The following is a 115,343-nucleotide window of genomic DNA, read 5'->3' as shown; positions in this document are numbered from 1 at the left end:
ATCTGGTACGGTTGCAATGTTGCCATGGAATTCGCAATGGCATACCATTATTTTAGGTAATCTTTCCAACATTGTCGAATCAACTTTGATTACCGATGTAAGTGAACCAAACCAATTGAAAGATACTGACTGGATTAAACCAGGTGCAGTTTCGTGGATTTATTGGGCAAACAATCACGGTTCCAAGGATTACAAAAAGATAGTTGAATATGTTGATCTTGCCGTAGAAATGAATTGGCCTTATGTGCTGATCGACTGGGAATGGGATATAATGAGCAATGGCGGTAATATAACCGATGCACTGAACTATGCAAAAAGCAAAGGAATAAAACCATTGATGTGGTACAATTCCGGTACAAGCTGGATGGAACCGACACCGAATGACCGTTTACTTACAGCAGAAAAACGTGCCAAGGAATTTGCGTGGCTCAATAAAATAGGAGTCTATGGAATCAAGGTCGATTTTTTTGCCGGCGACCAGCAGGATATGATGAAGTATTACATTGATATTTTGAAAGATGCAGCAAAATATCATTTATTGGTAAATTTTCATGGGGCAACAGTACCCCGCGGCTGGGGCCGTACGTATCCCAACCTGATGTCAACAGAGGCGGTGTACGGTGCAGAATGGTACAACAATGTGCCTACAATGACAGATAAAGCCGCTGCTCATAATGTTACACTTCCGTTTACACGCAATGTAATTGGCTCGATGGATTACACTCCTGTTACCTTTTCAAATTCACAGCATCCGCATATAACATCTTATGCCCATGAGCTGGCTTTGTCAGTTGTGTTTGAATCAGGATTACAGCACTTTGCCGACAGGCCACAAGCATATGAATCCCTACCGGCAGAACCAAAAAACTTTTTGAAACAGGTTCCGGTTGCCTGGGACGATACAAAACTGATTGATGGCAACCCGGGCGAAAAAGTAATCATTGCCCGTAAGAAAGGAAACCAATGGTACATAGCTGGCTTGAACGGTAAAGAGGAGTCTCAGACTTTAATAGTAAAGTTTGATTTTCTGGATAAAGGAAACCATAGTTTTCAGCTTATCAAGGACGGAAAGGATTCTACATCTTTTTCTTCGGAAATAATAAAAGTTAAAAAAGGAGATACATTAAAAATCGAATGTCTTCCAAGAGGAGGGTTCGTTGGTGTAATAAAATAGAATAATAAATAAATAAATAAATAAATAAATAAATAAATAAATAAATAAATAAATAAATAAATAAATAAATAAATAAATAAATAAATAAATAAATAAATAAATAAATAGAATAATGAATAAATTTTTATTAAGCGTAGCTCTTTTTGCGTTTTTATCATCCCATACAAGTATTGCCCAGGTAATCCATTTAAAATCTCCTGACAGTAAGATTGACATGGCTTTAGAAAACAGCTCAAAAATTTCATGGTCTGTTAAACATAACAATACAGAAATTATTGCTCCTTCTACTATTTCATTAACACTTGGTAATGGAGTAGTTTTAGGAAATAATGCAAAAATTATTAGTGTTAAAAATTCAACAGTCAACACTTCTTTTACGACACCCGTTTATAAAAAGAAAACAGTGATTGATGAGTACAATCAGCTTATTGTAAAGTTTAAGGGAGATTTCGGTTTAATATTAAGAGCTTATAACGATGGCGTAGCCTACCGCTTTTTTACAACTATGAAAGGACAAATCATTATAGAATCTGAGGAAGCCAATTTTAATTTCAGCAAAGATTACAAAGCCTATATTCCCTATGTACGGGATTTAAGGGAGAATGATATGTATACATCTGCTTTTGAAGCTACTTATGCCGAAATCCCGCTTTCTAAATTTGTAAAAGATTCACTGGCTATTTCTCCGCTTCTTGTTGATTTGGGAAATGGAAAAAAAGCTGCTATCATAGAGGCCGAACTGGAGGATTATCCTGGTATGTTCTTAACTCGTAATAATCAAACGCAGCAAGGTTTGCAGGGAGCGTTTGCCCATTATCCAAAGGAAGAACGTTCGGGTGGCTACAATAAAATGAACTATATGGTGGTAAAAAGGGAATCTTATATCGCTAACACAAGCGGTACCCGTAATTTTCCATGGAGAGCAATAATAATAAGTGAAAGCGATAAAGACTTGGCGAATAATGACATGGTCCAAAAACTTTCTAAGCCTTCGCAAATAGTCGATGCAAGCTGGATAAAACCGGGCAAAGTAGCTTGGGATTGGTGGAATGACTGGAATATTTCGAAGGTTGATTTTAAGGCAGGAATTAACACGGAAACCTATAAATATTATATTGATTTTGCTTCCAAAAACCACATTGAGTATGTAGTGCTGGACGAGGGCTGGAGTGAAGAGACCGATATGCTGAAAGTTTCGCCGAGCATGAATATAGAAGAACTCATCAGCTATGGAAAACAAAAAAATGTCGGTATTATTCTCTGGGCTTCATGGCATGCCATAAATCAGGTTTTAGATGATGCTTTCTCCCTCTATTCAAAAATGGGAGTGAAGGGATTTAAAATTGATTTCATAGATCGTGATGACCAAAAAATGGTGAAATCGCTCTACAGCATTGCCCAGAAGGCGGCTTCTTATAAACTCTTGATTGATTACCATGGCATGTATAAACCCACCGGTATTCAGCGAACCTTTCCGAATATTCTCAATTTTGAAGGGGTTAAAGGATTAGAGAACGCCAAATGGACACCAAATGATGATATGCCACGCTATGAGACCAGTATCCCCTTTATAAGAATGCTGGCGGGACCTATGGATTATACTCCGGGAGCCATGCGTAATGCAACAAGAGCGGATTTTCGTCCGAGTAATTCCATGCCGATGAGTCAGGGAACCAGATGTCATCAATTAGGTATGTATGTTGTTTACGAAGCGCCGCTGCAAATGCTGGCTGATAGTCCCACAGCTTACATGAAAGAGCAGGAAAGCACCTCTTTTATTTCCCAGATTCCCACCACTTTTGATGAAACAATTGCCCTTGATGGAAAAGTAGGCGAATATGTAGTCATTGCCCGAAGAAAGGGCGATATATGGTTCGTAGGTGGCTTAACCAACTGGTCGGCCAGAGAAATGACAATAGACCTGTCTTTCCTTGGTAAAGGAATCTACTCCGCCGAAATTTTTAAAGATGGGATAAACGCAAATAAAGATGCCACAGACTATAAACGCGAAATAGTAAAAGCTACAAATACAGATAAGCTAATAGTAAATATGGCTAATGGTGGCGGCTTTGCAATGATAATTAGTCCTAAAAAATAGTTTTTAAAATAAGCTGTTTATATTTTTTGCTATGAAATAAACAGCTCAGACCATATTTGGTCTGAGCAATTAAAACATCATCGCCAATATGTATTAATTTGATAAATACAAAGAAGAATACCATACAAAATATTATGATAAAAAGAAAAATTAACGTTTTAACATTACTATATTTTACCCTGTTGTCTGTTTGCGGATGGGCACAAGAGCCTGTTTACCTGGATGAAAGCCAACCCATAGAAGCCCGTATAAAAGATGCATTGTCAAGGATGACGTTAGAGGAAAAAGTAGCCCTCTGTCATGCGCAAAGCAAATTCAGTTCAAAAGGCGTTCCCCAGCTGGGCATTCCGGATGTATGGTCTGCCGATGGGTCGCATGGCGTGAGCGATGAGAAATTATGGGATGAATGGAGCGGAGCCCAATGGACGAATGACTCCTGCACCGCTTTTCCAGCCTTAACATGTCTTGCGGCAACATTCAATCCCGAGATATCCCAGCTTTATGGTAAATCTATTGGCGAAGAAGCCCGATATCGAAACAAAACCATGTTGTTGGGACCGGGAGTCAATATTTATCGTACCCCGCTCAATGGCCGCAATTTTGAATATATGGGTGAAGATCCTTTTTTGGCCTCACGCATGGTGGTTCCCTACATCCAGGGCGTACAGTCCAATGGAGTTGCTGCCTGCGTAAAGCACTTTGCATTGAACAATCAGGAAATTTCCCGTGGCGAAATTAATGTAAATGTAAGTGACCGGGCCTTGCACGAGATTTATCTTCCAGCCTTTAAAGCTGCGGTCCAGCAAGGGAATGTGTGGTCCATCATGGGCGCCTATAACAAAATATGGGGTGTGCATTGCTGTCACAACGACTTTTTGTTGAATAAAATCCTGAAAAATGACTGGAAGTTCGATGGCGTGGTAGTCAGCGACTGGGGCGGCGTACACAATACCGATGAAGCCGTCAATGGAGGACTTGATATTGAAATGGGCACCTATACCAATGGACTGACCACACAAGGTCATTTCCCTTTTTCCAGCTATTATTTGGCCGATCCGTTTTTGAAAGGAATCAAATCGGGGAAATATGAAATATCGAAGCTTGATGATAAAGCAAGCCGGATTCTGCGGATGATTTTTCGCACTACCATGAGTGCCAATCGTCCTTTTGGCCGTTTTGTATCGCCCGAACACAGCTTGGCAGCGAGACAAATAGCAGATGAGGGTATTGTCCTGCTTAAAAATAACAAAGAGTTTTTACCCATTCCTAAGGACAAATACAAAAAAATTGCCGTGATAGGCGAAAACGCTGTACGCAGTCTGATTGTTGGGGGAGGTTCCACGTCGCTGAAAGCTGCTTATGAAATTACGCCATTACAGGGATTAAAGAATAAATACGGTGAAAATCATATTGTTTACAGTATGGGATATGCTTCAGGTCCGTCACTATATGGGGCAGAAGAACCTTCCAAATTAAATATAGACTCATTGTACAACGCAGCTGTTGAAGTTGCCCGTCATGCCGATGTGGTCCTTTTTGTTGGTGGGTTGAATAAAAATTATTTTCAGGATTGTGAAAGTGGAGACCGTAAATCCCTTAGTTTACCATTCGGACAAGATAAACTGATTGAAGCCATACAGAAAGTCAATAAAAATGTTGCCGTAATTTTACTCAGCGGAAATGCGGTTTTGATGCCTTGGTTGGATAAAACACCAGCTGTTGTGCAGGGATGGTACCTTGGCTCTGAGGCCGGAAATGCTTTGGCAGATATTATTTCCGGTGAAGTAAACCCTTCAGGAAAACTCCCTGTCTCATTTCCTAAAAAACTGGAAGATGTTGGGGCACATGCCTTTGACAAACTCAGTTGTCCGGGTGATGGTGCCAACGTGTATTACAAAGAGGATATTTTTGTAGGCTACCGTTGGTATGATACCAAAAATATTCCTGTTCTTTTCCCATTCGGATATGGATTGAGTTATACAACATTTCAATACGGAAAACCTGCAGTTTCTTCAAAATCAATTACAGCAGCCGATTCATTAATTGTAAAAATCCCAGTAAAAAATACAGGCAAAGTGGCAGGAAAAGAAATAGTTCAACTGTATGTCAATGATGAAAAATCAAGTTTGCCCCGTCCAATTAAAGAATTAAAAGGATTTGAGAAAATTTCTTTGGAACCGGGAGAGGAAAAAACGGTGAGTTTCACCTTAACAAAAGAGGACCTTTCCTATTATGACGACAAAAAAAATACCTGGATTGCAGAACCAGGTAAATTCAAAATCATGATTGGAGCTTCGGCCACCGATATCAGGGGAACAGTAGACTTTATTTTGAAATAGATGCATAAAATCGGGATGATGGGCTTTCAGGGAGTTTACAACCCGATTGACTCTATCAGCACTCATTCAGACTTTTCTAAATGAAAAAATATAGCTTTTCTAATTTTCTTTTATGAATAATATTTTCACGGTATAAATTCAATTACTAAAAAAAAAATACAGCCTCTAAAATAGTAACGACTTATGTTTTTATTCTCTTTTTCAAAAAATGAGATTATTGCAAAGTTAATTTATTAAACTCAAGACCACAGTGGAAGGCGAAAAACAAGCTTAATGAAGCTATAGTTTTGTTTTGGTACTTGAGCTTCTCCTGCAATATGCCTTGAATATCAGCAAAAGAGATGAAAACGGTACTAAATCGGATACATTAGGGGCCATGTTTTTATAATAGTAATAAGTAGTTTTATGGCCTTATTTTTTTTTGAAATAAAAAAATAGGTCATCGTAATTGATTTTAAAATAAATTTTAAATATGAAAAAAATAATATTGATTGTTCTAATCGTTCTTCTATGGGGAAATTATTTAATTGCCCAAACATCAATGGTCAATGTTCAGTGCCGGAACCTGTCAAGTTTGAATGGGGACTGGCAGGTTATTCTTGACCCCCTCAGAGCAGGGGATTGGAAACAGGTTTGGATGGAAAAAAAACCGCAACAGAAGACTGACTTTGTCGAGTATTCCTTTGATGGCGGACCATTTTTAAAAGTACCTGGCGATTTTAACTCGCAACTATGCGAGCTGACTTATTTTGAAGGCGTTGTTTGGTACAAAAAAGTATTTCATCATAAGTCTAAAGACGAGAAAAGGTTATTTCTCCATTTTGGGGCGGTAAATTATTTGGCAGAAGTCTATTTGAATGGCGAAAAAATAGGAAGTCATGAAGGAGGATTTACTCCTTTTCAATTCGAAATTACAGACAAAGTAAAAGAAGGAGATAATACCCTGATTGTTAAAGTGGATAATCAGCGTTTGCATAATGGTTTGCCCGGTGCAGGATACGACTGGTTCAATTATGGAGGTATAACCCGCGATGTCAATTTAATTGAAACCAATAAAACATTTATCGAAGATTATGCTGTTCAATTAAAAAAAGGAAGCCTGGATAAAGTATTGGGATACATACAGCTAAATGGAATAAATGCAAAGCAAAAGATCAAAATAAAATTTCCGGAACTCAATAAATCGTATAAAACGGAATCCAATAGCAAAGGGTATGCGAGTGTTGAGTTTGATTCAAATTTCAAGCTTTGGTCTCCTGAAAATCCTAAACTTTACAAACTAATCATTGAAACTGAAACAGAGACAGTTGTTGATACCATCGGATTCAGATGTATTGAAGTGCAGGGAAGTAAAGTGTTGCTGAATAAAAAAGAAATTTTTCTGAAAGGCGTAAATATCCACGAAGAAAATCCAAATAAAGGAACCAGAGCCTATTCTAAAGAGGATGCCCTGTTGCTGTTAAATTCCGCAAAAGAATTAGGATGCAACCTTGTTCGCCTGGCTCATTATCCGCATAGTGAAAATATGGTCAGGGAAGCTGAAAAAATGGGACTTATGGTGTGGAGTGAACTTCCAATATATCAGTTTATTCAATTTTCAGATAGCCTTGTTCCAAAAAAAATGGAGACGATGTTGAAAGAAATGATTCGCAGGGATAAAAATCGCTGTGGAGTTGTTGTCTGGAGTCTATCCAACGAGACCTATCCGGGGACACCAAACAGGAACGATGCTCTTGTTGAATTAACTCAAAAATGTAAGGCAATAGATTCAACGCGGTTGATAACCCATGTTATAAATACGCAAGGCTATACAAACAACTCATTTAATGTTTGGGACCCACTTTATAAATATTCCGATTTGGCTGCCATTAACGAATATATAGGATGGTATGTTCCGTGGCAAGGTAAACCATCAGAGGTAAAATGGCAGTTCGTTTTTCCTGATAAGCCCGTATTTGTTTCAGAGTTTGGAGGAGAAGCGCTATATGGAGGTAATGATCGACCAACAGATGAAGCTGCCAATTGGACCGAAGAATACCAGAAACAAATTTATGTCAATCAAATAGAGCTGTTTAAGACCATTCCAAATTTATGTGGCACCTCACCCTGGCTGTTATTTGATTACAAATCATTGGGAAGGATGAACCAGGTTTATCAGAAAGGCTACAATAGAAAAGGATTGTTGTCTGAAAAAGGAGAAAAAAAGAAAGCCTGGTATATTATGAACGAGTATTATAATAAAAATGAAAATTAAAAATATAAAAGAAATAGCATTGACTTTTGTCTGTGTTATAGTAATTAGTGGCAATCTTTTTGGTCAAAGCAAGGTAATTGAGCTTTGGAACGGAAAGGTTCCGGGGGCAATTCACAACGACAAATACAAGCAGACTATTGATACCACTGCGGGCTGGGTTGATAAGCATTCCATTGTCAATCCTTACCTCGATGTGTATCCAGCTCCTAAAGAAAAATCAAACGGTACTGCAGTTGTTATTTGCCCTGGTGGAGCTTATGTGGGGATGGCTGTCAAACATGAAGGGTCACAGGTGGCTAAATGGCTGAATAGTTTGGGGATAACAGCCTTTGTGCTGAAATACCGATTGCCAGACGACAGCATTATGGAAAACAAGTCCATTGGCCCAATGCAGGATGGGCAAAGGGCTATTCGCATTGTTCGCAATCATGCAAAAGAATGGGGTATTGATCCCAATAAAATTGGAATCATGGGGTTCTCGGCGGGTGGACATCTGGCATCTACTCTTTCTGTCCATTTTAATGAGAAGGTGTACCAACCGGAGGATTTGACCAGTGCCAGACCCGATTTCTCAATACTTATTTATCCTGTCATCTCTATGGATTCGGGCATTACCCATTCAGGCTCGCGCGCGAATCTGCTTGGTGGCGCACCGTCTTCGGAATTGTTGAAACATTTCTCTAATGAGTTGCAGGTAAATAGTGAAACCCCACCGGCTTTTATGGTTCATTCTTTGGACGATGATGCAGTACCGGTACAGAATAGTATAAACTATGCGCTGGCCATGCATAAGTTTAAGATCCCCTGCGAACTTCATATTTACCAGACAGGAGGCCACGGTTACGGTTTGGGTAAATCGACAAATACTGAATCAACATGGCCTGAAGCCTGTCGCAAATGGCTTGAATCGAGAGGTTTGTTAGTGGGAAAGTAATTGCTGATAGAATTCTATAATAGAAAATAAGACATTTTGTGAAATAAATTAGATGTTATGAATTTACAAAAAAAAATATTTATGTTGGCTGGTGTTGTAATGATGACTACCAGTATTTTTAGTCAAAGCAAGGTAATTGAACTTTGGAATGGAAAAGTTCCTGGTTCAATCCCAAAATCGGACTACAAGCAAATAATTGATTCTGCGTATTATATAAAACTAAGGTATATTGCAAAACCTACCATTCAGGTATATCCGGCGCCTGCCGATAAAAACACGGGTACTGCTGTAGTGGTATGTCCTGGAGGCGGATACTATGGGATTTCTTATGTTGGCGAAGGTATTGAAGTGGCCAAATGGCTTAATCAGCTAGGGGTTACGGCTGTTGTTTTGCATTATCGTTTGCCTAACGATGCAATTATGGAAAACAAATCTATCGCTCCGTTGCAGGATGGACAAGAAGCAATACGTATAGTACGGTGTAATGCAAAGAAGTGGGGCATTGATCCATATAAAATCGGGATAATGGGCTTTTCGGCCGGAGGTCATTTGGCATCCACCGTTTCAACTCATTTCAATGAGAAAGTGTACAACCCAATTGATTCTACAAGTGCCCGTCCAGACTTTTCTTTATTAATCTATCCCGTAATCTCCATGGATTCTGCTATTACTCATGCCGGATCTCGTGAGAACTTGCTTGGAAAGGATCCATTACCAGAGATGGTGAAACATTTTTCGAATGAATTACAGGTAAACGGGGAAACTCCACCGGCCTTTATGGTTCATTCCATAGACGACGGAGCTGTTCCGGTACAAAACAGTATTGACTATGCAATGGCTATGCAAAAGTATCATGTTCCTTGTGAACTTCATATTTATCAGACAGGAGGTCATGGATATGGATTAGGAAAGAAAAATTCCGGTACAGAATCAACCTGGACTGGGGCTTGTGAAAAATGGCTTGAGGTAAGGGGGTATATAGGCGAGAAGGGAGTACCCAAAAATGGTTTTGGTGAACCAGCTAAACCAGGTCCTGACGACAAGCCTGCATTCAACGATCCGCCAGTTGGTTTCAGAGATAAGCGTGACAATATAGCACACGGCACCATTACAACTGTTCAATATGACTCCAAATCAGTTGGTACACGTCGTGAAATGATGGTTTATACCCCTCCCGGCTATTCCTCTAATAAAAAATACCCGGTGATTTATTTACTGCATGGACTTAATTCTGGTAACGGTCAATGGCCATACTGGGTTCATGCAGATTATATTATCGATAACCTGTTAGCCGATGGTAAGATCAAACCGATGATTATGGTTTTTCCTAATTGTAATACAAACGTGACTGTGGAAAATCCCAAACCTAATGAGCAGGAGGAACGGAAAGGCGGATATAAAGGGTATGGTATATCTTTCGAGAACGATCTGCTCCACGACATCATTCCCTACATTGAGTCTCATTATTCAGTTTACACCGACCGCAAACACCGGACGCTTGCCGGGTTGTCTATGGGTGGTGGCCAATCCCTGAATATAGGACTCTCTCATATCAATACTTTCGCCTATGTCGGCGGGTTCTCCTCTGCTCCAAATACCAATGAATTAGGAGGCCTTTCTGATACTAAGCTTTTCCCCGATTTGGTAGCCGCTAAGAAGAAACTTAAAGTGTTATGGGTTGCTTGTGGCAGCAAGGATGGTCTGTTAAGTGTCAGCCAAAGAGTGCACCAACACCTCAAAGAACAAAGAGTGCCACATGTATGGCACGTGGACAGCAATGCTCACGATGATACCGAGTGGGCCAATAATCTGTACCTTTTTGTTCAGCATATTTTTAAATAAAGATAACAGAGAATAGAGAAAAAAATAAATAGAATGGTAACAGAAGATTCTTCCCGAAGAGACTTTATTAAACTCATGTCGGTAGCCGGATTGGCTGTGACAGGGTTGGCTGTAACAGGATTGGCTGCTGCATGTTTAGGTACAAAATCAGTAATTGAAAAACCAAAAAAGGAGAACTTGTTATTTTTGTTTCAGGGCGATTCTATAACTGATGGCAACCGAGGAAGGAATGAAGATCCGAATCATATTTTGGGACATGGTTATTGTTTTGCTGTTTCCAGTAGAATTGGTGCCGATTTTCCGCAGTACGGGTCTAAGTTTATAAACAGGGGTATTAGTGGCAATACGGTTAAAAATCTTGAAGAAAGATGGCAAACGGATACATTAGATTTAAAACCGGACATATTAAGTTTATTAGTTGGCATAAATGATGTGAACGCATTAATAGAAGGAAAAAAAGAGGCACTGGATGCAAAAATGTTTGAAAGTACTTACCGCAAGCTATTGACTTCATGTGTGGAACAAAATCCAAATCTTTTGATAGTGTTAGGATTACCGTTCTTTTTTGCTTCCGGCTGGCGAAAAGATCAATACCCAAAGTGGCATCCATTAACAGTCGAAAGAGCCACTATAGTAAGACGGATTGCTGCCGATTTTAATGCCGTTTTGGTTGATTATCCAAAGGTTTTTGAAAATGCGCAACAGTTAGCCCCAATTGATTATTGGATTTGGGATGGTGTGCATCCAACTGTATTTGGTCATGAACTGATGGCTCGTGAGTGGATTAAGCAAGTTAGTAATCGTTTGGTTTTTTTAAAGCAAATATAACAATAGATATAAAATTATGAAGAAGTATTTAATAGCATTAATGTTAATAATGATCTCTGGAATGACCGTGAAATCACAAAATGCCAAATCGTATTTTCCAGACAAGGATCTGGTAACAACGGGGATCTATTATTATCCCGAACAATGGAAAGAAGACCAGTGGGAGCGGGATATTAAGAAAATTGCCGACATGGGCTTCGAGTTTGTCCACTTAGCCGAGTTTGCCTGGTATAAAATGGAATCCGAAGAAGGAAAATTTGATTTTGCATGGCTGGATAAGGTAGTTGATTTGTGTGTAAAATACAACCTGAAAGTACTGATGTGTACACCTTCGGCAACCACTCCTACATGGATGCGTGTGAATTATCCCGAAACTTTCATCATGGAGAATCACTACATCCGAGCCGAGAATGGTACACGAGGATTAGGCTCAATTACTAATCCAAAATACCGCAAATTTGTTGAAAGAATTGTAACCGAAATGGCCAAGCGTTACGGGCAGAATAAAAACGTAATTGGATGGCAGCTTGATAATGAACCTCCCGCAATTTCCGATTACAGTCCTTCTTCTCAGGAAGCTTTCAGGCAATGGCTGAAAAATAAATATAAAACCATTGATACTTTAAACGCTGTCTGGGGAACTGCATTCTGGAGCCAATGGTTCAACAGTTTTGATCAGGTAATCATTCCCAATACCAATCTGGTAGGCTGGTGGGGTAACAACCCTCATGCTTTGCTCGATTTTAAGCGTTATCAGGCCGATGCACAGGCCGAGTTTCTTGATTTACAGGCAACTGTTTTGCGAAATTCCATTTTGAAGGGGCAGTATATTACCACAAATTATACTGCAATTTGTACCGGATCCGATCCCAGACGTACTAAGAAACTGGATTTTGCTTCTTATACGGCATATCCTAATAGCGGTAGTGATAATATTGGGGACACGGGTTTTCGATTAGGCAACAGTAAGGTAGTTCTTTTTGCGTCCGAATATTATAAATCGGTTGGAGGTATTTCGGGAGTGATGGAAATGCAGCCCGGACCGGTTAACTGGGGATCTTACAATCCGCTTCTAATGCCGGGTACGGTACGTCTTTGGCTGTATCACACCTTTGCAGCTGGTGGCAAGCTTGCCTGTTCTTATCGTTTTCGTCAGGTTCTGTACAGTTCTGAACAGTATCATGCCGGCGTAATTCAGACGGATGGCGTGACACCATCGCCAGGAGGAGAGGATTATATCCAATTCATAAAAGAAATAAAAGAGCTTAGAAAGCAATTCAAACCCAATGCAAAGATACCCGAAAAACTGGCTACGCGGTCAACGGCCATTCTTTGGGATCTCGAAAATTTCTGGTCTATCGACAGGCAAAAGCAGACTTTCCAATGGGATACGTGGAATTATCCGATCAAGTTTCTCGAAATGACAAAATCTCTGGGTGCTCCCACTGCTGTGATTCCCGAAACTGCAGATTTTTCTAAATATAAATTTCTTATCGTTCCGGCATATGAATTGGCCGATTCGACATTGGTAAAGAAATGGAACGATTATGCTGCAAACGGCGGTCATTTGATTATTACCTGCCGCACGGCGACCAAAGATCGAGCAGGACATTTTTGGGAAGGGGAATGGGCAGCTCCCATTTCTGGTCTTATAGGTGCGCATGTCAAAGCCTCCGATATGCTTTCCGGTTATGCCAAAGGAGATATTTTAATGAAATCATCTCATTACGGTTGGAACAACTGGGCCGATTTGCTGGAAGCCGATAAAAACACCGAAGTGCTTGCCACTTACGATAACCAGTTCTATAAAGGTAAAGCAGCAGTAGTAAACCGCAAGGTAGGAAAGGGAACTATTACCTATATAGGCGTAGATACCGACGACTCAAAATTGGAAAAAGATATTTTGCGTGAGATTTACGCGAAAGCTGGAGCTACAATCGAAGATTATCCCGAAGGAATATATGTTTACTGGCGCGATGGATTTTATATGGCCGTAAATTATTCTTCAAACGATTATACTATGACTGTTCCTGCAACGGCCAAAGTGCTTGTTGGGGAAAAAACGTTGAAACCTGCCGGTGTACTGGTTTGGAGTGAATAATAGATTCTAAGAAAGCAATTAGAGATGAAAAAATTTAGGTAGGTTGGATAATCAATTGGTTTTTGGATAAGATTTCAGTGCATTGCGTTGTTTTTTATTATAAGGAAGGTGATCTTAAGGTTTTTCTAGTGTAACAAGACTATCGAAACGGCTTGGTGGGGGTATCGAGTATAGTAAGAAATGTGAATAATACGGATGATATTGTAGATGGTATGTTGAAAAAATTCATATTTATTCTACTATTCTTTTCAAACAAATTAATTGTTCTATTTCCCATAATATGTCCGGTGAAAGTTTGCGATATTATGATTTAATCCTCAACGGGTTTTGTTCTTGATCTCATTTTTGATGCCAAACGATCACAGATCACAGAAAAGATTAATTATATTAAGTGATTAAATGTTTTAATCATGTGAAATTTTATTTTGCAGGGTTAAAACATTTAAATTTGTAATCTAATTTTTGACAAAAAAGCCATTTTGAAAAATATTCTTATTATTGACGATGAAGAAAAATTGCGTCACCTTTTAGCCAGAATAATTAAATCCGAAGGTTTTGAAGTTTTTGAGGCACCAGATTTAAAATCAGGTTTTAAAAAATTGGAAGTTAATGATATCGATGTTGTTTTATGTGATGYCAAACTTCCCGATGGTAACGGTGTTGATTTTCTTCAAAAGATAAAGATAGCATTTCCTTTAACCGAAGTCATTCTATTAACTGCTTACGGTAAAATTTCGGATGGAGTTCAGGCCATGAAGAATGGAGCTTTTGATTATATTGTAAAAGGTGATGACAATGATAAAATTATTCCTTTGTTGTATAAAGCATTGGAAAAAGTACAACTGCAAAAGAAAGTCAAACAATTAGAAAAACGTATTTCTGATAAATATTCTTTTGATAGTATTATAGGAAAATCAAAAGGCTTGGAGCAGGTTATTGACTTAGCGAAAAAAGTAGCGAAAACAGATTCAACTGTCCTCTTAACGGGAGAAACAGGAACCGGAAAAGAAGTTTTTGCGCAAGCCATTCACGAAAACAGCAATCGGGCAGGAAAATCGTTTGTTGCATTAAATTGCAGCACTTTCAGCAAGGAAATTCTCGAAAGTGAATTATTCGGACACAAGCAAGGTGCTTTTACTGGCGCTGCAAGAGATAAAAAGGGATTTATTGAAGAAGCCAATGGAGGAACTTTATTCTTGGATGAAATAGGCGAAATGCCTCTAGAATTGCAAGCTAAATTGTTACGTGTTCTAGAAACCAACGAGTATATCCAAATTGGCGATACAACTCCAAGGAAATCCAATTTTCGTTTGATTGCTGCTACAAATCGCGATTTAAAAACAGAAAGTGATGAACACCATTTTCGTTCGGATTTGTATTTTAGATTGAATATTTTTGAGATAAAAATTCCGCCTTTGCGGGAAAGAATAAAAGATATTGCACCTTTAACCAATTATTTTGTAGAGCAATTTTCATCAAGAGGAAATAAAAAGTCATTGATTATTGATCCTGATTTTATGTCTAAATTGGAAACCTACCATTGGCCGGGTAATGTCCGTGAATTGAGAAATGTGATTGAGCGTTCTGTGATTCTAGCGAATGACGATATTTTGACCCAAGATGTTTTGCCGTATGAAATACAGCATCAAATAGATAAAAATAATAAAACGTTATCAGCATTTTCTATGCAAAGTGTAGAAAAACTGCATATTCAGAAAGTGTTGAATTATGCCAAAGGAAATAAAGCAGAAGCAGCACGCTTACTTGAAATAGGTATTGCAACACTGTACCGAAAATTGGACGAGTACAATATTCAATAAAAATCATTATCGTTTTGAGAAAAGCCTATCATTTTGATAGGCTTTTTTTATGCCTTTTTTTGGCACTAAAACGACAAAGCTATAAGAAACAATAGGTTATGATTTTTTATTTTTTTTGGAATGTTTTTTGGCATAAGCGATGAAGAACATAAAAATTCATACTCATGAAAAATCAAGTCATCACGATTTACAAACAAGCAGAACGTTTTGCCGAAATCACAAAAATTGCAATTATATCCGGAAATATTACTCGAGCCAAAAAATGTTTGGCACTAGCCGAACGATTATTCGGAACAGGAAGCAGTGAAACCAAAAATGCCATTTCGAGTGTATATGTTTTTTCAGTTTCCTCTTTTATGGAGCTGCGTCATTGCAGTATTTCCAATCTGCTTCCAAAATCGTTGGAGGCTGAGTATATCAAGCAAACCAATGCTTCAGTAGTTTAAATCTAACCTTAATTTTTAATAGTATGTTAATCACAATTCTTTTACTCGCATTAGGAGTTTTGCTCTTTATAATTTGTTTTAAATCCGTCGAATTTTTTGAAAAAATCTAAATCATGACACTACTATTTATTATTTCGCTCGTCGTTTTCGGTTATTTAGTTTATGTGCTAATTAAACCTGAGAAGTTTTAAAATCAACAATCTAAACTTAAATTATGAACACAGAATTTTTTGGTGTCATCAGTATTTTTATCGTCTCAATAGTTTTGGCCATTCCTGTCGGAAGGTATATTGCCAAAGTCTATTTGGGAGATAAAACGATGCTTGATGTAATTTTTAATCCAATTGAAAAATTAATTTTCAAAATAAGCAGTATCAATTCCACTGAAGAAATGAACTGGAAGCAGCATCTCAAAGCACTTTTGAGTGTAAACATGGTTTGGTTCTTTCTTTGTTTTTTTGTTTTATTGTTTCAAGGTTCATTGCCTTTGAATCCGGATAATAATCCAAATATGTCACCCGATTTGGCCTTTAACACCGCCATTTCATTTGTAGTGAACTGCAATCTACAGCACTATTCTGGAGAAACAGGTCTTTCTTATTTAGGTCAATTATTTTTAATGTTCCTGCAGTTTGTTTCGGCTGGTACGGGAATGGCGGCGGCGGCAATGGTTTTTGTTGCCATGAGAGAAAAAACAACCGATAAACTAGGGAATTTTTACAATTTTTTAATCAAAAGCTGTACTCGTATTTTATTACCGCTTTCTGCTATTGTAGCTGTTATTCTTGTATTCAGCGGTACTCCAATGACATTTGAAGGAAAAGACAAAATAGTGACTTTACAAGGCGATACTGTTGAAGTTTCCCGTGGGCCTGCCGCTGCATTTATTGGCATCAAACATATTGGTACAAACGGAGGAGGTTTCTTTGGTGCCAATTCAGCACATCCTTTGGAAAATCCAACTTATTTAACCAATGCGGTCGAATTATGGGCACAGTTAATCATCCCGTTTGCAATGATTTTTGCATTAGGTTTTTTCCTTAATAAAAGAAAATTCTCTTATGTTGTTTTTGGTGTTATGACAGCTGGTTTTTTAATGCTGGTTATACCCACAATGATAAGCGAAATCAACGGAAATCCAGCTATCGAAAGAATGGGGATTATCCAAGCAACTGGTGCCATGGAAGGCAAGGAGCTACGATTTGGGACTGCAGTTACCAGTTTTTGGGAAATTGCAACAACGGTAATTTCCACAGGATCAGTTAATGGAATGCATGACAGTGCAATGCCAGCTTCTGGAGCGATGCAGTTATTGGCTATGATGGTCAATGCATTTTATGGCGGTTCTGGAGTGGGCTGGCTGAATTTCTATATTTTCATTATTCTCGCGGTATTTATATCGGGATTAATGGTAGGACGAACACCAGAATTTTTTGGAAAGAAAATTGAAGCCCGTGAAGTAAAAATTGCCGCTTTTATTGCTATTCTTCACCCTTTACTGATATTGGCTGGAACAGCTTTGGCTTCTTATTTTGCAGCTAATGATACTGCAATGGGCTATTGGTTTAGCGGAAATGCAACTGGCTGGCTGAATAATCCCGGTCATCATGGATTTTCAGAAATGTTATACGAATACACTTCGAGTGCAGCCAACAATGGTTCTGGTTTTGAAGGTTTAGGAGATAACAATCCTTTTTGGAATATTAGCACAGGAATAGTTTTATTACTAGGGAGATTTCTTCCAATAATTGGTCCGCTTGCTATTGCGGGATTATTAGCCAATAAAAAATACATTCCTGAAAGTGCTGGAACGTTGAAAACGGACACAACTATTTTCGGAATTATGGTTTTTGCAGTAATTGCAATAATTGCCGCCTTGTCTTTCTTTCCTGCGTTGGCGCTTGGGCCTTTAGCGGAGTACTTTACATTAAAATAAATAACAACTCATTTTTCAATGCTGAAATGTTTTAAACACATAGAAACATAGAATTTAAATCTATAAAAAAAGAGTAACGAGAAAACTCGTTTTCACACATAGCTATGTGCATGTATGCAAGTGAAACGCCTAATTGTCAAAGTTAAAACCTATGTTTCTATGTGTTAAAAAAAAAATCAGTTAAACAAAATAATATAAAAAATGACTAAAAATAAATCCAATTCATTATTTGAGAGTAAGCAGGTAAAAGAAGCTTTTTTGCAATCTTTTGTAAAGCTTAATCCAATAATAATGTTCAAAAATCCAGTAATGTTTACTGTTGAAATAGGAACTGCAATTATGTTTGCTGTGTGTATTGCTATTTTGTTTGGCGCACACGATCAGGGCAGTTTTGTTTATAACTTCATTGTATTCTTGATTTTACTGGCAACACTTTTGTTTGCCAATTTTGCCGAAGCCATTGCCGAAGCCCGTGGAAAAGCGCAAGCCGATAGTTTAAGAAAAACGAGAGAAGAAACGCCAGCCAAAAAAGTATTGGAATTAGGCAAAATCTATTCTGATGAAATTGTAATGGTTTCTTCGTCTCAATTAAAAAAGGATGATATGTTTTTCTGCGAAGCAGGAGATGTTATTCCCACAGATGGAGAAATTATTGAAGGTATAGCAACTATTGATGAAAGTGCCATTACGGGAGAAAGTGCGCCTGTTATTCGTGAAGCAGGAGGTGATAAAAGTTCCGTAACTGGTGGAACTAAAGTATTAACCGACAGAATAACTGTTAGGGTTACCACTGAACCTGGGGAATCATTTTTAGATAAAATGATAGCATTGGTAGAAGGTGCTTCCCGCCAAAAAACACCAAATGAAATTGCATTAACTATTTTATTAGCTGCCTTTACCTTAATATTCGTGATCGTATGCGTAACACTAAAACCGTTTGCTGATTATGCCAATGCACCAATCACAATTGCGGCTTTCATTTCCCTTTTTGTTTGTTTGATTCCAACAACAATTGGCGGTTTACTTTCAGCTATTGGAATTGCGGGAATGGACAGAGCCTTGCGTGCCAATGTAATTACAAAATCAGGAAAAGCGGTAGAAACTGCAGGAGATATTGATGTTTTATTATTAGACAAAACAGGAACAATCACTATTGGAAATAGAAAAGCAACCAGCTTCCATCCTTCTAAAGGAATATCACAGGAAGATTTTATTGAATCAGCCGTATTAAGTTCACTGGCAGACAATACCCCGGAAGGGAAAAGTATTCTGGAATTAGCTGGTAAAGAAATTACCAAGAAATTATCCATTGAAGGGGCTGTTTTAATCAAATTTACTGCCGAAACCAGAACCAGTGGCGTTGTTTTAAAAGATGGCACTAATATTAGAAAAGGTGCACAGGATGCTGCCAAAAATATTGTAAGGCAAGCAGGGAATACATTTCCTGAAGATATTGAAAAAAAAGTAATTGATATTTCATCCAATGGAGGTACACCATTAGTAGTGATTAAAAACAGCCAAGTACTGGGGGTTATCGAATTACAGGATATTATAAAAACGGGGATGAAAGAACGTTTTGAACGTTTAAGAAAAATGGGCGTAAAAACAGTAATGGTCACTGGAGATAACCCTTTAACTGCTAAATTTATTGCAGAGAAAGCCGGTGTCGATGATTTTATAGCCGAAGCCAAACCTGAGGATAAAATGAACTACATCAAAAACGAGCAGCAAAATGGTAAACTTGTAGCAATGATGGGCGATGGTACTAATGATGCACCCGCTCTTGCACAAGCTGATGTGGGTGTAGCAATGAACAGTGGAACTCAAGCTGCAAAAGAAGCTGGAAATATGGTCGATTTGGATAATGATCCAACCAAGTTAATTGAAATTATTGAAATTGGGAAGCAACTGCTGATGACTAGAGGAACGCTTACTACGTTCTCGATTGCGAATGATGTTGCCAAATATTTTGCTATCGTACCTGCGCTTTTCATCACAGCGATTCCTGCTCTCGAAGGATTGAATATTATGCGTTTGCACAGCCCGGAAAGTGCTATTTTATCGGCTGTGATTTTTAATGCGATTATCATTCCGATATTGATTCCGCTGGCATTGAGAGGGGTTGATTATAAGCCAATCGGTGCGAGTGCTATCTTGAAAAGAAACCTGTTGATTTACGGATTAGGAGGATTGATTGTTCCGTTTATCGGAATCAAATTAATTGATTTAGCCGTAACATTATTTATGTAACTAAGTTTCTGAGATGCTAAGTAGCTAAGACACTGAGAAAAAAGTAGAAACTTAATTGCATAGCCTCTTTAGAAACTCAAAAAAAACTCAAAATGAAAAATATATTTTCAATAGTAAAATTCACCATTTTATTGGTGGTTTTATTCTCGGTTATTTATACTATGGCAATTTTAGGAATTGCACAGTTTGCCCCAAATAAAGGGAAAGGAGAAACTATTTCTGTAAAGGGAAAAGTGGTAGGCTATCAAAAAATAGGACAAAAATTTGATAAACTAAATTATTTCTGGGGGCGGCCATCAGCGGTGGATTATAATGCTGCGGGAAGTGCAGGTAGCAACAAAGGACCGAGCAATCCTGAGTATTTGGCTTTGGTTCAAAAAAGAATTGACGCTTTTTTGATTGTTCATCCGTATTTGAAAAAATCGGAGATTCCATCGGATATGGTGACGGCATCGGGAAGCGGATTGGATCCAAATATTTCTCCAGAAGGCGCTTTGATTCAAGTGAAACGTGTGGCGAAGGTTAGAAACTTGTCTGAAGAAAAACTAAAATCTTTGGTGGAAACCAAAATAAATAAACCGTCCTTGATGGGGACTTCAACCGTAAATGTTTTAGAGTTGAATGTGGCTTTGGATGAGTTGAAATAAAAAAAAAATCAATGGTAATGGCAAAATTCAATAGCAATTTTAAATATAAAAGTTGTTACAAATAAATAAGTTCTTAAATAACGTGATGCCCTAGCCCAGATGGAAACGGCATCCTTTCCTTGTCTCCTTTAGGCAAGGAAAGATATAGTGGACAGATGGATTAGCTCCTAATGAAAAATTAAATGAAAAAAATAATAGTTAAAGCTTTTATAGCTTTTGGATTTACAGCAATGTTCTGCGTCAGAAAAATGGTACTTGGCGGCTATGTATTTAAATGGTTGGCAACGCATTTAGAAAATAGAGGGAAATCAAACATCAGTTTTTGGAACGCAAATTACATTTAAGCCGAGTTTAGGAACTGTCTTGAATTGGAGTACTTATGTTGGAAATGAACAGCCTATGGTTTCTCAGCAAACTTTGATTATTTGCCTGTAGAAAACGTAATATTCAGATTAGAAGCACGAACTTTGAATAGCAAAGATGCTATCTTTTAAAAAAATAATAAGCCTACTGACAGCAGTGTATTYGTCACTGCATCTTTAGCGATTTCTATTTAAGAAAAAAAGAGAAATCAGGAGTGAAATGTTAGAAGTGAAATGTTTTTTGATGTAATCATTTCACTTTTAAACTCTCACCTTTTATGCAATTAAAAAATGGACAACGAAAAAGAAAATAATGTCAAACACTTTCTTGATTTAATTCAAAAATCACGTAGGGGAAAGTTTAAAGTCTATATTGGGATGAGTGCTGGTGTGGGCAAAACTTTTCGTATGCTACAGGAAGCGCACACGCTGTTACGCAATGGGATTGATGTGAAAATAGGTTACATTGAGACCCATAATCGAAAGGAGACCCAAGATTTGATTGAAGGTTTGCCAATTGTTCCAAGACGAACGCTTTTCTACAAAGGCAAACAGCTTGAAGAAATGGATTTGCAGGCCATTATTAACTTGCGTCCTGAAGTGGTTATTGTAGACGAATTGGCTCATACCAATATTGAAGGAAGCAAAAATGAAAAGCGTTGGCAAGATGTTTTGGAGATTTTGGAAGCAGGAATTAATGTAATTTCGGCAGTAAATATTCAGCATATTGAGAGTTTGAATGAAAATGTAAAACAAATTACCAATGTTGATGTTAAGGAAAGAGTTCCTGATAATGTTTTGCGGTTGACAGATGAAGTGGTGAATATTGATTTAACAGCCGACGAGCTCATTATCCGATTGAAAGAAGGAAAGATTTATTCAGCTGATAAGATTCAGACCGCGCTGGGAAATTTTTTCAAGTCGGATCAAATTTTGCAATTGCGGGAATTGGCATTGCGGGAAGTAGCGAGTCAGGTCGTTCGGAAAGTGGAAAATGAAGTCCCTAAAAATCATGCTTTACGCCATGAAAAGTTATTGGCCTGCATCAGCAGTAACGACCGAACGGCTAAAATTGTGATAAGGAAAACAGCCAGATTAGCGAGTTATTACAATAGCGACTGGTATGTTTTATATGTTCAGATTCCAAAGGAAAGCAGTGATAAAATAGCTCTGGACAAACAACGGCATTTGATTAATAATTTCAAATTGGCTACACAATTAGGGGCAGAAGTGATTAAAATTGAAAGCGGAAACATCACTGATGGCATACTGAAAACTGTGGAGCAAAAGCAAATTACAACGGTTTGTATAGGAAAGCCACATTTTAATTTGTTTAAAGTAATTTTGTCAACTACTGTATTTAACAGATTATTGAATAATCTTTCGTTATCAAATATTGACCTTGTAATTCTATCATAAAATGAAATCGCCATGATTTCAAAAAGGCAAAAGTAATGAAGAACTGCGACCTGGGCGAAAGCGAACAAACGGAACATACCATACTCTTTTAAAAAACAAATATTATCTTCATATGAAAATTAAAACTAAATTAAACTTAGGTGTCGGATTATTATTTTTATTGATAATTATCCTGACTTTAGTGAGTGCTTTTTATATTTTTTCGATTAAAAAAGACACTGAAAACATCTTGAAAGCCAATTATAACACATTGGAATATTCAAGAAATATGTTGCTTTCATTAGACAATATAAGTAATAATGTAGAGAAAGCGATAACTACATTTGAAACTAATCTCAATAAGCAGATCAGTAATGTTACCGAAGAAGGTGAAGATAATGCAACACGTAATTTGCAGAAAAGTTTTGATCTTTTGAAAACAAACAGAGCAGATGAAAGTTTAAAAAACCAAATTCGGCAAGATATTTTTGAGATAATGAAACTCAATATGAATGCTATAAAACAAAAAAGTGATATTGCCAAGCACACTGCCGAGACAGCCAATATGTGGATTGCCATAACGGGAACGCTGTGTTTTTTGATAGCCTTTAATCTTTTAGTGAATTTACCCAATAATATTGCCGACCCAATTAAGGAACTTACCGCCAGTATAAAAGAAATTGCAAAAAAAAACTATTCAGAACGAGTACATTTTATGAGTCACAGTGAGTTTGGCGATTTGGCAAAATCATTCAATACAATGGMACAGAAATTAGAAGAATACCACGATAGCAATCTTTATAAATTATTGTTTGAGAAGAAAAGATTAGAAACTTTAATTAACAAGATGAACGATCCTATTATTGGATTGGATAATCAAGGAGTGATATTATTTGTCAATGATGAAGCTTTGAAAGTAATCGGACTGAAGTCAGAAGGCGTACTTGGAAAAACTGCAGCAACCTTAGCATTGACAAATGATTTAATGAAATCATTAATTGCAAAAAACCTTGAAAAGGAATCTGAAATATCAGGACAGAAAGCACTTCCAATGAAAATTTTTGCCGATGGGAAAGAAAGTTATTTTGAAAAAGAAAATGTAAATATTACGATTCAGCCCACAGGCGAAGATCAAACGATTGATATTGGAGACGTAATTATTTTGAGAAATATTACTCCATTTAAAGAACTGGATTTTGCCAAAACTAATTTTATAGCTACAATTTCCCATGAGTTAAAGACCCCTATTTCGACCATGAAATTAAGTTTGAATTTACTTGAAAACGAACAAACGGGATCAATGAATGAAGAGCAAAAACATCTGATAGAAAGCATTAAAGATGATAGTGAGCGTTTGTTGAAAATCACGGGAGAATTATTAGAACTTTCACAAGTTGAAACCGGTAATATTAAACTTAATATTGAAAAGAGCAATCCTTATGAAATAGTGCATTATGCCACAGAAGCGGTGAAAATACAGGCGGAGCAGAAACAAATCGAACTGCTTGTTGAAACGGATGAAAATCTTCCGATGGTAAAAGCCGACAGCGAAAAAACATCTTGGGTGCTTATTAACTTTTTGACGAATGCCATTCGTTACTCTTCCGAAAAGAGTACCATAAGAGTGAGATTGGAAAGTAAAAACCATCAAATTTTGTTTACGGTTATTGATACCGGAAAGGGAATTGATAATCATTATTTAACTAAAGTTTTTGATAAATATTTTCAAATTCCAGGAAGCCATAAAACGGGAACCGGATTAGGATTGGCGATTTCAAAAGAATTCATTGAAGCTCAGGGAGGAACAATAGGGGTTGAAAGTGAACTGGGTCTGGGAAGTGTTTTTTATTTTATGCTAAATATTGCTTGAGAACTGCATATGTTCCTTGGGTATAGTTGTCTGTTTTTTAATGGTTTTGATTGAAATATCAAGGTGTTCAGCAATTTGAATAGATGATAATATACCCAGTATACCATTCCAAGAACCTAAAAAGAGCTATGAAATATGAATTTCATAGCTCTTTTTTATTTTTAAAGAAAAGAATTTAATCATTTAATAATTCTACATCTTTCAGAAATTTATTTAATTGTTCTCTGTCATACCATTTGCCTTTTAACATCACGCCTTCAATACTTTTTGTGTTTTTAATGTCTAGTAAAGGATTGTTGTTCAATAAAACTAAATTGGCATTTTTTCCTTCTGAAATTGTTCCTTCAGATGAAATAGTGTTCAAATATCTAGAAGAATTTACTGTGCTGGCGGTTAATATTTCAAAAGGGGTAAGCCCGCATTCTTGTAAAAATTCAAATTCATGATGAAGGGAAAAACCAGGTACAACCATACCAAATGTATCACTGCCGGTTAATAAAGGAACACCTTTGCCTTGTAAAATTTTAGTGAATTTTTTCATCCATTCAAAATAACTGTTGAATAATGTTAAAGCATCTACACCTCCTAAATCTTTTCCTTTGAAATCAGCTCTATAATGATTTTTATCTGTTAACCATTCATCATACTGTGAATGCGTTAAATATTTGGCTTCCTGATTTGCTTTTAAATTTGAAAATTTACTATCAACTAGATATTGGGTAATCATTTCAAAAATGACAAGAGTCGGAGCTACATATACGCCGCTATTCTTTATTTGTTTTGCAGCATTGTCTAAAAAATCAGCATCATTATTCAAATATTTAAAGTCACTCTTATTAAAAATATAAATAAACTCTTCAATATGCTCAATAGATTTCATGCGCAATGAAAATTCTAACGGCAGATTATGCTCTGCATGTCCAATAACAGGAATATTATATTTCTGTGCTTCCTCCAGTATTTTTAAATAAATTTCTTTTGAGATGCCATCTCCATCACCAATTTTTAAAAAATCATATCCTTTTTCTTTATGCTCTTTTACTATTCTTATTGCATCATTAACATCATGAAAATTAGCAGCAGACAAGTAAGGTCCTGTAGTAAAGTAATTGGGTGCTAAAATTTCTTCTTTTTGAGCTTTTTTCTTTATTGAAATATGATCCTGGCCATCATATTCAGCCATATTGCGAACCGTAGTAATGCCATTGGCAATGAGTAGTTTAAAATCATTTTCTATTGCACTGGCATTTCTCCAATGATAATGCATTTCAGAAAGCCCAGGAATTAAATATTTACCTGTGCCGTCTATAACTGTTTGGAGAGGAATACTTGGCTTTTCAGAACTTGGTTGAATACTTATTATTTTACCATCTAATGTAATTACTCTTTGATTTTTTAGAACAATTTCTTCATTCATTGGTATCACATTCACGTTTTCAAATGCGATTGTATTTGAATGCTGATTGAGCCAGGAATCCCTTACGGTTAATTGCTTATGAGTTGGTTTTTCAATGCTTAATAATTTTTCACCTTTAAAATCTAAACCAACCATATCGAAATACTTTTGATATGGTATTGGAGTTTTACCCTCAACATGATTGCTTAAAAAAGAACCTACGGATGGATAAGTCATCTTTGTAATTTCATTAATTAAATCATCGTCTTGAAAAGGAATGTTTTTCCCATATTTAACTGATAGTTCATTCATTAAAGATAGTAAGCCTCTTTTGCCATCACTTTCATTTCTAATTAAAATATCTAAGCACATGGCTGCTAGAGCTCCTTTTTGATATACATTTGGATAGTTTTTATGATAGGAATCTTTAAGAATGTTTTCACTCATATAAGTGAAGCTTATTTCATCTTCATATTTTTTTGAATTTTGGATTTTTTCTAGAATAATATCATAAAATTCTTGATTACTTATTAGATTTTGATCGATTTGAAATAATTTAGAAAAATACTCAGTCACACCTTCATACATCCATAAATGCTTTGAAAAAGTAGGATTGTTATAATTAAAATTATGAACATCTTCAGAATGTACACTTAATGGAGTAATGGTATGAAAAAACTCATGAGAAATAAAATACTTTAAATCATTATAAAGCGCTTCTTTCTTTGTGTTTTCAGGTAAAACCATCACTGTTGAAGTATGGTGTTCTAAAGCGCCATAATCTTTTGGATTAATGACAACACCATCAAAAAAATAGATTTGAATATCGTATCTGGACGTTGTTTTAAAGTCTTTGAGGTAATTTGCCTGAGACTTCATCGTATTTAAAACGATATCCTTAAGTTCTTTAGCATTATATACTTTATTTGGTGAATATATGCTAAGAACAATTTTAATATCATTAATCATAAATTCTTCAACATCTAATGCTCCAAACATCATAGGATTATCAACTAAATCAAAATAACGGGGTGCGAAAAAGTTATAGGTTGTTGCTTTACTCTTTTCGTTATCAGCTTTATCAACTAGTTTTAAAGCAGTAGCATACTTAAATTTTGTAGGTGCTTTTATCGTCAAATTATATGCAGCATCAATAAGTGAATCAAAATAACCTATAAAGCCATGTAGATTTAATACATAATTATTTAATTCAATATTTGTACCCGCCGGAAATTGAGGTTTACATAAATCATTTATTCCTTTACTATCAAAAGTATCATTTACTAAATATGTGATTTTATTTAGGTTTTTAGCATTTTTAATTTCCCAAGAATTTGTATCAATTTTAGTAGTGGGTATTTTATTTCCTTTGGCATCGAATGCTTCAAAATTATCAACAAACTGACCAAAATCACTAATGTCATAAGTACCTTGGACCACTTTTGGTAATCGGTAAATTAAAGATTTTGAAGTGTTATTATGTAAATGTATTGTAACAGGTAATTTGTCATCAGCAGCTTTTGTTAAATCAATACTGCAGTCAATGATTGAATTATTAGTTGGTAAATTATTTATGCTCTTTGCAGAATTAAAGCTTATAAGCGATAGAAGTACAATAATAAATTTGATATGTTTCATTTTTAATTAAGTTTGATTGATGGCAAAGATTAAACTTAATTACCTAACTACTATTAATTTTCAAAGTCAATAAGTCTCATTACACGTAGTGGGACATATTTAATTTAAGAATTTTTGAATTGAGTGGGAGTAAGGCCTGTTTCACTTTTAAAAATTCTATAAAAACTGCTTTTTGAATTGAAACCACATGAATCTCCAATAGCAACTACTGTGTACTTATCATAAATTGATGATTTAAGTCTCTTTTTTGCTTCTTGAACTCTAAAGTTATTTATTAAATCGTAGAAAGTAGTATTCATTTCATCATTAATAAGACTAGACAGCTTTCTTTCGGACAATTTTATGCTTTCTGCTAATGTTCTTAATGTTAAATCAGATGATAAATACAGTTTTTCTTCTTCTATTGCCTGTGTTACTTTTCTTTTTAAAACAATCAAATCTTCAGGATTGATTTGTCTATTTGCAGGTTTTTCGTTTGTTAAAAAATCAGGTAGAAAAATGGAAGATTGCGTTAATCCATAGTAACCTAAATAAATCATAGAAATAACTGTAAAAATCATAGTTACAAAACCTAATTCATTACCATTATATTTTCCAAATATAGATAAAAAGACCAGTATTAAATCAAGTATAATAACTATTAAGAAACTGTATATGAATTTTTTAATCCATAAAAAATCTTTCTCTTTAAAATTAGAATAGTTAGCAGTCATGCCTTTTTTAACTCTAAAAAATAATCTTAATGATAAATAAAAATAAAATAAGGAAAATAAGTCTTGCCATAAGCCTTGATTAAAATTTCCATCAATAAAATTCAGATACGCATAGAAATCTTTTTTAATTATTTTAGTAAAAACAATTACAGGAATTATATAAAAAAACAAATAAACTATGAAAGGAATAAAATGAAATAAATGATTTTTTATAAATGCTTTATTTGGTGAAGGCAGTAATGATTTTATATACACATAAATTAATGGAGCTAATATAAATCTTGCGCCATTTTCAAATATATATGTTATCGCAAATAGACTTTCTAAGTTATGAAGCATTGCATAAAAATGTAACAATGACAACATAATTATACTCCAAAATACAATTAAGATTTTATGCGGTATTTGCTTTAATTTTAATTTAAATAAGCCAATTAATATAGTAATGCACAGTAGAATTCCTGTTATTAATGTAAAATCAAGGATTAATTTCATCTATTCGATAATAAAATTTAAAAATACATTTTTTTAGTTTACCAACACAAATGCTTAAGTAATAAAGTTTTTTGATGCAATATGCAGATTTTAAAATCAGGTTATGCTTTCGAACACTTATGATTGCAAATCTGCTATCTTGAAATGTAACACAAAAAAACTATAAATTTTCGTAAAGTATCCTCATATATATAATGATTGAGAATCGTGTAAACGGCTATCGGGTTGGATGCGATGTATCCACTTCAATAAAATTATAATATCACTAACCTTTTTTATGTAAAAGTTTATGATACAAATAAAATAGCCACCTAGTAAAATACTATGGTGGCTATTAGTTTATTGCTTTTATAAAAGTGTAGAACTTAAAGTAATTTCAGTATTTAGTAATTGTGAGATTGGACAGTTTTCTTTTGCGTTTAAAGCTGCTTCTTGAAATTGGTCTTCATTTATTCCATCAATTTTTGCTTTCAGATCTAAATGGATTACCGTTATTTTTCCATCCTCAAAAGTTACTTTTGCAATGGTATCAATACTTGTAGGCACAAACCCCATTTCTGTTAGCACAAAGCTCAATTTCATGCTAAAGCATCCTGAATGTGCCGCTGCGATAAGTTCCTCTGGATTGGTTCCGACACCTTCTTCAAAACGGGTTTTAAATGATAATTGTGCTTTGTCTAAAGTTGTACTTTGGGTAGATATTGTCCCTTTTCCTTCCATTCCTGTTCCTTGCCAATTGGCATTTGCTTGTCTTGTAAATTTCATTTTTGTTTATTTTAATAGTTATAGAATATTATTTTTCTAAAAATTTGATTAGTTCTGAGTTGAATTTTTCTCTTTCTTCTATGAATAATCCGTGGCCGCTGTTTTCAAAATGAACGATTGTTGCATTTTTAATCCCTTTTTGCATTTGTTCTGCCAAAGCAAATTCACAAATTTTGTCTTTTACACCATGGAAAATTACAGTTGGAATATTTATTTTATTCAATTCGTTTCTTAAATCGGTATCTCTTAATGCTATCAAGCTTTGTGTTGTTGCATAAGGAGAAGCTTCTAAATTTATTCCACCCAGCCAGTTTCCTAAACCTAAAGAAACAGAAGTCTCTGCTGCTCCAAATATTTTGCCAAAATTCTCCAATAACTGCGGGCGATTTGTTTTACTCAAATCAATTAAGCCGTTCACGTCTTCTTTAGAAAACCCATAAGAATAGTCATTTCGTTTTGTCCAAACTGGTGCCGCTGCCCCAAATAATGCCAGTTTGCTTACCTGAGTACTGTTATATTTAGCAACATAATGTATAGATATGGCACCGCCCATTGAAAAACCGCCTAATGTCGCATTTTTAATATTCAATTTATCCAATACTATTTTAATATCATTGGCAAATACATCATAATCATATTTACCATATGGTTTGTCTGATTTACCAAAACCTCTAAGTGTAATGCCTAATACTCTATATCCTTTTTCTGCCAATTCCTGATATTGGTATTCATACATTGCATCACTTAAAGGCCAGCCGTGAATTAATACAACCGTTTTGCCAGTTCCCAAATCAGTAACATGAAGACGAACGTTTTTTTCTACCTCAATAAACTCTTCACGTGCTGATGCAGCCTTTTTTTGTTGAGCAATTGCCGAAATAGACATCATAAATAATGATAAAGCAGTAAACAAGATTTTTGTTTGAGTTGCTAGATTTAATTTTAATTTCATTTTTTTATTATTTTAAGTTATTTAACAGTACAAAGGTGTTATGTTTGTAATTATAAATCAAATTAATAATTCTTATATATCATAAGTAAAAAATATAATCATGACGCTGCAGCAATTAAAATATATCATCGCATTAGATAAAGAAAGACATTTTGGAAGAGCTGCAGAAGCCTGTTTTGTATCACAACCAGGATTAACATTACAGTTAAAAAGTTTGGAAGAAGAAATAGGAATTAAAATATTTGACAGATCAACTGTGCCTCTAAAACCGACTTTATTAGGAGCTTCCATCATTGCAAAAGCTAAAAAAGTGCTGAAAGAAGTAGATTCAATTAGAGATTTTGTAATTGATGAAAAAAATATATTGGAAGGAGAAATAAAACTTGGCATTATTTCAACACTTTCACCTTACTTAATCCCTTTATTAATTAAAGATTTAAGAGCTATACTGCCCAAAGTAATTTTTACTATTAAAGAAGAAACTACAATAGGCTTAATGAAAGACTTAGAAGAAGGTAGTATTGATATTGCAATAATGGCAACACCAACAGGAAACACTTCCTTATTAGAGTTCCCTGTTTTTTATGAACCATTTGTAGCTTTTATTAATAAATCGTATGAATCAGAGACCGGTACTCTTTTTAAACTTTCGGAAAGTAATAAAGCCGATTTATTATTGCTTCAAAATGAATACTGTTTTAATGCACAATTATTAGATATTTGTAACTTGAAGAGCGAAAAAAAAGCACAGGAAAAATTCTTCTACAATATCAATTCGATTGAAACTTTAAAAAATTTAGTCAGAGCTGATTTGGGTTTTGCAATACTTCCGGAACTTTCTATAATTAATGAAGAACCAAATAATATCTATAAATCATTTGAAGATCCAAAACCAGTTAGAGAAATTAGTTTAGTGGTTTCAGATACATTTGCTAAAAATATATTGCTTGAAAAAATAAGGGAAGTTATTTGGGATTGTTTGCCTCAAAAATTAAAACAAACAGTCAGCTATAAGAAGATTAGTTGGAATGACTCGCCTTATTTTAAAAATGCAATACGGTCATCAATAAAGGACTAATAATATGACATATCCATTTCTATTTTTATTCCATTGATATTTAAATAGATCCGTTAGCGTATCTTAGAAAGGTTGAAAAAACAGTTTCATTCCTCTTTTTTGCCACTTTTATGAGCAAAAAAAACCGTTTTGTGTCATTTTTTAATTCAGGTCTTTAATTCTGATGTAATTTTAATTTCGAGAACAAAAGGATAATTGCAAAATTTATTTTCAATATTCGTTTCTAATTAATTTTCTCAATAACATGTATGTATTTGCAAACCTTTGAAAATGAAGGTGCCTATTACCAGAATACAGACCGTCTAATATTTTAGCTTAAGGTTCTGCTTTAAGTTTAATTCTAAGTTTTAAATATTAATAGCATACAAGTAATCTTATCACAAACGAATTATCATTATAGGTGTGTGTAGCTTCTTTTTCACCTGCTGAGATACTTTTTTTTAAGTAATCGTTTGATTTATAATGTATTAATTAGCGTTTGAAGAAAGCAACTTGTAATGAGTTATTTTTTGTAAAACTTTCAAAGTCTGATTTCTACTTAAAATGAAATCATTTGATTATTTATTTAAATAATTCAAACGATTTTCTAAACATTCTTTCTTTAAAGTACCATAGCATAATTTTTAAGTAATAATTATAAATCTTTTTACTTAAACATATCTGGTCTGTTTTTTTTATTTCACAAAAAATTTCTGAATATTTTATTTAAAATAGTTTACTTACCTGAAAATCAGGTATTTATACTCTGTTTTATTGTTTTGTAATGCTATAAGTTTGTTAAGTAATATTACGAAAGCTAAAATGGAGTCCAGAAACCATTTTAAAAACGGGGCGAAAACCGAAAAGCCTTAAGAGTAGGTAAGAATAATTAAATTTAAAAATTATGTCAACAGCTACAGCTACAGCAAATCCAACAATTTCTAAAACTGGTTCTGCTATTATCTCAGGAGGAATGAATTGTACTTGGAAAACAGCAAATGGAACTAGTTCCACTCTGACAATTACAAATCAAAGTACTGCAAATACATTAAATTTTGCAATTACTGGTGCTCCAGCATCTGGAATTCTTGTTCAATGCAACGGAGTTGTTTATCCCGTTTTAAATGGATTCTTTCAGTTACCTCCTAATTCACCATCGGCTAGTCTACAGGCTCAAGGAGATATGTTAGGTACAATTGTTACCATTACTAACAATACCAATACACAAAATAATGCAAATGCCTCAATTGTGGCTAATACTGCAAGTTAAATAAATACCTTAAAAAAAGAGGGCTTATGCTTAGCTTAGCCCTCTAATATTATTTTTATTTGGTTAATATAAGGCTTTTGGGAAGTTTGTGAAAGACATCATCAAGCTTTCTAGATTTGATGATTATTCTATTTTGAAAGCGAATCTGCAAAAACAACAATTCATAATAATTTCGAAAATGGGTTCTAAACTTAGTCCAGGTGCAATTAGGGGGTGTCCTAATTTATTACTTGCCTAAGTTTTGTTAACAAATTTAATTTGCAATTGTTAGTGCTTCAGGGACTCAAATTCTAGATTGATGCAGTAGATCGTTTATTACTCTATCAGTGGTATTCCATTTGTTACCAATGAATTATCATCACTAATTGTCTAGGATAAAAGATACCTTGTTAGTACAATAATCATTATTTGTAATATTGTCAATACAAGGAATAATGGAAAAGCTCAAATTTCAGCTAATACTACAGATTAAAGTTTTTATAAAAAGATTGACATACCCAACATGTATTTCCTTGTTACTATTATTACTATTTGACTCAGCTTATGGTCAAGACTTCAATAAGCATAAGGGAGATACTATAGTGCTTTCAAGGTTTAACTACGCTGTTTTGAAAACCAATAATGGATCTCAATGTATTTGCTATATAAGTAATTCCAGTCGTTCCCAAAACGCAACTGTAGTAAATACTGGTGCAACAACTACAGTCACATTTAACGACGGTACTGCATTTAACGGCATTCATACTCTAACTATACAGCAGCAGATTATTGCTATTGCAGATTTTGCAGGCAGCAATCTTATCATTTCAAACCTTTCTCCCTATGAGATACAAGTTATTGTAATGATCTTGTGTCCCAAAGATTATAAATAGTTTATTGTATAACTTCTTTATAAAGATACGGTTTATCAGTAATCCTCTTTTTAAACTGCATATCTAGTTCATGGCTTCAAAACGTTTTTACAAAATCATAGAATGTTCTGTTCCGACTTTTGAAAATACATTCACTCTTTTTAAATCTATTTATCCAATATATTTTTGTCAACCGAATATATCAAAAAATATTCAATTCTTTTTGGTTGGTTCTAATCCTAATTTTTCGACATTGCTCTTCTGCATAAAGTGAATTTGATTAAGTTTTTCTTTAAGAGAAAATAATAAAATAATTCTTTAAAAATCTATGAGGCACTTCACAGCGTAATCTTTCGATTAAAATTGTTAATCTGTTTTCCTTCCATGGGGAAGATTTTGCTTTAATGTGCTATTTGAAAATCCGTCTTCTATTTTATAAAGCTCACCTGAATATTTTTAATAAAAAAAAGTTTAATGTTACTAAAAATCAAGTGTTTGTACTCTTTTTTTATTATTATGTAATGCTATAGATTTGTGGAGTAATATTATAAAAATAAAAAGTAGAAACTAGAATTACTATAAAAAACGGGACGGAACTGAAAAGCCTTATAAGCAGAATTAACAATTAAATTTTAAAATTATGACGAATTTATTAAGTACAATTTCAATAAGCGGAAAAGCCTTTGTTTATGGCACAGAAAATACTCGATTTATGGTTCGTGGTGTTGCCTTGTCAGCAACAAGCACTCTTAACGCCAATTTAAGTATCAAAGATATTCTGGCTAATGATCATAACGACTTGATGGTAAATACAATTATTCCTCAGTTGCAGTTATTGAATGCCAATTGTATTCGCGTGTATCAGGTAGATCCTAATAATCAGCATAACTTGAGTATGGCTAGTCTTGCTAGTGCCGGAATCTATGTGATGGTTGGTTTAGCAACATCTGACAATTCAATAAAACAGATGACAGGCGAATACAGTCAAGAAACTTTTAATCATGCGGCTAGAGTTGTCGATGAATTTCAAGCTTACAATAACACTTTTTGTTTCTCTGTAGGTAATGAAGTAGAATTCCCTGGTCAGCAAGCATCGAATCTAAACACCGCTAATCCAAATACGCCGCCATCTCAAATTGTTTTGGATACAGTCAATTTGGAACTTACAGTTGCTCAAGCTATGAAATCTTTTGCACGCGATATTAAATTCCATATAGCAGCTAATAATTACCGTATTATTCCAGTTGGTGCTGCTATGCAGGATGGACCGCAAAGCTCATGGGGAAGTTCAAACCCTATTCCATATCAACGAGGTTTAATCGGAACAGATATTATAGCCCAATATTATACCGCTGGTGGTGAAACTGACAGGATGGATTATATTGGCATAAATAGTTATAGGTACGTTACGGGAAGTACGCCGCCTGATACTGCTTACTTGGGTCTTGGAACGGAAGTACAACCATTAGCTGTACCTGTTTTCTTGAGTGAAACAGGTGGGCTCGGCTCAGTTGCTCGTGACTGGAAGGATGTCAATTCCATGTATACCGTACCTTCTCTATATCAACAATTATCGGGACAGGTAGCTTTTCAAATGTTGGAAGAAGGTGCAGGATATGGTCTTTATACTGTAGGTGATGATAATACATTAACGGCAACCAAATTAGGTGGTGCTGCCAATCTGTCACAAGTATTTTCAACTGCATCAGCTGAACCATTAAATCCAGTAAGCAGCATGCCTGTAGCACCAACAACAGCTCCAGCATCAGCTGGTTCTCCTCCCATTACTATAACTTGGCCAACAGACCTATTGCCATTAAAAATTTACACAGCGCCAAATGCGACAATCACTGTCAATAATTACGCAACTTGCGATATTCAAATTGTTCAGCAAGGTGTAGTAATGGGTACGGTTTCTGCTGCTACAGATGGCGATAATCCAATTTCTGCATCAATACGAGTTAATTCTGGTGTTGCAATATCAATACAAGGCTATGTAAATTCGAATTGGGATGCCGTATGTGGTGTTCCAGCTTCCAATGTAGTTGACGGAATTACTGTTTCAAATAATGTTGATTGGGGAACAAATGTTCAATGTAACCTAGTGACAAGCCCAGTGGCTTCATTCATTCATGTCTAATATATTATGGTGAAATTTTGAGATATTTGTTATAGACCGATATTTTATATTGCTTATATAAGTGATTTTTTATGGATTTAGTTTAGCGCATAATTCATTTGAAGGGTGTTATTTTAAAAAATAATTTCTTAGGCTCTCCTTATTAACTAGAAATGGACTCTGCATCATTTTGTAGCTAAGCGTCTATATTTGAAAAAGGGAAAGCAACTCATTACAAGTTGCTTTCCCTTTTTAGTAGCTATTTTTTTTTACAAATAATCTAGTACTTCCTAATTAAAAAATGTTCAGAAGCGGGTGTGCTAAATTCTTGTGAACTTTTGGTTTATAGCAAAGTATATGATCTGTTTTCGACTGAGTGACAATATTATTGGCTGGAGGGGACTGTGAATTGCATCTAACTTAGTTCACAGTTACATAATTAGTGAATTCAATATAGGTGACTACATTTGCACCTGTTTTTCAAACTTTGCTGTAAGTTTTACAAAGTCGGTTTCCGGTTTCTTGGCTCTTAAACGAGGAGGGCTACATATTAATCCTATTACTTCTAAGTATTATTTTTTTTGTTTTATGGTCTGTGTGGCCGAAGACAGAGGTGTAACTATGATTTTTGAACATTAGAAATGTGGGGGGTATTTAGAAAAGAAGACAGTTGAAAATGATTCAAAGTTCCTTGCCAATAGAAATAAGACAATATTAATAATCTGTTGGTGTAATTCATAAAATTTTTATTTAACACATAGAAACATAGATTTTACTTTGAAAAAGAATGCAAAAAAAAATACATTTCTTTTACATAGTGAGCTATGTGTGTTTTAAAAAAGTGGAACTCCTATTTTTGAGCTTACAAAATCTATGTTTCTATGTGTTGAAAATAATTACACCCAACGGGTTATTTTATATTTCTAAAAGGTTTAATTTGTTGTGGAATTTTAAATAATGTTCTTTTCTCATCAAATAAATCTTTTTTATGTAGTTTTCTTATAGTTGTAGATTGCAAGGCTATTTAAGACAGCAGCAAAAGCAATAAGATACAGTAATTCATAGCTTACTTCTTGAAAACCGCTTCCTTTTAAAACGATAAGACGAACAACAGCAATAAAATGCGCAACAGGCGTAAAATCAGAGATAGTTTTTGCCCAGTCAGGCATGCTGTCGGTACTTGTAAATAAACCGCTCATCAGCATAAAAACCATCATAAAGAAGTATGCTATAAACATCGCCTGCAGCTGTGTATCTGCAAAAGTGGAAATCAGCAGGCCAAGACCCAAAAGAGCAATTAAATAGACTCCTGCAAATAAGTATAATAGGGCTAAACTTCCTTGAGGAAAGATTCCATATATGACATACATAACAATAAGGCCTACTGTAAAAACTATTATGCCAACAATCCAAAACGGAATAAGTTTCCCCAAGATAAACTGCCATTTTTTTATAGGAGTAACATTGATTTGTTCGATTGTGCCAATTTCTTTTTCCCTTACAATATTAAGGGCTGTAATAAAACCTCCGATCATTGTGAGCAATAAAACTAAAATTCCGGGAACCATGTAGTATTTATATTCTGCCTTAGGATTGTACCAGTTTGAATTTTCAATGCTTGCAGATGCCGCTTGGTTGTAAATAATTCCTTTAGGTGATTTAATATTGACATCAAGGCTGGAGTTAAATTCTGCAATTACCGACATTAAATAACCGCTTCCTATTGAAGATTTGGTTCCATTAATGGCATCTACAGCAACATTAACCTGCTGACTGCCTTCTCTGACTAAGTTGCGTTCAAAACCAGCAGGGATTTCAAGGACGATATCGGCATCGCCATCTTCAATCAATTTTAATCCTTCTTTATAAGAAAGAGGGCAGTCAACAATTTTGAAATATCCTGAAGAACCAACTTTATTGATTAGTTTTTGAGAATAGGTGCTATGATCATGATCTACATAGGCGATGTTGATGTTTTTTACTTCAAAATTTGCTGCTAATGGCATAATGATTAACTGAATGGTTGGAACCGCAAATATTATAGCCAGGATAATTTTGTCCCTAATGATTTGGCGAAATTCTTTTTGCAGTAAAAAGCCCAGTTCTTTCATGATAATCTGATTTTAAATTTCTTTAAAGCAATTGTCAATAGTACAATTGACATTCCTGCGAGAAGAAGTGTTTCTTTCCAAACATAACTAAAACCAAGTCCTTTAAGCATAACAGCTTTCATAATGTCATAATAATATCTAGACGGCAAAACATGTGAGATAACCTGAAATATCCAAGGCATATTTTCTAGTGGAAACATGAATCCTGTTAATAATAGGGTAGGAAGCATCATTCCCATCATTGATATAAGCATAGCGGTCTGCTGAGAATCTGTGATATTAGAAATTAATAAGCCTAAAGAAAGACAGGTAATTATGAACAAGATGCTTTCGCCAAAAATAAGCAATAGGTTTCCTTGTATTGTAATATCAAGCAGAAAGACGGAGAGTAATAATATAATTATAAAGTTAATCAAAGATAAAACCAAATAAGGTATTGCTTTTGCTATTAAAACCATGATAGGTTTAAAAGGGGAGACCAATAAAATTTCCATGGTTCCCAGTTCTTTTTCCCTTACCACCGCTACAGATGTTAATGCAGTACTGACAATCATAAAGATTAACGCAATAACACCTGGAATAAAGTTAAGCGAACCGTTTTGTTCTTCATTATATAGCTGCCTTAGCTGAGGTATGATTTGATATGGCAGTTTTGTGTTTGGGTTAAGTTCCTGCAGGTAACTTCCTATGATGGCTTTAAGATAATTAGTTACTATAGTTGCCGTGTTGGGATCAGAAGCATCCGCTATAACTTGTATGTGAGCTCCACCGTTACGATATAAATCTGCACTAAAATTTGACGGGATTATTATGGCGCATTTTATGCTGCCTTCTTTAAAATGGCTTTCAATATCTTTATAATTAATAATAGAGATTTTTACTTTAAAATAAGTACTGGTTTGTATTTTATTGATGATTTGCTGTGAATTTACATCATGCGCATTGTCTTGAATGCCAATACCAATATTTTTTACCTCGCTGCTTAGTGCAAAGCCGAACAAAATAATCTGGACAATTGGAAGTCCAAAAAGTATCAGCAGCGTTCTGCGATCTCTGAATACGTGATAAAATTCTTTTTTAATAAAGGCTGATAACTGTTTCATTTTAATCTCCTGATCTTTTAGCACCTCTTGCTAGTTGATAAAAAACATCATCCATTGAATGAGTATTAAACTGTTTTTTTAAATTTGTCGGACTGTCTAAAGCTTCTACACGTCCATCAACCATAACAGTTATGCGATCACAATATTCGGCTTCATCCATGTAGTGTGTTGTAACAAATACAGTAATTCCCGTTGAAGCGGCTTCATAAATCATATCCCAAAATTGTCTTCTTGTAATAGGATCAACACCACCTGTTGGTTCGTCCAAAAACACAATTTTTGGACGATGAAATATTGCGACGGAAAAAGCTAACTTTTGTTTCCATCCTAAAGGCAGTGCACCAACGAGTTTTTTTGCCTCTTTTTCTAAACCCAATGTTTCGACAAGATCTTTGCTTCGTTCTTTAATTTCCGGACGGGAAACACCATATACGCCACCATAGAATTCAATGTTTTCTAATATCGTTAGATTATCATACAAAGAAAACTTCTGACTCATATAACCAATATTTTTTTTAATCTGTTCCTGTTGTTTATACACATTAAAACCTGCGACAGATGCTTCGCCTGATGTTGGAAAAGAAAGTCCGCAAAGAATACGCATTGCTGTAGTTTTTCCAGCTCCATTTGCTCCCAGAAATCCGAAAATCTCTCCTTTGTCAACATCAAAACTGATATTGTCTACAGCTTTAAAATCGCCAAATTGTTTGGTGAGATTTTTACAGATTATTGCCTTATCTTCCATTTGGGTAATTTTTTTTAATGCTGTATTGCAGTTTGCTCTCGCATTAGACGAATAAAACTGTCTTCAATCGAAGCCGTAATTTTTTTTACTTCAAATCCTTTATGATTGTTCTTGTTTGCAATTTCTTTTAAAATCTGCTCTTCATCTGTATCTGAAATCATCGTAAAATGCAGATATTCGCCAAAAGCATAACAGCTTTCAATAAGAGAATCGGCACKTAAATCTTTTAGTAATGTATAAATTTCATCTGATTTTGCAGCAAAAAGCGGTTTGGGAAAATTCTTTACAATCACTTGCGGTTCATCAATCGACATAATTTTTCCTCCCTGAATCAGCGCAATGCGGTCACAGAGATTGGCCTCATCCATATAAGGAGTTGAAACGACTATAGTGATATTCTGTTTTTTAAGTTTTGCCAGCATTTCCCAAAATTCTTTGCGAGAAACGACGTCGACTCCCGTTGTGGGCTCATCTAAAAACAAAACTTCGGGTTTGTGTATTAATGCACAGCAAAGCGCCAGTTTTTGCTTCATGCCACCAGAAAGTTTTCCGGCTCTGCGGTCGTTAAAAGGTTTTATTTGATCGTATATTTCTTTAATAAGATCATAATTCTCCTCAATTGTAGTTCCAAATACGGTGRCAAAAAAAGCCAGGTTTTCTTTTACCGTTAAATCCTGATACAGCGAAAAACGTCCAGGCATATACCCCACGCGGTTTCGTATTGCCTGATAATCTTTTATCACATCGTGGCCTTCTACAGTTGCTGTTCCGCTGTCGGCAAGCAAGAGCGTTGTTAAAATGCGAAATATTGATGTTTTTCCCGCTCCATCTGGACCAATGAGGCCAAAGAGTTCTCCTTTCTTGATTTTAAAAGAAACATCGTCAACAGCTTTTACATCACCGTATGTTTTGATTATATTTTTTGCAATTACTGAATACATCTTTTTATTGTTTAGACCACAATACTTCACCGTACATCCCAATTTTTAGATAGCCGTCATTTTTCACTTTTACTTTAATCGCATAAACCAGATTGGCTCTTTCCTCTTTAGTTTGGATTGTTTTTGGCGAAAATTCAGATTTGTTAGAAATCCATGTGATAATTCCGGAATACTCTTTGTATTTATCCTCTCCTTGATCAATTCGTACTTTTACCTGCTGTCCAGTTTTAATTTGCGGCAGCTGTGTTCCGGTAATATAAGCTCTTAAATTAAGCGTATCTGTATTTGCAATTTTGTAAATTGGTTTTCCTGTAACCTGTAATTCTCCCTCCAGTGCATAATTTGCCAGAACCATTCCGTCAACAGGATTAATAATCTGCGCTTTATTAAGCTGTTCCTGATATTGTGCTATAGATTTTTCAAGCGGTGCTTTTTCGCTTAAAATGCTTCGGTTTTGCGTATTTGTGTTGTAGGTATTCAATGTTAATTGTTGTTTAGTCACAGCTATTTGTTTTTTTAACTGATCAATTGCGGCATTAATATCGTCAAGCTGTTTTTGAGTTGCGGCATCTGCTTTCACAAGATTTTGTGTTCTGGTGCGTTCACGAAGCTGCTGCTCTAATTGCGCTTCCTGAACAGATAATTGGCGTTTAACTAATTCCGATTGATTATCTGGATTTATTGTTTTCTGAGACAATGCATTAATGCTCGCCTCAACCTGTTCCTTTTGGAGTTCAGTAGTACGCATATCAATTTGGCCTACTTTTTCGCCTTTTTTTAGCTGAGAACCTTCTTCGACAGAATAGGACAGAAGAACTCCATTCTGTTGTGCTGAAACAATTACTTCGTTGGCTTCAAAATTACCGGATGCATCATATTTATTCTGTTTTCTGCAGCCAATAAAAATTAGTGCAATAGTGATTAGTAATAATGATTTTTTCATTTTATATTGTTTATTGTTAATTACCAGAGATGAATTTTTGACTGTATTTTGCCTGTAGCAATTGTATTTCATGAAGTATTTTAGTTTGTCTTGCTAAATGTTCAGTATTTACTTTTTGTATATACTCATGGGTTGTAATAACGCCATTACTGAGTTGTGCTTCAGCTGATTTTGATACAGAAGATCTTAAAGCAATTGCTTGCTCGTCTTGCTGAATTAATTCAGAATATTTCCTAACCTGTTCATCCTGCTGCGAAAGATCTAATTTTGTGTTTAGTAAAAATGTCTGTTTATCTGCTTCAGCTGTCTGCCGGTACAGTTTAAAAATATTTTTCTTGTTTGATAAAGTATATAAGCTTCCTAAAGACCAGTTAAGTTTTATTCCTGCTACATACCAAGGGCCAAATTTATCTTCAATAATGTTTAGTGTTGGCCTTCCGTATGCACCTTGAAAAAAGGCATTTACTTGTGGCAGGTAGTCTGATTGCAACTGTTTTTCCTGCGTATCATAAATTGTTTTTTGCAAATCATAAGCCTTTAGTTCTGGCCGGTTTATGTCGGCAGGAATATAATTTGACTGCGGAAGCTGCAATTGGCTTGATGCCGAAAGTTCTTTACCAATAAATAAGGAAAGCATTTTTAGGTATGCAATTCTATTGGATTGATATTCAGTTCTTGTCATTTCAATGTTTAGAATTTCTGCTTTTAGTTCATCTAGACTGCTTCGAAAAGCAATGCCATTTTTAAGTGCAGCTTCTGTTTTTTGTACTTGAGTCTGAAAGTTTTCAATGTTCAGTTCATTTTGTTTTAATTGCGCGTCTATCAAAAGGATAGAGAAGTAGATGCTGTTAATTCTCTGTTTTATGGCATATAAATTCATTTCGAGATTCTGGAGTTGTAACTCAGAATTTGCTTTTATCAATTTTTTTTGATTTTTTGTGTTCCCTCCATCATACAAAAGCTGGTTGATTTCTCCTTGTATTTTATACTGGTCATTACTTATGGAAGGAAGGATTCCTCCTGGTGTGCCTAATGCGTCAGGAAAACTTATTGTTTCTGATTGATAAGATGCCTGTCCTGAAAATGATATTTGGGGAAGATAACGTTTGTTAGCGTTTTGAATATCATAATCACTGCTTTTGCTTATTAAGTCCAGCTTAGCAATTGCGGGATAATTCTCTCTTGCCAGTTGATGACAATTTTCAAGGGTAAGAATTTCTGTCTGTGCATTACTGCTATAAACTGCCATTGAAATGAACAGTATAGCACACATTCTTTTTAGACAATTAATATGCATAATCATTAAGTGTTAAATTGTCAATTTTTATCTTATTTTTTATCGTAATCTTAAAGTGCCAGCCAAAAAAAATTATGATTCCATCATAGCCTTAATCCATATAGGAATTAGTTTTTTGCGCTGAATCATTAAATCATTAAATTGCTCTGTCTGCAAGTTCCTTGCTCCCATAATTATTGGTTTTGCTATAAAAGGAAATGCTATGAGCCCCATCAGATTCATTAAAAAATGCAACGGATTAGGTTCGGTGATTCTGCCTTCTTTTACTGCTTGTTGATGCTGTTTTAAAAACGAAGAATCAATAAGAGTTTCCTTTACAGGAAGTTTTTTTAAAATCCCACCAGGATTGTGGCGGACTTCGGTTACAATAAATGTGGGTAATTCGGGTTCTTTGATTATAAAGTCAATATAATTTGACGAAAGCAGTTCTATTTTTTCTTCCAGCGTAGTGTTTTCCTCATTCAATATTGTTCTCATGCTTTTAACAAAAACTGTTAAAGTTTCAGTCATTATAAGTTCAAATAATTTGGCTTTACTTCTGAAATAGTAATTTAATAAGGCAAGATTAAGGCCGGCTTCTTCAGCAATATCTCTAGTTCTGGTTGCAGCAAATCCTTTTTTGTAGAAAACTGTTTTAGCGGCTTCCTTAATTTTTTCTTCTGTGCTTGTATCGGTTTTTTGGTTACTCATTGTGAGTTTTGAATTAAATTACATTATAAATATATGAAAGATTTTTTATTTAAACAAAATATTTAATCAAATGATTAAATATTTTGTTTAAATTGATAAAATGATTGATTACTAATTAATTAAATCTGTTTACTAATGGTTTTGCTGGTTCCAAAAAAAAAGTTAAAACTATGTTTGGTCTTTTTTTGTCATTATAATATTGATTTTAAGGATATTTATTAATTACAAAGGTTTTTAATTTTTGATTTTTTTTGTGAAATTATCCTTATAATTTTATTGTTTTTCAAAGAAGGATGTTTTTTTAACTTTATCAAGAAGAAAAAAATAAAGTAACTTTTTTTGTTTCTAAAATATACTTTTTAGTATATTTGTGGTCTGATTATAAAAAAACAATGCTTACAAAGGGATGTTTGTACGGTCATTTTGAAAATAAAGAAGATTTGTCTGAACTAGTGATTGATTTAGCTCTTAAAAAGGTTTCAGAAAAGGTGAGAGATGCGGTTTCAAAGGGGAAAACGATAAAAGATAAAGTATTTGCATTTATGGACTTTTATAAAAATCCAATTGAAACTTATATTTCAGGAGGATGTCCAATATTTAATTCAGCTGTAGAAGCTGACGATAATTATCCGGTTGTAAAAGAAAAAGTGGCTAAAGTGTTAAGAAATGGACAGGAAGAAATCTCTGCTTTACTTCGGGCAGGAATTAGTAATGGTGAATTTTCTAATAAACTGGATCCTGTTGTTTTTTCTTTTAAAATGGTAGCAGCTATAGAGGGTGGAAGTGTAATGTGCAGAGTTATGAATACTGCAAAACCAATGCAAGGACTAATCAAAAGCTTGAAATCTGAATTAGAACAATACGCAATGTAATTTTTTTTATTTTAAAATAGACTTTTTGGTATATTTTAAAATATACTAAAAAGTCTAAATGTTAATAAAATAATTAAATACCGCTTAAACAGAGTACAAATAATAATAGAAATTTTTTAATTTAAATAAATATATAATGAAAACAATAGGAAATACAATATTCATCAGTGGCGGAAGTGCCGGAATAGGATTAGCAATCGCTAAAAAACTACATGCAGCAGGAAATAAAATCATCATTAATGGCCGTAATGAAGAACGTTTGCAAAATGCGTTAAAACAATTAGATAATGCTGTTGCCATACAAGGAGATTTATCGATCGAGGCAGATAGAATTCGTATTGCGAAAGAATTAAAAGCAAATCATCCTGAGGTAAATATTATCATCAATAATGCTGGTGCGGCTTTTAGTTATCTTTTGAATGAAACTTTAAATGCTCATGAAAAAGCAGTCATCGAAATGAATACCAATTATTTGAGCGTAATTCATTTTACAGAACTCTTATTGCCAAATCTGCTGCAAAAAAAAGAAGCAGCTGTGGTGAATATTTCGTCTATTGCCGTTTTTGGCAGTCATAAATTAGTGCCTATTTATGGTGCGGCCAAGGCAGCTTTGCATAGTTATACCGTTGCGTTGCGATATATTTACGAAGAAGAAAAAAATCTTCAAGTATATGAAGTATATCCGCCATTGGTAAATACTGAATTTTCAGCAGAAATTGGCGGTGCAAATGGTATACCGCCAGAAGAAGTTGCAGATGAATTATTCCTGGCTCTTGAAAATAATCAGTTTGATGTACCTGTAGGCGATTCAAAGCAATTTTTTAAATAACGGGATTATGAATATAGAAGGTAAAACGATATTGATTACCGGAGGCGGCTCCGGAATTGGTTTAGAATCGGCTAAACAATTTTTAGCCGAGGGTGCAAACGTCATTATAACCGGCAGAAATCAGGCCAAGTTAGAGGCTGTAAAAAAGTTATTTCCATCGTTGACAATTATAAAAAGCGATGTTGAAAAAGAGGAAGATGCTGTTGCTCTTTTTGAGAAAGTGATTTCTTTAGGCGGAATTGATATTTTGTACAATAATGCAGGCGTTGGAAGTCCTGCACTTAATCTCGGAATCGCAAATGAGCAAATCCTTAAAAATGCGGTTTATGAAATGAACATCAATTATTTTGGCGTTATAAGGATGAATAACCTTTTTATGGATATGATGAAATCAAGAAAGGAAGGCGCTATAATAAATACAACATCTATTTTGAGTTTAGTGCCCGCCTTGGAAGAACCAACTTATTCGGCAACTAAAACAGCTTTAAGTTTTTATACCAGAATCCTTAGGAAGAATTTAGAGATTTTAGACAGCAATGTAAAAGTGTTTGAACTGCTTCCACCGGTTGTAGCAACAGAAATGACGGCAAAAAGAAATGACAAAAAAATGACTCCAGAACAATTGGTACAAGCGCTTATTTCTGGAATTAAAAAAGATCAATTTACGATTAGGGTGGGGGACGCAAAATTACTGTATATCGTGAGCAGGTTTTTTCCAAAATTGGCTTTCAATTTGGTAAATCCTAAAAAAATATATTCAGGACTAAAATAATAATTGGAACTTAAAAACAATATGATGAAAGCATTTATAATTAATAAATATAGTAAAAAAGGAACTTTACAGCTCACTGAAACCCCAATGCCGGAAGTAAAAGACAATGATGTTTTGGTTGATGTACACGCAGCCGGAGTCAATCTTTTAGATTCAAAAATAAAATCGGGAGAATTTAAACTCATTTTGCCGTACAAACTTCCATTAATTTTGGGACACGATGTAGCTGGAATTGTTACAAAAGTTGGAAAAAACGTAAAAAAATTTAAAGTTGGTGATGAAGTTTATGCCAGGCCAGCAGATCATCGAATAGGCGCATTTGCAGAATTTATTGCTATGAACGAAAGAGATGTAGCGCTTAAACCCAAGAATCTTTCTATGGAAGAAGCAGCATCAATTCCGTTAGTAGCATTGACCGCCTGGCAGGTTTTGCTAGAAAGAGCAAAAATTAAAGAAGGACAAAAAGTGTTTATTCAGGCTGGTTCTGGAGGCGTGGGAACTATCGCCATTCAGTTAGCCAAACATTTAGGCGCAAAGGTTGCGACTACAGCAAGTGCACAAAGTTTTGATTTGCTTGAAAAACTGGGAGCTGAACTTATAATTGATTATAAAAATAGTGATTTCGAAAATCAATTAAGCAATTACGATGTTGTATTGAATAGCCAGGATCAAAAAACACTCGAAAAATCGTTGCGAATATTAAAATCCAGCGGAAAACTTATTTCAATATCAGGACCGCCAACATCAGATTTTGCTGACGAAATTAAAGCCCCGTGGTTTGTGAAAATAATTCTGTCATTGTTGAGTTCAGGCATTCGGAAAAAAGCAAAGATTAAAAATGTCGATTATTCTTTTTTATTTATGAGAGCTGATGGCGAACAGTTAAGCAAAATCACCACACTTATAGAATCAGGAATTATTAAGCCGGTTTTGGATAAAGTCTTTCGTTTCGAAAAAACTAATGAAGCTTTATCTTATGTAGAAAGTGGACGTGTCAAGGGTAAAGTGGTTATTAAAATAAAATAAAATAAATATTTTTTTTAAAGATAGGTCACTATTTAATCTTTTTGTAAAAAACTAAAGGTATTATTTCTAATACCGAAATGAATGAAGTCAGTATATTTTTAGAATACTTCCAAATTGTGATTTTGATTTACAAGCCAGATATTAATTTCGTAAGTAAAATACTAAATATTTAGCATGAATAAAGTGCGAAATATATTGTTTCCAGTTGTGCTTTTATGAGTTTGCAATGGGCTTATGAACTCAAAGTAAGTAAGCCCTTTTATAGGGATTTGGTTCCGCTCAAATGTTATTGCTGGAACTTTTTATTGCAAATGTTTTCCAGCACCATTTTAAAATTCCTATTTTTATGAAAATTTATTTGATATGATATCTTATTGGAAACCTTTGTTTGCAGTGTTTTGTTTTGCGTGTTTTGGGAATAGTTTTGCCCAGACTGCATCTACTCGAATTTTGCCTTCAAATACAGTTAATGATACTGCTTTTGTAAATTTGAAAGATTACAGCAAAGATTTTGTGTATGATATGAAATATGCTACTGATGATAATTTTCTGAAATCTAAAGTTTATGATTGTGCCGAATGTTATTTGCGTTACAAAACTGTAAAAGCATTGATTTTGGCCAACGAAAGATTTATGAAGAAAGGTTTTAAAATTAAAATATTTGATTGTTACCGCCCGTTGGATATTCAAAAAAGAATGTGGGCAATTGTTCCAAATCCAGAATATGTCGCAAACCCAGCTAAGGGCTCTATTCATAATAGAGGAGGAGCGGTCGATATTACACTAGTGGATTTTGATGGAAAGGAACTAGATATGGGTACTCCGTTTGATTTTTTTGGTAAAGAAGCCAGTCATGATTTTTCTGGTTTTTCGAAAATTATTAGAAATAACAGAAATTTGCTGAAGAAAATTATGATGAAGGAACACTTCAATTCGTTTGATTCAGAATGGTGGCATTACAATTTGAAAGCCGGTCTGAATGATTCTGTTTCTAATTTTAAGTGGGAATGCAAATAATTTTAAGGCCAACTGTTCTTCATTGTCTTCAAAGCAGTTAGGTTTATATTCTTTCTTTAGGTTTGTTTTTTTATCCTTAATTAGCTTTTAATTATTGTAATTGTAATATTTTTTTGTGTTAGCTGGAAAACTTTAAGTATTTAAGTATTTGAATGTTGTCTTTTGTGTAAGAATATGGTTTAAAAAATTAAAAAACATTGCATTTCATCGATTAAATTGTTGTTTTGTCGAATTATGTATTTACTTTAGAAACACAAATCATTTATAAATAATGATTTAAATTCTGAAATAAATAAACAAAATTACAAACTTATAGATGAAGAGAATTTTACAAAAATGTGTTGATGTTGAGAATAAATCTGGAATTACTTTTGTTGAAGTTGTCGTGATAGGTGTACTAGTTCCTTTGGTGGTAAGAAATATAAAGAATTATGTAATCAATATTGATAAGCATAATGATGACAATCAAAATATTTTTACATAAAAAAAACATCTCAATATTAATTTGAAATGGTTTTCTTATTTTGTCTTTTTTAAAAAAAGAAGCCCGGTATTATTTTTTTTCTTTTGGATCCATAATAGCCGTTAGTTTTCATTTGCTGTACGCAAGCTTCCATGATTTCATCAATTGTGGTGTTTTTACATCAGATACATCAAGTGATTTTGTGGTAGCACTCCAAACCAATTTATTGTTTTTCAAATCAAAAATGTTAGTCTCAATATAATAGTAGTATAGTAAACATTTTCTTGATAGTATCCAGGCGTATAGTAAGCAGGAGCATAAGCGCCGTGCTGGGTTAATAGATGCAATTCTATTTTCAGTAGTTCTTCTGGTGCTTTCGTCTTTTGCTAATGCAACAACTAAAACTTTTTTGAATTGTTCTTTAGAGAGGGTAGCAAGCATTAGGATCTCTCCAGCTCGACACGATTGAGGTATTAACAACTAGCTAGTAATATGCAAATTAAGGTGATTGTAATTTTTCTCATGATTTTGTTTTGTTTGTTTTAATACTAGTAAAAGCAATTATTTTTTGTAATAAATAACATTTAAAAAAAACAAAATTTTAACGAGATTTTATTTAATAAGCCTTTTTGATTCTATCTAAATCCCTTTTGGTATCCTGCTCTTTTAGCGATTCTCTCTTGTCGTATGTTTTTTTGCCTCGGCAAAGACCAATCTGTAATTTGGCTATTCCTTTTTCATTGGTAAATAATTTCAAAGGAACAATAGTTAATCCTTTAGCCTGAACACTTCGAGCCAAACCTTTTAATTCTCTTTTGTTCAAAAGCAGTTTGCGCTCACTTCGGGCTTTATGATTAAATTGATTTCCAAAGCTATATTCTTCAATGTATGTATTGATGGCAAAAAGTTCAGTGCCGCTAAATTCGCAGAAACTTTCAGTAATATTGGCTTTGCCTAACCGAATGGATTTGATTTCGGTTCCAGCCAAAACAATTCCTGCAGTGTAGGTTTCCAGAATTTCATAATCGAATCGGGCTCTTTTATTGAGTATGTTTACATTTTTTTGCATAGTACGGCAAATTTAGGAACTAATTAATGAAAGACCAATTGTTTTTGGTAAAATGCCATAAATTTGCATTATGGAAAAACAACAATCAAAGAATCCGCTTCACGGTGTCACACTTCAAAAAATAGTAGAAACATTAGTGGAATATTATGGATTCGACACATTGGGGGAGTTAATTAAAATAAAATCATTCAATGAAAACCCAAGTGTAAAATCAAGTCTTACCTTTTTACGAAAAACGGATTGGGCTAGAAAGCAAGTCGAAGAGCTTTATATAAAAACAATTGCGAAGATCCAATCCAATAATTAGCAGCTATTCCAGTCACCCGCTATATCTGTTGTCCTTCTCGTCTTTTGGAACGAGAAAGGACAACAGGATGCCGTTTACTTCGTCAGTTCGCTTCGCTCGTGTCCATCAGGGCTGAGGCATACGTTTCCATAAGAAAATAATTTAGGTGTTTATTTATTCAATTTAGAATAAATCATGCTGTCTAGAAAACGGCCTTCGTAGTATTCATTTTCAATCAAATGAGCTTCTTTTACAAAACCATTTTTCAATAAAACTCTTTCCGAAGCTACATTTTCAGGATCCAAAACAGCTTCTATTGAGTGCAGTTTCATATCCTCAAAACCATAGTCAACGACCTTTTGCAATGCTTCCGAAATAATTCCTTTTCCATTGTATTCAGGAAAAAGCATATAGCCCACCTCGGCTCTGTAATGTTCAGGCTTCATGCGGTAATGGCCAATGATTCCTATGATTTTTTCAGGTTCATTCAAGAATGTCATTCCCCAGTTAATACCGATTCCGTTTTCTATTTTATCATCAAACATAGCAATAAGTTCCAGAGCATCTTCTTTGTTTTTAAGGTACGGTCTTGGAATATATTTCATGACTTCGTCATTGGAACGCAAGGCTAAAATAGCATCAGCATCATTTACAGTTACCTGACGTAATAATAATCGTTCGGTCTTTAATACCGGAAAAGGTGAAAATTTGACTTCGAGCATACTTTCCGTTTTTAATTATTTTTATAGAATTTCAATACTGAAAGCAGAGTGAAAAGTTTTATTCGGATCCAAGATCTGAATTCCTTCTTTATCTAAAATTGAGCCGGATTTGTCCACAGTATCAGAATATCCAAACCACGGTTCAATACAAATAAAAGGAGCATTTGGCGGAGTCCAAATTCCTAAATCTGGAAAACCAGGATAGCTCACTTTCAAAAACGGTTTCGAATTTTCTAAAACAGTAACCGATTTGGATTTTATATTTTTAAAAACCAAAGCATCATTCTCAAATAATTTGTAATTCAAATGCAATTCGTTCTGATCTAATGATAGTGTGTTGGTTGTATTTGAAATTAAGCCATCTTCCAATAAATAATAATTTAAAGTATTTTTTTCTTCAAAGACTAAGCTGTAATTTTCAAAATTATTTGGCAAATCAAATGCAGGATGCGCTCCGATTGAAAAAGGCATTTTTGATTCTCCTTTGTTGAATACTTTGTATTCTATTTTCAAGCTTTTGTTTTCCAGCGTATAAATTAGGTGCAGATCAAAATCAAAAGGATATTTTACTTTCGTTTCTTGTGATGCGAGCAATGAAAAAACTGCACTGCTATCTTGTTTGTCAATTAATTTAAATTCCATTTCACGGGCAAAACCATGACGCGGCAAATGGTATTCAGAATTGTTATGCTGATAGGTGTTATCTTTTAAAGTGCCTACAATTGGAAATAGAACAGGGGAATGCTTTCCCCAAAATTCAGGATTTCCATTCCAGATGTATTCTTTATTTAAATTATCTTTTAAAGAGCATAATTCGGCTCCCATATGTTTTATTTCTGCAGTTAAAATGGAGTTTGATATAGTTGTGGTCACAATAATTATTGTTTTAATTGTTAAAATGCTATTGTAAAGATATTTTATAATTCTTATTTAAAGAAGAAAAACTAAAGTTTTATTTGAAGCTAAAATCAATCAAATTCTTAATTTTAACTAGAAAATTGATTTTTTTTCCATTAATTTGCTTTAGAATCATTAAAAACATGAAATATGCACAAATAAAAAGTCAAAATATATCGGTTGCTATTGTGTTAATTAAATACTGTTTAAAATAAAAATAATAAATATCTGCATATGAAAAACAATCGTTTTGGAGCCTTACTTCAAATGGCTTTATTAATTGTGGTTAATGCCTCATGGAGTCAAGAAACTCCAGCTTCTGGCGCCTCTTCTTCCAATCCCGTTTCAAAGTATGATTATCATGATGCTTTTGGGCCATTTTTTTATACCAAGGATGCAACGCCAACACGTTCTGCAAGCGGTGAGCCAGGTTATGCCTATTGGCAAAACAGAGCAGACTATAAATTAACTGCAAAATTAAACGAAAAGACAAATGAAATTGTTGGTACAGATATTGTAACCTATACCAATAACAGTAATGATAAAATGTCATTTGTTTGGATGCATTTGGATCAAAATTTATTTAAAGCCGATTCAAGAGGAAATGCTCTTATACCATTAAGTGGAAGCCGAAATGGCGCCAGAGGCGAAATTTTTGACGGAGGTCATAAAATCAAATCTGTTAAGATCGTATCTGCTTCAAAAGGAAAATCTGTTGAAAAAGAGGCAAAATACATTATTACCGATACCAGAATGCAGGTTTTTCTTCCAGACGATTTGAAAGCAAAAGGAGGAGTTGTTACTATTAAAATTGACTTTTCTTTTATTTCCCCAAAAGAAGGTTCGGATAGAACGGGAGTTTTGGATACTAAAAACGGCAAGATATTTACTATCGCACAGTGGTATCCGCGTATGTGTGTTTATGATGATTTGAGAGGATGGAATACGAATCCATATTTAGGAGCATCAGAGTTTTATTTAGAATATGGTGATCTTGATGTAAATATTACTGTGCCTTCTAATCATATTGTAGTTTGCTCAGGCGAATTGTTAAACCCAACGGCTGTATATTCTGCTGCTGAGCAAAAAAGAATTGCTCAAGCGAAACAAAGCGAAAAAACAGTAATGATACGTACTGCCGAAGAAGTTGCAGCCAATGCTTCAAATGCAGGAACTGCTTCTGTAAAAACATGGCATTTTAAAATCAAAAATGCGAGAGACCTTTCATGGGCATCATCACCAGCATTTATTTTAGACGGAGCCAGAATCAATTTGCCAAGCGGTCAAAAATCACTTGCATTATCAGCTTATCCGGTTGAAAGCGCTGGAAATGAAGCCTGGGGACGTGCTACCGAATATACTAAAACTTCCATTGAGAATTATTCTAAAAGATGGTTTGAATATCCTTATCCAGTAGCTACCAATGTGGCGGGAAATGAAGGAGGAATGGAATATCCAGGAATTGTTTTTTGCGGTTGGGAATCCAAAGGTGAAGATTTATGGGGAGTTACAGATCATGAATTTGGCCATGGCTGGTTCCCAATGATTGTAGGATCTAATGAGCGTTTATTTGGATGGATGGATGAAGGATTCAATACTTTTATCAATTCAATAAGTTCGGCTGATTTTAATAATGGCGAGTATAAAAGTAAAGTAACGGATCTTCATAAAAATGCTGATTATTTTACAAATCCTAATACTGAGCCGGTAATGAGTTCACCAGATAATATGAAAGAAAAAAATATTGGTCTTTTGTGTTATTTTAAGCCTAGTGCAGGACTGATAATGCTTAGAGAACAAATATTAGGGTCAGAACGTTTTGATTTGGCTTTTAGAACTTATGTTGAGCGCTGGGCTTTCAAACATCCGGCTCCGGATGATTTTTTCAGAACGATGGAAAATGTAGCTGGTGAGGATTTAAGCTGGTTTTGGAAAGGATGGTTTGTTAATAACTGGCGTTTGGATCAAGGAGTAAATTCGGTTAAATATGTAAAAAATGATCCAGGTAAAGGAGCTGTAATTACTATCGAAAATTTTGAAAAAATGGCTATGCCTGTGATTTTAGATGTAAAAACGAAAAGCGGAAAAGTAACCCGAGTAAATCTGCCTGTAGAAATCTGGCAGCGTAATGTGGATTGGTCTTTCAAAGTAAATACTGCTGAAGAAATAGAAAGTGTTATTATTGACCCAGATCATGCGTTTCCTGATGTGAACGAAAGCAATAATACTTGGAAATCTGATAAAGGAGTAATCGAGAAAGATATTATCCTAGACGGTTATTTAGGAAAATTTTCTACAAAAGCCGCTCCATTGAAAATAGAGATTACAGAGAGCAACAGTGTACTTTTTGCAGAAATTACAAACTATCCCAAATTTGCTTTGACACCAATAGGAAAGGATCAATTTGAATCTAAAGAAGCAGGAGTTACGTTTCAGTTTAATGAAGCTAAAACTGGATTTGATATGATTATCAGTTCCAATCAAAAATTGCCTTTTACAAGAGATTAAAAAAGGTTCTCTGTAATAATAAAAAAGACTTGCTGATAATTTTCAGCAAGTCTTTTTTATTTATGAACTGTTTAATATTTATCTATTCTGGAATCTGCTGGCTTAAGCAATGCAATGTTCCGAATCCCCAAATAAAATCAGTAGCGCTAATTCCGATGATCTCACGGTCTGGGAAACATTCTGTAAGAATATTCAAAGCAATTCTATCATTACTGTCATTAAAGGTAGGAACCAGAACGCAGTTATTCAAGATTAAGAAATTGGCATAGCTTGCAGGCAAACGCAATCCTTCAAAATCAATTCGTTTTGGCATTGGAAGAGAAACTATAACTGGCGCTTTTCCGTTTTCCAGTTTAGAATTTTGCAGCCGTTTTAAATTGTCCTGCAAAGGTTTGTAATTGCTGTCATTTGGGTCCAATTCAATTATGGTGACTATGGTATCTTCGTTTACGAAGCGGCATAAGTCATCGATATGTCCGTGTGTGTCATCACCTTCAATTCCGTCTCCAAGCCAAATCACATTTGTTATTCCTAAGTATTCTTTGAAAACAGCTTCGTAATCTTCTTTTGTAAAATTAGCATTTCGAACCTGAATAGAAGGATGCATCAAACATTCTTCGGAAGTCAATAAAGTGCCTCGGCCGTTTACATCAATAGCACCGCCTTCAATAATAACAGGCTTGCCTTTATGCATTACTTGAGTTACAGGAATGTTTAAAAATTCTCCTACTTTGGCAGGAACATGTTTGTCTAAATTGATGTTCTTGTATTTTGCCCAACCGTTGAAATTGAAATTCAATGCTTCTCTTTCGGTACCGTTTTTTACAATAATAGGGCCAGAATCGCGCATCCAGCTGCGGTTAGTTTTGTGTAAAATGAAAGAGACATTGCTCGTTTTTACGTGAGCTGTTTCCAGCATTTCGCTTACTTTATTTTTTTGGTTTTCATCGGCAACTACCAAGAAGACTTGTTCGTATATAGCAACTTTTTTGATGAATTCAACAAATGCCCATTGTACGGCTTCATATTTTCCAGGCCAATCTTTGCCATTATGCGGAAAACACAATAAAATCCCTTGTTGCTTTTCCCACTCTGCAGGAAATCGTCTTGTAAATGTAGTCATAGATAGATGCTAATTGAAATGCGTGCAAAGATATGTAAACAGCAGGATTAATAAAAGTGGGAATTGTGAGTTATTGGCTGAAAGTTATTTGGATTGTTGCCAAAAATGCCAATTATTTCCTTTTAGTCCTGATGGAAGCGGCATCTCCCGATTTAGAAAAACAAGGCTTTTTGCCGTAGTTTTTGTTAATCGGGAATACAGCGGACAGCAGGAAACCATTAATCCTGAAAATGCCTTTTGTTTCTCTCCTTAATTTTTTTTTGAATTCTAAAAGACTAGAAAAGCTATAATTGGTATGTTAAAGATTTCGTAATATTTTCTTATTAAGTTACTAAGATTTTTCAGGGTTTAGTTGATTGTAAATAAGAGTATTAATTGAAAAAAATCTGCCAAAAGTAAGTGAATTGCTATTGGCAGATTTTTTATTTATGGTATTTTGAACTTATTCTAGAGTTTATCGGCTTAGGTAATGCAATGTTTTTAACCGTGCGTTAAGATTCTAAATTAATTGTAAAATTGGCTGTTTATTGTTTATATGTAATTAATGATGCATTAAAATTAATTTTAGATATTTTTTGTCGTTAAATAATTACTTTTTTTGTTAAAATATCAATTTATAGGTATTTTAATTTATTGATAAAAAAGCATAAAAGATATTATTTTTGGTTTTTTATTAATATTTTTAGAGGTGAATATGTTAAAATTCAGAATATTAATTTAAAAAAAGGAAAGGTGATGTAAAATTACTCATATATTTATACTAAATTTGAAAACGTAATCTAAATACTAACTAAAAAATGACATTATGAAAAGTTGCAGCACTACTGTTTAGTTTTATATTTACTGATGTTTGGTTGCATAAACTATTACATCTAAAATATGAAAAAACAAAAATAGATCTTAATTGAAGAGAAAGCCTTTCAATATCTTTTACTCAAATAAAAAATAATTACCCATCAGTTTTTCATTGCATCATGAAACTTCATTAATGAAATAAGTAAATTTAACTAATTGCTATTTCAGCTAATTCTAAAAAAGCCCCAAATTTTTTTAATTAATATTAGTATTCTTTAACAATTTTAAAATGTATTTGAACTTTGATTTAAATCGTTTTGAATTAAATTTTTATATTATGAAAAAAAAATTATCTTTTTTATCTTTATTATTATCATTAGCAGCAAATGCACAGGATGTGAATACCGCTTCATCTCAATCTTCAGTTGATAATACTGCGTATAATAAGTGGTCTATTGAACTAAATGCCGGTGCGACTAAACCGATCAGAGCAATAACAAACAAATATTTTACCCCTACCTTTAATCCGACTCATATAGATTTAGGAGCAAGGTACATGTTAAGTCCTAAATTTGGCTGGAAACTTGATTTTGAATATGACAAATTTAGTGAACGAGATAATACTCCGCCGTTTGAAAGTACTTATTTAAGAACGAGTCTGCAGGGAGTTATTAATCTTGGTCGAGCTTTAAATTTTGAAACTTTCACCAATACATTTGGATTGCTGTTTCATACTGGTTTGGGAGTTTCTCAATTAACTTCTAAAGATGGTTTTGAAGGTGAGGACTATATGGTTAATGGAATTTTTGGTCTAACTGGTCAAGTTAAGCTAAGCAATCGAGTTGCTCTAACTGCAGATTTAAGCGGAATTCTTCATGGAAGCCAGAATTATAACTTTGACGGAATGAAAGCATCATCTTCAATGGCAATTGACGGTGTAATAATAAATATAACTGCTGGTTTAACTTTTTACTTAGGGAAAAACGAAAAACATGCTGATTGGGTTGGTGGAAAAACAATCTCTGATGATTTAGAAAAAAGAGTGAGGCTGTTAGAAACGAGTCTTTTGGATTCTGATAAAGATGGTGTAGCAGATTTGTATGATTTAGAACCAAATTCTATTACCGGAGTTGCTGTAAATACAAAAGGACAATCCATAGATCATAATCAAAATGGCGTTCCAGATGAATTAGAAAGCTACTTAGACAAAACGTATGCAAAAATAGGAAATGTTCCATCGAATAATAATATAGAAGAGCTGATTAACGCTGGATATGTGAATGTCTATTTTGATTTTAATTCAAAAAATCCAACTAGCGCTTCTTTGCCTGGAGTTGGTTTCATTGTTAAATATTTACAAAACAATCCTTCTAAAAGTGCAGATATCATAGGTTATGCTGACGAAATTGGAGATTCAGGCTACAATACCGAATTATCAAGAAAAAGAGCTGAAGCTGTAAAAGAAATAGCTGTAAAAGCTGGAATTGATGCTTCCAGATTGAATGTAATCGCTAACGGAGAAGATGCTTCGGTGAATAAAAATTCTAAAGAGGCACGTCAAATCGTAAGAAGAGTTAGTTTTAAAGTAAAATAAATTCTAAAACAATAAATGGTATAAAAAAAGCCGTTTCAAATAATTTTTTTGAAACGGCTTTTTTAATATGGCAAATTGTATTAATCAATAGCTCTTTTGGTAATATCTCCAAAGGCATCAATTCTTCTGTCTCTGAAGAAAGGCCAGTTCTGACGCACATTTTCCTGTAAATCCAAATCAACTTCGGCAATCAGGATTTCTTCTTTATCGTGTGAGGCCTGCGCCAAAATTTCACCTTGTGGTCCAGCTATAAAAGAAGATCCCCAAAACTGAATTCCTGCAGTTCCTTCAATATACTGTTCTAATCCGATTCGGTTAGCTGCAGCTACATACACGCCATTGGCAACTGCATGACCTTTCATCACGTTCATCCATGCTCCGTGCTGGTTTTCACCATATTGTTCTTTTTCAAGCGGATGCCATCCAATTGCTGTTGGGTAAAATAAAACATCGGCACCTTGTAAGGCTGTCAATCGAGCTGCTTCTGGATACCATTGATCCCAACAAATTAAAGTTCCTATTTTTCCTTTCTCGGTAGGGAAAGCCTTGAAACCTAAATCACCTGGAGTGAAATAGAATTTTTCATAGAAATGCGGATCGTCCGGAATGTGCATTTTACGGTACAATCCAGCCTCTGTACCATCTGTATTAATGATGTAAGCGCTGTTATGGTAAATTCCAGCCATTCTTTTTTCGAAGAAAGGAACGATGATTACCACTCCCAATTCTTTTGCCAAAGCGCTAAAAGCAATAAATGAAGTGCTGTATAATGGTTCTGCCAAAGCAAAATTATCTACATCTTCACTTTGACAAAAATAATGACTGCTGTATAACTCCGGCAACGAAATCACCTCAGCTCCTTGATTGGCTGCATCACGCACCCAGCTTAAGCATTTTTTAAGGTTGTTTTCGGCAACATCATTTAAATTCAATTGAATAACCGCTATTTTGTATTTCTTCTTTGACATGTTAAAAAAATTAGACTGCAAAAATAGTTAATTTTTAAAAGAGTAACAGTACTGGCTTTTGGATTTTTTTAAAAGTTAAAAAGGCTCGTTTTTTGTGTACGTACTTAAGAAAAATGATTTTACTTGATTGATTTATTTTTCGTTTTGAAAGCCTAAAGTTTTTTCTAAATGTTTTGGATAGTTTTCTAAATCATTGGCAATATTTTCACTTTTGAAAATATCAAAACAATTGTAATCTGGCAAAATATCATAACCGCAGAAACGATAATTACTAGTAATGTGTAAAAATAAATCTGATGTAGTTTTACCTTGAAATAATTGCTGTTCTGGGTTGCCAAATGCTTCTTCGGGTGCGTTCCAAGTGGCGCAAACCATAAATTTTTTGCCTTGCAAAAGTCCGCCTGTTCCATATTGTTTAGTAACATCTTCTCTTGTTCTTCCGTCGCCTGTTAAAAACTTTTTGCTTGCTAAACCGTTATTAAAAACTTCATCTACATACTTTTTATAAATCCAAGGCGCCCCAAACCAATTTACTGGTGCTTGAAGAATTACAATGTCTGCCAGTAAATGTTTTTCTGCCTCTTCTTCTGCATTGTAACCTTCTTCAATTTTTGTTTCTAAAATTTCAAAATCTTTTGCTTCAAAAAAGTTTTTTGCCTTTAGAATAAATGAATTATTTAAAGTTCCTTCTGTCCAGTTTGGATAGGTTAAGTGTGTATTAATTAGTAATACTTTTTTTTGTTTTTCCATTTTTATATAGTTTGTTATTTTAATTTCTCTTTTTCTAATGAGAACCTGAATAATGTAACAAATGTAGAACCTTGCTTAACAGCTAGAGGAAACAGATTACCACTAAAAAAGAAACAAATTACTTATAACAAAAAACGCCTTGATTAAAGGCGTTTTCATTGTGTTAGTTTTTGGCGATTGCTTGCAATCGGTATTCTTTTGGGGAAAGATTTACCTGTTTTTTAAAGAATTTTGAAAAGTAATTTGGGTATTCAAAACCCAATTCATAAGCAACTTCTGCGGTGTTTAATTTTTTATTTTCAACTAATAACTCTTTAGCTTTTTTAATTACAAAATCGTGAATATTTTCGAGTGCAGATTTTTTGGTAAAATGTTTTATGATATCGCCCAAATAATTAGCTGTTAAACCTAATTTGTCTGCAAAATACTGAACATTTGGAAGTTGTGATACTGGTTTGTTGTAATAATCAATTAAGCTTTGTTGGAAATCCATTACAATCCGATTGTATTCTTTTGGGTCGGTTGAAAATTGTCTTTTATAAAATGCTTCCACTAAAGAAACCAAAACATTTACATAGGATAGCAATACATTGAAATTTTGCTTTTTACTTTCGTAATATTTCATCATCAATTTGAAAACAGCACTGATTTCCTGAACTTCTTCGTTAGTCAAATACAATGCTTCATGTTGTCCATAGTCAAGATAAGTTTTAAATAAATATCGATTTTCTTCAATTATTTTTTTAGAAAGTTGCAGATACATTCCTTGATAAGTTGGTTCAACATCCCAATCCGCAGGAACTATCAAATTTGGGCTATTGAAAAACGCCGCAGTTATAGGTTCACTTTTTGGTATTGTTTTGTTTACAACATTTATTTTTATAGAGATTCTGTAAAAGTCAACCGTTATTGGTTCAGATTTAGACAACATATTTGGAGGGTCATAATAACCAACGTCAATATCATTGTCTAAAGGTTCATCCAAACCAAGATATTCATTATATTTTTTAAAGTCTTTAAAATGTTTCATTTTATTTTCGCTTTCTTATCTTGGAGGTCAGTTTGGAAAAATGGCAAGTTGCTTATGTAAATAATACTCCCATTAATTTGAGTGGTTTTTCATTGTGCTTACAGTAAATATAGGATTTAAATTTTTAAAATTGGAATACTGTTTATAATCACAAGGTAGTATCATTCCAATTGAAAATGAAATATGCTCCTAGTAATTTTGATTGTGTAAATTCAAAAAAAAGCAACTTGTTATGGAATTGCCTTTATGTTTTTTGGGTCTTTGCAGGGTGTAATTTTAAACAACAATATAAAATATTTGAAGACTTAGCATCTGCACATAAATATTATCATTTTTTAATCCTTACGTCTTTATTATTATCTTGCGAGCATGGAGATACACAAAAAGTCCAAAGAAAATTTCAATTCCTGCGCCTGTCAAAGCGGATATATAACACTTTGCATTTAATGAAAATAGTATATAACCTGCAATCCCCAAAAATCCGCCTAAAATCCAAAATAATCGATTTCCAAATATTGTATTAAACGTTAAATATCTGCCTCCAATTATCATTAGCATACCAGGGAAAAACCATTCAATCCGTTGAAGGGAAAGTTCATAAGCAAGAGGTATACACATAAGCATATAGAATGTGCCTTCCATAGCAAGACTTGCTAATGGATTATTTTTACTATGAGTTCCGCTAACTCCAATTATTTTATTAAAAATTGTGCTTATGGGATGAATAAGAACTCCACCAATAAGAAGCGTCCAAACAGCTTGTCTAGATGAATAATTATAAGCAACAAGACTTGAAGTTAACCATATAAGCCCCGAAACCACTATACCGGTAGCACCATACATATGATTATTTCTCATTTCTGTTTGTGCCAGTTTTACAGTATCAATATTTTCTATCTGCGTAGTTTCCGTATGTGTATTTTGGTTTTTCATTATTTTATAAAATTTAATTAGAAAACGATTTGACATCTCTCTTTTTGATCTTTTGATTTAAGAATAAAGCTTATTTCTTCATTCCCTAATTGATTTTTGAACATTTAAGATTTATACTTAATAGTATTATCTTTAATTTCTGCATGTCAGCTTGTAATTATCCAATTTGTCTTTGTCATATTGTTATGTTGTTTTTGTGTTACTGCCAACTTATTTACGCTGTAATGTATCACATATCCATTCAATTTTGATGTATTTGCATTATGACTGTAGTAAATATATGTATTTAATTTCAAAAACAAATTCTAATAACATAAGCTTGCATCATTTCAACTGAAAAACTAAATATCTCGCCTAGCCCTGATGGGAGCAAATATCCTTTTATGCCGTCTCGTTCCAAAAGACGAGAGGCATAAAAGATATTGCGGACAGCGGGACTGCCGCTGATGAAATGACAAATGCTTCTGCTCCTAAATAATTGCAAAAAAAATCGTTCTAAATATTATAATTGAATTAACATCTTGGCATGAATACCCTAAGCGGTAATGATTAAATTTGTGCAAACTATGATGAATATGAAAACCCCAATTCCGATATCTTTACTTGAGTTAGCCATAATTACCGAAGGCAGCAATGCTACTGAAACGATGCAGAAAACCAAAGAGCTGGCACAGTTTGTTGATGGTTTGGGCTACAAGCGTTTCTGGCTGGCCGAGCATCATAACATGGCTCATGTAGCGAGTACGGCAACGGTGGTTTTGATTGGATATGTGGCGAGCCAGACACAAAATATACGTGTGGGTTCGGGGGGAATTATGCTGCCGAATCATTCTCCGTTGATTATTGCCGAACAGTTTGGGACATTGGCGACTTTGTACCCTGACCGAATTGATCTTGGCCTGGGAAGAGCTCCCGGAACCGATTCGCAGACAGCACAAGCCATAAGGAAAGACTTTTTTGAGGAATCACAGCGGTTTCCTAAGAATGTGTCGGCATTACAGGATTATTTTTCCGAGGGAAATGCTACAGCGAGTGTCCGCGCTTTTCCAGCCGAAGGGACAAACGTTCCTATCTGGATTTTAGGATCGAGTATGGACAGTGCCACATTGGCGGCGGCTTATGGATTGCCGTACGCTTTTGCGGGACATTTTGCGCCGAGGCAGATGATTCAGTCTTTTGAGTTTTATCGGGAAAACTTTAAGCCATCGTTATATTTGGATAAACCCAAAACGATGGCGTGTGTCAATGCAATTGCTGCCGATACAGATGAAGAAGCCGAAATCCTGTCTACCAGTTTGTATCAAATGTTTCAGAATTTGGTTCAAAACACGAGGGAACCGTTACAGCCTCCAGTGGATTCCTTGACCGATCTCATGAATGACATGAGCGAAGAAGCCCGTTTTCATGTCAACCAAATGACGGCTGGCTCATTTATAGGCAGTATGCAGACATTGGCCAAAGAATTAAAAGAATTTATCCAATATTCCCGTATCGATGAATTGATGATCAGCAGTCCCATATACAACCATCAGGATAAATTAAAAAGCCTGCAAATGCTCAAAGAAGTTGTGGACAGTATTACTATTGGCTAAGTTCGATTAGTGTTTTTTCGAAGCAAAAATATAAGGCATTTTCGAGTTATAAAGATTACTGTTGTGTTAATATAACAGCATTTTCGAGCTGTAAAATCTGGATTAGATCCAAAGGATTGCTTATCACATATTTTGCTCCGGTTGCAATCAATTCTTCTTCTGGACGATATCCCCAAGACACGCCTACTGCAGTCATATTGGCATTAGCTGCCGTTTTCATATCGATTCCGGAATCTCCCGCAAAAATGATTTCTTCGGTTTTTAATCCTAAGCTTTTGCATATTGCGATGGCTTCAGATGGGTTTGGTTTTTTTAGTGCTTCAATGCTTAATCCTACTACAGTTTCAAAATAGCCAGGAAATAAATCGGCGGTGATTTTCTTGGTAAGCTCATCCGATTTATTCGAAAACACACTTAGTTTTATATTATTAGAAATCAACTGATCCAATAATTCGATAATCCCATCGTATGCTTTTGTTTTGCGGGTGCAATTATTGCTATATTCTTCAATCATTAATTGGTAGCAGCTATCGATATGTTTTTCATCATTATTGGTTTTTGGCAACGATTTGCTTACTAGATTTCTAAGTCCGCTGCCAATGAAATACTGATAGGTTTCATAACTGTGGGTAGGGTAGCCGAGGCCTTGAAGAACACTGTTCATAGCATCGGCAATGTCTTCTAGTGAATTAACTAGTGTGCCGTCCAAATCAAAAATAACACCTTTAAATTTCATTTTCATTTTTTTTATTTCTTTCTAATTATCTTTTTGAACACAGTTACTATTCCTAAAACAATAAAACCGATTATAAGTCCGAAACTAAATTCTTTTATAAAAGAAGGCAATTGAGGAAATAAATGATGTAAAAAATCAATATTGTGCACAAAAATGCCACCAGCCACCGAAAGCAAAGCTATTGTGCCAATCACGGTCAGACTTTTAATTACTTTTGGTAAAGCCTGCACCAATATATTTCCTATTCGGTAGGATAAGCTGTTTTCTTTAGTACTATGTTTAATGAGTTTATAACCGAGTTCGTCCATTCTAACAATCATCGCAACAATGCCATAAACGCCTACTGTGGCTAGAATAGCAATTATTGAGACCACTATAATCTGTGACAGCAATGGTTTTTCTAATACAGTGCCTAGCGCAATAATCACAATCTCTACCGATAAAATAAAATCGGTTACTATCGCTGATTTTATTTTATCTTTTTCTAGCGCTAAGATTTCCTCTTCAGTGTATTCTTTAATTACAGTTTCGGCAGATGCATGTTCACGATGAAATAGATATTCGTATATTTTTTCGGCTCCTTCATAAGCTAAATAAAGTCCGCCAAGGACTAATATTACTATAACTGCCAAAGGAAAAAAAGCACTTAACAAAAAGGCAATTGGCAAAATGATTAATTTATTGATGAGTGAACCTTTTCCAATGGCCCACAATACAGGAAGCTCTCTTGATGAAATAAATCCAGAAGCTTTTTCTGCATTAACCGCTAAGTCATCGCCTAAAATGCCTGCAGTTTTTTTTGCCGCAATTTTACTCATTACAGCAACATCATCCATAATTGCTGCGATATCATCTAATAGTACAAAAAAGCCTGATGCCATTATAATTGTTTTAGAAACTGAGTTTAATTTTGGTGTTTTACCAAAATTTTTMTCCTTAGCCTTGATTTTTTATTGATGCGAATCTACTAATTTTTACTGGAATTATTGATTGGAATTTACCTGTGGCTATTAAATTTTATTCAGTTTTTTTGCTAGGAAGGAAGTGTTTTTTGTTTTATAAATTTTAATCAAAAAAAAACACCAGCATCTCGGCTAGCGTATTATTGTATTCCTAAAAATTGTATTTACTGATTATTTCTTTTAAAGAAGTTATTGAAAAGAGCAGTTCCAACTGATTTAATATTAATCGAATGTTTTGAAATAACATTTGTTATAGCAAATTGAAGAATTGTTCCGATTACTTTTTTTAAAGTACCGCTGTTCTCATCGACTATAAGTTTTTTAGAAATGAATCCAATAGCCAGCCCGATGACATTACCAATTACATCTTCTTTTATTTCAGGTGAAGCAGTAATTTCATGGACAAGATTTTTCATAAGATTAATGGGCTTTATGCTTTCATAAGTGATATGAAACTGTTCTTTTAACAACCGCAGATCAGTATGGTATAGCTGTACGTTAAGAAAAATTAACTCATTTAATGCATCGGTTTCGTTAAGCTTTTTCATAGGAACCATTTTTAATATGTAAATAATTTAATTAGATAAAGACTATTAACTGTCTATTTTTTAATGATGTACTCAATTATGTCTTTTTTTCTTCATCAGTTGTTTGATAATAGAATTGCTGATAGGATATTTGAGCCATCGTTCCCGGAAAATGCGAAGAAGAATTGCTGTAAGGAAATAAAAGGCTCCAATTATAAAGAAACCGTAAAATGCATCACCCAATAGTTTTCCTACCCATAATGCAGCACCAATACTAAAAATTATGATTGACAACACAACTGTCATACTGACAACGAGCAATGAAAATAGGGATGAAACTATTTCGGCCGATTTATCGACAGCGTTTAGCTTTACCAATTTCAGGGTTGTTTTTGCGTAATCTTCAGCACGCTCAAAAAGAGTGTCTATAGGTGTTGTATCGTCAATCATAATAAGTTTATTTATAATTAATAATTTGATGGAGGTCTATTGATGTCGTTTTTTACTTCATCAAATTTTGCTTTCCCATTTTGGGCGATACTTTCTGCATCATTTTTCACAGCTTGAAATTTTTCTTTCAAAGTCTCTGTAATACCGTTATATTTTGATTTTAAATCATCTGCATAATCATTTCCTTTGTCTAAGATTTGCTGACGGGTTACTGAACCTTTTTCTGGTGCAAATAAGATTCCTAATATTCCACCAACGGCAAGTCCTGCCAATGTTCCTAATACTACTTTACCTGTGCTCATGATATTTAATTTTTGAATGTTATTGAATTAATTTTATTTATATGAATTTAAATTTTTAACTGCATTGTCCTAAAAGAAATCTGATAATGACAAAAACTAAAATAGTGCCAAAACAGCCACTGCCTATTTTTTGCTTCATAACCAGCTAATTGCCCTTTGAATATATTGTTCATAATCTTTTATTTTATGAGGCTGTTTTTTTGAAGTCTATTGCTTATTCTCAACAATGTAAAGTTGCATTACTTTGCTTGAAAATGTTTTATATTTCTTTTTAAAAAAGTTATAAAATTTACATATCATCACAAGTAGTTGTTGAGATAAAGTACAGATTATGTTTCTAAACTTGAATTTTAATTGTTACTTTTATTATAACCAGAATTTTAAAGAGAAAACTTAAAATTTATCGATTGTATGAAATTTCGAAATGTATTCCGTTTTGTTTTGCTGATTACCATAATAGTTTCATCTCTAGTTTCCTGCGCCAATGATGAAGATATAAATACTGTCGATGAAATAGGAGATACCATAAAAAATGGTACTTGGAAAGTTGCCTATTTTTATGATTCCGGCGTAGATAAAACTCAAAATTATGCTGGATATAATTTTGTTTTTAGCGAAGATGCATTATTGACCGCTACAAAGGAAACCAATACTAATACTGGTCTATGGTTTGTATCCAAAAGTACCAGCGATGCTGATTTATTCAGTAACATTTTTAAAGTGTCATTGGGCTCTCCTGAAGTTTTAATCCATTTGAGCAGGGATTGGAAAGTAATGGAGAATACAGGAAAGTTTTTGATGCTGAAAGATGACAGTAGAGGGGAGTTGGCAATAAATCATTTGACTTTTGAAAAAATTGAACAATAAATATAACCAGTTAATAGAAGCATCTATCTGGCTTTATTAACTGGAGTTCTATTAATTTGAAGCAGAAATATTAGGCATATTTGGTAATATTGTCCCGTTTTTCGTTATAATCTTACAAGCCCTCTCGCTTTTTGAAGCGAGAGGGCTTGTAAGGATTTTTACTTCATTGAGGCTAAGAGCTGATATTGTTTTTTACTATCATTTAAAAAGAAAATTGAAATAATAGAACTCAGGTTATTAGTTTAACAATTCAATTTTAAATCCAGCTTCCTGTACTTTTTGCATGATTTTTTCTTTGGTAATGCCGTCAGTCTGCACGGTAAGAATTTTGTCTTTATTGGCTGTGTTGACTTCCCAATGGCAAATGCCTTTGGCTTCATTAAGAAAAGGTGTTACTTTGGCGATACAGCCATCGCAGTTGATGTTGGTTTTAAATTGTAAGCTGATATTTTCTGTTTTCATGTTTTTTATTTTTAAAGAGATTAATGTAAATTCGGCAAAATAGATTTTGGAAAATTTATGTTTGTTATTTCTTCCATTTTAACCGTAAGCTATTACTCACTACGCTCACGCTGCTTAAGGCCATAGCTGCACCTGCAAGCATCGGATTCAATAAAAATCCGTTGAAAGGGTATAGAATTCCAGCTGCAATAGGGATTCCGATCAGGTTGTAGATAAATGCCCAAAAAAGGTTTTGCTTTATGGTAGCAACAGTTGCTTTTGATAAGCTGATGGCTTCAGGCACTTTTTTAAGGTCTGACGAAATGATGGTCATTTTTGCGGCATCCATTGCAATATCGCTTCCCTTTCCCATCGCAATGCTTACATCTGCTTGCGCCAGTGCTGTACTGTCGTTAATGCCGTCGCCAACCATCGCCACCACCTTGCCGTTGTTTTGGAGTTCTTTTACGAATATTGCTTTTTGTTCTGGTAATACTCCAGCTTTATAATGACTGATGCCAACGCTTTTTGCTATTGCTTTGGCAGTAGCTTCATTATCGCCTGTTATCATATATACGTCAATGCCGTCTCTTCGCAGTTCGGTAATAGCGTCTTTAGAATTTGGCTTTACTTGGTCGGCAATGGCATAAATGGCCAAAGATTTTTTGCTATTAGAAAACCAAATAACGGTTTTGGCTTCTTCACTCCATTGCGCTGCTGTTTTTAGCAGTGAATTTTCAATGGTAATTTCTTTTTCTTGCAATAAAGTTTTATTGCCGACGAAATAGGTCTCGCCTTCAAAAACAGCTTTTGCACCTTTGCCTGTAATGCTTTCAAAATTTGAAATGGATATTTTTGTTTGTGCCTTTAAATACTTCACTACAGCTTCTGCCAATGGATGTTCTGACTGCTTTTCTATGCTGTATAAAATTTGTTTCAGCTGATTGTCATCGGCTGACCAAAATTCATTGGTCACAAGTGGTTTTCCTTCTGTTATCGTTCCAGTCTTGTCGAGAACAATTGCATTAATTTTTTGGGTTTGCTCCAAACTTTCAGCATCTTTTATTAAAATCCCCATTTCGGCTCCTTTACCAACTCCTACCATAATTGCTGTGGGTGTTGCCAATCCTAAGGCACAGGGACAAGCAATAACGAGTACCGTTACCAAAGCCATTAAGCCATGTGTAAAGCCATTATTTCCGCCAAAAATTGTCCAAATAATAAGTGATGCAATGGCAATTACTATTACTATTGGTACAAAAACGCCTGCAATTTTATCGGCCAATTTCTGAACAGGAGCTTTACTGCCTTGAGCATCCTGCACCATTTTTATGATTTGGGCAAGCATGGTGTCACTTCCTATTTTTTCTGCTTTGAATTGAAAACTTCCTTTTTGATTAATAGTACCCGAAAAAACTTTTTCGTTTTCCTTTTTAAATACTGGAACAGGTTCTCCGCTCAACATGCTTTCGTCCACATAAGAATTACCGCTAATCAGTATTCCGTCTACCGCAATTTTTTCTCCTGGTTTTACCAAAACGATGTCTCCAATCTGAACTTGTTCAATAGGAATTTCCATTTCATGTCCGCCCTCGTTAATAATGATAACCGATTTAGGCTGCAAACCCATCAATTTCTTGATTGCTGCCGAAGTGTTCCCTTTGGCTTTTTCTTCCAGAAGCTTCCCCAATAAGATAAAAGCGATTACAACTGACGAGGCTTCAAAATATACATGGGCGTGCAATCCTCTTTGATGCCAAAAAATAGGAAAGAGCGTATTGAAAACGCTAAAAGTATATGCAACTCCTGTACTCAAAGCCACCAATGTGTCCATATTGGCAGTTCGGTGTTTGGCTTGTTTCCATGCGTTTATAAAAAAATCCCTTCCCAGCCATAGAACCACAGGAGTACTCAATAGCCACATGAACGCATTAGCATACGGTATATTCATAAAAAACATGCTAATAGCGACCAATGGTACAGAAAATGCCAATGCCCAATACGTTCTTTTTTTTAGCGAGGCAAATTTTTCAAGCTGCAGGTTTTCTATTGTACTGGTTTCGTCTTTATTTTCTTCAACCAATAAATCATAACCGCCTGACTGCACAGCTTTTTTGAGAGCTAAGGGATCAATTACCCCCGGAATATATTCTACGGCTACGGTTGCTGTTGCAAAATTTACTGCTGCATTTATAACGCCTTGCTGTAATTTTAAAATGCTTTCTGCATTGACAGCACAAGAGGCGCAGCTCATTTCTAAGACAGGAAAAGTTTTTATGATGGTAGTTACGTTATAGCCTAAATCCCTGATAAGATGTACTGCTTCTGAAACTGTTTCGGCATTATTCGCCTGAATGACCGCCCGCTTGTTATTCAGCTCGACTTTGTGGGAGTTTAGTCCCTGCAGTTTGCTCAAGCCTTTATCTACTATTAAGGCGCAATGTTCGCTTTCTACACCTTCGAGAGGCAGAAAGACTTCGGTAGTATTTGTTTTTGTTGCCATGTTATTTTAATTACACAGCAAAGGTCGCAGCACTTTCCGCCTTTCATGTTACTTGATTATAGATAGTATTTGTAACATTTACAGTTCGTCTAAAGGCCTGCGTTTGGCCTCCTTGATATTTTTGAAATAAGTTGGGGTAAGACCAGTAACTTTTTTAAATTGATTGCTTAAATAAGCGACGCTGGAATAGTTCATTTTAGCTGCAATTTCGCTCAATGATAGCTCATCATATACCAATAATTCCTTTACTTTTTCTATTTTTTGAGCTATAAAATACTTCTCAATAGTAGTGCTTTCTGTCTCAGAAAACAGATTGGAAAGATAGGTATAATCATGATGAAGCCTGTTGCTTAAATAGTCAGAGAGGTTGGATTTTAAATCACTGTTCTGATGATGGACGATTTCGATAATAGAAGATTTGATTTGGCCTACAATTCGGCTTTTCTTGTCATCAATCATTTCAAATCCTAATATTTTCAATTGTTGGCTAAACATTTCTTTCTCGCTATCGGTCATTTCATTGCCTAGCAGCACTTCGCCCAAAGTAATATTTAAAGGCTGATAGCCAAATTTTTCCAATTCGTTTTTCACTGCCATAATACAGCGGTTACAAACCATATTTTTAATATAGAGTTTCATACTAATTTAAAATTCTTTAATAGGTTTTATTTGTAAAGCCATTTTTTAATTAATTTGGTATAATTGGGCATCAGCCAATATACCATAATAAAAACAATACATCCTGAAATAAATAATGAGCCGATAAATTTAGTGTCGGGAAAGTTTAATGCTTTTAAAATTGGCAATACAATTAGAGGAATTAAAATTGATAAAGGATAAATAGCAGACCAAGTGACTAAATATTGTTTCCATCGAACTGGGACTTTTTGTTTTTCAGTCTCAGTCTCAAAAAGGAAATCCAAACCTGATCTAATAAGATATTTATCGTCTTTGGCTAAAAAAGGTTTAACTTTTTCTATGAGATTTTTTCTCTCTTCAGACTCCATCCAGCTTTTTAGGTTTTCGATGGTGTCAAATCTAATAATTACTGTGTAAATGAAAGTCAAATTGAGAATAGGCCGAATTATTTGCCAGTCAATGTTGCCAGCAAAGCTTCTGCATATTGGACCAATTTCATTGAGCCAATCTTCATATTGCTTTTGTTTTCCATTTAAAATATGATGATTAATTACAACAGATGCACCTTGATTTTCCATCTAAAATATATTTATCGGTAATTGATTTATGGTTAGGCTTTGGAGGCTGCGTCCAGCGCGTTATTGCTAGTACGGTTTAGGACTAAATTAGCCTAAAATTCTCTAAATGCAAAACGAAATTAACGATAGTAAATTCGTGCTATCTTTTATTATTAGAAAAAAATAAGCAAATAATTCATTGCATCTAAATTCTAATTTTCAAAAGCCAAGCTGTTTAAAAATCTGCTTGTGTTTTGCTGTCTTTGAACAATGCTCTTGGATTTTCTGAATCTATATTCTTTTAGTTCCTGCGGTGTTCCTCAAATGGCTCTTTCCTTTGCGGTTTGCATATTATTGGTTCCTCGGCTTGTGTGGTGAAGTCTTGAGATTTTATGGGATGTATGTCGGTGATCCATTTTAGATATTCCCATAAAAAAAATAAAAAACTATAAACTATATCATATAGAGATGCAAAAAAGGCAACTAAAAGTTTTATAAAATCATAACCCAAATCATATAGAGTCGCAAAAAAATCAATTAAGATGTTTATTAGTGATGTTTTTTTATTTTTGGATGCAGAGTTCATAATAGCAGTTGTATTTTATTCCTTTTGATAATGAAAAGAGCTAAGCGTTTTCTTTATATTTTTAAATTATTTGAAAGCCAAAGGATTACCGTTTTTTAGCTTTCAAAACGTGGGATAAAATTAGTTAAACTTTATTAAAATACGGATAAAATACATTTGTTTAATTTTAAATAAAGAAAAAGATTACTTTTTAAAACAATAAAAATCTGCTTAAAAATGCTGCTTTTCTTTCTTAGCGTTTCATTTACAATGTTTTGATGGATTCTTTCTTCAAAGACTTTAATTGTGCAGTCGAATTATGTGTTCAACCAGGGTAGGGAAGTCGGAGCTTATACAGTGTGTGTGACGAAAGAGGTATTCTGAAAGCTTTAGGGAATTGCAGAACTAGTTTTTTGAGTTGCGTAGTGGATAAATTACAGTAATGATTTTATTTTTTCTTTTAAAATTTTAAAATCTTCATCACTATAGCCAACTGAAATGTAAATGATTTTTCCGTTTTTATCAATTAAATAATTTCGGGGGATGTATTGCGTGGCAAATTGGTTATAAATTAATTTTCCTTTATCAGGACAAATTTCGAAGTTAAAGTTTTTTAATTTTATGAAATTATTAATTTCGTTCAGACTATGGTCTCTGCCAAAGCTGATTAACTTAAAATTGTTATTTGATTTGTATGGTTCCCAAATTTCTTTTTCTAAAAGAGGCATTTCAACCATACATGGGCCGCACCAAGTTGCAAAGAAATTTATTAAAATTACTTTGCCTTTAAATTCAGAACTTTCGTGGCTTTTACCATCTTTGTTTAAATAGTTGAAAATTGGAAATGAATCACCAATTTTTAGCACCGAGCTTTTTGTGTAGTCATCGTTACTGCTTTGTGCATTCGATAAAATTGATGTTAAAAAAAAGGAGATTAGTATTAATTTTTTCATGTTTGATTAATTTATTAAGTTATCAAATGTAAAAATAAATCATAAGATAAAACTTAAAATAATCCGTTTTTGGGTTTTAGGTCAATGCTGTTGCTAAGATATGATATTGCAGCCTGTTAAACCTGCATCGGTTAATATTTTAAATCTGCGGTTACTGTTGTTATTTTTTGATTCTTGAAGGTAAAATCAAAGATCCCTCCAATTTTCCCCTCAGGAAATTCACCAGTAAATTCTACTTCCATGTGAGCGGTATTATCCAGAATAGCTAATTTTACCAGTTTGGTTTGTGTTTTATAACCAATAAAATAACTGGTAAAATACTCCCGAATTCCTTTATGTCCCACAAACTTTCTGCCTACAGAAGGATCGTCCAATACTGCATCTTCTAGGTATTTTGCCAAATACTTTTCGGTATTATAACTGTTGCTTATTTCCAGCCAGTCTAATAAAAATGCTTTTATGTCCATTGATTATGAAGTTTTTTATGTTTGTATTTTGCACTGGTGGTTTAAATAGTTTCAATTATGTTTTCCAACAATCGTCTGGATTTTGGAGTTGCTTCAATTCGGTTGAAATCATCTTCTGAAGCATAACCTACAGCCATTGCAAATAGTGGTTTGTATGCTGACAGATTAAGAATATCCATGTATTTATCTGATTCAATGCCTTCCATTGGGGTTGAATCCAAACCTAATGCAATACTAGCGGTCAAACCAACTCCTAATGCGATATAAACTTGTTTGGACAGCCATATTTTTAAATCGGCCTCCGGCATACTGGTTTTAATCTGATTGTACCAATCTCTTCTGGCTTGCGGTAATTCGTTGTCAGCCACTTTTTGAAAAGCATCCAAATCATCCGCTACGCTAAATACAACCAGTAATGGAGCCTGATTGATTTTTTCTGTATTGTGCATTGAAACAGAAGCCAATTTTGCTTTAATTTCCGGATTTTGAACAAAGGTAAATTTCCAGGGCTGTATGTTTATAGAAGAAGGAGTGAGGCGCAATATTTCTTTCAAATCTTCTATCTTTTCTTGAGGTATGGCTTTATCAGCATTATACTTCTTTGTACTATATCTTTTTTCTATTAATTCTAAAATATTCATGATTGTATTTTTTAATGTTTTATCGGATTGATTAAAGATGCAAAGTTAAGCCAATAATAGGTTTATGCAATTTGATTGAGTTAGATGCGTATTACATTTTGCAGTGAATTTGAAGAGCGGGAAGTATTCGCATATAGGTTGTACAGTATATACGCACTTTATTAAGTCAGTATTTACTTGTACGCATTTTTCTTGTCTTCATGGCTAAATATATAGAGCTTAAGGCATTTTTTTTTAAAACGGTTAGTTAATTATATAGTTTCATTTATTTTAACACATAAGATTGAATTTAACTAAAGAAGTCTAATATGAAAACGACAAAAAAACTATTGCTTTTAATTATCCTAATCTTATTTTGTGCCTGCAAAAAAGATTCAAAAGGTGAAAATTCAAATTATACGAGTACGAGTAAAAGCACCAGCGCCAGTGTCTCCGAATGTTTAGCTCCGGCTAGTTGGTTTGCGATGGAAAACAATACCAGAAAAACTCCTGCGCCAAATGAAGGGCCAACTAGCGTATTTGCAAACAATGCCACTGTAACTAATTGTGATTTTCATCAATGGTCTTGGCAAAAGTTTCTTTGGTTAACCAATGAGGTTAATGGACAGCCATCATTTATGGGAACTTTGATTCAGGTGAATTCGGCTGGTCAAAGATTAGATCAAAGTAAAGGGATTGTCTTAACAGATACCGCTCAGGCAAGTTCAACCACTGATATTTTGAAAACACCCAATTATCCATCGGGTGTTCCTCCGTCCACTACGGTCTATTATTCTATATTTATGGATAGAATTTCCTACACAACAATGCTGAAATATGCACCGATAGCAAAAAATGATCCTTCCAAGGTGAAAGATATAACCTTTCCCGTAGGCTCATTAGAACTTAAAACTTCTTGGATAAAGGCAAGCGTTCTTAAAGACACTACTTCTTATTTTATTACTAAAGGAGAAATCAATGGAGTAAAAACCAGAGTGGCACTTTTAGGAATGCATGTAGTTGGAGTTGTAGAGAATCATCCTGAATTTGTATGGGCTACTTTTGAACATCAAAATCTTGCTCCTGCTTATGATTGGTCTAAGGCTACGCCTACAACAGATGCGCCAGTGACCAGCACGGCTGATTATCCTTTTTTTAACAAAAGCACCACCGCAACGGTTAAAAATATAACTTCAGGGAATGGTGTTTATACAGATGTTTTTTCGGTTTATAAATATGGTGTTCCTATTGAAAAAGCAATGAAAGGATCTGCTAATGTTCGGCTTTATATGAAAACAAGTCAAAATGGTTCGGAGAACTTCAATAATATCCGCACTATTAATGAAAGTGTTAAATCACAGCTGAAAGGTGTTTGGAATAATTATTTCTACAATGGTTCAATATGGATTAATACGGCAGGATATGTAGGTACTCAAGCACAAGCTGCCTTATTAAATTCCTTAGGCCGTAATCTTTCAAATTCTCAACCTGGAAAATTAACTAGAGGATCTGTTGCTGCATACAACATTACTATGGAAACATATGTTCAGGTAGGATTTAGTCCAACATCTATACATGGAACTACAGTAAACAGTCTTGTTAATTGTTTCTCTTGTCATAATACTTCTTATAAAGGCAATCTTTCACCACTCAATATTAGTCATGTTTTTACGGGATATGTGGGTAAATTAAAGGGATTAAACAAAAAGCAAATCAAACAAGAACATGTTGATGAAATGTTGAAACAATACCAATTGCGTCTAAAAGGAATATAACTGAACAGAAATCAGTTGTTATTAATTCAAATTACAAGTACAAAAAACCACAAGCTGTTGTTTGTGGTTTTTTTATGTTTTGTTTTGAATGAATATCAGAATTTGCAATGACTTTGATTACAGAATTGCATTGGTCGCTTAGTGTGAGTCGGGTGACTTCGCAGAATAGAATTATTCCTCCTCATTCTCATGGTCTTCATCATTCTCAAAACCAAAAAAATCATCTGGATTAAAAGGAATGTCTTCATCGGGGTCTTTATCATGAGCATTTACACCTGGCGGGTTGAACAGTCCCCAGTCGTCCTTTATGTAATTCCATACATCAAAACCAGCCACCCAATCAATAAATAAAAGCCGGAATTCGTCAATTTCTTTTCTCAGCAAAAGGATGTAATCTTTGTCTAAGATATCTTCTTCAAAGCGCAAACTGCCTGCTTGGACATATAATTCTCTAGCAGCTTTCCGAATTATGGCCGCATTTTCCATTTTTAAATCATACAGTTCTACAGCTTGAGCTCCAGCAATTTTGGCAGGTATAATCATTGCATTTTCCATCATAAACCGAGCAGTAGTCTCTTGTAGAAATTCATTGTCAGCGGGGATGATTTCAACTAATCCCTGCGTGATTTTAAAGATTTGTTCTGCTTTTTGATATAAAGGGAATTCCTCTAATTCATCTCGTTTTGACATAGGTTTTATTTTAAGTTCAAGAATACATAATTCCCGTTCTGGTACTCGTTGTAAACAAGCACCAGTCGGGATAGCTGTATTTATTTCAATTCATATAGCATATTTCTTAAATCTTCTAACACGAAAATTTTATCAAACTTTGTTTTCATTTCTAATTTTAAATCTTTATCCATTTCAAATGAACTGTCTCCACTTCCACCAATTACCAATAATAACCATTGAATATTTATTCCTGTTTCTTTATAACTTGAAATTTTAGTTTCTTTCTTTTTTATTGAATTTTCTAAAACTTCTAGTGTTATGTTTTTCTGCCACCAGGCTCCCATATTGGCGTAAATATTTTTTTGTGAATGTGGTTGGATAGATATGCTTTCAATTATCGGATTTTCAATAAAATTTTCATAAAGAACGTATTCTTCAATTACTTTTTTTATTATTTTAATTAGATATTTTTTTTCATTCAGTTTAAAGTTTATATAAGGCTTTATGTAACAGCTGGCAAGAAAGTTTGGCAATTTTTTGTCATCTTTCAGCTCAATTTCAGCTTGTGAAAAAATATTTTCAAAAAAACCTTCTTTTTCTTTAGATTTTGTTTCAACAATTATTTGATGTTCAAGACCAATTTTTTCATTTCCATTTATTAAAATGAAATCTGGCTTTTCAGTAACTTTATGAATCTTTAAATTATCGAAGAACATTAGAAATTTTCCAGCATGACAAATTTCAAGAGTTTTTTGTTTGTCTGTATTTAAATTTAAATGTTCATTAATTAATTCTCCTAATAATTCGTAGTTTTTGGAAATAGATCTGTTGTTGTTTAGCATTTTTGTCATAAATATTACACAGGTAACAGTTTGTCTAAAACTTCGGTAAGTTTCATTAATAATCACGTAAATATAGTTGATTTAAACTACAATTAATTAGCTTTTGTATTGTGAAAAAAATTTAAAAATCTTGTATATGAAAACTAAATTTATCGTCTAGCCCCGATAAAAGTGAAAATCCTTGTTGCCCGGAGTTCGGGCAAGAAGATTGTAACGAATAGCGGGACAATTGTTGATGAAAAACCGTAAATCCTCCGCTCCTAAAAACAAAAAAACTGCAAAGTTATGCCACAATGCAGTTTTGAAAAAATGATTCTGTTTTTTTATTCGTGTACCAGCTCGGTTTGATTTCTAAAAACGAGTTCGTTGTCGAAGGCATCGAGCAGAATGATGCTGTCGGGATGAACTTTGCCTGCGAGGATTTCTCTGGACAATTTATTCAAAACTTCTCTTTGTATCACTCGTTTCACGGGTCTGGCTCCAAATTGCGGGTCATATCCTTTTTCGGACAGGTATTCGATTGCTTCGGGAGTGGCGTCCATCGTGATGCCTTGCTGGGCAAGCATATTGGTTACGTTTTTCAATTGCAATCCAACAATTTGAGTAATATTAGCATTGGTCAATGGCGTAAACATCACAATCTCGTCGATACGGTTGATGAACTCTGGGCGCACGGTTTGTTTCAATAATCCTAGGACTTCGATTTTGGCGAGTTCGGTGGCGGCTTCGACACTTCCTTTTAAATTCTCAAATTTTTCTTGAATGATCTGGCTTCCCATATTCGAAGTCATAATGATAATCGTGTTTTTGAAATCGGCCAGGCGTCCTTTGTTGTCTGTCAAACGGCCTTCGTCGAGTACCTGCAGTAAAATATTGAAGGTATCTGGATGTGCTTTTTCGATTTCGTCCAGCAGTATCACTGAGTACGGTTTTCTGCGCACGGCTTCGGTCAATTGTCCGCCCTCGTCATAACCTATGTATCCCGGAGGCGCACCTACCAATCGGCTCACGCTATGGCGTTCTTGGTACTCGCTCATATCAATTCGCGTCATGGCGTTTTCATCATCAAACAGGTATTCAGCCAAGGCTTTTGCTAATTCGGTTTTACCAACTCCTGTGGTTCCCAAGAATAAGAAGGTTCCAACAGGTTTTTTTATGTCCTGTAATCCCGCACGGCTGCGGCGTACAGCATCACTCACAGCTTCGATAGCTTCTGCTTGGCCCACAATACGTTTGCGCAATTCTTCCTCAAGGTGCAATAGTTTTTCGCGTTCGCCCTGCAGCATTTTCATTACAGGTATTCCAGTCCATTTTGCTACCACTTCGGCAATATCTTCACGGGTTACTTCTTCTTTTATCAAGGAAGTTCCCGATTGGTTTTCCTGTAATTGTTTGGTAAAAACGGCAAGACGCTCTTGAGCTTCTTTGATTTTTCCATAACGAATTTCAGCTACTTTTCCGTAATCGCCATCACGTTCGGCACGTTCGGCTTCATATTTGAAATCTTCGATTTCGGTTTTTACTATTTGGATGTTATCAACTACTTCTTTTTCAGATTTCCATTTGGCATAAATCACGTTTCGATCTTCTTTTAGATTGGCCAATTCCAAACCTAATGCTTTAAGCTTGCTTTCGTCTTTTTCACGTTTAATGGCCTCTATTTCGATTTCCAGCTGCATTATTTTTCGATCCAAAACGTCTAATTCCTCAGGTTTAGAGTTGATTTCCATGCGCAGTTTGGAAGCGGCTTCATCCATTAAGTCGATGGCTTTATCCGGAAGAAAACGATTAGTAATGTAGCGTTGCGAAAGAGTTACGGCGGCAATAATAGCATCGTCTTTTATTTGTACTTTATGATGTGTTTCGTATTTTTCCTTGATACCTCTCAGAATCGAAATGGCACTTTCGGTATCGGGTTCTTCGATTACAATTTTTTGAAAACGGCGTTCGAGTGCTTTGTCTTTTTCAAAATATTTTTGGTATTCATCCAAAGTAGTCGCACCAATAGCGCGCAATTCACCACGAGCCAATGCAGGTTTCAGGATATTCGCGGCATCCATGGCGCCTTCGCCGCCGCCTGCACCTACAAGCGTGTGAATTTCGTCTATGAAAAGTACAATATCACCTTCGGCTGCAGTAACTTCTTTCACCACCGATTTCAATCGTTCTTCAAATTCTCCCTTGTATTTTGCTCCGGCAATTAATGCCCCCATATCCAGAGAGAATACGATTTTATCCTTCAAATTATCAGGAACATCACCATCTACAATACGGTGGGCCAATCCTTCGGCGATGGCAGTTTTACCCACTCCAGGCTCTCCAACCAGCATCGGATTGTTTTTGGTTCTTCTGGTCAGGATTTGCAGAACGCGCCGGATTTCCTCGTCACGGCCAATCACAGGATCCAGTTTTCCTGTTCGAGCCAATTCGTTGAGGTTTTTAGCGTATTTATTCAGTGAATTGTATGTTTCTTCGGCAGATGCTGAGGTTACTCTTTCACCTTTGCGCAATTCTTCTATCGCCGCTTTCAATCCTTTTCCAGTTGCGCCTTGATCTTTTAGAATTTGGGATACTTTGCTTTTAGAATCGAATATGGCGAGAATCAAATGCTCAATCGAAACGTACTCGTCATTCATTTTTTTTGCAATAATTTCGGCTTCGTTCAAAGCGGTATTAGCAGTTCTGGAAAGCTGAATTTCTCCTCCTGATACTTTTGGAAAACTCTGAATGGTACTATCTAATATTTGTTTGAACAACGGAACATTTATATTCAGTTTTTTCAAAATGAATGGCGCTACATTTTCATCTACTTCAAAAATAGCTTTGAAAATGTGTTCGTTTTCTATTTGCTGCTGACCCAAACTCTGAACCAATTGCTGTGAAAGCTGAATGGCCTCCTGCGATTTAATGGTAAATTTATTAATGTTCATGATTAAAGGTTTTATGTTTAACAGTGATTAGTTACTAGTAAATAGTAATTAGCTTTTTTAGTAATGCTATAAAGAAGAATCTTTTTATGAAAAAACATCTTTGACTGATTTTAGGCAATTGTTTTCCTCAAAATTGTAATAATCATAAAGGCATCCACTTTTAACTAATCACTAATTACTAATCACCAAATTAATGACTAACTTTGCAAACTAAATATCAAATTATATTCCACTATAAATTTACGGACAATTTGACGTCTAATCTATGATTTTCATAGTTTTATTAAGACAAAAAGACATAAAACAAGACAGAATGAGTATATTTAATTCCCTATTTGGTAGTTCGGAAGAAAAGAAAGAAACTGCGGGCAAAATCAATTGGATTCCGCTTCAATTTATAGGGCAGCTGGATGAGATAGCAGCCTTATCGGATCAAAAGCCAGCAGTAATTTTTAAGCACAGCACACGCTGCAGCATAAGCAGATTTGCGCTGAAACAATTTGAAAAGGAATTTGAATCTGAAGATAATGTTAATGCCTATTTCTTGGATTTATTGAAATACCGTGATATTTCTAATGAAATTGCCAGCCGTTTTCAGGTTATGCATCAATCCCCACAATTACTGCTGATTAAAAACGGACAGTCTGTTTATGATGTTTCGCACAGTGATATTGATGCGAAGAATTTGGCTGATAGACTGTAGATTAAGTTTTTTCTTTTAAATAATTACTTGGAGAAACCCCAAATTCTTTACGGAATACTTCAATAAATGAACTGGTGCTATTGTATCCTAGTTCTAATGCAATTTGAGCAATAGGAATTCCTTTTTCGAGTTTTTCTATTGCTTCCATCATGCGGATTTGCTTTCTCCAATTTACGAAAGTCATTCCAACTTCTTTGATGAATAATCGGGATAAAGTGCGGGAAGTGGTGCAGGCTAGGAATGCAAACTCTTCTATGGTTCTTTTATCACTTGTGTTATTGATGAGTTCGTCCATCACTTTTTTTAAACGGGGTTCATTTGAAATGGGTAAAAAACAATTAGTTGACTTTATCGTAGCCAGCTCATCAAGTGCCACCTGAATAATTCTTCCTTCAGCGCTATTCATTTGGTAGTTATCACCAATGTTTACTATTCTAAGTATTAATTCCCGAAGAAAAGGAGGTACGTCTAAAGCAAAGCAGGTATCGGGTAAATTACTTAAGACTGATGGATCAATAAATAAATTACGGATGTGGTTGTTTTTTAAAAAAGTAACATGATGTTCGTACATACTAGGCACCCAAATTGCTTGTCTTGAAGAGACCAGCCAAACATGATTTTCGACTGTCACTTTCATTGTTCCGTTACAGGAATAGATTAATTGTGCTCTTTGATGCGAGTGCTTACTGGCACACTGAGTTTCAAAAACATCTATGGCTAGTGGTATGATGGGTAATTCTGGATTTATGATGAAACCTAATTCAATTGGAAGCATTGTCTCATTTTCGATATTTTTTGTCATAATACAGCAAATTTACACTATTTCTTTTAATTAATTTTGAATAAAAAAATTATGGAAAAGCAAATACACAACGAAAACATTAAAGAACAATTTTCAAAACAAGCCGCTTCTTATACTGCTGTTGCTGCACATCGGGATTCATTGGAAGTATTAATTAAAATGGCGGCTGTTTCCAAAGAAGACACAGTTCTTGATATTGCCTGCGGTTCGGGTATTGTGGCTTGTGAGTTTGCTAAGCATGCCCACCATGTTATAGGAATTGATATTACAAAAGAAATGCTTGATGAAGCAAAGAAATTGCAATTAATTAATAATCTGATGAATATCAATTGGATTTTGGGTGATGTTGTTCCGCTGCAGTTTTTGGATGATCAATTTTCGGCTGTTGTTACCCGTTTCAGTTTTCATCATTTAATGGATTATGAAAAGGTTTTTGATGAAATGATTAGAGTTTGCAAGCCCAATGGAAGCATTATGGTTGTTGATGTTGCATTACCGGCAAAAAAAGTAAACTGTTATGATCAAATGGAAAAATTAAGGGATTCATCTCATGTAGGTGCATTGACAGCTGAAAAATTTGAAGCCCTATTTCAAAACTCGAAATTAAAAGAGTGTAAAAAAATTTATTATGAAATGCCAATAGAATTAGAAACGCAGCTTCATGCTTCACATCTTTCAGATAGCGAAAAAGAAGTGCTTCGTTTGATCATTACCCAAGATAGCGAAAAAAATAATCTGGGAGTAAACGTAAGCAGTATTGAAGGTAAATTTTATCTTTATTATCCCATCTGCATTTATGTTGGAAAAAAAATATAATCAAAAAGTCTCGAATTGTTACATTCGGGACTTTTAGGATAGTTTTTTAGATTAAAATTCCCCATTCGAACCGCCACCGCTAAATCCGCCACCGCCAAATTCCATTGGAGATTCTTCTGCCTTTGTTTCTGGTTTAATGCCAAATTGCGAAGCGGCCACAAGTGTCTGCAGATTAGCAAAAGCATTTGGATTCGTAAAACGATCTGCTTTGAAAGTGATTCCGGTTTCTTTGTGTTTTGTTTTTTTTATGGCAAAATAGGTAAAAGCAAACAGAACGAATCCGCCAATGGTTAAAGCGGCCTCAGGCGGTAAAACGTGATGATACATTCTGAAAGTAAAAAAGCTAAAGCAAAGTGCCAGAAAGCCAATCCAAAGCATCATTCGGTCTTTGGTTTTCAAAGAAAAAACCAGATAAACTACAGGGATTATAAATGTAAAAACCCAAAAAAACAATGCAAAAGGAATTTCAGGACTTACGCCATTGTAGAAATAATCTTCAGATAGGCTGAAATTTAATTCTCTTACCACATAATAGTTACCAGCAAGATAGAATAGAATTAAGCAGAAGCCTTTGGCTAATTTCAGTCCATTATCATAATAGGGTGAAGCTTGATTTTGGATCTTTTTTTTAGAAATAAAATAACCAGCTCCAGAAAACAGCAGCATTGCAAAAGGCAATATGGCTTTACCAATTATAAGATAATCAAATATTAGATATGCAGCACTTCCTGTTATTCCAATACACGCAAGCAGTGCCAAAGAGAGATTGAGATAGCGCAGATAGGCAATACTGGATGCAGCTGCCATTACAATAATAACAGCGAGATAGCTGGGGTCATAGTTTTGTTCAAATGTAAGTCCAACGCCAATCAGTAATGCTAAAATAGCTCCCAAAATAAAAGCATCATCTAAGCCGAAACCAAAATATTTCATTTCTCGAGACATATACTCTTTCACTCCAAAACCAATGATGGCGAAAAGATAGATAAAAAACAGGTACGCATTGTCCATAATGCCCAATCCCAAAAGTGATATAAAACCACAAACTGATGAATACAGCAGACAGCCCAAAACAAAGAAACCAATTCGGATAAAGAGATTGTTTTGGCTTTTTAACTTAGGTAATTGATAGCTCAAACCTTTATATTGTTCCTGACTAATGAACCCAGATTCCTTCAGTCGATTCGCTTCTTCGTCTATGTAAACGTTGTCCAAAAGTATTTTATCGTATGCTGTCATCGGAAGTGTTTTTGTTAAAATGTTTAATCAGTTTTATAAACCCAATTATAGTGCCTATAAAATAGAAAGGGGTAGTAAAAATGAATATGGAGAAAAAGTCATCAAAATGAATGGAGTCTAATACCCTTACAAAAAAGATATTCATTCCAATAAAACCATATAAAACAGTGAAAATAAACAGAGAAATTGATCTTATCTGGAAACTTAAATTATAAAAATAATAAGTAGCAATTCCTAGCACTATACCAAAAGGAAACCAATAATCATCACATAAATTAACCATACAGGCAATGCCGGCTAAGTGCAGTGAGAAAGTAAGATAGACCAGATTGAAATGTTTTTTTAGATTAATTTTGCTGGCATATAAAGCCCAAAGCAACAAAGTCAGCCCAAAAGCCAATCCGATGTAGCTTAAGGTTCTGTTATTAAACATTTCGTTTTCAAAATAATGTTTTGGATCTGCCGAAAGCCCCAAATAAGCTGCCATTCCTGTGATTCCGATCGATAGCACGCTTTTATTATCAAAATAATAGGCACAAAAAAGACTGATAAGGGTAGGAACTAAAGTAGCTAATCCATAATGCGTTCCAAAAGTCTGGTATTGAAACTGCAGATACCCCACAAACGTGCAGCTCAATATAACAGCTGTAAGCACTAAATAATCATATAACGGATTAGGAAATGGAGCTTCATCTTTTTTAAAACCGTCATGATTTTTAAAACAAAAATAAAAGCTGATTAATGTTATTAGCAGCGATAATCCAAGCAGAACCGTATGGCCAATGGTATCAATGTTTTGATAAATTAGTATTCCAACACCAGATGTAAACAACAGCATCGAAAGGTATAGTAAGAATTTTAATTCATTGTGAACCGAAAATAAATTCAAGCCACGATAGGTTTTAATGGCTTCGAATTGTTCCTCAGTAATATGATTTTGTTCAAAAAGAGTTTGTGCAGCCTGTTCTTCCAAATTCGCCATAGTATTCAGTTAAGATATTTCTCAAATATATAGAATTTTTATTACTAATTGGAACGCAGTATTTATTAAAAATTATGTTTCGAAACAATTGTAACAATTATAGATTTAGATGAATTATCTAAATTTTTTAAATAAAATTGCATTACCCAAGACATTCTCCTATATTGCAAAATCATAAAATCTGCAAGATGAAAGATGTAAAAACATATACAAATAAAACCAAAGCCGCTTTTATTCTGCTAATTGTTATGGTTATTATTCTATTGAATAATTTCAATACGTTGCATAATTCCAAAAAAACGAATGAGGACATCAAAGCTATCTTTAATGACCGATTGGTTGTAGAGCATTATATTTTTCAATATGCTAATGAGCTTCATTCGATAAAAGCAAATGCAATAAATCTCCAATTGAATGATATCCAAAAAATGGAGGGAACTGCAATAGCTTTGGGCAATATTCAAAACATTGATAAACTGTATTTAAAAACGGTTTTGACACCAAATGAAAAATCATTTATTAAATCATTTTTATCATCCTGTGCCAAGATTAAAGAACAAAACCGAAATAAAAACTGGAACCAGATTGCAGCTTCCAGTAATCAGGGATTGCAGATATTAGGAAAACTATCTAATCTGCAGATAAAGGAAGGGAAATCTAAATTAGACCATGCTACTGCTATCCATAATGGAAACAATAGTTTGGGCGAACTTGAAATTGCTTTGCTGGTTATTCTAAGCGGTATTACAGCTTATTTACTAATGGCTAAGAAAAATAAAATTAAAGTCAAAATCCCCGAAGCGCCAAGTTTGAATTAATAAATATGGTTTGATTATTTTTTTAGAAGCAGAAACATTAGGCATTTTTGGTTAGATGGTTCCTGCCATCCGTTTTAATCTTGTGGGTCGAACCCCGACCCACAAGGATTTCCACTTCTGTCAGGGCTATTAGGGAGAGATAGTGTTTTTTTGCTTAAACCATAAAAAGAAAAGACATTAGGATTTATTCAAATCCTAATGTCTTTTCTTTTTATGGAATGATGATTTCGCTTAATAAGCATTTTTCATTTTTGCTTTTATTTCCTCCAAACAAAGGTTATTAATGCTTCCTTCATGTGTGTGTTTGGTTTCTTTTGGTGATTGGTAGTTGCCAGCTTCTAATTGTTCAGCAACGGCTTTATATGCATCTCTAAACGGCATTCCCGCTACCACCATTTCGTTTAAGGTATCCACAGTAAACAAATAATCATATTTTTTATCTGCAAGAATATTATCTTTTACTTTAATATCCTTGATAGAGAAAATAGCAATGTCCAAACAAGCTTTCAGGTTTTGAATCGCAGGGAATAAACCTTCTTTCAATAATTGAAAGTCTCTGTGATAACCGCTTGGCAAATTGTTGGTGATTAAAGTAATTTCATAAGGCAAGGATTGAATCTTGTTGCATTTTCCGCGGATTAACTCAAAAACATCTGGATTTTTCTTGTGTGGCATTATGCTTGAACCAGTTGTTAGATGAGAAGGCAGGCCTATAAAATCAAAATTCTGGCTCATATACAAACAAACGTCCATTGAGAATTTTGCCAAAGTTGCCGCAACACTGCTCATGGCAAAAGCTACAGTTTTCTCCGATTTTCCACGGCTCATTTGTGCCGCAACCGAATTGTATTTCAACGTTTCAAAACCTAATTCTTTAGTGGTAAAAGTTCTGTTGATAGGGAAGGAGCTTCCGTAACCTGCCGCTGAGCCCAATGGATTTTGGTCTACCACTTTTAAAGCGGCATTAAGCATTGTAATATCGTCAATCAGGGTTTCGGCATAAGCAGAAAACCACATTCCGAAAGAAGACGGCATTGCAATTTGTAAGTGCGTATAGCCTGGTAACAATACATTTTGGTGTTTCTCAGCCGATTCCATCATTAAATCAAAAAGTGTTTTTACCTGCTCTTTAAATGCTGCAACGGCATCTTTCAGATATAAGTTGACATCAACTAAAACTTGGTCGTTACGGGAACGAGCCGTATGGATTTTTTTTCCGGCATCGCCTAATTTTACTGTTAGCAAGTATTCGATTTTGGAATGCACGTCTTCAAAACTGTCTTCGATTTCGAAATTCCCGTTTGCAATATCCTGTATGATTTCGTTCAAAGCCACGACCAAAGATTCGGTTTCAATATTTGTTAATAAGCCGATCTGGCCAAGCATTTTGGCATGGGCAATTGATCCCAAAGCATCATATTTGGCCAAAACTAAATCTAATTCACGGTCATTTCCAACGGTGAAATGTTCGATTTGTTTGTCGGTTGGTATTCCTTTTTCCCAAAGTTTCATAAGATGATTATTTTTTTGATGAAGGGACAAGTCGCGACTTGTCCGTACCTGTCCGTAATATTATTGTTTAAAAAAGTCAGTCAATATTTTGATATACAATTGGATTCCTTCTTCTATTTCGTTTACATATATAAATTCGTCTGCCGAGTGCGACCGCAGGGATTCTCCTGGTCCCAGTTTCAGGGATTGACAGCTCAAAACCGACTGATCCGAAAGGGTCGGAGAGCCGTAAGTGGTTCTTCCTAAAGTGATTCCGGCTTGCACCAACCCGTGAGAAACGGGAATTGATGAAGCATTCAAATGCATCGAGCGAGGCGTAACTTCCGCTTTAATATTAGCTCTTACGGTTTCCAAGATCTCAGTATTATTGTAACAGTCAGTCACTCGAATGTCAACTACCAAATGGCATTCGGCCGGAACTACGTTGTGTTGTTTTCCAGCATTGATTTGGGTTACGGTCATTTTTACGGGACCTAAAACGGCTGATATTTTTTCGAATTGAAAGGTTTTGAACCAATCAATTACAGGCATTGCATTGTAAATTGGATTATCTGGATTGTTATGTGCGGCGTGACTGGCTGTGCCTTTTACAACAACGTCGAGTACCAATAATCCTTTTTCGGCTACCGCTAATTGCATCAATGTAGGTTCGCCAACTATGGCGCATTCTAATTCAGGTAAATGTTTCAAAACGCTGTTCAGGCCTTTTTTACCACTGCTTTCTTCTTCAGCAGAAGCTACGATTACAATGTTGTATGGCAGATTTTCATTGGCATAAAAATGAGTGAATGCTGCGATTAACGAAACGAGGCAACCGCCAGCGTCGTTGCTGCCCAAACCATAAAGTTTTCCGTCTTTTACAATCGCTTCAAACGGATCGTTGGTGTAGCCTTGGTTAGGCCTTACCGTATCGTGATGGGAATTAAGTAAAAGTGTAGGTTTGGATTTGTCAAAATGCTGATTATAAGCCCAGATATTGTTGTTTTCTCTTTCGAAAGGAATGTTGTTTAGGGTGAACCAATTTTCGATTAAAAGTGCCGTTTGGTCTTCTTCGCTTGAAAAGGAAGGTGTTGCAATCAGCGATTTTAACAAAGCGATGGCTTCTTGTATGAGGTTTTCTATGTTCTTCATATTTTTTTCCTGAGACCTAGCCCATTTTAAAAACAGGTCAGGTCTGTTAGTGTTTTTATAATTCAATGCTGGTGTGCACAGCTTTAGCGTTTTGCAGCATTCGGTGGTGTCCAATTTTAATTTTCTGAACGCCTTTGGACAGGCTGTTGAAACAATTGTCCAATTTAGGAATCATTCCGGAATGTATCGCTTTTTCGGCTTTTAATTTGGCGTATAATTCGTGGTTGATTTGTTCGATTACCGAACTGTCATCCTCTGCATCATATAAAACACCTGGTTTTTCGAAGCAATACGTCAAGGTTACTTCAAATACTTCGGATAATGCGATGGCCAATTCACTTGCAATCGTATCTGCATTTGTATTCAATAATTGGCCTTGTCCGTCATGTGTGATGGCGCAGAAAACAGGTGTTATTCCGCTTTTTAGCAATGTTTCCAATAACGGGGTGTTCACTTTTTGCACATCGCCCACAAAGCCATAATCGATTGTGGGATGATTCCTTTTGGTGGATAGTATTAAATTACCGTCTGCGCCCGAAAATCCAATGGCATTGGTGTTGTGCGCCTGCAATTGAGCCACTACATTTTTGTTGATTTCGCCTGCATAAATCATTACCACCACATCAAGCATTGGTTTGTCAGTAATGCGGCGTCCGTCAATCATTTGAGGAACCAATCCAATACTTTGAGCCATTTTGGTAGCCGATTTTCCACCACCGTGAACGAGTATTTTATTCCCTTCAATTTTAGAAAAGTCGGTTAGAAATTGTGCCAATTCTGTTGGGTTGTCGATGATGTTCCCGCCAATTTTTATGATAGATAGTTTAGTCATTTTGAGTAAAAAGTTTCTAAGTTTCTGAAGATGCTAAGTTTCTAAGATATTGAGGTTTCATAGCCTCAGTATGTTAGTTACTTGAGACTTTTTAAAATTTTCTGCAAAACCAATTGAGCCGAATAGGTTCTGTTATTCGCCTGCTGAATTACAATCGAATTTTCGCTGTCAATCACTTCGTCAGTTACAATTACATTACGTCTTACCGGCAAACAGTGCATAAATTTGGCATTGTTGGTCAGTTTCATTTTATCTGCAGTGATTGTCCAATTTGGATCGGAATTGGTGATTTTACCGTATTCTTTATAGTTGCTCCAGTTTTTGGCATAAATAAAATCAGCATTTTCAAAAGCTTTGTCTTGATCATATTCGATTTTGGAATCTTTGGTAATATCAGGATTCAGTTCGTAGCCTTCCGGGTGTGTAATTACAAAATCCATTTCAGTCTGCAATTGCATCATTTCAACAAAAGAATTTGGTACAGCCTGAGGTAATGCTCTTGGGTGCGGTGCCCACGACAGTACCACTTTTGGTCTGTGTTTGGTTTTGTTTTCTTCCATTGTGATAGCGTCAGCAAGGGATTGTAGGGGATGTCCTGTGGCACTTTCCATATTTAGAATCGGCACCGTGGCATGTTTTAGAAAACCGTTCATAACGGTTTCGGCATTGTCTTTTTCTTTGTCAGCCAATCCTGCAAAAGCTCTGATGGCAATAATGTCACAGTATTGAGAAACCACTTCAGCCGCTTCTTTAATGTGTTCCGATGCGCCTTGGTTCATGATAGTTCCGTCTTCAAATTCAAGCGTCCAGCCTTCGCTTCCAAAGTTCATTACCATCACGTTCATACCCAAATTCAAAGCAGCTTTTTGTGTGCTTAAGCGGGTTCTCAAACTAGAATTGAAAAAAAGCATTACCAAGGTTTTGTTTTTTCCCAGTTTCTTGTTTTTAAGAGGGTTCTCTTTGATTTTTAAAGCTTGTTTTACMCATTTTTGGAGTGAATCTATTTCTTTTATTGAGGTGTAGTTCATGATTTTTTTATTTAGTTTATTCGTTAATTTGTTTAATCGACTAACCGAATTAACGATTAACCAAATAAACATTTTTACACAATCTTTGTAAAAGCAATTTCATTATTCAAAGCTTTCAGCATAAAATTATCTTCCAGTCCATTCACAATCCAAGTTTCTATATTTCCAGCTTTGGCAATGGCCGCCGAATCAATTTTGGACTGCATGCCACCAGTTCCGTGAGACGATTTTTTATCGCCGATTTCTTTTTGCAAAAGCGATAAATCCGTTACCAATTCTATCGTTTCCGGCGACTCATCGTGTATTGTCGCTTTGGTGTAAATTCCGTTGGTATTTGTAGCAATAATCAGAATGTCAACATTTAATAAAACTGCTGTTAATGCGGCTAATTTATCATTATCGCCAAATTTGATTTCATCTGTGGCAACTGTATCATTTTCGTTGATAATAGGAATGTAACTGTTTTTGACTAATACATTTATCGTGTTTACGATGTTGACTTTGGATTGCTGTTTTTCAAAATCAGAATACGACAGCAGGCATTGTGAAATATGCAGTCCTAAATCACTGAAATTCTCATGGTAAATCCGCATCAAATGAGGCTGTCCAATCGATGCTAATGCTTGTTTCACAAAAACATCCTTATCGTTGTTGTCCAGTTTTACGAATTGTTTGGCCGCCGCAATGGCACCTGAACTCACAATAATGAATTCGTATTCGTCCTGCAAAGCGGCTATCTGCACTCCAATATCCTCAATTTTTCCTCTCGAAATGTGATTGGTTTCTTTGGTTAAAGTGTTGCTGCCTAACTTTAATAGTATTCTTTTTTTACCTGATTTGTTCATTTTTTTGTTTTTAAAGCTAACAAAAGCCAGTAATCAAAATATGTGATATTTTAAAATTATGGTTAACCAATATTTCCCCCAATTCTATTATATAAACTTGAGGGATTCCAATCTCTTCGTTTTCCTAATCTCATTCTTTTTGCTGTTTTAAATTCTTTATATCCATGTTTATAAAGAAAATCAACTGCGTCAATATTATCTTTTGGGAAAGAGGCATTATCATGATTCGTAAACCTCATTTTCATGAGTTCAATTCCAGCTTCTTTAGTTTTAGCTAAAATTAAACCCTCTCCAAAAGTAGGCAGATAAAATCCTTCTATAACATTATCATTTCGATAAACAAAACCATCCTGAAAGTGTTTTTCTAAATGAAACATTCTGTCTTCTCCACTTGCTAATTTATCAATTTCAGCAATTACTGCTTTATGATCAGGATGAAATGGCATAATGCTGTTAGAAATTTTCCAAGATTCCTCTGTCTTTATATCTTTAAAAAAAAGATATTCTGTTTCCGTTTCAAAACCACATTTTGTGTAAACAGGAGCTCCAAGGTCGGTTGCAATTAGATAAATAGTGTCACAATTTTTGGGAACTGAATCATTTACTAATGATTGAGTAATTAATTTCCCGATTCCTTGATTTCTATTTTCAGGATGCACAATAATATGTCCTAGCCAAGCTACATCATTATGAATTATAGCGGTTCCAACTCCAATTATTTTATTGTCATTATTAATTCGAATAGAAAAGCAAAAATCTTTGTTTGCTGTATAAAACTCATGAGCAGGCAAAATAGTACCCCAACCCGAAGGCTGCAATTCATTGAGTAAACGAACATCACAATTATTTAAGGTTTCTATTGTCATTATTAACTATAAAATGTTTTATGTTTTTAAATCTGCAGTCAAAATTCTGCAATCTTTAATCTAAAATCTTCCTACCGAATCTGTCCGTCACCATACACGTACCATTTATTGGTTACCAAATGCTGTAATCCAATTGGTCCGCGTTGGTGCAGTTTGTCAGTGCTTATCGCTAATTCTCCACCCAAACCAAATTGCCCTCCATCCGTAAATCGGGTAGAGGCGTTTTGATATACAGCAGCCGAATCCACATTTTCCATGAATTCTTGTGCCGCAGCGTTATTTTGAGTGATGATGGAAGCTGAATGCCCACCGCAATATTTGTTTATTTTTTCAATCGCTTCTTCATCAGAATTAACGATTCCGATAACAATTTTATAATTCAAAAACTCTTCGTACCAAATTTCTTCATTTTCAATTGCAGGCACTTGAGTTGCATTTGCAAAAGCGGTATCGCCTAATATCTCAACATTATATTTTTTTAATTCAGATACTAATTCCGTTGCGAAAATCTCCCAATTAGGTAATTTAGTATCAATCAAAACCTTGTCTAAGGCATTACAAACACCAATATTGGTTGTTTTTCCGTTGATGATTATGTCCAGTGCTTTTTTCAAATCTGCATCTTGATTTACATAAACAAAGTTATTGCCACGACCGCTGACTATCACAGGACAGGTAGCATGTTTTTTAGTGAATTCAATCAATTTTTCACCGCCGCGAGGCACGATTAAATCGATTTTTTGTGTTGGTTTTTCTAGAAATGCCTGAGTTTCGGCGCGGTTGTAATTCAAGTATTCGACCCAATTTGTATCAATTTCATTCTCTTTTAAGGCTTGGTGCCAAAGCGAAACAATTTTCAAATTGGATAACAAGGATTCTTTTCCGCCTTTCAACAAGATTTTATTTCCTGATTTGAATGCAATTCCTCCAGCTTCAACAGTTACGTCAGGCCTGGATTCGTAAATAATCATTATTGTTCCAAAAGCAGCTGTTTTATTGGTCACTTTCATGCCGTTTTCATGCGTGAAATTAAAACGAATTTGTCCCACAGGATCTTCTTGGCCAGCCAATTGCTGCATAGACAAAATCATTCCGTCAATTTTGGCGTCGTCAACTAATAAACGTTTTTCCATAGCCAAATCCTCTCCAGAATAATTATTTAAATCCTCTTGATTAATCGCTTTAATGTTGGCTCTTTCTTGTTCTAAAAGTACTGCCATTCGATTCAGAACTGCATTTCTTTTTTCTATGGATAATAAATGGCTCATTGGTTGTTTTAGTTAGTAGTTAGTGTTTATGCTTGAGGAATAAACGTTTACTTAATTTTCTTAATTTCTTAATGGTTTTATTTTTTGAACGATTAAGAAATTAAGATTATTAAGTTTTCTATTGAATTAAATTATGCTTTTAGTTCAGCCAAGCTTTCTTTTAGCGCAACTATAAATGCGTCAATCGCTTCTTTTTTGATTGTCAAAGGCGGAAGGATTCTCAATAGGTTTTTATTGTTCGCACTTCCTGTAAAAATCAGTTTTTCGACAATCAGTTTTTTGCGTAAAGCACCGATTTCAAAATCAAATTCCACACCCAGCATCAGTCCTTTTCCTTTCACTTTGACTACTTCGGGAACTTGCTTAATCGCTTTAAGGAAATAGGCATAAACATCATTTACATTGTCAATCAGTTTTTGATTTTCGATTACATCCAAAACTGCAATTCCGGCAGCACAGGAAAGGTGGCTTCCACCAAAGGTAGTTCCAAGCAATCCGTGGCTGGCCTTAAATTTTGGCGCAATCAAAATTCCTCCAATCGGGAAACCGTTGCCCATTCCTTTGGCAAGCGTAATAATGTCCGGTTTGATGTTGTGATGCTGAAAGGCGAAAAACTTCCCGCTTCTTCCATAACCCGATTGTACTTCATCCAAAATCAAAACTGCTTCGTATTGATTACAAAGTTTTTCTAACCCTTGGAAAAATTCGGTCGTTCCTTCGTCCAATCCGCCGACACCTTGAATTCCTTCGATAATTACTGAAGATACATCTCCTTTTTTTAATTCAGCTTCCACCAAATCAAGATTGTTTAATGGCAAGAAAGTAACGACTTGCTGGGCATTGATCGGAGCAACAATTTTTTTATTGTCGGTTACTGCAACCGCTGCCGAAGTTCTTCCGTGGAAAGAATTGTCAAAAGCAATTACTCTCGATTTTCCGTTGTGGAAAGAAGCCAGTTTCAATGCATTTTCATTGGCTTCAGCCCCAGAACTGCACAAGAATAAGCTGTATTCTTCACATCCTGAAAGTCTGCCTAGTTTTTCAGCCAATTCCACTTGCAATGGATTCTGAATAGCATTTGAATAAAACCCAAGGTTATCCAATTGGTTTTTCAATTTGGCTACATAATCGGGCTGAGTGTGTCCAATGGAGATTACTCCGTGGCCACTGTATAAATCTAAATATTCCACTCCGTTTTTGTCTGTAATTGTGCAGTCTATTGCTTTTACAGGAGTGATATCGTATAATGGGTAAACGTCAAATAAGTTCATTTTTATCCTCCCCCTAACCCCCTCCGAAGGAGGGGGGACTTTGACAACGGGGGGTGTTGTTTTTATGTTTATTATGTTTTTTTTCGTTCGCCTCCCTCTCCTTTGGGGAGGGTTGGGGAGGGGATTAAAATCCGCTTGGTTTCAAATGCAATCCCGTACTTTCTTCCAGTCCAAACATTAAATTCATGTTTTGAATGGCTTGTCCCGAGGCGCCTTTGACTAAATTATCGATTACCGAAGTAATCAAAATCCGGTTTCCTTTTTTTACTAAACTAATAATGCATTTATTCGTTTGAACCACCTGTTTCATATTGATGCCGGTTGTGGTAACCGTTACAAAAGGCTGATTTTTATAGAACGCTTCATATTTGCCAACAATATTTTCCAGACTTTCATCGCAAGCGGTGTATAATGTTGCAAAAATTCCTCTTGGGAAATCCCCTCTGTTCGGAATGAAAAGCAGTTCGTTTGTGAAATCATCCTGCAGTTGATGCAGACTTTCAGAAATCTCTCCCAAATGCTGGTGTTCGAAAGCTTTGTAATGCGACATATTGTTGTTTCTCCAACTGAAATGTGAAGTCTCCGAAAGTCCAACTCCAGCGCCTGTGCTTCCGGTTGTGGCGTTGATATGCACGTCGCTGTTCAATAATTTGGCTTCCGCCAAAGGCAATAAAGCCAATTGAATCGCAGTGGCAAAACAACCAGGATTTGCGATGAACTGAGCGTTTTTAATCGCTGCTTTGTTCAATTCAGGCAATCCGTAAATGAATTTTTTACCGTCAAAAACTTCATCTTTATGCAATCTGAAATCATTTCCTAAATCGATGATTTTGGTATGGCTTGCAAATTGGTTTTCGGTTAAAAATGTTTTCGATTTCCCGTGTCCTAAACACAAGAAAACTACATTCACATTTGGATTTACGGTATCGGTAAAATTCATTTCGATATCGCCCAATAAATCGTGATGCGCCACATGAAGCGGTTTTCCCGCATTGGTCGTGCTATATACAAAATCGAGTTTAGCATTGGGATGAAACATCAATATTCTGATGAGTTCTCCCGCAGTATAACCCGATCCGCCAATTATTCCAATGTTAATCATAATTTTTTAATTTTAAGATTTTTTGTTTTACAAAAGAATCTATTTTTAAAACATTTTTTTGTTTTTAAACCATTAAGAAATTAAGCTTATTAAGCTGAATACTTCTTAATCTCTTAATGGTTTAAAATTTTTGTTGAAACTTGTTGGTAATAGATTACTCGTAAGTTTCATTATTTACAGATGAAAATATGTTCTGTGCATTACCTAGAATTTTGATAAATCCTTTAGCATCATCTGATGTCCAAGCGTTGTTCATTTCTCCGTATTGGCCAAAACCAGTATTCATCAAATCGTTTTTAGACTCAATTCCGTCCAATGAAAAGTGGTAAGGCTTCAAAGAAACTGTCACTGTTCCATTTACTGTTTTTTGAGTGTCTTCAAGGAAAGTTTCGATGTTACGCATAACAGGATCTAGGAATTGTCCTTCGTGGAATAACATTCCGTACCAGTTTCCTAGTTGTTCTTTCCAGTATTGCTGCCATTTTCCTAGAGTGTGTTTCTCCAATAAATGGTGTGCTTTGATTATGATTAAAGGAGCGGCGGCTTCAAAACCAACTCTTCCTTTGATTCCGATAATCGTGTCACCCACGTGAATATCCCTGCCAATAGCATAAGCATTGGCCAGTTTTTCCAAAACCACAATATTGTTTGAAGGCTTGTCAGCTTTTCCGTTTACTGCAACCAATTCGCCTTTTTTGAATTCTAAAGTTACTTTTTCTTCGCCTTCTTTTTGTAATTGCGAAGGATAAGCTTCACTAGGCAGCGGCTGTCCAGAAGTCAAAGTTTCTTTTCCTCCAACACTTGTTCCCCATAATCCTTTATTAATCGAATATTGTGCTTTTTCCCAAGAATATTCTACGCCATTTGCCTGTAGATAAGCCACTTCTTCCTGACGAGATAATTTTAAATCTCTAATTGGGGTGATGATTTCGATTTCGGGAGCGATGGTTTGGAAAATTAAATCAAAACGAATTTGGTCATTTCCAGCACCTGTGCTGCCGTGTGCAATCGCTTCGGCACCAACAGATTTAGCATATTTTATCGCTTCAATCGCTTGGAAAACACGCTCAGCACTTACAGATAGGGGATAGGTGTTGTTTTTTAACACGTTTCCGTAAATTAAATATTTAATCGCTTTATCGTAATATTTGTCCAGAATGGTAAGATTAGCATGTTTGGCGCTTCCTAGTTCATAAGCTCTGTCTTCGATTGCTTTTAGTTCGGCATCGTCAAAACCGCCGGTGTTGATTAATACCGTGTGAACTTCATATCCTTTTTCGTTTTTCAAATATTTAAGACAGTATGATGTGTCCAATCCTCCGCTATATGCTAATACTACTTTTTTCATAATTACTTTACTTTGGCTAATGATTCTTAGCTATGGTTGATAAATTTTGTGATAGCTTTTGGCTAATCACTAATTGCTATTTACTAATTTTTTACTTTTTTAAGAAAAGCGCTTGTTTAATTTCTTTCAAACGATTCCAAATCCTTACATTGAAAGGGTGTTTGGGCGGATCTTTTGGTTTTTCGGCCGGATCATAAAGCATCCCCGTACACAAACACATTTTATAATCTTTGCTTTTCAGGATTTCAAAGTTGGTGCAGGTCTGACATCCTTTCCAAAAACTAGGATCGTTGGTAAGTTCTGAAAACGGAACAGGTTTATAACCTAAATCCGAATTGATTTTCATCACCGCCAAGCCTGTTGTGATTCCGAAGACTTTTGCAGACGGGTATTTTTGCAGTGAATAGTCAAACACAAAAGATTTTATTTTTTTGGCTAACCCCAAATTTCTGTAATCTGGATGTACAATTAAACCGGAGTGAGCCACAAATTGCCCGTGCTGCCAACTTTCGATATAGCAAAAACCGGCAAAGATTCCGTTGTTAAGCGCAATTACAGCATCGCCTTTCTCCATCTTTTTTTGGATGTATTCAGGCGTTCTTTTGGCAATTCCAGTACCTCTCAACAGGGCAGACGATTCTATCGTATCGCATATTTCCTGCGCATACTTATAATGTTCTTCCTGAGTTACTACAATAGAAATGTTCATTTCAAGAGTTATGTTTTAGGTTAAAAAATGTGCTGTAACAGAGATTGGAATGTTGATTTTTTGCGATGTCAAATATAGGACAAAAGCAAGAAATGACAATCCAAATAATTGAATTACAGATAGATAAAATTTGTTTGGTAACTTTCTTAGGATGTATTAATCCAAATAAAAATGGAAATAATTTCAAAACGATAAAATAAGAAATGAATAATATAATACGATTACACAGTGGAGGCTATAGTTATAGCATCCGTACTTCGGGAGAAGTCCTAGGTGTAATTATCCGGGAGATAACTGTTTTATATGTTTCTATTTTTTTCATTGGCGCAAAATTACATCTTTTTTTTAAACCAAATGCTAAATTTTTTGTAAAAGTCAAATTTTTAACAAATCAAGCTATTTTTGTAATAAAAAATAAAATTCCAGTTTTAAAAGCAGTTTTGCAGGTGATAATTTTTCTTTTTTTACAAAGAAGAAAGCGGATTGAAATCTGGCTTTTCAAAATTATCTGGGTGTGTCACGCATCACAGTATTAAGTGATAACAAGAGATTTTAGGCTAAAAACGTCTAACAAATAAAAGGTTCTTTTTAGAATTTGTAAGGGATATTATTTATATTTGGAAAAGTAAGTAAACAGTATGAACTTTCGCTAATCTGGTTGTTAGGAGTAATGGCACCGCAAAATGACAATCAGCAGTATTAATCCATAAATATGAATGAAGAAAAAAGAAAAGAATGAAAAAGAAAAGAATGAAAAATATTTAAGTGCACTTAAAGAATACATTCTGAAAGCGGAAAATAGAGTTAAATACTCAATAGAAAGATTTGATATTCTCATTATTACGCTATCAAGCGGAGGATTAGTTTTAGGTATTAGTTTATACTCTAACTTCAAAGAAGCTGACAAATTCTTAGTTGGATTATCTTGGATGTTTTTTTCAACTGCATTAATTATAAACTTACTCTCTCAAATTTCTGGATATTTCGCTAATAAACTTGATATAAAATGTGTGAATAACATAATCGATGAAATTGAAAAACGCGAAATTAGTGGAAATCCGAAGCTTTTAGAAACAATACATAAAATCTGTAACAAAGGAACAGATATTTTAAATCTACTATCGTTTATTTGTCTAGTAATAGGAATAATTCAAACAATAATATTTGTTAACTGTAATATATAAAAATCATGAGTGATGAGGAAAAAAAAAGAAGAGAATCCGAAGCAAGAAAACAGCAAGAAGACCTAAGACGTCATGACGAAGAAAAAAGACGTCAACAGCAAGAAAATGATAGAATTAAAAGTGGAAGTGGTTCTGGAGATAGACCGAAAAGATAAAGCCACTACTCCTAAAAGCTACTACAACGGATTCGGGCAATTGGCTTAAAGGAAAGTTGGTTTTGTATTTGGATGATTTGGCAAATCCGAATAATGGGCTTAATTTAGTCCCAAACTGCTTGTAGCGCGAGAACGTCAGGCTGTGAAAAAACCTCTTCAAATTTAGAAAGTATTCGGAGGGTTACCAAAGAAAAAACTCAAATATGAGATTCTCAAGAGGCTGATTTTAGTTTTTTCACAGACTGACGTTGTGCATCATTATAAAAAATAATAGTGATAAATTTTAAATTTAAAGACTTTGACAAAATAATTCCTGTTGGAAAAGAGCCAGACTTGTATTTAAGTTGGTTTTGGTTGACAGACGGAGATTTGTGGCTAGAATTTAATGACCAAACAATCTATGAATATTCAGCAGAAGCAATGCGGTATTTTGGTAACAAATTAACGCCATATAACGACTATTACATTGTTAGGTTTTTAGAAGATTTCACAGAACGTTTTGAGAAAATAAGCGTATCAATCCCCGATAAATTCTACAGTATAACAGAAAACGTAAAGCAATTTAGAGTTGATACTCAAAAGTGGCTTGATATTTATGATACTGATGAAGAAGAATACAGCGACTTTTATTTTGAGGAATATGACAAATTAATTTCGTGGACTTATGAACGACTATTCGATTCAGGACATTTAATAGGTGGTCCTCATTTATCGTTTTTTAGATGTAACGACAGAATAAGGATTGTTTGGGATACAGAGTACATTTTGGTAAACGGAATTAGTTTGTGGACAGCAAAGGACGGAAATTTTGAAATGAACTTTTCGCATTTTGTAAATCAAGTTAAAATATTTGGAGAACAGTTTTTTAAAGGAATGGACAATCAAATAGAATTGATACTTGCGAAAGAATGGGGAGATATAAAAGTGGATAAAATAAGACTTGTTGAAGAGCAAAAAGAACGAAAATTAGAATTTGAAAAAAATCTATCTTTTCTTGAACAAAGCACTAAAGACGAAACCAATTGGAATGAAATTGAAGAATTATATGAAAGAATGAAAAACGAAATAAAATAACGAACGCAAAACAGCTGCTACAACGGATTTGGGCAATTGGCTTAATGGAAAGTTGGTTTTATTATTTGGGATGATTTGGTAAATCCGAGAATAGGGTTTAATTTAGTACCAAACCCGCTGTAGTACCAGAACGTCAGGCTGTGAAAAAACTACTTTAAATTTAAAAAGTATTCGGAGGACTACCAAAGAAATAACTCAAATATGAGATTCTCAAGAGGATGATTTTAGTTTTTTCACAGTCTGACGTTAACAGTAATCTTACCTTAGAAAATAAATATTTGAATAATATGGATGAAGTTAATGAACAAAGGAGGGTATCTTATTTATTAATAATAGCATTTTTATTAATTTTCATATTAAAATATATTTTTGGCGGACAAGTGTCGATAAAATATGGCGAAATAATTTACTTAGTTTCTATTGGAGGATTATTAGCCTACTCATTTATTTTAACAAGGGAAAAATATAGTAATATGTCAACTTTCTTCTTTCTTACCTTTTTGTTGATTGGTTTACTTCCTTATTTACATTATCTAAACTATTCCTATAACAAAGAAAACTATAGCTTTAATAATGAATATTTAAATAAAAATATAAAAAACTATAAAGAAGAACTCAAAAATTATAAAGATTCAGTTTTTATTTTTGACTTAAAGTCAAAATTTCCTAATACAAAGATTAATTTACTTGAAGATAGAAAGCAAAAAATAAAAGAATACACCTTTATTGTTAAATCTATTTCAAAAGACGATGAGAGACCAAATGATAGAAGTAGAGAAAAAGAAGTTGACATTTTTAAAAATAATATCAGAATTACAACTTTAAAATTAGAATCAGGGAAATTAATCGATGGAGTTAATAAATTTACTGAAGAAATGAATTTATTAAATACGAAAATCCAAAATCCAAAACAATTTATCCCTTATAACGATATATGGTTAGATTCAGTAACAGGTTTTGTTTTTGGTTTTATAAAACCTTTATCAAAACTATCACAGATAATTAGATTACTACAATTAATAACTGCTTATTTGTTATTTCATATGATTTCTAGTTGGCTTAAAATATCTAAAAATTTAAATATATCAGAAATTGATAAATAAAGACTACTGTTAACAGCTACTCCTAATGTAAAGCATCGTAAAGTTATTCACAACTTTTGAGAGGGTTATATGTCGGTTATTTTTCCTAAATAAAAATGATTTCAAGACTATTTATCAACTATATCGTTTGATAATTTTCAGCATCTATTTTTAAATAAAATTAATCCTCCAAATATGATAAATGTCAATATTTGCGAGGTTTCATGACCCTAAATTTGTTACTTCATAGACAAGGATAAGTTAGCCTAAACTTTTTGACAGCTTAGATTTGTCGCAATTTAGGAAAACTATCATGATTAAAAAAGGACTGCTTTATCTGCTATTTATAAGCGCATTTTCTGCTTGTAACCACACTGAAAACATTAATTTGACGTCGCTTCAAAAACTCGAAGAAGGAAACAGCCGATTTGCTTCGGGAAAACCCATGCATCCCGATGAAACTTTAGAAAGATTGCGGGAACTCAAAAAAGGGCAGCATCCGTTTGCCGTTGTTGTGAGCTGTTCGGATTCCAGAGTGCCGGCCGAACTTGTTTTTGACCAAGGGCTGGGCGATATTTTTTCAATAAGAACTGCCGGAAATGTGATTGGAGATTACGAATTGGGAAGTTTGGAATATGCCGTTGAACATCTGGAATGCAAATTAATTGTTGTAATGGGACACAAAAGCTGTGGAGCCATAAAAGCATTTATTGATTCAAAAGGGCATTACGATCACGAGGACCACATTAAAAATATAATCAATTACATCGAAAGCGAAAACGAAGAAAAAAATTTGTCGATTACCGATAAATTGTCTGTCGATAAAGCCATAGATGCCAATATTGCTCACGGCGTTGCTTTCTTGAAAACAGCTGAGCCAATTTTGAAAGAGCGTTTTGACCAGAATAAAATCACAATTATTGGCGCTTTGTATGATATTGAGTCGGGTGAAGTAACTTTTAAAAATATACAATAGCTAATAATGAAAAATTATTTTATTTACTGGATGCTTGTTTTGATGCCTGTTTTTTCTTTTGGGCAAAATGAAATCCCGGAAGAAAATGTTACGGCAACTCCTTTGATTCCAACTTCGAAAGCTTCTTTGTTAAAAGACGTTGATGTGATCTTTAATACTCGTTTGGCTTTTGATAATTATTTTGCGGATAATGAACATGTGAATTCCCTTTTTTCGGTAAATCAACTCCGATTTGAAGTGAAAGGAAAAATTCACGATAAAGTTTTTTTTAGATTCCGAAACCGATATACCAAAATTGCCGATCCGAATACGATCGACAATGCCAGCCGTACCGTCGATATGGCTTATTTGACAATTGATGTGTCTCCGCAAACGAAATTGTCTTTTGGGAAAATGATAGGGGATTGGGGAGGTTATGAACTCCTGACAAACCCTATCGAAATTTTATCGTATAATGCCATAAACAATTATGGTGAAAATTTTATGGCAGGAGCTTCACTTTCGTATGCATTAAAAGATCATAAGAACAAGTTTAATTTTCAGGTGCTGAATTCCCGTACCAAAACGTTTCAGGATCAATTTGGCACTGCTGTTCCTCCGGGGATTACCGCTACAGAAACGCCTTTGGCTGCCGTTGGCAATTGGAAAGGCAGTTTTTTTGGCGAAAAACTAGAAACCACCTGCAGTTACGGATATTTCATAGATGCCGAAAATGCCAGCCGAAATTTGATTTCATTAGGAAACAAGTACAAAAACAACAAGCTGGTGCTGTATTATGATTTTCAGTACAGCAAAGAGGACTTGGACCAAAAATGCGTGGTTTCGAATATTATCAAAACCAAGCATCCGTATGCGGCAGAGAATGTCTCTTATGTAGAAAATTGGATTAGAGCTGAATATCAAATTCGTCCAAAATTGAATCTTCTGCTTACGCTGATGAATGATAACGCTTATTGGGATGGCAATCTAGATCCAAATAAAAGCGGTCATTTATTGACTTCCTACGGTATTATTCCTACTGTTGAGTATTCGCCTTTTGCCGACTTTAATATGAAGTTTTATGCGGGTTATGTCGCCAAAAGGAACAATTATTCAGACTATGCCCAAAAGAATTTTGGAGCAGTGAATGGGACAACAGGTCAGCTTAGTTTTGGTATAATTGCACCGTTGCTGGTTTTGTGATTAAATAAAATTTCAAAAGAAATGGTAAAATCAAGAATGGTTAGCTAATAGCTTATTTGATGATTTTACCATTTTTTTTATTCGATGCATCGGATGTTATTCATGAAATAAGTTTCGGGCTGATAGACTTTACCGTCCAGTTCAGCAGTGAATTCTTTTTTGAGTATATAATCTTCTATATCTGTCAGGTATTTTATCCGCATTAAAATCACAGGAGATTTTTTCAGTTCTTCGTAGTTGTCCTTTGCAAACATAAATGTTCCAGCTTTTACCCTGTTGTCAAAACCTTTATCATCACGAATTAATGATCCGCAGCTTAGTTGGTCAATATGTATAAGTGTTACGATTTTGCCATTTTGCAGCTGTAGGAAGATTTTCGAATTTTTGTCAAAACAATTGGCTTTTACAAAGTCTTTGCTTTTTTGAATAAACTGCAGTGATAAAGTAGGCAGTCCATCTGTTAATGCCAGGGAACAAAAAATGTAATTCGAATTTCCTCCAAATACTTTTTCATGAATTAAGTATTCTTTTGTGGATTTGTATGTGCCGATAGAATCGGTAACATTCGTAGAGTATTCACAAGGTTTTTGAGCGAAAGTAGAAAAACTTAAAAAGCAGAATGCCAGAACCAGTATGTATTTCATTTTTATTTTATTTTGTTGCAAATTAAAACAATTTTACTGTTATTTTCATCAGTTGTAAAAAAACAATATAAATTGCCGCCTTCTTTTATTTTCCATTTTTTTCGAATGCTCTCAACAGAATCAGTAAAGTTTCGGGTAGTGATATTTGCTTTCTGGTTTTCCAGATAGTTTTTCATTTCACTTTTGCTATAAGGAATACAGTTTTCTATTTCAAAAATTCTGCCGGGAAAAGATATTAATTCATCGGAAGTATAAAGATGTGAGTGTTTTTGCAGTTTATTTAATTTGTAAAACAGTCCAACTTGGTCAAAACCGCCGGATTTCATGATGGCGCTATTGGGTTCGTACAAATATTTTTGCGGTAAGCTAAAACTAGGCTGGAGCTGATTTTCATCCAAAATAAATTCAAAAGCCTCTGTTTTTTCTTTTGCAAGATTTATCGTTTTAATAGTAATGGTTCCATTATAACTTTTATTTAATTCCCAGAGCAGTTCTTTTACTTCGTTTTCAACAGCAATTATATGTATCGCTTTGATATGTTTTAATTCATTGATTCCTGCTGAAATGTCGAGTATTGGAGCTGTTTTTATTAATATAGAATTGGCTTTTTCAAAATAAAAACTCAAATTTTCGGGAACATTTGGCAAGCAGTCTTTTAGCATAAATACTTTGCCTTTAATATCATTTCTTCTTGAAGGGTCTATATAAATCCAGTCCCATTTTGTATTTAATTTTAATAATGTTTCATTACTGTCTCCAGCGTAGCAGATGATATTGTTATTGTTTAATTGTTTTAAGTTATGCTGTACGATTTCAGATAGTTCAGTATTGATTTCACAATGCGCAACGCTTTCCATCTTTTTAGAAAAATAGTAATCATCAATGCCAAAACCTCCCGTTAAATCAATTAAGTTTTCGCCGGAAACAATGGATGCTTTGTGCAATGCTGTTATTTCAGAAGAAGTCTGTTCTACCGAAATTTTACTTGGATAAATAATGTTTGGAGTAGAAAACCAAGTAGTCAGTTTCTCTTTTGCCTTTGATTTTGCTGCAATTTGATTTAGAATTGAAATCCATTCGACTGTTGGGAACGGATTTTTTTGAAGTGCCAATTTTGAAACGGAAACTCCAATATTTAAATTTATAAATTCCTGTATTTTAGGATTTAAAAGGTCTAAGTTCAATTTATATATTTTTTGTTATGTTTTGTATAAACTCATTGTCAGGGAAAAATTCTTTACAGATTACTTTCAAAATGGTGTATGACGGGACTGCTATAATCATTCCTAAAATTCCAAAAGAGAAACCGGCAATTAATATTACCAGAAATATTTCCAGCGGATGGGAACTTACGCTTTTAGAAAAAATAATAGGCTGAGAAAAATTATTGTCAATTAACTGTACTATCCAAAAACCTATTAATATATAAATAGTCGTAGGTAAAATTTCGGATTGAAAATCGGAACCTAAATTGCTTAGCATTGTCAAAACCGCAGCAAATACAGAAGCAATTAGTGGTCCTAAATAAGGGATGATATTTAAAACGGCACATAAAAAAGCAATTACTAAGGCATTGGGTATACCGAAAATGAATAAAACGATGGCATATAACAAAAAAACTATAAATAACTGAACTAATAATCCAATGAAATATCGGGAAAGCAATAGGTTTATTTTTTCTACAGAATTTAATATTTTTTCTTCGTGAGAATCGGGAATTAATAATTTAACACCTTCCAAAATAATTGATCTGTCTTTGAGAAAGAAAAATGTAATGAACAAAACAGAACCAAATCCCATCCCAAAACCGCTAATTGTCCCTATAACTGAATTTAAAAAATTAGGTACAGTATTAAAATTAATGAAAGATTTAAAGCTGTTAGGATTAAATAGCTTTGCAGAATCAATATGATGATCTTCAAGAAATGTGTTTATCTTTTGAATAAGTTCCAAGCTGTTTCTCTCTATTTCAGTTGTGTTTAAAAGAGATAAATTTTGCCCCTGCGAAATTATCAAAGGAATAAACATCATTATAAAACCCAAAATCATTAAAAAGTAAATAGATAAAACGGCTATTGTAGCTAATGTGTGTTTGAATTTTAGCTTTTCTTTCAAAAAAGTTAGAATAGGAGAACCAATTAGGGTCAGTATCAATGAAATCAAAAGATAAATTAATATATTCTGAATTTGATATAGAAAATAAAGTATTAATGCAGCTAAAATTAAAACAGCAACAGCTCTTACAATACCATTTGCTATAATTTTGGATGTAATCATATAGTTGTATTTAGTTATGTATCTGAGCGCTATTTCATTTGAAGCAACAACGGCTGTTATTTTTTGATGGATACCAAAATTATTGAACTGCTCAGGTTATAAAGATAAAAAAACTCGCTAACAAGGAGCGAGTTTTTAAAACTAAAATAAATTAGGAATTATATTCCAAAAGCCGATCTTGCTCCACCAGAAACGAATAAAGCAGTCATTCTTGCTTTTTGGCCATTAGTAAACATAAACATGCCTCTGTCATCAGTGTAGTCCATGTAGTTCATTGTCATTTCATTATGAGCAGGAAGACATGTACTCACGAATGGATAAGCTGGCACTCCAAAGTTTGAAGTTTTAGCAACAGGAGTATCTGCAACCAAATCGTTTCCGCAGGATGCATCACCCCAAATATGTCTAAGGTTCATCCAGTGTCCTACTTCATGAGTTGCAGTTCTTCCTAAATTATAAGGAAAACTTCCAGTTCCAGATAATCCAAAGTATTTAGAATCAATTACAACTCCGTCTGTAGCTGAAGCTCCTCCTGGAAATTGAGCATAGCCCAATATTCCTCCTCCGATGGTGCAAACCCATAAGTTAAGGTTTGTTGTTGGTGATGTTGGAGCCAGTCCGCCTTGACTGTTTTTTTTCATGGCATCATTTGTTCCCCAAGATGTTTTTGTCGTAGATTTTCTGTTGATTTTTACTAATTCAAATGTAATTCCAATGTTCGCAGCAACTGATGCAAATTCTGCGGGTGTACTTGAGAAATCAGAGTTTGTAGCAGTGTAATCTTTGTTTAATACATCAATTTGTGTTTTTATCTGCGCATCCGATATGTTTTCTGCTGTAGTTTTGTACAATACGTTTACAATTACAGGAATTACAACTTTTCCATTAACAAGACGTTTTGTTAATAACGCATTTTGTGTAAAAGCTTCGATTTGATTCATTCGGATAGCCAATGTCGGATCTGCMTTTAACTGTTGTTCTAAAACATCTTGTGAGGCACATTTTCGCTGTGTGACAGCATTTGTTTCATTTGCAGTTTCATTTTGATCATTTTGACAAGAAAACAATAAAAGTACAGCCGCTGCTGACAAAATTAATTTTTTCATAAGTGTTGGTTTTTGTTATAAAAATGTTTATTTGGTTAATTATTTTACAATTTTATAACAATAATGCACGAATAACAAATTTTTGCAACATATATTTAGGTGCTTTTTAAAAAAGTATTGTTTTTACTGGGTTTAAAAACAGTTATTTGGGTGTAATTACGTAGGTTTATTTTTATTAAAAATTTATTTTAAAGCCTTTTGTAAAATTAAAATAAAATTTAAAGTAGTTTTATACTTGTTAAAATATGTTTTTAAAGAGAGAAATATTCTAACTTTATATTTAATGAATTGATAATGTAACTCGTGGGTAATTTTTTTAATATAAAAAAACAGATTTTTTGTATGTTGAAAATCAGATATCTGMCCTTTTAAAAATTGCTTGTGGAAAGAAAATGTACTTTTCTATGTGTTAAAATAATATTTTGCAAAAGTGCCTTAAGAGGAAATCAATTTGTGAATATGTAATTAATGATATTAGCCCCCATTTTTAAAGCTTTTTCGCGAACTTCCAAAGGGTCGTTATGAACTTCAGCATCTTCCCAGCCATCACCAAGATCACATTCGTATGTATAAAGCAATACAAGTTTATTTTCTATGAAAATTCCAAAAGCTTGAGGTCTTTTGCCATCATGTTCATGAATTTTAGGCAGACCATTTGCAAAAACAAATGGTTTTTGGAATATAGGATGATTTGTAGGAATTTCGACTAAGTCTTGATTAGGAAATATTTTTCTGATTTCCTTGCGGATGTATTGATCCATTCCGTAGTTATCATCAATATGAAGAAATCCGCCAGCCAATAAATATTTTCTAAGATTAGTTACATCGGCATCGTTAAAAACAACATTTCCATGTCCTGTCATGTGTACAAAAGGATAGGAAAGCAAATCGGGACTGCTTGGTTCAACCGTTCTGGGTTTCGATTTTATTCGTGTATGTATATTGGTATTGCAAAATTTTATCAGATTAGGCAAAGAGGTTGGATTTGCATACCAATCTCCACCGCCATTGTATTTTAGTAAAGCGATTTCTTGTGAGAAACAAGGAAATGAAATGAATAATAATACAAACAATACTTTTTTCATATAAATCTAATCTTCATTAGTAAAGACTACACTATGACAAGCTACAATAGCAGCTGTTTCTGTTCTTAATCTTGTTTCTCCCAAAGATACAGGAATATAGCTGTTTCCAAGCGCCAGCTCAATTTCTTTGTTCGAAAAATCACCTTCTGGCCCAATTAGTATTGTATAATCAGTGCTGGGTGCGACAACAGATTTTAACGTTTTTTTATTGGTTTCTTCGCAATGAGCAATTAATACTGTTCCGTTTTTTTCTGCCTTTAAAAATTCTTTAAAAGTAACCGCAGGATTTAATTTCGGAAGGTACAGCTGATTGCATTGTTTCATTGCTGAAAGAATGATTTTTTCAAATCTTTCGATATTAATTACTTTTCTTTCAGAGCGGTCACAAATAATAGGGGTGATTTCATGTATGCCAATTTCGGTAGCTTTTTCAAGAAACCATTCGTATCGGTCATTCATTTTTGTTGGTGCAACGGCAAGATGCAATTTGTATTTTGGAGTTTCGGTTTTTTCAACAAATACTATTTGAACAGTGCATTTATTATCTGACGCTAAAGTGATTTCTGTTTTAAATAATAATCCTAATCCATTAGTAACATGGAGAATATCTCCATCTTTTTTACGTAATACTTTAATGATGTGCTTGCTTTCTTCTTTATCAAAAGAAAAAGTTTCGGTAGCTTCGTTTATTGTTGGATTATAAAATAATTGCATAATTAAAATTGTATTCTTGCTTTAGAAACAACATCTGCCGTTTCAAATTTTTTAGATAAAAACTTTTGGTAACCTACAATTCCAATCATTGCAGCATTATCGGTTGTGTATTCAAACTTTGGAATAAATGTTTTCCATCCGTATTTATTTTCTGTAGCTTTTAAAGTATTTCGAATTCCGGAATTGGCTGAAACACCGCCTCCGATTGCAATCTGCTTAATGCCTGTTTCCTTTACGGCCATTTTTAATTTATCCATTAAAATTTCAATAATAGTATACTGAACAGATGCGCAGATGTCATTTAGATTTTCTTCTATAAAGGCAGAGTTTTCAATTTTTTTCTTTTGAATAAAATATAAAATTGCGGTTTTTAATCCGGAAAAACTGAAGTCTAATCCGGGAACTTTTGGTTTGGTAAAAGGAAAAGCTTTTGGATTTCCCAATTGGGCATATTTATCAACTAAAGGTCCCCCAGGATAGGGAAGTCCTAGTATTTTGGCACTTTTATCAAATGCTTCTCCAACGGCATCATCAGTGGTTTCTCCTATGATTGTCAAATCAAAAAAATCATCAACTCTAACAATTTGCGTGTGTCCGCCACTAATGGTTAATGCCAAAAAAGGAAACTCAGGTTTATCAAAACCTTCTTCATCTATAAAATGGGCCAAAATGTGAGCATGCATATGATTTACAGCAATAAGAGGTATTCCTAATGCCAAAGCCATAGATTTTGCGAATGAGCTCCCTACTAAAAGCGACCCCATCAGTCCAGGGCCTTGCGTAAAAGCTATTGCTGACAATTGTTCTTTTTTGATATTAGCCTTTTTTAATGCGGCTTCGATAACTGGTACAATGTTTTGCTGATGCGCGCGCGAAGCTAATTCAGGAACTACACCTCCATACTGATTATGAATTAACTGGTTGGCCACAACATTAGACAGTACTTTATCGTTACACAATACAGCGGCGGCAGTATCATCGCATGAACTTTCTATGGCAAGTATAAAAACCTCAGGAATTTGCATATATACAGATGATTTTTGAAGTATATTTGATGTATTGCCATAAAAAGAGTATTTTTACAGCTGGCCAAAATTAAAGATTTTTAGTTAAGATATTGCCATTTCTAAAGGCAAATTATTTATTTGTACCAAAAAAATAAAAACACACACGTATCAAAAAGATTAAAAAAATAGTATTCCGTACTTTCGTTGGACTAATATTACTTTTGTTAGTACTTTTTATAGCACTTACGACGCCTTTTATTCAAACAAATCTGGCACAGTATTTCATGAAAAGTATAAATGAAGACTTTGGTATCCACATGAATGTCGATGAAGTACAGCTAACTCTTTTTGGCGGCGTTAAGATTAAAAAAGTTTTAATTATTGATCATCATAAAGATACTTTAATTTACACCAAAAGAATTAATACAACAATTCTAGGGTTCAAAAAAATGCTGGATGGTAATTTGATTTTCAGTGATATAGACCTGGATGGCGTTCTTTTTAATCTAAAAACCTATAAAAAGGAAAAAAAGACAAATCTGGATTATTTTATAGATGCTTTTGGCACAAGCAAAACACCTTCCAAGAAACCATTTTTATTGACTGCTACGAGTGTTGATTTGTCAAACGGCAGATTTGTTTTGATAAATGAGAATCATCAGACACCAAAACCTGTTGATTTTACCCGATTAAAAATCTCAGTTACCAATCTCAAAATCTATGGCCCCGAAATATATGCGAATATTCAAAAAATGTCTTTTTTGGATCATAGAGGAGTGTATATAAAAAACTTAAAAGGGAATTACAGTTTCACGCAACAGCACATGATACTGGATAAAATGGAATTAAAAACCGAAGAATCTACTATTAAAGGTTATGCTGCGCTGAATTATGAAATTGAAGATTTTTCAGATTTTGAAAATAAAGTAGAGTTTGATTTTAAACTGAAATCGGCAAAAATAGCTACGAATGATATTCGATGTTTTTATAATGAATTGGGAAGAAATAGGGTTTTTAAGCTTAGAAGCCATATTACCGGACCGCTGAATAATTTAAAGCTTTTGGACTTAAGCCTAAATGATAAAAACGGCACAAGGTTAATGGGTTTTATAAATTTTAAAAATCTTTTGGGTAACAAGGATCAAAAATTCTACATGAATGGGAAGTTTGATCATTTAAATTCAAATTATACTGATTTAGTTGGCATTTTGCCCAATGTATTAGGAAAAAAACTCCCTGTTATTATAAAGAAATTGGGAAATGTTTCATTCGTTGGTAATACACAAGTCACTACAACTTCTATTCATGCAAATCTAACTTCAAAAACTGATTTGGGAGGGGTAACTGCTAAATTTACGATTATAGATATGGATCAAAGCGACAAAGCGGCCTATAAGGGGTATGTTGTTTTGAATGATTTTAATATTGGTAATCTTTTAGATAATAAAAATTTGTCTTTAGTAAGTCTGAATTTAGATGTTGACGGGAAAGGATTTTCGGAAAAGTATTTGGATACTTCTTTAAAAGGGGATGTATCTAAAATTGCTTATAATGGGTATAATTATCAAAACATAAAAATAAACGGTAATTTTAAACTGCCATTATATAAAGGATCAATTATTGTAAATGACCCTAATTTGAAAATGAATTTTGACGGGTTGGTTAATTTAAGCAAAAAAGAAAGCCAATATGATTTTCAGATAAAAGTTGATAATGCAGAATTGCACAAATTGAATTTTGTAAGCGATACAATATCTCAGTTTAAGGGAGATGCTATTGTCGATGTGCAGGGAAATTCTATTGAGGATCTTCATGGTAATATTTATATAAATAATGCTACGTATGTTAATACAAAAAGCACTTACCAATTTAATGATTTTAATTTAAATTCAAGTTTTGACGAAAAAAGAATCCGAACCATAAAAATTACGGCTCCTGACATTACTAATGGAACTATAGTTGGGAAATTTAAATTTGCAGAATTAAAAGGTTTGATTTCAAATTCTTTGGGAAGTCTTTATACAAATTATAGGCCGGTAAAAGTTAGAAAAGGACAGTTCTTAAAATTTAATTTTGAAGTTTATAACAAAATTGTTGAGATGTTTTTTCCTGAAATGAAAATAAGTGAAAACACGGTAGTAAAAGGAATTATTAATTCAGATAACAATGAGTTTAAGTTTAATTTTAATTCACCAACTATAACTGCTTCGGATAATTCTTTTGATAATATTCGGGTTTCGATTGATAATAAGAATCCGTTGTATAATGCCTATATTGAATTGGACAGCATTAAAACTAAAATGTATAAAATCCGGGATTTTAGTTTAATCAATGTTACTTCAAAGGATACTTTGTTTTTCCGTACTGAATTTAAAGGAGGTTCAAAAGGGGATGATTATTTTAATTTAGATTTATATCATACTATTGATAAGGATAATAAAAATATAATTGGCTTTAGTAAATCGGAGATTAAATTAAAAAACAGTTTGTGGTTTTTGAATGAACAAAATTCATCTAATAACCGCTTAGTTTTTGATAAAAAATTAACTGATTTTAAGCTTGATGATTTTATACTTTCCAATAAAGAACAAGAAATAAAGCTCAATGGAGAATTTAAAGGCAGTTCCTATAAGGATATTAATCTGGAGTTTAAGGATTTTGATATTAATGCATTAACATCGGCTCAGGAAAGCTTTGATATTAATGGAAATTTAAACGGTAAAATTAATTTTAATCAAAACAAACTTGTTTATAAACCAACAGCCTCATTAGTCATTGATAATTTGAAAGTCAATAAGTATGATCTTGGTGTATTGAAATTTGACATAAAAGGAGATGAGAACCTCAAAAAATTCACTTTATATTCAACTATTGAAAATAAAGACTTTGAATCCTTTAATGCTGATGGAAGTTTTGAAATTGTAAATAAAGAAACATTATTTGATTTGAATTTTAAATTTGACCGATTCAACTTAGCTACTTTGAGTTCGTTGGGAGGTACTGTTATTTCTAATATAAGAGGACAGGTATCAGGTAATGCAACCATTGGAGGAACGGTAAAAAAACCAGATATTAACGGGCGTCTTTTTGTAAATGACGGGGGCTTGAGCATACCTTATTTAAATGTTGATTATGCTTTAAAAGACAGAACGATTATTGATTTGACTGACGAAAAGTTCCTTTTTAGGAATAATACGCTGACGGATACAAAATACAAGACAACCGGTACTTTGAATGGAGTAGTGGAACACAAGAATTTTTCGGATTGGAAGCTGGATTTGGCTATAAATTCAAAAAGATTCCTCGTTTTAGACACTCAGGACAGTGAAGATGCGGCATATTTTGGTACCGCTTTTATTAATGGAAATGCGACAATTAAAGGACCCACAAACGGATTGTTTATAAAGGTAGATGCTAAATCTGAAAAGGGAACCATTCTAAAAATACCAATAAACAATGCTGAAAGTGTCAGTGAAAATAGCTTTATCCATTTTATTACTCCTAAAGAAAAATTCAATCTGCAAAAAGGTATAGTTGAAAAGAATAGAAATTATAATGGACTTGAATTAGAATTTGATTTAGAAATCACGCCAAACGCAGAGGTTGAAGTAATTTTGGACAGAAATTCTGGGCACGGTATGAAAGGCAGAGGAAATGGAAATCTATTGTTTAAAATAAATACTTTGGGCGATTTTAGAATGTGGGGAGATTTCTTGCCTTATGATGGAACTTATAATTTTAAATACGGCGGATTAATAGATAAAAAGTTTAACGTTAAAAAAGGCGGCTCTATCGTTTGGGAAGGTAATCCTATGAGGGCGCAATTGAATCTTGAGGCTGTTTATAAAACATCTGCAAATCCTGCTTTGTTACTGGAGAATTCAAGTGTTAATAAAAAAATTGATGTAGAAGTAGTTATTGGAATTCATGGTGATTTGGCTCATCCGGAACCAGATTTTATGATTGATTTTCCAACGATTAAAAGTGTAATGAAATCTGAATTGGAATCTGAGTTGTCAGATAAAGATGTAAGACAGACACAAGCTTTGTATTTATTGTCAACCGGGAGTTTTTTAAGTAAGGACGGTTCCAGTCAAGCGGTATCCTCGAGTTTGTATGAAACGGCTTCGGGTATGTTGGGCAGTATTGTATCTTCAAATGACGAAAAGTTTAGAATGAATTTTAATGTTGTTTCTCCTGATAATAGGCCAAGTTCACAAACCGATGGCAGAGTTGAAGCAATTGTTTCTTCAAAAGTGAATGAAAGAATTACTATAAATGGAAAAATTGGTGTCCCATTTGGAGGGGTTCATGAATCCTCAGTTGTTGGTGATATTGATATTAAATACAGAATGAATGAGGATGGCTCTTTTAATCTGCACTTCTTTAATAAGGAAAACGATATCAATTATATAGGTCAAGACATAGGATATACCCAAGGTGTTGGTATTTCTTATGAGGTCGATTTTGATACTTTTAGCGAATTAGTGGATAAAATGTTTAAGAACAATAAATTAAATAAAAAGAAGGACAAAGAGAATGTAAAAGAAACTGACTCTGATTCTAATTTAAATCCAGATTTTATAAAATTTACAAAACCAGTAACTCCAAATACAGACAAACCAAAAGTTAATCAGGACGCTGTTCTTCCCGAGGACGATTAGTTTTTAAGTTTCTGTTTTTTTAGAAACTTATTGATTGTTTTTAGGTCTTTTTTAGTTTTATCGTTTATTTCATTTTTATATATTAAAAAAGTATTCGAAAACAGCAAATTTGTATTTTTTTTTTGGGAAAATGAATTTATAAGAAAGTTAATCCTACAGCCAATAGTTTGGTTAAAAAAAGAAATATTTAGAAGCTTTTTTCTAATAAAGAAAACTTATCAACGAAAACGTTTGAATTTCAGTTATTTTATTAAAATCTTAGAAAGCACCCCTAAAATATCTTTGATATTTGCTAAATTTACACTTTAATACTTAAAAAAATGTCAAAAACAATAAAAAAGATAGGTGTACTTACCTCTGGAGGAGACTCTCCAGGAATGAATGCCGCTATTCGTTCTGTTGTGCGAACATGTGCTTTTCATAACATAGGATGTGTTGGTATTTATAGAGGCTATCAAGGAATGATTGAAGGGGATTTTAAAGAAATGGGACCCCGAAGCGTAAATAACATTGTAAATAAAGGAGGGACTATTTTAAAATCGGCACGGTCAATGGATTTTAAAACTCCAGAAGGACGTGAAAAAGCTCATAAAAACCTTGTTAAAGCTGGTATTGATGCTTTAGTAGTAATCGGCGGTGACGGTTCTTTTACAGGAGCTTTGTTATTTAATTCAGAATATGATTTTCCAGTAATGGGAATTCCTGGAACTATTGACAATGATATATTTGGCACAAGCCATACTTTGGGCTATGATACTGCTTTAAATACAGTTGTTGATGTAATTGATAAAATTCGTGATACTGCCAGTTCACATAACAGATTGTTTCTTATTGAAGTTATGGGACGTGATGCTGGGCATATAGCATTGAATGCCGGTATTGGTGCCGGTGCTGAAGAAATTCTTATTCCAGAAGAGGATTTAGGATTAGATCGTTTGTTGGATTCTTTGAGAAAAAGCAAGGCAGCGGGTAAATCATCAAGTATAGTTGTAATTGCTGAAGGAGATAAAATTGGTAAAACGGTTTTTGAGTTAAAGGATTATGTTGAGTCAAATTTTCCCGAATATGATGTGCGTGTATCTGTATTAGGCCACATGCAGCGCGGAGGAGCACCGTCATGTTTTGACAGAGTTTTGGCCAGCCGTTTGGGAGTAAAAGCAGTAGAATGTTTATTAGAAGGAAAATCTAACTATATGGTTGGTTTATTGGCTGATAAAATAGCACTTACACCTTTAGAACAAGCTATTAAAGGACATACAGAAATTGATCAGGAATTACTTCGCGTATCAGATATTATGTCGATATAAAATCGAAAAAAAAGAAAGTAAAATAAAATAAAAATAATTTAAATTAAATACAATGTCAAAAGTAAAATTAGGAATAAACGGATTTGGTAGAATTGGAAGAATTGTTTTCAGAGAATCTTTCAACAGAGATAATATAGAAGTTGTGGCAATCAACGATTTATTAGATGTTGATCAT

The 115,343-nt window shown here is 34.3% G+C and carries 102 protein-coding genes (2 of these 102 cut by a window edge); 46 read left to right on the top strand and 56 right to left on the bottom strand.

The genetic code is table 11. The annotated features are described in order from the left end of the window. The 17 genes from AC1DVP_RS13000 to AC1DVP_RS12920 all read left to right on the top strand — a co-directional run. Window positions 1–1,174, top strand: the 3' portion of a protein-coding gene (locus AC1DVP_RS13000) for a glycoside hydrolase family 97 protein (protein WP_477183900.1). It extends 722 nt beyond the left edge of the window; only the last 1,174 of its 1,896 coding nucleotides appear in the window; the start codon falls outside the window, past its left edge; the stop codon is at window positions 1,172–1,174. A gap of 112 nt (window positions 1,175–1,286) precedes the next feature. Continuing rightward, complete coding sequence (locus AC1DVP_RS12995; protein WP_477183899.1) at window positions 1,287–3,272, top strand: glycoside hydrolase family 97 protein; 1,986 nt, start codon at window positions 1,287–1,289, stop codon at window positions 3,270–3,272. Between the two features lie 134 nt (window positions 3,273–3,406). Next, on the top strand, window positions 3,407–5,611 hold the full coding sequence (locus tag AC1DVP_RS12990; protein ID WP_477183898.1) for a glycoside hydrolase family 3 C-terminal domain-containing protein: 2,205 nt from the start codon (window positions 3,407–3,409) through the stop codon (window positions 5,609–5,611). Window positions 5,612–6,083: 472 nt separating this feature from the next. Further along, window positions 6,084–7,865 carry a glycoside hydrolase family 2 protein gene (locus tag AC1DVP_RS12985; RefSeq protein WP_477183897.1) on the top strand — a complete coding sequence of 594 codons (1,782 nt, stop codon included), beginning with the start codon at window positions 6,084–6,086 and terminating at the stop codon, window positions 7,863–7,865. After that, window positions 7,855–8,799: an alpha/beta hydrolase gene (locus AC1DVP_RS12980; protein ID WP_477183896.1), complete on the top strand. Its 945-nt coding sequence runs from the start codon at window positions 7,855–7,857 to the stop codon at window positions 8,797–8,799. Before AC1DVP_RS12985 ends, AC1DVP_RS12980 begins: the two co-directional genes overlap by 11 nt. 57 nt (window positions 8,800–8,856) lie before the next feature. Next, window positions 8,857–10,641: an alpha/beta hydrolase-fold protein gene (locus tag AC1DVP_RS12975; RefSeq protein WP_477183895.1), complete on the top strand. Its 1,785-nt coding sequence runs from the start codon at window positions 8,857–8,859 to the stop codon at window positions 10,639–10,641. A 33-nt stretch (window positions 10,642–10,674) separates the two neighbouring features. Beyond that, complete coding sequence (locus AC1DVP_RS12970; RefSeq protein WP_477183894.1) at window positions 10,675–11,469, top strand: SGNH/GDSL hydrolase family protein; 795 nt, start codon at window positions 10,675–10,677, stop codon at window positions 11,467–11,469. Between the two features lie 16 nt (window positions 11,470–11,485). Beyond that, window positions 11,486–13,570, top strand: a complete 2,085-nt coding sequence (locus tag AC1DVP_RS12965) for a beta-galactosidase (RefSeq protein ID WP_477183893.1) — start codon at window positions 11,486–11,488, stop codon at window positions 13,568–13,570. A gap of 476 nt (window positions 13,571–14,046) precedes the next feature. Continuing rightward, a complete protein-coding gene (locus AC1DVP_RS12960) occupies window positions 14,047–15,390 on the top strand; it encodes a sigma-54-dependent transcriptional regulator (RefSeq protein WP_477183905.1) in 1,344 nt (447 codons plus the stop codon). Between the two features lie 164 nt (window positions 15,391–15,554). Further along, window positions 15,555–15,836 carry a DUF7674 family protein gene (locus AC1DVP_RS12955; RefSeq protein WP_477183892.1) on the top strand — a complete coding sequence of 94 codons (282 nt, stop codon included), beginning with the start codon at window positions 15,555–15,557 and terminating at the stop codon, window positions 15,834–15,836. Between the two features lie 113 nt (window positions 15,837–15,949). Continuing rightward, a complete protein-coding gene (gene kdpF, locus AC1DVP_RS12950; RefSeq protein WP_477183904.1) occupies window positions 15,950–16,027 on the top strand; it encodes a K(+)-transporting ATPase subunit F in 78 nt (25 codons plus the stop codon). Between the two features lie 23 nt (window positions 16,028–16,050). Further along, window positions 16,051–17,772, top strand: a complete 1,722-nt coding sequence (gene kdpA, locus AC1DVP_RS12945; RefSeq protein ID WP_477183891.1) for a potassium-transporting ATPase subunit KdpA — start codon at window positions 16,051–16,053, stop codon at window positions 17,770–17,772. A gap of 201 nt (window positions 17,773–17,973) precedes the next feature. Then, window positions 17,974–20,022, top strand: a complete 2,049-nt coding sequence (kdpB, locus tag AC1DVP_RS12940; protein ID WP_477183890.1) for a potassium-transporting ATPase subunit KdpB — start codon at window positions 17,974–17,976, stop codon at window positions 20,020–20,022. Window positions 20,023–20,114: 92 nt separating this feature from the next. After that, a complete protein-coding gene (locus tag AC1DVP_RS12935; protein ID WP_477183889.1) occupies window positions 20,115–20,669 on the top strand; it encodes a K(+)-transporting ATPase subunit C in 555 nt (184 codons plus the stop codon). Window positions 20,670–20,851: 182 nt separating this feature from the next. After that, window positions 20,852–21,013, top strand: a complete 162-nt coding sequence (locus AC1DVP_RS12930) for a hypothetical protein (protein WP_477183888.1) — start codon at window positions 20,852–20,854, stop codon at window positions 21,011–21,013. Between the two features lie 309 nt (window positions 21,014–21,322). Beyond that, window positions 21,323–22,450, top strand: a complete 1,128-nt coding sequence (locus tag AC1DVP_RS12925) for a sensor protein KdpD (protein WP_477183887.1) — start codon at window positions 21,323–21,325, stop codon at window positions 22,448–22,450. Between the two features lie 112 nt (window positions 22,451–22,562). Further along, the gene (locus AC1DVP_RS12920; protein WP_477183886.1) at window positions 22,563–24,299 is read left to right on the top strand and encodes an ATP-binding protein; all 1,737 of its coding nucleotides are present in this window, start codon (window positions 22,563–22,565) and stop codon (window positions 24,297–24,299) included. Window positions 24,300–24,474: 175 nt separating this feature from the next. Here AC1DVP_RS12920 and AC1DVP_RS12915 read toward each other — a convergent pair whose 3' ends face one another. The 4 genes from AC1DVP_RS12915 to AC1DVP_RS12900 all read right to left on the bottom strand — a co-directional run bounded on the left by AC1DVP_RS12915 (window position 24,475) and on the right by AC1DVP_RS12900 (window position 30,258). Further along, window positions 24,475–27,333 (bottom strand): M61 family metallopeptidase, encoded by a 2,859-nt coding sequence (locus AC1DVP_RS12915; RefSeq protein ID WP_477183885.1) that lies wholly within the window; start codon window positions 27,331–27,333, stop codon window positions 24,475–24,477. 104 nt (window positions 27,334–27,437) lie between these two features. After that, the gene (locus AC1DVP_RS12910; protein WP_477183884.1) at window positions 27,438–28,541 is read right to left on the bottom strand and encodes a helix-turn-helix domain-containing protein; all 1,104 of its coding nucleotides are present in this window, start codon (window positions 28,539–28,541) and stop codon (window positions 27,438–27,440) included. Between the two features lie 348 nt (window positions 28,542–28,889). After that, the gene (locus AC1DVP_RS12905; protein WP_477183883.1) at window positions 28,890–29,306 is read right to left on the bottom strand and encodes an OsmC family protein; all 417 of its coding nucleotides are present in this window, start codon (window positions 29,304–29,306) and stop codon (window positions 28,890–28,892) included. Between the two features lie 28 nt (window positions 29,307–29,334). Continuing rightward, entirely contained in the window at window positions 29,335–30,258 is a 924-nt protein-coding gene (locus AC1DVP_RS12900; protein WP_477183882.1) for an alpha/beta fold hydrolase, read from the bottom strand. A gap of 100 nt (window positions 30,259–30,358) precedes the next feature. Between AC1DVP_RS12900 and AC1DVP_RS12895 the strand changes: the two genes are divergently transcribed. The 4 genes from AC1DVP_RS12895 to AC1DVP_RS12880 all read left to right on the top strand — a co-directional run bounded on the left by AC1DVP_RS12895 (window position 30,359) and on the right by AC1DVP_RS12880 (window position 35,576). Next, window positions 30,359–31,336, top strand: coding sequence for a LysR substrate-binding domain-containing protein (locus tag AC1DVP_RS12895; protein ID WP_477183881.1), 978 nt, complete (start codon window positions 30,359–30,361; stop codon window positions 31,334–31,336). A gap of 883 nt (window positions 31,337–32,219) precedes the next feature. Then, window positions 32,220–32,585 (top strand): hypothetical protein, encoded by a 366-nt coding sequence (locus AC1DVP_RS12890; RefSeq protein WP_477183880.1) that lies wholly within the window; start codon window positions 32,220–32,222, stop codon window positions 32,583–32,585. 434 nt (window positions 32,586–33,019) lie between these two features. Next, on the top strand, window positions 33,020–33,457 hold the full coding sequence (locus tag AC1DVP_RS12885) for a carbohydrate-binding protein (RefSeq protein WP_477183879.1): 438 nt from the start codon (window positions 33,020–33,022) through the stop codon (window positions 33,455–33,457). A 619-nt stretch (window positions 33,458–34,076) separates the two neighbouring features. Then, entirely contained in the window at window positions 34,077–35,576 is a 1,500-nt protein-coding gene (locus tag AC1DVP_RS12880; protein ID WP_477183878.1) for a glycoside hydrolase family protein, read from the top strand. A 965-nt stretch (window positions 35,577–36,541) separates the two neighbouring features. Here the strand turns inward: AC1DVP_RS12880 and AC1DVP_RS12875 are convergent. The 7 genes from AC1DVP_RS12875 to AC1DVP_RS12845 all read right to left on the bottom strand — a co-directional run bounded on the left by AC1DVP_RS12875 (window position 36,542) and on the right by AC1DVP_RS12845 (window position 43,385). Then, window positions 36,542–37,666 carry an ABC transporter permease gene (locus tag AC1DVP_RS12875; protein WP_477183877.1) on the bottom strand — a complete coding sequence of 375 codons (1,125 nt, stop codon included), beginning with the start codon at window positions 37,664–37,666 and terminating at the stop codon, window positions 36,542–36,544. Continuing rightward, window positions 37,663–38,769: an ABC transporter permease gene (locus tag AC1DVP_RS12870; protein ID WP_477183876.1), complete on the bottom strand. Its 1,107-nt coding sequence runs from the start codon at window positions 38,767–38,769 to the stop codon at window positions 37,663–37,665. Before AC1DVP_RS12870 ends, AC1DVP_RS12875 begins: the two co-directional genes overlap by 4 nt. Before the next feature lies 1 nt (window position 38,770). Next, on the bottom strand, window positions 38,771–39,514 hold the full coding sequence (locus AC1DVP_RS12865; protein ID WP_477183875.1) for an ABC transporter ATP-binding protein: 744 nt from the start codon (window positions 39,512–39,514) through the stop codon (window positions 38,771–38,773). 14 nt (window positions 39,515–39,528) lie between these two features. Continuing rightward, window positions 39,529–40,455, bottom strand: coding sequence for an ABC transporter ATP-binding protein (locus tag AC1DVP_RS12860; RefSeq protein ID WP_477183874.1), 927 nt, complete (start codon window positions 40,453–40,455; stop codon window positions 39,529–39,531). A 4-nt stretch (window positions 40,456–40,459) separates the two neighbouring features. Next, window positions 40,460–41,398 carry an HlyD family secretion protein gene (locus AC1DVP_RS12855; protein ID WP_477183873.1) on the bottom strand — a complete coding sequence of 313 codons (939 nt, stop codon included), beginning with the start codon at window positions 41,396–41,398 and terminating at the stop codon, window positions 40,460–40,462. Window positions 41,399–41,414: 16 nt separating this feature from the next. Further along, window positions 41,415–42,671 carry a TolC family protein gene (locus AC1DVP_RS12850; RefSeq protein ID WP_477183872.1) on the bottom strand — a complete coding sequence of 419 codons (1,257 nt, stop codon included), beginning with the start codon at window positions 42,669–42,671 and terminating at the stop codon, window positions 41,415–41,417. A 96-nt stretch (window positions 42,672–42,767) separates the two neighbouring features. Continuing rightward, on the bottom strand, window positions 42,768–43,385 hold the full coding sequence (locus AC1DVP_RS12845; RefSeq protein WP_477183871.1) for a TetR/AcrR family transcriptional regulator: 618 nt from the start codon (window positions 43,383–43,385) through the stop codon (window positions 42,768–42,770). Between the two features lie 392 nt (window positions 43,386–43,777). On the opposite strand from AC1DVP_RS12845, the gene AC1DVP_RS12840 reads away from it, so the two are divergent. From AC1DVP_RS12840 to AC1DVP_RS12815, 6 genes are all read left to right on the top strand, one after another. Continuing rightward, entirely contained in the window at window positions 43,778–44,257 is a 480-nt protein-coding gene (locus tag AC1DVP_RS12840; RefSeq protein WP_477183870.1) for a TetR/AcrR family transcriptional regulator, read from the top strand. Window positions 44,258–44,393: 136 nt separating this feature from the next. Further along, the gene (locus tag AC1DVP_RS12835; RefSeq protein ID WP_477183869.1) at window positions 44,394–45,086 is read left to right on the top strand and encodes an SDR family oxidoreductase; all 693 of its coding nucleotides are present in this window, start codon (window positions 44,394–44,396) and stop codon (window positions 45,084–45,086) included. Between the two features lie 7 nt (window positions 45,087–45,093). Next, the gene (locus AC1DVP_RS12830; RefSeq protein WP_477183868.1) at window positions 45,094–45,858 is read left to right on the top strand and encodes an SDR family oxidoreductase; all 765 of its coding nucleotides are present in this window, start codon (window positions 45,094–45,096) and stop codon (window positions 45,856–45,858) included. A 24-nt stretch (window positions 45,859–45,882) separates the two neighbouring features. Next, window positions 45,883–46,884 carry an NADP-dependent oxidoreductase gene (locus tag AC1DVP_RS12825; RefSeq protein WP_477183867.1) on the top strand — a complete coding sequence of 334 codons (1,002 nt, stop codon included), beginning with the start codon at window positions 45,883–45,885 and terminating at the stop codon, window positions 46,882–46,884. 363 nt (window positions 46,885–47,247) lie between these two features. Next, the gene (locus tag AC1DVP_RS12820; protein ID WP_477183866.1) at window positions 47,248–47,901 is read left to right on the top strand and encodes a M15 family metallopeptidase; all 654 of its coding nucleotides are present in this window, start codon (window positions 47,248–47,250) and stop codon (window positions 47,899–47,901) included. Between the two features lie 316 nt (window positions 47,902–48,217). After that, window positions 48,218–48,385, top strand: coding sequence for a hypothetical protein (locus tag AC1DVP_RS12815; protein WP_477183865.1), 168 nt, complete (start codon window positions 48,218–48,220; stop codon window positions 48,383–48,385). Between the two features lie 108 nt (window positions 48,386–48,493). Here the strand turns inward: AC1DVP_RS12815 and AC1DVP_RS12810 are convergent, their stop codons facing one another. Together AC1DVP_RS12810 and smpB are read right to left on the bottom strand one after the other, a co-directional pair. Further along, window positions 48,494–48,805, bottom strand: a complete 312-nt coding sequence (locus AC1DVP_RS12810; RefSeq protein ID WP_477183864.1) for a hypothetical protein — start codon at window positions 48,803–48,805, stop codon at window positions 48,494–48,496. A 175-nt stretch (window positions 48,806–48,980) separates the two neighbouring features. Next, window positions 48,981–49,433 (bottom strand): SsrA-binding protein SmpB, encoded by a 453-nt coding sequence (gene smpB, locus AC1DVP_RS12805; protein ID WP_100430996.1) that lies wholly within the window; start codon window positions 49,431–49,433, stop codon window positions 48,981–48,983. A gap of 70 nt (window positions 49,434–49,503) precedes the next feature. On the opposite strand from smpB, the gene AC1DVP_RS12800 reads away from it, so the two are divergent. Continuing rightward, window positions 49,504–49,740: a VF530 family protein gene (locus tag AC1DVP_RS12800; RefSeq protein ID WP_477183863.1), complete on the top strand. Its 237-nt coding sequence runs from the start codon at window positions 49,504–49,506 to the stop codon at window positions 49,738–49,740. A gap of 149 nt (window positions 49,741–49,889) precedes the next feature. Here the strand turns inward: AC1DVP_RS12800 and AC1DVP_RS12795 are convergent, their stop codons facing one another. Beyond that, window positions 49,890–50,441 carry a GNAT family N-acetyltransferase gene (locus AC1DVP_RS12795; RefSeq protein ID WP_477183862.1) on the bottom strand — a complete coding sequence of 184 codons (552 nt, stop codon included), beginning with the start codon at window positions 50,439–50,441 and terminating at the stop codon, window positions 49,890–49,892. 21 nt (window positions 50,442–50,462) lie between these two features. Further along, window positions 50,463–51,314 carry an aldose 1-epimerase family protein gene (locus tag AC1DVP_RS12790; protein ID WP_477183861.1) on the bottom strand — a complete coding sequence of 284 codons (852 nt, stop codon included), beginning with the start codon at window positions 51,312–51,314 and terminating at the stop codon, window positions 50,463–50,465. Between the two features lie 258 nt (window positions 51,315–51,572). On the opposite strand from AC1DVP_RS12790, the gene AC1DVP_RS12785 reads away from it, so the two are divergent. After that, the gene (locus AC1DVP_RS12785) at window positions 51,573–53,846 is read left to right on the top strand and encodes a M1 family metallopeptidase (RefSeq protein ID WP_477183860.1); all 2,274 of its coding nucleotides are present in this window, start codon (window positions 51,573–51,575) and stop codon (window positions 53,844–53,846) included. A gap of 82 nt (window positions 53,847–53,928) precedes the next feature. On the opposite strand, the gene AC1DVP_RS12780 is transcribed toward AC1DVP_RS12785, so the two are convergent. Beyond that, the gene (locus AC1DVP_RS12780; protein WP_477183859.1) at window positions 53,929–54,969 is read right to left on the bottom strand and encodes an agmatine deiminase family protein; all 1,041 of its coding nucleotides are present in this window, start codon (window positions 54,967–54,969) and stop codon (window positions 53,929–53,931) included. Between the two features lie 1,132 nt (window positions 54,970–56,101). On the opposite strand from AC1DVP_RS12780, the gene AC1DVP_RS12775 reads away from it, so the two are divergent. Beyond that, on the top strand, window positions 56,102–57,358 hold the full coding sequence (locus AC1DVP_RS12775; RefSeq protein ID WP_477183858.1) for an OmpA family protein: 1,257 nt from the start codon (window positions 56,102–56,104) through the stop codon (window positions 57,356–57,358). Between the two features lie 80 nt (window positions 57,359–57,438). Here the strand turns inward: AC1DVP_RS12775 and AC1DVP_RS12770 are convergent, their stop codons facing one another. From AC1DVP_RS12770 to AC1DVP_RS12755, 4 genes are all read right to left on the bottom strand, one after another. Beyond that, window positions 57,439–58,326 (bottom strand): carbon-nitrogen hydrolase, encoded by an 888-nt coding sequence (locus AC1DVP_RS12770; protein WP_173504706.1) that lies wholly within the window; start codon window positions 58,324–58,326, stop codon window positions 57,439–57,441. 132 nt (window positions 58,327–58,458) lie between these two features. Then, a complete protein-coding gene (locus tag AC1DVP_RS12765; RefSeq protein ID WP_477183857.1) occupies window positions 58,459–59,076 on the bottom strand; it encodes an NAD(P)H-dependent oxidoreductase in 618 nt (205 codons plus the stop codon). 163 nt (window positions 59,077–59,239) lie between these two features. Further along, the gene (locus AC1DVP_RS12760; protein ID WP_477183856.1) at window positions 59,240–60,106 is read right to left on the bottom strand and encodes a helix-turn-helix domain-containing protein; all 867 of its coding nucleotides are present in this window, start codon (window positions 60,104–60,106) and stop codon (window positions 59,240–59,242) included. 342 nt (window positions 60,107–60,448) lie between these two features. Beyond that, window positions 60,449–61,039 carry a DUF7010 family protein gene (locus AC1DVP_RS12755; protein ID WP_477183855.1) on the bottom strand — a complete coding sequence of 197 codons (591 nt, stop codon included), beginning with the start codon at window positions 61,037–61,039 and terminating at the stop codon, window positions 60,449–60,451. A gap of 575 nt (window positions 61,040–61,614) precedes the next feature. Here AC1DVP_RS12755 and AC1DVP_RS12750 point away from each other — a divergent pair. After that, a complete protein-coding gene (locus tag AC1DVP_RS12750; protein WP_477183903.1) occupies window positions 61,615–62,631 on the top strand; it encodes an LLM class flavin-dependent oxidoreductase in 1,017 nt (338 codons plus the stop codon). Window positions 62,632–62,686: 55 nt separating this feature from the next. Here the strand turns inward: AC1DVP_RS12750 and AC1DVP_RS12745 are convergent, their stop codons facing one another. The 5 genes from AC1DVP_RS12745 to AC1DVP_RS12725 all read right to left on the bottom strand — a co-directional run bounded on the left by AC1DVP_RS12745 (window position 62,687) and on the right by AC1DVP_RS12725 (window position 65,608). After that, window positions 62,687–63,367, bottom strand: coding sequence for an HAD family hydrolase (locus tag AC1DVP_RS12745; RefSeq protein WP_477183854.1), 681 nt, complete (start codon window positions 63,365–63,367; stop codon window positions 62,687–62,689). Between the two features lie 11 nt (window positions 63,368–63,378). Further along, window positions 63,379–64,248, bottom strand: a complete 870-nt coding sequence (locus tag AC1DVP_RS12740) for a DUF808 domain-containing protein (RefSeq protein WP_477183853.1) — start codon at window positions 64,246–64,248, stop codon at window positions 63,379–63,381. A 245-nt stretch (window positions 64,249–64,493) separates the two neighbouring features. Further along, window positions 64,494–64,877: a hypothetical protein gene (locus AC1DVP_RS12735; RefSeq protein WP_477183852.1), complete on the bottom strand. Its 384-nt coding sequence runs from the start codon at window positions 64,875–64,877 to the stop codon at window positions 64,494–64,496. Window positions 64,878–64,949: 72 nt separating this feature from the next. Further along, window positions 64,950–65,306 (bottom strand): hypothetical protein, encoded by a 357-nt coding sequence (locus tag AC1DVP_RS12730; protein WP_477183851.1) that lies wholly within the window; start codon window positions 65,304–65,306, stop codon window positions 64,950–64,952. A gap of 17 nt (window positions 65,307–65,323) precedes the next feature. Further along, on the bottom strand, window positions 65,324–65,608 hold the full coding sequence (locus tag AC1DVP_RS12725) for a YtxH domain-containing protein (protein ID WP_477183850.1): 285 nt from the start codon (window positions 65,606–65,608) through the stop codon (window positions 65,324–65,326). 411 nt (window positions 65,609–66,019) lie between these two features. On the opposite strand from AC1DVP_RS12725, the gene AC1DVP_RS12720 reads away from it, so the two are divergent. Next, window positions 66,020–66,475, top strand: a complete 456-nt coding sequence (locus tag AC1DVP_RS12720; RefSeq protein ID WP_477183849.1) for a hypothetical protein — start codon at window positions 66,020–66,022, stop codon at window positions 66,473–66,475. 237 nt (window positions 66,476–66,712) lie between these two features. Here the strand turns inward: AC1DVP_RS12720 and AC1DVP_RS12715 are convergent, their stop codons facing one another. The 7 genes from AC1DVP_RS12715 to AC1DVP_RS12685 form a co-directional block, all read right to left on the bottom strand. Then, a complete protein-coding gene (locus AC1DVP_RS12715; RefSeq protein ID WP_477183848.1) occupies window positions 66,713–66,937 on the bottom strand; it encodes a heavy-metal-associated domain-containing protein in 225 nt (74 codons plus the stop codon). 64 nt (window positions 66,938–67,001) lie between these two features. Next, entirely contained in the window at window positions 67,002–69,419 is a 2,418-nt protein-coding gene (locus AC1DVP_RS12710; protein WP_477183847.1) for a heavy metal translocating P-type ATPase, read from the bottom strand. A 78-nt stretch (window positions 69,420–69,497) separates the two neighbouring features. Continuing rightward, window positions 69,498–70,058 carry a helix-turn-helix domain-containing protein gene (locus AC1DVP_RS12705; RefSeq protein ID WP_477183846.1) on the bottom strand — a complete coding sequence of 187 codons (561 nt, stop codon included), beginning with the start codon at window positions 70,056–70,058 and terminating at the stop codon, window positions 69,498–69,500. Window positions 70,059–70,084: 26 nt separating this feature from the next. Further along, window positions 70,085–70,636, bottom strand: coding sequence for an antibiotic biosynthesis monooxygenase (locus AC1DVP_RS12700; RefSeq protein WP_477183845.1), 552 nt, complete (start codon window positions 70,634–70,636; stop codon window positions 70,085–70,087). A gap of 978 nt (window positions 70,637–71,614) precedes the next feature. Further along, complete coding sequence (locus AC1DVP_RS12695) at window positions 71,615–72,133, bottom strand: TlpA family protein disulfide reductase (protein WP_477183844.1); 519 nt, start codon at window positions 72,131–72,133, stop codon at window positions 71,615–71,617. 131 nt (window positions 72,134–72,264) lie between these two features. Beyond that, a complete protein-coding gene (locus AC1DVP_RS12690) occupies window positions 72,265–72,600 on the bottom strand; it encodes a nuclear transport factor 2 family protein (RefSeq protein ID WP_477183843.1) in 336 nt (111 codons plus the stop codon). 41 nt (window positions 72,601–72,641) lie between these two features. After that, complete coding sequence (locus AC1DVP_RS12685; protein ID WP_477183842.1) at window positions 72,642–73,241, bottom strand: nitroreductase family protein; 600 nt, start codon at window positions 73,239–73,241, stop codon at window positions 72,642–72,644. Between the two features lie 308 nt (window positions 73,242–73,549). Between AC1DVP_RS12685 and AC1DVP_RS12680 the strand changes: the two genes are divergently transcribed. Next, on the top strand, window positions 73,550–74,995 hold the full coding sequence (locus AC1DVP_RS12680; protein WP_477183841.1) for a hypothetical protein: 1,446 nt from the start codon (window positions 73,550–73,552) through the stop codon (window positions 74,993–74,995). A 171-nt stretch (window positions 74,996–75,166) separates the two neighbouring features. On the opposite strand, the gene AC1DVP_RS12675 is transcribed toward AC1DVP_RS12680, so the two are convergent. The 3 genes from AC1DVP_RS12675 to clpB form a co-directional block, all read right to left on the bottom strand. Then, the gene (locus AC1DVP_RS12675) at window positions 75,167–75,685 is read right to left on the bottom strand and encodes a hypothetical protein (protein WP_477183840.1); all 519 of its coding nucleotides are present in this window, start codon (window positions 75,683–75,685) and stop codon (window positions 75,167–75,169) included. 80 nt (window positions 75,686–75,765) lie between these two features. Beyond that, window positions 75,766–76,509, bottom strand: coding sequence for a hypothetical protein (locus AC1DVP_RS12670; RefSeq protein WP_477183839.1), 744 nt, complete (start codon window positions 76,507–76,509; stop codon window positions 75,766–75,768). Window positions 76,510–76,832: 323 nt separating this feature from the next. Then, the gene (gene clpB / locus AC1DVP_RS12665) at window positions 76,833–79,439 is read right to left on the bottom strand and encodes an ATP-dependent chaperone ClpB (RefSeq protein WP_477183838.1); all 2,607 of its coding nucleotides are present in this window, start codon (window positions 79,437–79,439) and stop codon (window positions 76,833–76,835) included. 313 nt (window positions 79,440–79,752) lie between these two features. On the opposite strand from clpB, the gene ytxJ reads away from it, so the two are divergent. After that, a complete protein-coding gene (ytxJ, locus tag AC1DVP_RS12660; RefSeq protein ID WP_477183837.1) occupies window positions 79,753–80,142 on the top strand; it encodes a bacillithiol system redox-active protein YtxJ in 390 nt (129 codons plus the stop codon). 1 nt (window position 80,143) lies between these two features. On the opposite strand, the gene AC1DVP_RS12655 is transcribed toward ytxJ, so the two are convergent. Beyond that, entirely contained in the window at window positions 80,144–80,944 is an 801-nt protein-coding gene (locus tag AC1DVP_RS12655; RefSeq protein ID WP_477183836.1) for a helix-turn-helix domain-containing protein, read from the bottom strand. A gap of 51 nt (window positions 80,945–80,995) precedes the next feature. Here AC1DVP_RS12655 and AC1DVP_RS12650 point away from each other — a divergent pair, with 51 nt between their 5' ends. Beyond that, entirely contained in the window at window positions 80,996–81,760 is a 765-nt protein-coding gene (locus AC1DVP_RS12650) for a class I SAM-dependent methyltransferase (RefSeq protein ID WP_477183835.1), read from the top strand. Between the two features lie 51 nt (window positions 81,761–81,811). On the opposite strand, the gene AC1DVP_RS12645 is transcribed toward AC1DVP_RS12650, so the two are convergent. Together AC1DVP_RS12645 and AC1DVP_RS12640 are read right to left on the bottom strand one after the other, a co-directional pair. After that, window positions 81,812–82,999: a hypothetical protein gene (locus tag AC1DVP_RS12645; protein WP_477183834.1), complete on the bottom strand. Its 1,188-nt coding sequence runs from the start codon at window positions 82,997–82,999 to the stop codon at window positions 81,812–81,814. After that, window positions 82,983–83,981, bottom strand: a complete 999-nt coding sequence (locus AC1DVP_RS12640; protein WP_477183833.1) for a DUF2157 domain-containing protein — start codon at window positions 83,979–83,981, stop codon at window positions 82,983–82,985. The genes AC1DVP_RS12645 and AC1DVP_RS12640 overlap by 17 nt, the downstream gene beginning before the upstream one ends. A gap of 188 nt (window positions 83,982–84,169) precedes the next feature. Here AC1DVP_RS12640 and AC1DVP_RS12635 point away from each other — a divergent pair, with 188 nt between their 5' ends. Beyond that, window positions 84,170–84,799, top strand: coding sequence for an MCP four helix bundle domain-containing protein (locus AC1DVP_RS12635; protein WP_477183832.1), 630 nt, complete (start codon window positions 84,170–84,172; stop codon window positions 84,797–84,799). 231 nt (window positions 84,800–85,030) lie between these two features. On the opposite strand, the gene argH is transcribed toward AC1DVP_RS12635, so the two are convergent. The 11 genes from argH to AC1DVP_RS12580 all read right to left on the bottom strand — a co-directional run bounded on the left by argH (window position 85,031) and on the right by AC1DVP_RS12580 (window position 96,711). Next, window positions 85,031–86,311, bottom strand: a complete 1,281-nt coding sequence (argH, locus tag AC1DVP_RS12630; protein WP_477183831.1) for an argininosuccinate lyase — start codon at window positions 86,309–86,311, stop codon at window positions 85,031–85,033. A 60-nt stretch (window positions 86,312–86,371) separates the two neighbouring features. Next, window positions 86,372–87,442: a M20 family metallo-hydrolase gene (locus AC1DVP_RS12625; RefSeq protein WP_477183830.1), complete on the bottom strand. Its 1,071-nt coding sequence runs from the start codon at window positions 87,440–87,442 to the stop codon at window positions 86,372–86,374. Window positions 87,443–87,497: 55 nt separating this feature from the next. Further along, complete coding sequence (argB, locus tag AC1DVP_RS12620; protein WP_477183829.1) at window positions 87,498–88,274, bottom strand: acetylglutamate kinase; 777 nt, start codon at window positions 88,272–88,274, stop codon at window positions 87,498–87,500. A gap of 77 nt (window positions 88,275–88,351) precedes the next feature. Continuing rightward, complete coding sequence (locus AC1DVP_RS12615) at window positions 88,352–89,302, bottom strand: N-acetylornithine carbamoyltransferase (RefSeq protein ID WP_477183828.1); 951 nt, start codon at window positions 89,300–89,302, stop codon at window positions 88,352–88,354. 74 nt (window positions 89,303–89,376) lie between these two features. Beyond that, window positions 89,377–90,147, bottom strand: coding sequence for a glutamate 5-kinase (gene proB, locus AC1DVP_RS12610; protein ID WP_477183827.1), 771 nt, complete (start codon window positions 90,145–90,147; stop codon window positions 89,377–89,379). 62 nt (window positions 90,148–90,209) lie between these two features. Further along, window positions 90,210–91,013 carry a GNAT family N-acetyltransferase gene (locus AC1DVP_RS12605; protein ID WP_477183826.1) on the bottom strand — a complete coding sequence of 268 codons (804 nt, stop codon included), beginning with the start codon at window positions 91,011–91,013 and terminating at the stop codon, window positions 90,210–90,212. A gap of 71 nt (window positions 91,014–91,084) precedes the next feature. Further along, the gene (locus tag AC1DVP_RS12600; RefSeq protein WP_477183825.1) at window positions 91,085–92,281 is read right to left on the bottom strand and encodes a glutamate-5-semialdehyde dehydrogenase; all 1,197 of its coding nucleotides are present in this window, start codon (window positions 92,279–92,281) and stop codon (window positions 91,085–91,087) included. Window positions 92,282–92,412: 131 nt separating this feature from the next. After that, window positions 92,413–93,552, bottom strand: coding sequence for an aspartate aminotransferase family protein (locus AC1DVP_RS12595; RefSeq protein ID WP_477183824.1), 1,140 nt, complete (start codon window positions 93,550–93,552; stop codon window positions 92,413–92,415). A gap of 124 nt (window positions 93,553–93,676) precedes the next feature. Then, the gene (argC, locus tag AC1DVP_RS12590) at window positions 93,677–94,654 is read right to left on the bottom strand and encodes an N-acetyl-gamma-glutamyl-phosphate reductase (protein WP_477183823.1); all 978 of its coding nucleotides are present in this window, start codon (window positions 94,652–94,654) and stop codon (window positions 93,677–93,679) included. A 154-nt stretch (window positions 94,655–94,808) separates the two neighbouring features. Beyond that, on the bottom strand, window positions 94,809–96,002 hold the full coding sequence (locus AC1DVP_RS12585; RefSeq protein ID WP_477183822.1) for an argininosuccinate synthase: 1,194 nt from the start codon (window positions 96,000–96,002) through the stop codon (window positions 94,809–94,811). Window positions 96,003–96,093: 91 nt separating this feature from the next. Next, entirely contained in the window at window positions 96,094–96,711 is a 618-nt protein-coding gene (locus tag AC1DVP_RS12580; protein WP_477183821.1) for a GNAT family N-acetyltransferase, read from the bottom strand. Between the two features lie 203 nt (window positions 96,712–96,914). Here AC1DVP_RS12580 and AC1DVP_RS12575 point away from each other — a divergent pair, with 203 nt between their 5' ends. The 7 genes from AC1DVP_RS12575 to AC1DVP_RS12545 all read left to right on the top strand — a co-directional run bounded on the left by AC1DVP_RS12575 (window position 96,915) and on the right by AC1DVP_RS12545 (window position 102,364). Beyond that, window positions 96,915–97,247: a hypothetical protein gene (locus tag AC1DVP_RS12575; RefSeq protein WP_477183820.1), complete on the top strand. Its 333-nt coding sequence runs from the start codon at window positions 96,915–96,917 to the stop codon at window positions 97,245–97,247. A gap of 180 nt (window positions 97,248–97,427) precedes the next feature. After that, window positions 97,428–97,895 (top strand): hypothetical protein, encoded by a 468-nt coding sequence (locus AC1DVP_RS12570; protein ID WP_477183819.1) that lies wholly within the window; start codon window positions 97,428–97,430, stop codon window positions 97,893–97,895. Between the two features lie 72 nt (window positions 97,896–97,967). After that, on the top strand, window positions 97,968–98,099 hold the full coding sequence (locus AC1DVP_RS12565; protein WP_477183818.1) for a hypothetical protein: 132 nt from the start codon (window positions 97,968–97,970) through the stop codon (window positions 98,097–98,099). 224 nt (window positions 98,100–98,323) lie between these two features. Further along, window positions 98,324–99,124 (top strand): DUF5984 family protein, encoded by an 801-nt coding sequence (locus AC1DVP_RS12560; RefSeq protein ID WP_477183817.1) that lies wholly within the window; start codon window positions 98,324–98,326, stop codon window positions 99,122–99,124. A gap of 287 nt (window positions 99,125–99,411) precedes the next feature. Then, the gene (locus AC1DVP_RS12555; RefSeq protein ID WP_477183816.1) at window positions 99,412–100,227 is read left to right on the top strand and encodes a hypothetical protein; all 816 of its coding nucleotides are present in this window, start codon (window positions 99,412–99,414) and stop codon (window positions 100,225–100,227) included. A 292-nt stretch (window positions 100,228–100,519) separates the two neighbouring features. Next, complete coding sequence (locus tag AC1DVP_RS12550; RefSeq protein WP_477183815.1) at window positions 100,520–101,182, top strand: carbonic anhydrase; 663 nt, start codon at window positions 100,520–100,522, stop codon at window positions 101,180–101,182. 6 nt (window positions 101,183–101,188) lie between these two features. Beyond that, entirely contained in the window at window positions 101,189–102,364 is a 1,176-nt protein-coding gene (locus AC1DVP_RS12545; RefSeq protein ID WP_477183814.1) for a porin, read from the top strand. A gap of 77 nt (window positions 102,365–102,441) precedes the next feature. Here AC1DVP_RS12545 and AC1DVP_RS12540 read toward each other — a convergent pair whose 3' ends face one another. The 7 genes from AC1DVP_RS12540 to tsaD all read right to left on the bottom strand — a co-directional run bounded on the left by AC1DVP_RS12540 (window position 102,442) and on the right by tsaD (window position 109,215). Further along, the gene (locus AC1DVP_RS12540; RefSeq protein WP_477183813.1) at window positions 102,442–103,008 is read right to left on the bottom strand and encodes a hypothetical protein; all 567 of its coding nucleotides are present in this window, start codon (window positions 103,006–103,008) and stop codon (window positions 102,442–102,444) included. 2 nt (window positions 103,009–103,010) lie between these two features. After that, complete coding sequence (locus tag AC1DVP_RS12535) at window positions 103,011–104,192, bottom strand: THUMP-like domain-containing protein (protein ID WP_477183812.1); 1,182 nt, start codon at window positions 104,190–104,192, stop codon at window positions 103,011–103,013. 1 nt (window position 104,193) lies between these two features. Beyond that, window positions 104,194–105,285 (bottom strand): AI-2E family transporter, encoded by a 1,092-nt coding sequence (locus AC1DVP_RS12530; protein WP_477183811.1) that lies wholly within the window; start codon window positions 105,283–105,285, stop codon window positions 104,194–104,196. Between the two features lie 158 nt (window positions 105,286–105,443). Then, window positions 105,444–106,391 (bottom strand): zinc metalloprotease, encoded by a 948-nt coding sequence (locus AC1DVP_RS12525; protein ID WP_477183810.1) that lies wholly within the window; start codon window positions 106,389–106,391, stop codon window positions 105,444–105,446. Window positions 106,392–106,837: 446 nt separating this feature from the next. Further along, on the bottom strand, window positions 106,838–107,476 hold the full coding sequence (locus tag AC1DVP_RS12520) for a DUF4159 domain-containing protein (protein WP_477183809.1): 639 nt from the start codon (window positions 107,474–107,476) through the stop codon (window positions 106,838–106,840). 6 nt (window positions 107,477–107,482) lie between these two features. After that, on the bottom strand, window positions 107,483–108,190 hold the full coding sequence (locus tag AC1DVP_RS12515) for a 16S rRNA (uracil(1498)-N(3))-methyltransferase (RefSeq protein ID WP_477183808.1): 708 nt from the start codon (window positions 108,188–108,190) through the stop codon (window positions 107,483–107,485). Window positions 108,191–108,192: 2 nt separating this feature from the next. Continuing rightward, entirely contained in the window at window positions 108,193–109,215 is a 1,023-nt protein-coding gene (tsaD, locus tag AC1DVP_RS12510) for a tRNA (adenosine(37)-N6)-threonylcarbamoyltransferase complex transferase subunit TsaD (RefSeq protein ID WP_477183807.1), read from the bottom strand. 266 nt (window positions 109,216–109,481) lie between these two features. Between tsaD and AC1DVP_RS12505 the strand changes: the two genes are divergently transcribed. The 3 genes from AC1DVP_RS12505 to gap all read left to right on the top strand — a co-directional run. Further along, a complete protein-coding gene (locus tag AC1DVP_RS12505) occupies window positions 109,482–113,861 on the top strand; it encodes a translocation/assembly module TamB domain-containing protein (RefSeq protein WP_477183806.1) in 4,380 nt (1,459 codons plus the stop codon). A gap of 320 nt (window positions 113,862–114,181) precedes the next feature. Then, entirely contained in the window at window positions 114,182–115,168 is a 987-nt protein-coding gene (pfkA, locus tag AC1DVP_RS12500; protein ID WP_477183805.1) for a 6-phosphofructokinase, read from the top strand. Window positions 115,169–115,220: 52 nt separating this feature from the next. Further along, window positions 115,221–115,343: the 5' portion of a type I glyceraldehyde-3-phosphate dehydrogenase gene (gap, locus tag AC1DVP_RS12495; RefSeq protein WP_477183804.1), read on the top strand. It continues 882 nt past the right edge of the window; only the first 123 of its 1,005 coding nucleotides appear in the window; the start codon lies at window positions 115,221–115,223; its stop codon lies beyond the right edge, outside the window.

The sequence above is a fragment of the Flavobacterium sp. P3_A6 genome (genome assembly GCF_056403035.1).
Note: the sequence above shows the minus strand (reverse complement) of the source record. Positions and strands in the feature narration are given on the sequence as shown.

Coding starts and splice junctions, on each gene's coding strand:
- AC1DVP_RS12895 (WP_477183881.1), top strand. CDS start 30,359: ATGACGCTGCAGCAATTAAAATATATCATCGCATTAGATAAAGAAAGA.
- AC1DVP_RS12970 (WP_477183894.1), top strand. CDS start 10,675: ATGGTAACAGAAGATTCTTCCCGAAGAGACTTTATTAAACTCATGTCG.
- AC1DVP_RS12750 (WP_477183903.1), top strand. CDS start 61,615: ATGAAAACCCCAATTCCGATATCTTTACTTGAGTTAGCCATAATTACC.
- AC1DVP_RS12605 (WP_477183826.1), bottom strand. CDS start 91,013: ATGACAATAGAAACCTTAAATAATTGTGATGTTCGTTTACTCAATGAA.
- AC1DVP_RS12545 (WP_477183814.1), top strand. CDS start 101,189: ATGAAAAATTATTTTATTTACTGGATGCTTGTTTTGATGCCTGTTTTT.
- AC1DVP_RS12655 (WP_477183836.1), bottom strand. CDS start 80,944: ATGACAAAAAATATCGAAAATGAGACAATGCTTCCAATTGAATTAGGT.
- kdpB (WP_477183890.1), top strand. CDS start 17,974: ATGACTAAAAATAAATCCAATTCATTATTTGAGAGTAAGCAGGTAAAA.
- AC1DVP_RS12710 (WP_477183847.1), bottom strand. CDS start 69,419: ATGGCAACAAAAACAAATACTACCGAAGTCTTTCTGCCTCTCGAAGGT.
- AC1DVP_RS12705 (WP_477183846.1), bottom strand. CDS start 70,058: ATGAAACTCTATATTAAAAATATGGTTTGTAACCGCTGTATTATGGCA.
- tsaD (WP_477183807.1), bottom strand. CDS start 109,215: ATGCAAATTCCTGAGGTTTTTATACTTGCCATAGAAAGTTCATGCGAT.
- AC1DVP_RS12735 (WP_477183852.1), bottom strand. CDS start 64,877: ATGAAAAAGCTTAACGAAACCGATGCATTAAATGAGTTAATTTTTCTT.
- AC1DVP_RS12725 (WP_477183850.1), bottom strand. CDS start 65,608: ATGAGCACAGGTAAAGTAGTATTAGGAACATTGGCAGGACTTGCCGTT.
- AC1DVP_RS12640 (WP_477183833.1), bottom strand. CDS start 83,981: ATGGCGAATTTGGAAGAACAGGCTGCACAAACTCTTTTTGAACAAAAT.
- AC1DVP_RS12785 (WP_477183860.1), top strand. CDS start 51,573: ATGAAAAACAATCGTTTTGGAGCCTTACTTCAAATGGCTTTATTAATT.
- AC1DVP_RS12585 (WP_477183822.1), bottom strand. CDS start 96,002: ATGAAAAAAGTAGTATTAGCATATAGCGGAGGATTGGACACATCATAC.
- AC1DVP_RS12505 (WP_477183806.1), top strand. CDS start 109,482: ATGAAAAGTATAAATGAAGACTTTGGTATCCACATGAATGTCGATGAA.
- AC1DVP_RS12580 (WP_477183821.1), bottom strand. CDS start 96,711: ATGAACATTTCTATTGTAGTAACTCAGGAAGAACATTATAAGTATGCG.
- AC1DVP_RS12865 (WP_477183875.1), bottom strand. CDS start 39,514: ATGGAAGATAAGGCAATAATCTGTAAAAATCTCACCAAACAATTTGGC.
- AC1DVP_RS12835 (WP_477183869.1), top strand. CDS start 44,394: ATGAAAACAATAGGAAATACAATATTCATCAGTGGCGGAAGTGCCGGA.
- AC1DVP_RS12540 (WP_477183813.1), bottom strand. CDS start 103,008: ATGAAATACATACTGGTTCTGGCATTCTGCTTTTTAAGTTTTTCTACT.
- AC1DVP_RS12765 (WP_477183857.1), bottom strand. CDS start 59,076: ATGGAAAAACAAAAAAAAGTATTACTAATTAATACACACTTAACCTAT.
- AC1DVP_RS12905 (WP_477183883.1), bottom strand. CDS start 29,306: ATGAAATTTACAAGACAAGCAAATGCCAATTGGCAAGGAACAGGAATG.
- AC1DVP_RS12875 (WP_477183877.1), bottom strand. CDS start 37,666: ATGAAAGAACTGGGCTTTTTACTGCAAAAAGAATTTCGCCAAATCATT.
- AC1DVP_RS12720 (WP_477183849.1), top strand. CDS start 66,020: ATGAAATTTCGAAATGTATTCCGTTTTGTTTTGCTGATTACCATAATA.
- AC1DVP_RS12985 (WP_477183897.1), top strand. CDS start 6,084: ATGAAAAAAATAATATTGATTGTTCTAATCGTTCTTCTATGGGGAAAT.
- AC1DVP_RS12745 (WP_477183854.1), bottom strand. CDS start 63,367: ATGAAATTTAAAGGTGTTATTTTTGATTTGGACGGCACACTAGTTAAT.
- AC1DVP_RS12880 (WP_477183878.1), top strand. CDS start 34,077: ATGACGAATTTATTAAGTACAATTTCAATAAGCGGAAAAGCCTTTGTT.
- argH (WP_477183831.1), bottom strand. CDS start 86,311: ATGAAACTTTGGGAAAAAGGAATACCAACCGACAAACAAATCGAACAT.
- AC1DVP_RS12770 (WP_173504706.1), bottom strand. CDS start 58,326: ATGTCAAAGAAGAAATACAAAATAGCGGTTATTCAATTGAATTTAAAT.
- argB (WP_477183829.1), bottom strand. CDS start 88,274: ATGACTAAACTATCTATCATAAAAATTGGCGGGAACATCATCGACAAC.
- argC (WP_477183823.1), bottom strand. CDS start 94,654: ATGATTAACATTGGAATAATTGGCGGATCGGGTTATACTGCGGGAGAA.
- AC1DVP_RS12955 (WP_477183892.1), top strand. CDS start 15,555: ATGAAAAATCAAGTCATCACGATTTACAAACAAGCAGAACGTTTTGCC.
- AC1DVP_RS12815 (WP_477183865.1), top strand. CDS start 48,218: ATGAAGAGAATTTTACAAAAATGTGTTGATGTTGAGAATAAATCTGGA.
- kdpA (WP_477183891.1), top strand. CDS start 16,051: ATGAACACAGAATTTTTTGGTGTCATCAGTATTTTTATCGTCTCAATA.
- AC1DVP_RS12775 (WP_477183858.1), top strand. CDS start 56,102: ATGAAAAAAAAATTATCTTTTTTATCTTTATTATTATCATTAGCAGCA.
- AC1DVP_RS12515 (WP_477183808.1), bottom strand. CDS start 108,190: ATGCAATTATTTTATAATCCAACAATAAACGAAGCTACCGAAACTTTT.
- AC1DVP_RS12530 (WP_477183811.1), bottom strand. CDS start 105,285: ATGATTACATCCAAAATTATAGCAAATGGTATTGTAAGAGCTGTTGCT.
- AC1DVP_RS12700 (WP_477183845.1), bottom strand. CDS start 70,636: ATGGAAAATCAAGGTGCATCTGTTGTAATTAATCATCATATTTTAAAT.
- AC1DVP_RS12975 (WP_477183895.1), top strand. CDS start 8,857: ATGAATTTACAAAAAAAAATATTTATGTTGGCTGGTGTTGTAATGATG.
- AC1DVP_RS12760 (WP_477183856.1), bottom strand. CDS start 60,106: ATGAAACATTTTAAAGACTTTAAAAAATATAATGAATATCTTGGTTTG.
- AC1DVP_RS12595 (WP_477183824.1), bottom strand. CDS start 93,552: ATGAACTTATTTGACGTTTACCCATTATACGATATCACTCCTGTAAAA.
- AC1DVP_RS12780 (WP_477183859.1), bottom strand. CDS start 54,969: ATGACTACATTTACAAGACGATTTCCTGCAGAGTGGGAAAAGCAACAA.
- AC1DVP_RS12575 (WP_477183820.1), top strand. CDS start 96,915: ATGAATAATATAATACGATTACACAGTGGAGGCTATAGTTATAGCATC.
- AC1DVP_RS12845 (WP_477183871.1), bottom strand. CDS start 43,385: ATGAGTAACCAAAAAACCGATACAAGCACAGAAGAAAAAATTAAGGAA.
- AC1DVP_RS12600 (WP_477183825.1), bottom strand. CDS start 92,281: ATGAGCCATTTATTATCCATAGAAAAAAGAAATGCAGTTCTGAATCGA.
- ytxJ (WP_477183837.1), top strand. CDS start 79,753: ATGAGTATATTTAATTCCCTATTTGGTAGTTCGGAAGAAAAGAAAGAA.
- AC1DVP_RS12825 (WP_477183867.1), top strand. CDS start 45,883: ATGAAAGCATTTATAATTAATAAATATAGTAAAAAAGGAACTTTACAG.
- AC1DVP_RS12885 (WP_477183879.1), top strand. CDS start 33,020: ATGGAAAAGCTCAAATTTCAGCTAATACTACAGATTAAAGTTTTTATA.
- AC1DVP_RS12755 (WP_477183855.1), bottom strand. CDS start 61,039: ATGAAAAACCAAAATACACATACGGAAACTACGCAGATAGAAAATATT.
- AC1DVP_RS12680 (WP_477183841.1), top strand. CDS start 73,550: ATGAAAACGACAAAAAAACTATTGCTTTTAATTATCCTAATCTTATTT.
- AC1DVP_RS12990 (WP_477183898.1), top strand. CDS start 3,407: ATGATAAAAAGAAAAATTAACGTTTTAACATTACTATATTTTACCCTG.
- AC1DVP_RS12730 (WP_477183851.1), bottom strand. CDS start 65,306: ATGATTGACGATACAACACCTATAGACACTCTTTTTGAGCGTGCTGAA.
- AC1DVP_RS12645 (WP_477183834.1), bottom strand. CDS start 82,999: ATGACAGCATACGATAAAATACTTTTGGACAACGTTTACATAGACGAA.
- AC1DVP_RS12965 (WP_477183893.1), top strand. CDS start 11,486: ATGAAGAAGTATTTAATAGCATTAATGTTAATAATGATCTCTGGAATG.
- AC1DVP_RS12890 (WP_477183880.1), top strand. CDS start 32,220: ATGTCAACAGCTACAGCTACAGCAAATCCAACAATTTCTAAAACTGGT.
- AC1DVP_RS12855 (WP_477183873.1), bottom strand. CDS start 41,398: ATGAAAAAATCATTATTACTAATCACTATTGCACTAATTTTTATTGGC.
- AC1DVP_RS12565 (WP_477183818.1), top strand. CDS start 97,968: ATGACGAAGAAAAAAGACGTCAACAGCAAGAAAATGATAGAATTAAAA.
- kdpF (WP_477183904.1), top strand. CDS start 15,950: ATGACACTACTATTTATTATTTCGCTCGTCGTTTTCGGTTATTTAGTT.
- AC1DVP_RS12935 (WP_477183889.1), top strand. CDS start 20,115: ATGAAAAATATATTTTCAATAGTAAAATTCACCATTTTATTGGTGGTT.
- AC1DVP_RS12900 (WP_477183882.1), bottom strand. CDS start 30,258: ATGAAATTAAAATTAAATCTAGCAACTCAAACAAAAATCTTGTTTACT.
- AC1DVP_RS12800 (WP_477183863.1), top strand. CDS start 49,504: ATGGAAAAACAACAATCAAAGAATCCGCTTCACGGTGTCACACTTCAA.
- AC1DVP_RS12810 (WP_477183864.1), bottom strand. CDS start 48,805: ATGCTTGCTACCCTCTCTAAAGAACAATTCAAAAAAGTTTTAGTTGTT.
- AC1DVP_RS12555 (WP_477183816.1), top strand. CDS start 99,412: ATGGATGAAGTTAATGAACAAAGGAGGGTATCTTATTTATTAATAATA.
- AC1DVP_RS12915 (WP_477183885.1), bottom strand. CDS start 27,333: ATGAAACATATCAAATTTATTATTGTACTTCTATCGCTTATAAGCTTT.
- AC1DVP_RS12840 (WP_477183870.1), top strand. CDS start 43,778: ATGCTTACAAAGGGATGTTTGTACGGTCATTTTGAAAATAAAGAAGAT.
- AC1DVP_RS12685 (WP_477183842.1), bottom strand. CDS start 73,241: ATGAATATTTTAGAATTAATAGAAAAAAGATATAGTACAAAGAAGTAT.
- AC1DVP_RS12930 (WP_477183888.1), top strand. CDS start 20,852: ATGAAAAAAATAATAGTTAAAGCTTTTATAGCTTTTGGATTTACAGCA.
- AC1DVP_RS12910 (WP_477183884.1), bottom strand. CDS start 28,541: ATGAAATTAATCCTTGATTTTACATTAATAACAGGAATTCTACTGTGC.
- AC1DVP_RS12795 (WP_477183862.1), bottom strand. CDS start 50,441: ATGCTCGAAGTCAAATTTTCACCTTTTCCGGTATTAAAGACCGAACGA.
- AC1DVP_RS12650 (WP_477183835.1), top strand. CDS start 80,996: ATGGAAAAGCAAATACACAACGAAAACATTAAAGAACAATTTTCAAAA.
- AC1DVP_RS12550 (WP_477183815.1), top strand. CDS start 100,520: ATGATTAAAAAAGGACTGCTTTATCTGCTATTTATAAGCGCATTTTCT.
- pfkA (WP_477183805.1), top strand. CDS start 114,182: ATGTCAAAAACAATAAAAAAGATAGGTGTACTTACCTCTGGAGGAGAC.
- AC1DVP_RS12870 (WP_477183876.1), bottom strand. CDS start 38,769: ATGAAACAGTTATCAGCCTTTATTAAAAAAGAATTTTATCACGTATTC.
- AC1DVP_RS12740 (WP_477183853.1), bottom strand. CDS start 64,248: ATGGCATCAGGCTTTTTTGTACTATTAGATGATATCGCAGCAATTATG.
- AC1DVP_RS12675 (WP_477183840.1), bottom strand. CDS start 75,685: ATGTCAAAACGAGATGAATTAGAGGAATTCCCTTTATATCAAAAAGCA.
- AC1DVP_RS12670 (WP_477183839.1), bottom strand. CDS start 76,509: ATGCTAAACAACAACAGATCTATTTCCAAAAACTACGAATTATTAGGA.
- AC1DVP_RS12520 (WP_477183809.1), bottom strand. CDS start 107,476: ATGAAAAAAGTATTGTTTGTATTATTATTCATTTCATTTCCTTGTTTC.
- AC1DVP_RS12995 (WP_477183899.1), top strand. CDS start 1,287: ATGAATAAATTTTTATTAAGCGTAGCTCTTTTTGCGTTTTTATCATCC.
- smpB (WP_100430996.1), bottom strand. CDS start 49,433: ATGCAAAAAAATGTAAACATACTCAATAAAAGAGCCCGATTCGATTAT.
- AC1DVP_RS12925 (WP_477183887.1), top strand. CDS start 21,323: ATGGACAACGAAAAAGAAAATAATGTCAAACACTTTCTTGATTTAATT.
- AC1DVP_RS12625 (WP_477183830.1), bottom strand. CDS start 87,442: ATGAAGAACATAGAAAACCTCATACAAGAAGCCATCGCTTTGTTAAAA.
- clpB (WP_477183838.1), bottom strand. CDS start 79,439: ATGAACATTAATAAATTTACCATTAAATCGCAGGAGGCCATTCAGCTT.
- AC1DVP_RS12635 (WP_477183832.1), top strand. CDS start 84,170: ATGAAAGATGTAAAAACATATACAAATAAAACCAAAGCCGCTTTTATT.
- proB (WP_477183827.1), bottom strand. CDS start 90,147: ATGAACAAATCAGGTAAAAAAAGAATACTATTAAAGTTAGGCAGCAAC.
- AC1DVP_RS12830 (WP_477183868.1), top strand. CDS start 45,094: ATGAATATAGAAGGTAAAACGATATTGATTACCGGAGGCGGCTCCGGA.
- AC1DVP_RS12570 (WP_477183819.1), top strand. CDS start 97,428: ATGAAGAAAAAAGAAAAGAATGAAAAAGAAAAGAATGAAAAATATTTA.
- AC1DVP_RS12690 (WP_477183843.1), bottom strand. CDS start 72,600: ATGGACATAAAAGCATTTTTATTAGACTGGCTGGAAATAAGCAACAGT.
- AC1DVP_RS12820 (WP_477183866.1), top strand. CDS start 47,248: ATGATATCTTATTGGAAACCTTTGTTTGCAGTGTTTTGTTTTGCGTGT.
- AC1DVP_RS12850 (WP_477183872.1), bottom strand. CDS start 42,671: ATGTGTGCTATACTGTTCATTTCAATGGCAGTTTATAGCAGTAATGCA.
- AC1DVP_RS12715 (WP_477183848.1), bottom strand. CDS start 66,937: ATGAAAACAGAAAATATCAGCTTACAATTTAAAACCAACATCAACTGC.
- AC1DVP_RS12695 (WP_477183844.1), bottom strand. CDS start 72,133: ATGAAAAAATTAATACTAATCTCCTTTTTTTTAACATCAATTTTATCG.
- AC1DVP_RS12980 (WP_477183896.1), top strand. CDS start 7,855: ATGAAAATTAAAAATATAAAAGAAATAGCATTGACTTTTGTCTGTGTT.